Genomic DNA, 94,506 nt, shown 5'->3' with positions numbered 1-94,506 from the left:
ATGCATTCGTTTGCTGCCTTGCTGCAACACCAATTACTTTGGGTAACATCTTTTTTAATAAGAGCCGCAGCGGTGTTAGCGGCTCTCATTCACCCGAATCACTTACCATTGTAAGCTCATCGGGATGCATTCGTTTGCTGCCTTGCTGCAACACCAATTACTTTGGGTAACATCTTTTTTAATAAGAGCCGCAGCGGTGTTTGCGGCTCTATATCCATTAATGACTAACATGCTTCATTGACTAACATGGCGCTCAGCCAATACACCCTGCTTTTGTCGCTGCGCCATACCCTGCTCAAAAGTTTGCATCCCCCATTGTCTACCGCTCTGTATTACCGAGGGGAGTTGGTAGGTTTTACCTTCACGAATCAAATGACTGGCCGCCGTGGTTTGCGTCAATATCTCAAATACGGCGATACGTCCACCGCCCACTTTATGACACAATTTTTGTGCGATAACTGCGCGCAGGCTGGCCGCTAATTGCGCCTGAATTACCGCTTTTTCTGCCACAGGAAAAACATCCACCAGCCGATCGATGGCTTGAGTCGCGGTGCGAGTGTGTAATGTCGCCAATACCAAGTGCCCGGTTTCAGCAGCAGTCAGGGCTAAACGAATCGTCTCTTGATCCCGCAACTCTCCCAATAAAATGATATCGGGGTCCTGGCGCAATGCCCCAGTGAGCGCGCTACTGAAAGAATGAGTGTGACGGCCCAATTCCCGCTGCTGGATCAAACATGATTTACTGTTATGAAGAAACTCGATCGGATCCTCCAGCGTGATGATATGGCGCGCCTGCTTTTGATTCATCGCACTGATCATCGCGCTCAAAGTGGTGGATTTCCCACTGCCTGTCGCCCCGGTCACCAGAATTAAACCATTATCTTGTTCGATTATCTGACTAATAATATCTGGAACATCCAATTCATCTAGCGAGGGGTTAATTGCAGAAATCACACGAAAAGCTATCGATTGCCCCTGCTGTTGCTGAAAAACATTTGCCCGTAGCCGCTGTCCGGCACTCGTGGTACAAGCACAATCCACCTGCCCACTTTGTTGTAATTGTCGTTGTTGCGCCTCACTCAAGAAATGTTGGCTTAAGCCGTTAAGCCAACTGGCATTGATGCGCGGCCAGTGAGTAAAGGTTTTCAGTTCACCATCAATGCGCAATACCGGATGATAACCGGTACAAAGGTGCAGATCCGATGCATTATGATTTACACTATCCGCCACCTTATTAGCAAAATCCTGTTCGTTGAAGCCACCATCGGCATGTTCAGGTTTTTCCAACTCAATGTATTTGGTGGAAACACCATTAAATTCAGGGTTATCCGAGTCTGTGTTTTTATCATCCAGACAGGTGAAATCCATATCAAACTCCTGGGTCCATATGAGCACAATTGAGCAGAATCTACAGGATGTCAGAGCGAAAATCGCAGCAGCTGCACGCAACTGCGGGCGCTCTCCAGAAGAAGTGACATTGCTTGCAGTCAGTAAAACCAAGCCTGTGAGCGCTATCGAAGAAGCCATCGCAGCTGGGCAATACGCTTTTGGCGAAAACTATGTGCAGGAAGGGGTGGATAAAATTCACTATTTTGCAGAAAGCGCCCATGCCTCCCAGCTTGAATGGCACTTTATCGGCCCGCTGCAATCCAATAAAAGCAGATTAGTCGCAGAGAATTTTGCCTGGTGCCATACCGTCGATAGGCTCAAGATTGCACAGCGCCTAAGTGCTCAACGCCCGCCAGAAATGCCAGCACTGAATATCCTCATTCAGGTCAATATCAGTGATGAGCAGAGTAAGTCAGGTATTGCACTGGCGGAGCTGCCCGCTTTGGCTGCCAGTATCAGTGAACTGCCTCATCTGCATTTACGTGGGCTGATGGCTATTCCGGCACCTGAAACAGATTATCAACGGCAACTGGCGGTATTTGAGCAAATGAATCAGGCCTTCTTGACTTTAAAAGCCAGCTACCCTCAGATGGATACGCTTTCCATGGGGATGACGGATGATATGGCCGCAGCTATTGCGGCTGGTAGTACTTTGGTGCGCATTGGTACCGCGATTTTTGGCTCCCGCGCTTAAATACCTAAAACCATTGGTTTAGGAGAACTGATTTAATGAAACATCGCAATATTACATTCATTGGTGCGGGCAATATGGCACGCGCAATTATCGCGGGTTTAGTGGCAGGTGGTTACCCCGCTAAAATGATCAGCGTTTGTGCACCTTCAGCTAAAAACCGTGATGCACTTGCCGCCGAGTTTGGCGTTATCAGTAGCGACGACAATATTGCCGAAGCGAAAACAGCAGAAGTCATTGTTTTAGCCGTTAAGCCGCAATTAATGGCTGCGGTATGCCAACCCTTGCAGGAAAATATCGATTTCACCGGTAAGCTGGTGCTGTCTATTGCCGCGGGTGTGCAGGTAGAGCGTTTCTATGCGCTGTTGGGCGATAATCTCAATCTGGTGCGAATCATGCCCAACACACCATCGCTGGTGGGGAAAGGGATGAGCGGCCTTTATGCGCCTCAGCAGGTCTCGCAAGATGACCGAGATTTCACGGCTTCACTGATGAGCTCAGTGGGCAAAGTTTGTTGGGTAGATGATGAAAACGGCATCAACAGCGTTATCGCCGCCGCAGGTAGCGCACCGGCCTATTTCTTCCTGTTTATGGAAGCAATGCAGCAAGAAGCCGAACGTTTAGGTTTTGACAGTGAAACCGCCCGAATGCTGGTGCAGCAAGCGGCATCTGGTGCAACAGCATTAGTGGAGGCCAACCCGCAATTACCGCTTTCAACATTGCGTGAACAGGTAACATCTAAAGGGGGGACGACGGCCGAAGCAATCCGGGTATTTAACGAACAACACTTACCTCAAATTGTTTCCAGTGCCATGCAAGCTGCCATTGTGCGAGCAAAAGAAATGGAAAAGCTGTTCTAACAGCGGCAAAATTTACAAAACACGACACTGGCCCTGACACTTTCCCGTTAAGATAGGGGCCGAGAAAGTAGGTAAATAGGCGGTCTATTTACCTGCATACCATATTGAATAAAGGATTAAGGCAACTCATGCTAACGCTGACTTTTCTGGCCAAAACGGTCATTGACCTGTATGTGATGGTACTGCTGTTGCGCATCTGGATGCAGTGGGTTCACAGCGATTTCTACAACCCATTCTCACAATTTGTGGTGAAAATAACCCAACCGATTGTCGGCCCGTTGCGCCGGGTCATCCCTTCTTTGGGGCCGATCGACAGTGCATCGCTGCTACTGGCGTTCTTGCTGATGACCATCAAGTATCCGCTGCTAGTGCTGATTCAGAGCGGTTCGATGTCACTCAGCCTGTATAACTTGCTGTTTGGTATTATTTCATTAGTGAAAGCGGCCGGTTATCTGATTTTCTGGGTGATGATCATTCGTGCGCTAATGAGCTGGGTCAGTCAGGGGCGTAGCCCAATGGACTACCTGCTGCATCAGTTAACCGAACCGTTAATGGCACCAATTCGTCGTATTTTGCCCGCCATGGGCGGCATCGATTTCTCGGCGATGGTGGTTATTCTGATCCTGTATCTGATCAACTATTTAGGTATGGATCTGCTAGGCGAGCTTTGGTTCGTGCTGTGAGTGCGGTTACCCCATTGCTGGACGGGCTGGCTCTCAGGCTATATATTCAGCCGAAAGCCAGCCGTGACCAGATAGTCGGTTTACACGGCGATGAACTTAAAGTCGCCATTACCGCCCCACCCGTTGATGGTCAAGCTAATGCTCATTTGATCAAATTTATCGCTAAACAGTTCCGGGTAGCAAAAAGCCAGGTGATTATCGAAAAGGGCGAATTGGGGCGGCATAAACAGATCAAAATCGTTAACCCGCAACAGATCCCCCCCGAAGTTGCGACACTGCTCGAATGATCAATACTTCCCGCTAGAATAATGAAATTCAGGACTCTTCCATGCAAAAAGTAGTATTAGCCACCGGTAATCCCGGCAAAGTGCGCGAGCTGGCAACCTTGCTGGCCGATTTTGGTTTGGATGTCGTCGCGCAAACCGAACTGGGCGTCGAATCTGCCGAAGAGACCGGCTTAACCTTTATCGAAAATGCCATATTGAAAGCGCGCCATGCCGCACAAACCACCGGTTTACCGGCTATTGCTGATGACTCAGGCTTAGCCGTTGATGCTTTGGGGGGAGCGCCTGGGATTTATTCCGCCCGCTACGCCGGTGCTGATGCCAGTGATCAACAAAATCTTGAGAAGCTGCTGGTCGCGTTGAAAGATATTCCTGATGAGCAGCGCGGTGCCCAATTCCATTGTGTGCTGGTCTATATGCGTCATGCGGAAGACCCAACGCCGTTGGTATTCCATGGTCAATGGCCGGGTGTGATTGCTCACCAACCTGCTGGTGCGGCGGGGTTCGGTTATGACCCTATTTTTTATGTCCCGGAACTGGGTAAAACAGCCGCAGAATTGACTCGTGAAGAAAAACACGCGGTTTCCCATCGTGGTCAGGCACTGAAACTGATGTTGGATGCCCTGCGCAATGCTTAAATTACCCCCGCTGAGTCTCTACATTCACATTCCCTGGTGTGTGCAGAAATGCCCTTACTGTGACTTTAATTCCCATGCACTGAAAGGCGATGTTCCCCACCAGGAATATGTAGAGCACTTGCTAGCGGATCTCGATGTCGACGTGCCTCTGGTCAGTGGTCGTGAGATTAGCACCATTTTTATTGGTGGCGGCACACCAAGCTTGCTCAGCGCCGAGGCGATGCAACTGTTACTTGATGGTGTTCGAGCCAGATTGCCACTGGCAATTGATGCTGAAATCACTATGGAAGCCAACCCCGGTGCCGTGGAAGCGGATCGCTTTAGCGGCTATCAGCGCGCCGGTATCAATCGTATCTCCATTGGGGTGCAAAGCTTCAGTGCCGAGAAATTAACACGGCTGGGGCGGATACACGGGCCGGATGAGGCCAAGCGTGCTGCAGAACTGGCAACCTCACTGGAGCTGCGTAGTTTTAATCTGGACTTAATGCACGGTTTGCCGGATCAGTCACTGGAAGAAGCACTGGATGATTTGCGCCAGGCCATTGCTTTAAATCCACCACACCTGTCTTGGTATCAGTTGACGATTGAGCCAAATACTGGCTTTAGTTCGCGCCCACCGACACTGCCAGATGACGACGCGCTGTGGGATATCTTCCAGCAAGGGCATCAGTTATTGAGTGCCGCCGGGTATCAGCAATATGAAACCTCCGCCTATGCCAAACCGGGTTATCAATGCCAACATAACCTAAACTACTGGCGCTTTGGCGATTATCTGGGAATTGGCTGTGGTGCACACGGTAAAATCACTTTCCGTGATGGACGGATCCTACGCACGATAAAAACCAAACACCCGCGTGGTTTTATGCAGGGTAAATATCTCGATAAGCAGTACGAGGTAGAAGCCGCAGAACGGCCTTTTGAGTTCTTTATGAACCGTTTCCGCTTACTGGAAGCTGCGCCACGGGCAGATTTCACCCATTTTACCGGATTAGCTGAAAGCACAATTCGCCCACAATTGGACGAGGCATTAGCGAAAGAATATTTAATCGAAACAGAGGAATACTGGCAGATCACCGAAAAAGGGAAGTTGTTCCTTAACTCGCTGTTAGAACTGTTCTTGTAACGCTACCTGTTTTATCGAGATAAATGAGAAAAACAGGTTCAGACGACATCTTCCGTCTGAACCTGCCAAACCAGAATCACGTTATACCCAATAGATTTCGAGTTGCAGGTAGGCGGCAATAGAATGAACCCAAGGAGTTGAGATAACTCAATGAGTTGGGTAAGTGATCGCGGCCAACAACCCTGCATCTTGAAAGGTGACGGGGATATTAGTTTAATGCTTTGAGTAAATCCTTACGCTGCTGCTCCAGAGCGGTCACACGCCCACATACTTCGTGCCCAAATTGCTGGAAATCCTGCTCCTGATTATTCCATTCGTTTTGGATAGCCTGCTGCAACCCACCCAGATTGCCCATAATGGCCTGCAATGGATTATTACCGCCACTGCCGCTGGTCGCCTGCTTAACACCCATTTCATTGAGACTGTCTTGCAACACACCGCCCATGCTCTGTTGCACCAACTGACGACCGTCTTTTTCAACCTCATCAATAGCTTTATGATGGAAAGTTAAGCCGTCGCTGCGTTTCTCAATAATGCGGCTCATTTGTTGTTTAAGCTGATCATTCAGCGTTGTCAGCCGGTTACGCACATTGCTGCTGCTGCCCAGTTGCTGAACAATCACTTTATCCAATGAAACCCGTGCTTTCTCCAGGCGCTGCTGTGCCCCTTGGTCTATCCACGGTAAATCTTTGCGCAAGGCCGTCTGATAGCGGAAAGCCTGCTGGCGCTGCGCATCGGTCAGAGTTAATGTCTTGCCATTACGGGTAACATCACCGTCGGGCGAAATCTGCAAATTACCGCTGGCACCCACCACCTGTACAGATTGCGGGCTGATAATCACATCATCCTGCGGCTTTACGCTGCACTGATAATCAGCCTGTGCCTGCCAGGCAGTCAGCATCAATACTGCCAGGCCGACCGTACGTAATGCTTTCATTTTAAGTAACATAAGACTCCTGAGAAGCTGTGCCATCCTGTATTTCTATGGCTATTTATAACGTGCTAATTCCCACCCTGCCAGAATTTACTTTAGGCATAAAGGGGAGCTGTCCTAAAAAATGGAGCGGCCAATCCGCTGTGCCAGTAGCTCTAAGGCAGCCGTTCCGGCCAGAGAGTTCCCGGCATGATCTAATTCCGGTGACCAAACCGCAATACATAACTCGTCAGGCACAATGGCGATAATCCCGCCTCCGACCCCCGATTTACCCGGCATACCCACGCGGAAGGCAAATTCACCGGCTCCATCATACATACCACTGGTAATCATCAGAGCATTGATTTGCCGCGCTTGCATGGGTGTGATAAGCGAGCCATGCCCACTAATACTGCGCCCCTGATTTGCCAGATAGACAAAGCAGCGAGCCAGTTCGACACAACTCATGCGCATGGCACAATAGTGGAAATAGGTCTGAAGTACCGTCAGAACATCGTTGTTGAAATTACCAAAAGACTTCATTAGATAGGCAATAGCAGCATTGCGATCCGAATGCTCAAATTCCGAGCGCGCCACTCGCGGGTCGTAGCTAATGTTGTCATCATTCACTAACTGGCGCACCACTTCTAACATCCTTTGCTTCGGTGCACTCAGGCGGCTTTGTAGCATATCGCACACCACCAGCGCCCCAGGATTAATAAACGGGTTGCGCGGTTTGCCCTTTTCTAACTCTAACTGCACCAGAGAGTTAAATGGCTGGCCTGATGGCTCTTTACCCACTCGCTGCCATATTTCCTGCTCGCCATAACGGGATAATGCCAGCGTCAAACTTAATACTTTTGAAATCGATTGAATAGAAAAGCGCTCATTAGCATCTCCGGCCTGATATATCGTGCCATCCAGTGTACAGACCGCAATACCCAATTTGTCAGCCGAAACTTCGGCCAAGGCGGGGATATAATCCGCCACTTTCCCTTGACCAATCAGCGGGCGCACCTGCTGCAAGATATCCGCCAGTAAGGTATTATCTAAACCTGTTGTTACCCCTAAAGCTGCTGCCACAACAATGCTCCCAATCAATCTCCGGTAACCGTTTCCGCTAACTGCGTCTGATAAAAACAAAGGCGCCTGCATTAGGCGCCCTTATCAATTATCTACCGTTAAAACGGAAGATCAATCCCACCAGATATCAAACAGCTCACTGGTTTCTACATTTTTCAATTTGCGAGCTTCCAGCCATTTAGTCACTAGCGCACGGTGTTCATCAGTGCAATGACCAATCTCTTGCAGGCAAATCAGGCCTTCCCACTGCAAATAGCCGCTGCCATCAAATGCCAGGCCGTTTGCTTCAATGACTTCATCGATAAAAGCATCGACAGTTTCATCAATAACATCAACACCAGTGCCTTCTGGGAAGGTCCACTGTACAGAAAAACCTAACTCCTGAAACTCGTCGATATGCATTTTTTTGCGTAAACGACGACTACGATTCTTAGCCATTATTCTTTCCTCTCAAACATCAGATCCCAAACGCCATGTCCCAGGCGCTGGCCGCGTAATTCAAATTTTGTCAGCGGACGTGAGTCCGGACGAGGCACATAATCATTCTGCTCTGAAAGGTTGCGGTACCCGTTCGCACCTGACATCACCTCCAGCATATGTTCCGCATAATGCTGCCAGTCGGTCGCCATATGGAACACGCCACCCACTTTTAATTTACTTTTTACTAATTCGACAAAAGGTGCCTGGACGATACGACGTTTATTATGGCGCGCTTTGTGCCAAGGGTCAGGGAAAAACAGCTGAACCATGTCCAGTGAAGAGTCCGGGATCATATTTTCCAGCACTTCGACCGCATCATGACACATAACTCGCAAGTTATTCAGGCCCGCTTCATGTGCTGAAGCCAGGCATGCGCCAACGCCCGGGGAATGTACTTCTATTCCGAGAAAATTCTGCTGTGGATTGCTGGCAGCCATAGTGACCAGCGAGGTTCCCATGCCAAAACCGATTTCCAATACTACTGGCGCTTCACTGCCAAACAAGGCAGTGAAATCAACAGGGGTTGGCTGATATTCTACGCCCATCACCGGCCAGTAGTTATCGAGCGCCAGTTGTTGGCCTTTGGTCAGGCGCCCCTGACGGCGGACAAAACTACGAATACGGCGCATCGCGCGGCCGTTTTCATCAAATTCCGGAGATATGACGTCATTTATCATGGTGCTTTCTGTCTGTTGGTTGCGTATACGAACGCGCATTATGCAAAGATACGCCAGTTTATCAACTCTGGCGGCCATAAGTACAAAATTAAGCGGTAAATAACCGATTAATGCGCATTAAAAGCAGCTAACACCGTTGTGATGTCAGGAACGAAGGGGGTTTACAGTCTGAAGAGTCTATGCTGCAATCCAGCCCTAATTTATTCTCTGCCGGATATCGATACCTGCTTATGATGCAAGCGCAACAATTCGCGCACGTGGTACTTGAGTGGTACCAACGCTTTGGCCGCAAAACATTGCCATGGCAATTGGATAAAACACCGTATCAAGTCTGGCTATCAGAAGTGATGTTGCAACAAACGCAGGTTGCAACGGTCATTCCTTATTTCCAGCGCTTTATGCTGCGTTTCCCTGATATTCGTGCTTTAGCCGCTGCTCCGTTGGATGAAGTTCTGCATTTATGGACTGGTTTGGGTTACTACGCCCGCGCCAGAAATCTACATAAAGCCGCCCAAACAGTTGTTGAACGCCATCAGGGTGAATTCCCGACGACTTTTGACGAGATACTCGCATTACCCGGCATAGGCCGCTCCACGGCTGGCGCGATTTTATCGCTCTCTTTGGGGCAGCATTTCCCTATTTTGGACGGTAATGTTAAGCGAGTTCTGGCTCGTTGCTATGCCGTTGAGGGATGGCCGGGTAAAAAAGATGTCGAAGGGCGACTGTGGCAAATTAGTGAGGATGTCACCCCAGCCAAGGGAGTGGGCCAATTTAATCAGGCAATGATGGATTTAGGCGCTATTGTCTGCACCCGCTCCAAGCCCAAGTGCGAACTTTGCCCATTGAATATAGGTTGTCTCGCTTATGCCAACCATAGTTGGGCGCGCTATCCAGGTAAGAAACCCAAGCAGACGATACCGGAAAAAACGGCCTATTTTCTATTGTTGCAAAACGGCCCTCAGGTATGGCTCGAACAACGCCCACCTGTTGGGCTATGGGGCGGGTTATTCTGTTTCCCACAATTTGCCGAGCAAGATGATTTGGATAGTTGGTTGCAACAACGGGGTATGGCTGCCAGTGAGTTGCAGCAGTTAACCGCTTTTCGTCACACCTTCAGCCACTTCCATCTGGATATTGTTCCAATGTGGCTGGATACTGCATCAGCTCGTGGATGCATGGATGATGGGGCAGGTCTCTGGTATAACTTAGCACAACCACCGTCGGTAGGATTGGCCGCCCCAGTTGAGCGTTTATTACTTCAGTTAGCAAAAGAAGAGCTAGCAAAAGAAGAGCTAGCAAAAACTAAGTTAGCAAAACCATAACGGGCAACACCGCCGTCTACCCAAACAGTTTTTTGACGTCAGTCATAGAAGAGGATTGAGCATGAGCAGAACGATTTTTTGCACGTTTTTAAAAAAGGAAGCTGAAGGACAAGATTTTCAGCTGTATCCAGGCGAAATCGGTAAACGTATCTATAACGAAATCTCGAAAGAAGCCTGGTCACAATGGATAACTAAACAAACCATGCTGATTAATGAGAAGAAGCTCAGCATGATGAATGTCGAAGACCGTAAATTGCTGGAACAGGAAATGGTCAATTTCCTGTTTGAAGGGCAGGATATTCATATTGAAGGTTATACTCCGCCGAGTCAGTAACCACTCGGGGCCAACACACTGGTAACGTACCGTATGACGGGTATTACCCTAAATAGCTCGAGTTACAAAAAGGCAGCTAACGCACTGGTAACTTGAAATATGACGGGTAAATTCCTCATCAAGATATGGCTTGTAAGATGAAGAAAATTTTAGCTTTGTTGGTCATTGCACCTTTGTTAGTGTCTTGCTCAGGCAATAAAAATCAGGCAGATAACGAAGCCTTTATCAAAGACACGAACGGTTTTGAAATTTTAATGGGTCAGTTTGCCCATAACATTGAAAATATTTGGGGATTAAAAGAAGTCTTAATCGCGGGCCCAAAAGATTACGTTAAGTATACGGATCAATATCAAACCCGCAGCCATATCAACTTTGATGCCGGTACTATTACGGTTGAAACTATTGCCACGACCGATCCGGCGGCTCACTTACGTCAGGCGATCATTACCACATTATTAATGGGCGATGACCCAGGCTCTATCGATCTCTATTCTGATGCCAACGATATCCAAATCAGCAAAGAACCGTTCCTTTATGGGCAAGTACTGGATAACAATGGCGAGCCTATTCGTTGGGAATGGCGAGCTGCACATTTCGCCGATTATTTACTGCAAAACAAAATGCAAAAACGTACGTCTGGTTTGCATGTTATCTGGTCGGTGACCCTGCAATTAGTGCCTAACCATCTGGATAAACGAGCTCACAAATATCTGCCGCTGGTACGGCAATCAGCCGAAAAATATGGTGTAGAAGAATCACTGATTTTGGCAATTATGCAAACAGAATCGAGCTTTAACCCTTATGCAGTCAGTGGCTCTGATGCGCTAGGTCTGATGCAGGTTGTTCAGCACACGGCCGGGCGGGATGTGTTTAAAATGAAAGGTAAAAGTGGTCAACCTAGCCGCAGTTATCTATTTGATCCTGCTAATAATATCGATGCAGGCACAGCCTATCTATCCATTTTGCAAAATACCTATTTAGGCGGTATTCAAAATGCCACTTCACGCCGTTATGCAGTCATTACTTCCTATAATGGCGGTGCTGGGAGCGTGTTGCGGGTATTCTCCAGCGACAAGAACCAGGCAGTAAATATTATTAACAATATGGCACCAGGCGATGTATTCCAAACGCTAACCACAAAACACCCATCAGGTGAATCTCGCCGTTATCTGGTGAAAGTGAATAGCGCTCAGAAGAGCTACCGCCGCCACTAATACCGCTGCAACCTTAGTCTAAAAGATATCAATGGCACAGTTCGCTGTGCCATTTTTTATGACTAAAATTGTGATCAGCGGATAACTGTGCACATTTGAATAACAACCATTCGCAATAAAACGATTATAGTATCGCTCACTATTTTCGATCCACAACTGGCAGATTGAACAAATGGACTTTGGACTTACCGCATTTGAAATGGTGGCAATCTTCTCCACCATGGTCATTGCCTATATTATTTTTGGTATTACTGGTTTTGGTTCCGCGTTAATTGCCAGCCCGGTTTTAGCACTATTTATCCCCATAGCAAAGATTGTCCCATTGTTAGCCATTGTTGATATGGTTGCCGCAATCACTAACGTAGCGCGTCATAGCCGCCATGCGGATATTGCTGAGCTCAAGCGCCTGGTACCATTGATGATTATTGGCAGCCTGATAGGCGCAACGGTACTACTGCAAACCCGCCCCGATATTTTACTATTAGCGTTGGGCATATTTGTCATTTTATATGCAATTTACTCCCTCAGCCGACGCAAGCCACAAAAGCAGTTCAAACCTACAGCCGCCATTCCTTTTGGCTTAATTGGCGGTATCTTCAGTGCATTATTTGGTAGTGGCGGGTTTATCTATGCTATTTATTTATCCGGACGGATAGCCAGTAAAGATAATTTACGGATTACGCAGACGACACTTATTGGCCTGAGTACCCTAACCAGAGTGATTTTATTTGCGCTAGCCGGAGTCTACATGGACTTGTCAATTCTATGGATGGTATTGCTATTAGCCCCTGGGATGTTAGTCGGATTGGCGATTGCCAATAAAATCAGCTTAGGGATCAGTCGTGAACAATTGATTAAGATCATAAACATCTTACTATTGCTTTCAGGTACTGTTTTATTGGTACGTTATTTCGGTTACTGATCATCCTGATAGGGATAAAACATAGTATGACAGCCGACATTCTCATCGGCTGTCATACTGTTTTCAGATTACTGAGTAATTACATAACCAAAAATACGTCGCCGCTCTACATCACCTTTTTCGATATAAACACCCTGCAATTCCGGTGAGAAGCCCGGCAGTAAATTGATCCCCTCCTCTAAAGCGAGGAAATAACGCTGCACCGCCCCACCCCACATTTCCCCCGGAACGACACACAACACGCCCGGCGGATAGGGCAAGGCACCTTCAGCGGCAATACGCCCTTCCGCCTTAGCAATAGGAATCAATTCAATATTGTCACGGACAAATTGAATATTGGCATCCTGAGGATTCATAACAACTTGCGGGAAGCTGGCTTTTCGGAACATATCCTTTTGCAGCTGCTTCACATCATAACGGACATACAGGTCATGCATCTCTTGGCATAACTGACGTAAGGTATAACCGCGATAACGCTCTTCATTTTTACGATATATCGTCGGCAACACATCACACAGCAGTGCATCTTGTTCAAGATAGCGCTCAAATTGCACCAACATATCAACCAGATGAGCCATTTTGCTTGGATTTTCCGCCGGCGTCAGCAGGAACAAGATCGAATTCAGATCGCATTTTTCCGGCACAATGCCATTTTCGCGCAGGAACGTCGCCAGTATCGCTGCTGGCACACCAAACTGGGTATATTGTCCAGTACTGGCATCAATACCCGGCGTGGTCAGCAATAACTTACATGGGTCAACCAAATATTGGTCTTGGTTATATCCTTCAAACCCATGCCAGCGTTCATTGGGCCCAAAATTAAAGAAGCGAGCATCATTGGCAATAATATCCGTATCATAATCCTGCCAATTTTTCCCCCTCACTGTAGGTGGAATAAATGGCCGCAACATTGAACAGCGCTCTAATAATAATTTACGGGTCTCAATACCGAGTTTGACACAGTCCATCCACATACGGCGGCCACTATCGCCAGAGTGTATTTTGGCATTGACGTCCAATGCCGCAAATAATGGATAAAACGGGCTGGTCGAGGCATGTAGCATAAATGCATTGTTAAAACGCTTATGGTTACAGTGGCGCTTTTGTCCTTTGATATGGTTATCTTTTTTATGTACTTGCGAGGTTTGGGAAAAACCAGCCTGCTGCTTGTGTACCGACTGAGTCACAATAATCCCAGGATCGTTTTCATTGAGTTCCAGCAGTAACGGCGAGAAATCTTTCATCATTGGGATAAATTGTTCGTAACCCACCCACGCCGAGTCAAACAAAATGTAATCACATAAATGACCAATACTATCAACCACCTGCCGTGCGTTATACACCGTACCGTCATAGGTACCTAACTGAATGATAGCCAATCTGAATGGCCGTGCATCACCCGCACGTTCAGGGGCAACCTCACTCAATTGCTGGCGTAAATAACGCTCATCGAAACAGTGTGCGTCAATACCGCCAATGAAACCAAACGGGTTACGAGCAGTTTCTAAATAAACAGGCGTTGCCCCTGCTTGAATTAGTGCACCGTGGTGGTTGGATTTATGGTTATTTCGGTCGAATAACACCAAATCACCACGGGTCAATAAAGCATTAGTAACCACTTTATTAGCCGCTGAAGTCCCATTCAGAACAAAATAGGTTTTATCTGCATTAAAGACCTTCGCTGCATATTTCTGTGCATCTTTTGCCGCGCCTTCATGGATAAGTAGGTCGCCCAATTTGACATCAGCGTTACACATATCTGACCGGAAAATTGTCTCACCATAGAATTCAAAAAACTGACGGCCAGCGGGATGCTTACGGAAGAACTCACCACCTTGATGCCCTGGACAAGCAAAGGTTGAGTTTTTCATCTCAACATATTTCTTTAATGTTGAGAAAAAAGGCGGTAACAGATTTTTTTGATATTCACTGGCGGCAACCTCTACCTGAGCATTATAAAATGCCTTATTTGCCTCACCGAGTGTGATGATGCCTTTAATAAGAGGCAAATACTCCGCAGAAACCGTCTGTTCTGCCGTGACAGCAACAAAAGTAGGAATAGCAAAGCCCAGATCATATAGCTTTGACAATATACCGGCATTCGCATCTTCTACCGACATCACCACGGCGGCAACATCCGTAAAATCAGTCTGATTGAGATATACCATTCCACGCTGGCTTTCTATATAAGAAGCCAAACGAGCACTTGTTGCTATTTTCAATTGTGTCATGTCACTTACTCTCAAACGGTCAGGTATGAGGCTGCCACTTTGGCATATAGATAGCATCACATTGAGTAGCTTTTGTGATGCCGGCAAATTGATATCTTAGACATACACGTCTCCCAGCAAAAGGAAAGCCAGAATAGTGAATGAACTGGTCTCAGCATCGACCAATAGACATCAGTAAAATCAGAGTGTTAGCTCTATTTTTAATAATGCCTAACAGTGAGCAACACGTAGCCTTACCGCATGGAAGTGATAAGAGACTTAATAGAAATGGAGCAGAAGAAGTGACACGTAAGGCGCTGAATATGCATTGGATAGAGTGAAAATGCCATAACCGCCCCCGCTTAAACTCTCAAAATGATATGGACTAGTCGAATGAATAGTAACGCTAAATTCGCGCAATAATTACATGTTTACGGGAGCGATTCAACCCTTGAAATTCAATAAAAATGCATATTTAGTGAATATCTAAGCTATTGTTATCTAACGAATTGAAAAATAAAAAATCTATAAATCAAGCAGATGAAACAGTGCATTACGATGAAAAAATCATCGTGCCAACACTTTCTAGCGACTTTCGCATGAAAAGAGAACAACTGATCGCCTTTATATGAGAAACTCATTGACGATTTGGTGCTAATACGGTTTAATGCGCCCCGTTGCCCGGATAGCTCAGTCGGTAGAGCAGGGGATTGAAAATCCCCGTGTCCTTGGTTCGATTCCGAGTCCGGGCACCATATTTAAAGAAACCAGCTTAATAGCTGGTTTTTTGCTTTCTGGTATTTGCGCTCTCCAAACAGAATTAGCCCCTACGAAACCTCCACCAACTGCGTTCAGCTTCAATAGATTATCCCTCTTCGCACCCTATCCACTTATAACCCATTCCATCATTGCCACACCATGTGTTACCAATGCAGCAAATTGATTTCTACACCGTCATTCGCAACAGAAAAATCCGAATTGGTTCAATTATGTTTTTTTTATCGTGTTTTATACCGCAGGCTAAGGTTTTAACGTGATATTCCTCATCGACAAAAAATAAGTTGATTATAATGTTTAGCATTAAGCCAGGTATGTTTATAGATCTGAGTTGGGGCCATAATGTCGAAAGTAACTAAAATACTGTTAGTAGAGGATGATCACCGTCTGGCCACTTTAATCGCTGAATTTTTAGCTAAACAACTGTTCGAAGTAAAAGTAATTAGCCGCGGCGATACTGTTGCTGATTATGTGAGAAATAACACTATTGATTTGATTCTACTGGATATTATGTTGCCAGGCATGAATGGACTTGATGTTTGCAAGGTCATTCGCGAGTTTTACCACGGCCCGATTATAATGATCACTGCATTAGGAGAGAGCCTGGATGAAATATTGGGGCTTGAGCTGGGTGCCGATGATTATGTTATTAAGCCCATTGAACCACGGGTATTGCTGGCAAGAGTCCGCGCGCAGTTACGTCGATTCACTCAGCCACTAAACAGCCTTCAAAACGCCACAATACATACTGAAGAATCAACAAATCTGATCTTTGGTCAACTGACAATTGCTCCCGCCTCTCGAACTGTCACTTTGTATGAACAAGATATTCCGATGACAACAGCAGAATTTGATGTGCTGCTGCTGCTGGCTAAAGATGCAGGTAAAGTGCTTAGTCGGGATGAATTATTGTTAGGTTTAAAAGGCATCGATTTTGATGGTGTCGATCGCACAATTGATATTCATATTTCCCGATTACGTCGGAAACTCGATGATGACCTTGATATTCCCAACAGGATTAAAACCCTGAGGAGTAAAGGCTATCTATTTAACAGTCATGGCTGGGACTGATTGAGACTGCAGATTATGAAAATAAAATTTACACCACGGTTTCGGGTATTTCTGCGGTTTTACTTGTTTTGGTTATTAGCCGCTTTAGCTCTTTATTACTCAGTATTGGTTATCCGAAACCAGGTGACTCAAACCCTGACGCATATGATTCAATACCAAATGATGCAGAAAACCCTCGCCAGTATTGAGGAACATATGCGCATGCAACCTCCACAAAACTGGCACGAATACGTGCAAAAAATGAACAGTTTATTTTCTTTTCCACTGAGCATAGAAAAGACCTCTAACTTGAAAAATCGAATGAATAAAGAGGACTATCAAACTTTGCTCCAAGATGGAGGGCTTTTTGTTCATGACGGTTTTATCTATAAAAGCATCAAGGGCACTGATGAAGTTTTGTTGATTGGCCCTATTATCGCCACTTTAAATGATAATTCCGAGGGCATATCAGGCTACGAAATACAGCTTTTATTGTTTGAGTGGGGCGGACCATCATATTAAGTTTTATTTTTTCCTATATATGGCTAAGGCCAGTATGGAATAGCGTCAATAATTTGCGTAGCACTGCACAAGCATTAAGCGCCGGCGATCTCACTGCACGCGCATCACCCAAACAGTCATATCTAGTCAGACCGATTGCATTGGCCCTCAATAGCATGGCCGCAAAAGTTCAACAGTTTGTCGCCTTGCGGCAAGAGATGAGCCACACGATGGCCCATGAACTCCGTACCCCAATTGCACGCATTCGCTTTCATTTGGCGAACTATCTCGACCATCATTCAGACAAAGGCGATGTTTCTGATATTAATCGGGTTTATCAAGAATTGGATGAAGTGGAAACACTCATTTCGATGGCATTGAATTATGCACGTTTTGAGAGCGGTAGCGTTCGTATTCATCCGCGTAAACAATACGCATCAACATGGTTAGAAGAACAGGTAAAAATATCCCATCTCAGCGACCGGAGAATAGATGTAAAACTCCGCGTCAGTGATGACTTGGGTTGGATAGAGATTGATCCTCAGGTCATGCCTTATGTTACGCAAAACCTGCTCAGCAATGCTAAAAAATATGCCAGGAAAAATATTTATCTGAGTGCTGAGCGGGTGGGTGAACGTTTATTTGTTGTCGTCGAAGATGATGGGCGTGGTATTAATCAGGCTGATTATAAAAAGATATTCTTACCGTTTTATCGCGGTAAAGTTGATGAAGAAGCAGGAATCAGTGGCTTCGGTTTAGGTCTATCTATTGCTCTACAGGTCGTTCAATTACATGGCGGTAGTCTCAGTGTTACTCGTTCTGAAGAGTTAGGTGGCGCGAAATTTACTCTGGAGTTCCCCTGTAAGTATCGCCCTCCCGTAACCACCTGATACGTTTTGGCTATAAATATAAAAGTAGAGTCACGATCACTCACTTTATTTTAGATAATTAAATTTTAAGAATAACGTAGCAGGGCTGAATTTTCTCCAGCCCTGTATTACTACGCCCGTAGCAAGCAAATAATCTGCATATTTACAATTAGTAACAGGTTGTACAAAACCTAACATTCAGGCAACTAAACTACCGAACATAGAATAAAAACAATCATTAATATAGCTGCATAAACTGAATGCACAGACAGCAAAAATAAAATATTAACGTCTATTTAAGTATAGACAATATTTTAAGAAATAAGAATTAATCTGTCGCCTTCATAGAAATAACAACCTATTAAAGGGACTACAATATGAATATTGCATTAGTAGATCGTTCGCCATTAGCCGTATTGGGATTAGAGCACGGACTGAAAGAAAAAACACTTGATATCAATGTAGTAAGCATTGCTGATAATTTTCAACAATTAGAATATGAATTAAATCATAAAGATATAGATATCGTTTTTATCGGGATTTTAGTTGCAGATGACAAACCATTTCATAGTATAAAACAGGTTTATCAACTCAAAATACGTTGGCCTGATATTAAATTTGTACTCTATACCGATATCAAAAGTATCAGTGTGTTACGGTATCTGTCATATATGAAGATGGATGCGATATTATCACGCAGTGATTGCCTGAATAACTTAAAGAATAATATCATTAAAATCAGCAAAGGAGAGTTTTTTTGCAGCAATAACTATAGTGGGGAATTAACGAAAAATGCGATTGGGCGTAATTCGACAAACCGAATGATGACCAATAATGAAATTGAGGTTCTTGACAGAGTTTCGCTCGGTGAATCGGTTTCTGAGATTGCTGTTCAATCTCAACGTAGTATAAAAACTGTCAGTAACCATAAACGTAATGCCATGAGTAAGTTAGGGATAGAAACAGATTCAGAGCTTCATTTATTTATCATGAATGTAGCCGGAAAAATACCCATCTACTCTGAAAGCAATGAATTCGCTCTATCCTAACTGTCTATATAGAATAAGGAGGTTTTTATGGTTTATATATTAACATAGCGTTAATTGACCAAACGCAGCACACCCACTGAGCGATTACCGCCCTACCGACCTTAGTTTTTTATTAGCGAATTTTCCATAGAGTCTTCCTACGGCACTTGTAGATATTTCAGATCATTTGTTAGGAATACAATGAGCCACGACTGTGCTCAATTGCTGCATACCTTAAGCGGTGTCGTGCATGTTCAAACGGAACACAAAAGTTGGGTGATCCTACCAAGCCATGGGGTTTGGTTGCCCGCAGGGATTTATCACTACCTTCATCTGGCTAAAATCAAGGCCCGGAGATATCCCCTAAATAATTCGAGTTGCGGGAAGGAAGCTACAAAACCATGATCTTATTTGACAGATAATCTACTATTAACAACCAGATGAACATCAACCATAGTTACAAATTGCTACTTAAGTATTTTGATTGTTGTAATAAAGGAAAGGTAACTTATGAATAAAAACCGGATAGCTAAAATTCTGTTAGGTGCCATGGCCTTTGTCGGTACCATCACACTAATACCCGCAGCACAAGCCTGTACCAGAGCTGTTTATTTGGGGCCGGAAAATTTAGTGATAACCGGCCGGTCGATGGATTGGAAAGAAGACCTTCACTCTGACCTGTGGATATTTCCACGAGGAATGGAGCGCACCGGGAATGCAGGGCCAAACTCCGTGGCCTGGACATCAAAATATGGCAGCGTGATTACCGCAGCCTACAATATTGCCACCACTGACGGTATGAATGAAAAGGGCTTGGTGGTAAATATGCTGTGGTTGGCTGAATCCCAATATCCAGAGCCAACCCCCGCTAAACCCAATATTTCGCTGGCAGCCTGGGGCCAATATGTTCTTGATAACTTTGCTACCGTCGATGAAGCGGTGAATTACTTTAAGCAAGAACCTATTACTGTCTTAACCAGTAAAGTCCCCGGGCAGGAAAGGCTAGGCACTATTCATCTAACACTATCTGACGCCAGTGGCGATAGCGCCATATTTGAATATATTGACGGCAAACTTACTATTCACCACAGCCGGGAATATCAAGTTGTCACCAACTCACCGACTTATGACAAGCAATTAGCTATCAACTCGTATTGGCAAAAAATTGGTGGGACTAACATGCTGCCGGGCACTAATAGCTCCAGTGATCGCTTTGTGCGGGCGCAGTTTTATATTAATGCCATTCCCAAATATACTGATAAGCAACTGGCTACCGCGAGTGTACTGAGTGTTATTCGTTCGGTCTCAGTTCCTTATGGTATCAGTACACCGGATGAGCCAAATATCTCATCAACTCGCTGGAGAACTCTCTCCGACCAGAAAAATAAGATTTATTATTTTGAATCCACGTTGATGCCAAATACATTTTGGGTCGATTTTAATAAGATCGATTTTTCGGAATCTGCTGACGTGAAAAAACTGAAGGTTAATACGCCACAAGCGGCTCAATATACCGGCGATGTCTCAGCACATTTCCAATCAGAGAAACCTTTTGTATTTGAACCGGTGACTCAGAAATCCTAACGTAACGGGTGGGTTGCACCATAAAAATAGGCAAGTGGGGCTACAGAACCTTCCGTCACATCGATGGAGCCATACATGGAGCCGACGCCACCACCAGCCATATATTTGAGTTGCGAAGCACCTCGTAGGAGTGTTCTCTGGCGAGCATTAAGGTGGCATCAGCGTCAGCAATGGTATGTGAGATATAAAGTTCTCCTTAATTAACAGTCCCCCCACAAATAATCAGAGGGCGCAGTCGAACATAGAAAAAACCCTCTGATAACAACTTATTTTCATGACAAAAGTTAACCCGAAAGAGTGATGTTTCTCTTGTCCTACAATGATAAACGAGTTATCACATTTTGATTTTCAGGTTATTTAATATTGTCAAAGTCTGATACTTCCAGTCAGAAAGAGAACTGTTTCAGCTGAAGTTGATGCGTTTTTTCATTGTCATACGGTGTTCTGTTTTCATCCACCAAACGCCCGGAAACATATTTTTTCACCAACTCCATATTATGAGTCGTTTTAGAAGACGCTACCGTAGCTAAAAACCCTTTTCTGAAATCCAACACGGTCTGAGACGAACTTTCATCATTAATCTGATGATAAGTATAGCTTTGCGACAATTCCAGCATACCTAGTGACAACGGCACAGTTGGATCCAGTGCTTCATGATAACTGGCTTGCAGGTGGGATTTTGTGTTCTGCACCCTCTGACTAAGCTCACCTCTACTGTTGCTGCTCTCTTCCGTCGTTTGGCTAAAATTGTATGCGAAGGTATCTTTCTCATCTTTCTTAAGCGGATTGGAGGATGTTTCCGCTTGCTGGAAAGATGCTGAAAAATCAGCCAAACCACTCTGATAAGTACGCGCCTTATCCGACTCCGACATGAAAATTGTCTTTTGGCTGCTGTCTATTTCATTGGAACCATAATGGCTATTCATTGCACGAAAAGTTGTCTTAAACATATCCATTTGCGCTTTGTCGCCACGTCCACGGAAACTTGCACTATCTAACTGCTGTTCATACGCAGAAAGTGCTCGAACTTGCTGTCCGTATGTCCCCAAGACTTCAGGATGGCTAAGGTCAGTATTTAATTGAAAAGAGACACTACTATCTTTGTAACTTAGCCCCCTGCTGACATTATCACTTTGATAATTCAGTGATTGGAGAGAGTCATTTCCTTGCCGCACATCAGTATTCAAATCAACCGACTTCAGGATTGTATTATCAAATTGAGTTAATCCATCAATGTTGACGACCGGTGGTTGAGCAGACAATCCATCAAGAGCTGCCTGAAATGCATCGGCAAGACCTGAAATAGCCAAAACCTCATTTTCATCAAGGTCACCATGACTAGTTTGTACTTGTGCGACGATGCCATCTTGCTGTCGGGACAGCGACACACTGACTTTCACACCGCTTTGCGTAACGATGCCCAGTGCAACGGCCGCGGCCTTATCATTGTCGCCACTGACCTGAACATCAACAGGTGATGCCACCGCACTGGAGAAATCTTTTGGGTCATCCTTCAACTGCAATAACAGCGCCTTTCCTAATCCCTGAAATGAAACTGATACTGGCTGATGAAGATTTGCGCTCATCAGATAGGCTAATTGGCTATTGCTACTTGTGGCCGACGTACGTAACTTTTGCGCACCAATATTATAAATAGCATTAATTTCATCAGAGGCATCACTCAAAGTGACACGAGTCGAAGGTTGAAACGTTGCTGGTGACTGTTTGGCTCCGGTAATAACAGTGCTCACAACACGAGGGACTGGAAATCCGATACTGCTTATCTGGGCTACCATAGGTCTCATCTCATTTATTTTGTCTACCTCTGGTATCGACCAAAACCCGACTGACTTAAATAAAAATAGCTATAACAGTGCCTACTTATTTTAATAAGCACTCATATTTTCGAGATAAAGCCTTAACCTAATGAACCTCGTCGATAACAAATAAGTTAGATATATTATTTAGTATTAACCTATTGATGTTTATATCTTTGAGTTGGGGCCGTGATGTCAACGGTAACGAGAATACTGTTAGTGGAGGATGTACCAGATAGTTAGTGCCATGATTGAAAAGGCTCAGAGCAATGCCCTCGCACACCTCTGAGCCAGGTTTTACCCGCTAAATTGCAGAAAGTTATCTGCTAGCGTTACATTTTTTTATCTTGAATTTCAAAGCGCGGTGAAACAAAACCATAGAGTGTCCACCCCAGGAAAGTCACGATAGCGCCATACATCATGGCTTCTTCACCGGATGAATACAGGGCATAGAAGCTATATAGAGCACCAATTAGTGCAATGATATTGGCTACTCGAGCCTTAGAAGGATCAACCTTAGCCACTTTCTGAATAATAATCAGCGCCGCCATCGATAAGATATAAGGAATAATATTGGTAACCACTGCCAAATTAACCAGTACGTTAAACTGCTTATTCAGTGAAGGGCTAATAGTCATCAAAGACAGTACTGTCTGAATAACCACAATAACGAGCATGCCTTTGATGGGCGCTTCTGCTTTACTGATTTTGGAGAAGACTTTCGGGAAATAACCTTCATCGGCGGAGGATTTAAACACTTGGGCAATAGTAAACTGCCAGCCTAGCAAGGAACCACAGCAAGACATCACCATCAGCGCCATAATAATTTTACCCACGGTAGGGTCAAACATCTGGGCAAAAGCCAAACCGAAAGGCGCGGTAGAATTCGCTAAATCCATATTCGGCACAATACCGGCAATCACGTTGGTTGAAACGATGTAAATCACCGCTGTACCCAGTGTTCCGCCCAACACCGCAATAGGGACGTTTTTCTCCGGATTTTCTACCACATCAGTGTTGGCGCAGGCTGACTCCAACCCCAAAAACGCCCACAAGGTCATGGCAATCGAAGCACCAATGGCTTCAAAAGTTGGCACATGATAGGGGTTCCAGGACTCGGCATATAGGGTCGGGCTAAACCAGAACCAACCAATGACGGACAAACCCACCACCGGGATGATAACCCCCCAGACGGTAATTTCACTGATCTTACCGGTAATGCGTGCACCACCGAAGTTGGCAACAGTACACAACCACAGCACACCTATCGTTGCCAGACAGATCCCCAACGGACTCAGCTCAGCACCAATCAACTCGGTACCGTAACCCACCGCCGAGATAGCAATAGCCACGTTAGCAATCAATAACGAAACACCATAGGTATAGTTGGCCATAAAGTTGCCAGACTTACCGAAAGCATATTCCGCATAACCGCCCATACCGCCAGACTTATGGCTAAACATCCCGCATTTGGCGAATGCATAGGCCAGCGCCATCGACCCCACAGCGGTCACTAACCACGAAACGATAGAGATAGTCCCCACTTCCGCCAGCTTAGTTGGCAGCATGATGATCCCTGACCCCATCATATTCACCGCAGTCAAAATGGTGAGCTGAACAACACCCATTTTGTTCGATTTAGACGCACTCATTATCCTTTCTCTCTGTAAAAATTGAGAAAGCGGAGAGCATGGCTGGAGCACGACGATAAAGCCATCTCTCCGCAATTTTGGTTATCAAACAATCAATTTGGCTCAATACATAGCCAACAGCTTATGGTTTGATGACATAGCCATAAGCACGTTTACGGCCATCGGTATCTTGCTGGATGTAGACCCCCTGTAGCTCAGGCGCAAAGCCCGGCAACAGGTTAATGCCCTCTTCCAACGCCAGGAAGTACCGCTGTACTGAACCGCCCCATACTTCACCGGGAACAACACACAGAATGCCGGGTGGATAAGGCAGCGCGCCCTCGGCGGCGATACGGCCTTCTATCTGATCCAATGCCACCAACTCGATATTGCCACGGACAAATTCGATATGTGCTTGTTGCGGATTCATTACTGCTTTCGGGAAATGCGCCTTACGGAACATCTCTTTCTGTAACTCTTTCACATTGTGGCTGACATACAGATCATGCATTTCCTGACACAGCTGGCGGATGGAGTAACCCTGATAACGCGCTTCGTTAGCCTGATAGATTGATGGTAATACTTCAGCTAACGGCGCATCTTGCTCTAACAGGCGCTCAAAACGCGCAATTTGAGCAACAAGATGCTGCATCTTGGCCATATCTTCCGCTGGGGTCAGCAGGAACAGAATCGAGTTAAGATCGCATTTTTCTGGCACGATGCCATTTTCACGCAAGAAGTTCGCCAGAATGGTGGCCGGGACACCAAACTTCTCATACTCGCCGGTCTGCACATTGATACCCGGTGTGGTCAGCATCAGTTTGCATGGGTCGACAAAATATTGATGTTCAGCGTAGCCCGCAAAGGAGTGCCAACGTTCTCCCGGAACAAAGGCAAAGAAGCGCAGATCATTGGCCATTTGGTCGGTATCGAACTCCTCCCACCGACGGCCATCAATAGTTTCCGGCACGAACGGCCGAATGTGTTGGCACAGCTTCAGCAACTGTTTACGGGTTTCGATCCCCAGCTTGACGCAGTCCATCCACATGCGCTTACCGCTTTCGCCTTCATGCATCCTGGCATTCACATCCAGCGCAGCGAATAGTGGATAGAATGGGCTGGTTGAGGCCTGCATCATAAACGCGTTATTCATTCGTTTATGATTCACATAGCGCGCCTGGCCTTTGATATGCTTATCTTTTTTGTGGATTTGAGAAGTCTGAGAGAAGCCAGCCTGCTGCTTGTGGACAGATTGAGTCACCAGAATACCCGGATCGTTTTCATTCAATTCCAGCAGCAGTGGAGAACAATCTTTCATCATTGGGATGAACTGTTCGTAACCCACCCATGCAGAGTCAAACAGAATGTAGTCACACAGATGACCAATCTTATCCACCACTTGACGAGCGTTATAAATCGTACCGTCATAGGTGCCTAACTGAATCACAGCCAACCGGAATGGCCGTTGATCTGCGGCCCGCTCTGGTGCCACTTCGCGAATTAAATTGCGCAGATATTTCTCTTCAAAGCAGTGCGAATCGATGCCACCGATAAAACCAAATGGGTTACGCGCGGTTTCCAAATATACCGGGGTCGCCCCAGCCTGAATTAATGCACCATGATGGACAGACTTATGGTTATTACGATCAAAAAGAACTAAATCACCTGGGGTCAATAAAGCGTGTAGTGCAACTTTATTTGAAGAAGAGGTTCCATTCAGAACAAAGTAGGTTTTATCGGCATTAAAGACTTTTGCCGCGTGTTGCTGTGCCGCACAAGGTGCCCCTTCATGAATGAGCAGGTCACCCATAGAAACGTCAGCATTGCATAAATCGGAACGGAATAAGGTCTCACCAAAATAATCAAAGAATTGACGGCCAGCCGGATGGCGGCGGAAGAATTGCCCGCCCTGATGCCCTGGGCAGTCGAACGCGGCATTCCCCTGCTGCACATATTCTACTAAGCTGCCGAAAAATGGCGGCAGGACTTCTTTTTCATATTTGGTTGCGGCGGCTTCCAGTTGTTTACCATAAAAATCATTATTGCCATCATCCAGTTCAAACACACTAGTCACTCGCGGTAAGATTTCAGCGGGTAACTCTTCTTGGTGGCAAACGGCAACGAATATCGGCAGGCCAAAACCGGTTTGTTCTATCCTATCGAGTAGACCCGTCACTGCGTCATCTACGGAAATAACGACGGCGGAGATATCAGTGAAATTTGTATCATGAATATCAACAATTTCACGTCCAGTGGTAAAGCAATTTGATGTATTGGCACTGACCGCAACTTTTAATTTTTCCATATTACCTATCTCTTCATTTATTTATAGCTAAGCATGATCACAGAATTAATTTCCATTAATTCTGAAAGCAAGGCACGGCTACCCGTAATAATTCAACTTACTGAATTATTGAAACGGAAATAACGAATGTCAGGTGACATAGACCACCGAATATGGTGTCAAAATATTGTGAAAAGCCAAAGACTACTGATCATTCTGAAAAATTAGAGATAGCACAATCATGAAGACTCAGTGACTGAGTACCCAAACATAATGAATTCAGAATAAAGAATGACGGTCCACAACAAGAGATACCATTGAAGAAGAAAAATTATCTGGCGTTAAACAGATGGAAGTCAAAACAACTACGATGCAATAGCATCACAAGATGGGTTACACACTGGATATGTGACCAAAATCTATTATTGTATTTCATTGCCTATTTCCTCATACCTCTAACATTGCGGAAATCAGGGTTATTATCGCGGTTAGACAGACCTAATTTGAATGCCTGACACCAATATTATCTAGCTCATTGATAGAAATTCAAGCTTATTTTGCATGAAAATCAGCCATAATAATGACGATGCTAAAAATATATTACCGTGCATATGTTAGAAAAAATAAGTATACGTTGCGGTGTAATTTCCATATTAATATAAGCCGTTAATTGTTATTAATCCCATTACAATATTTATCATTTCACTAACATAATAATATATTTCTGATTGTAATCGGTGTTCGATTCAATTAACGGCCTATTTATCTAATGCAACAGTGCCAACGATTCTGAAGTATTCGTCATTTTACCCATCACAAAAGCCAAATTAGCGGCCGCGACCAAAGATGCGGCATGGGCGTCAGTGCTCATTTGCTGTGCATTCAACAATCCATTAGCAGCCTCGTTGGCGACCGTTATGGTGCCGACACCATTGCGATAAGACTCCAGCGCAGCGTCATAGGTAATAAACGAGGTTTTCACCAGAGTTAATGCCGCCTGATTAGCTTCAAGCGCAGAACGTAAAGTATCTGCTGCGACGACAATTTCGCGCACCGCCAATTCTTGCGTTTTCTTAAATCCTTCAGCGGCAACCGCTGCTCGAGATTCCGCCTCTTTCACCCGCGCGGCACGTATCCCTCCGTCGTAAAGAGGAACACTGACACCGACTAAAATACTGGAAGATGAAGTTTGTGGGCTAATACCCGGCAGGCCCTGAATATCAAAATGCCCATCACCGCTTGCCACCGCCCCGGCCAGATAGACTTTCGGCAAGAAATCAGCTTCTGTTGCTTTGATACCCGCCTTAGCCGCCTCGACCGCCGCGTAGCTGGCTAACACATCTGGCCGCTGGGAGAGAGCCAGTCGAATCATCTGTTCGGTTGGTGCGCTCATCCCATCCGGTAAAGCACGATCTTCGGCATAAGCGACTTTAATATCCAATGAGGGAGAAACCCCCATTGCGCCCAATAATGCCTGATAAGCATCACGTTCAGTGCCCTTAGCCACCACACGACGCAACTCAGACTGCGCAACCTGCTGGCGTGCCAGTGCGACTTCAACTGTCGTTGCGATGCCATTTTTGCGCCGTTCCTCGGCAGCATCTTGAATCTTTAGGCTATTTTTCAGTGTTTGTTCTGCTATCTGGCGCTGAGTTTGTGCAGCACCATATTGGAAATACGTGCGAGTAACATCATAGATTAGCTTCTGGTGCATACCATTAAAGGTCACATTGGCGGCATAAGAGGTCTGTTTAGCGGCATCAAGCAACGCGCTGCGCTGACCAAAATCAAAAATAAGCCACTGTAATGCCAAGGCAGGAACCACTGCACTCCCGCTGGTTTTCAAATCCTTTTCGTTGCCGATGGCATAAGGTAAAGGCGTGGTCGTACGCTGATAACCACCAATCACACTGGCCGAAATTATGGGTAAAAATATCGCCTCCCCCATTCCAACCGCCAGCGCAGCCTGCCGTGCTTGTTGCCAGGCAATGCGGGTATCTGGATTTTGGCTCTGGGCGATATCAATCAATTCAGGTAACGAATAAGTATGCTCGCTTTTTATACTGGGAGGCGGTGCTAATTCCGCCACCAGCGGGTTCGCCGGCACAGAAAAATTGCCGCTCCCTATAGGCGCATTTTCATCCGCCTTCCAGGGTTCGGTATAAGATGCAGGTGCAAGATCCAAGCTGTCTGTAGCACAACCGGCGACCAGTATGCTTAGACTCAATACCGAGCCAGTCAGACCTATTTTGGCTATCCTGGCCATCAATACAGCGTGCGTCATCATGTCATCCAATTCCCAGAAGTTTCTCAAGCCGCTTTATACGTTGTTGAATAGTCAGATCAATCGGCGATGCTCCCTGCCGTAATGATTCGCTATTCGCTCCTTGCTCATCCGATAATGTCGCGGCACCGCTACCTGTCGAGAGGCGACGCAGTTGTGCCACATCAGAGGCCGACTTTTCCGTCGGTAGAAACAGCACCGGGCACAACTTACCCATCTCTGCGAGTATGGCCTGTAAGCGCGCGCACTCTTCTCGCGAGGGGCGTAATTGTGCAGGTTCAAAGGGGATCAGCGCCAACTCTTCTTGCGCGCTGGTGATCTCCGCCTCGACCGTTGTGGCTTCTCTGAGCGCCGCAGGCCGGGCATCGGGCGCTAATGTGGCCAGGTTTGTCAGCCCCTTCAAGGCCTGACTAATATGGACCTGCACCGCATCTACAATCGCCACCGGCCACAGTCGGGTGAAAATCAAATACACCACCAGATTTCCCAGCAAAATACCCAGCACCCTATCCAGAGCTACGCCCAGATCGGTGCTTGGCCCGAAGCCTTGTAATACCGTCAGCAAGAAAGCCAGCCCAACCTGTACACCGGCATAGGCAATACGTTCACTGCCACATGACACCCAAGCGGCCAAGAGAATGCAACCAAATACCAGCGCCATCAATTGCCCAATATCGTTCATATGGGGAATGATGAAGATAATCGACAGCACTCCCATCAATGCCCCGATCAAACAACCAATAATCCGCAAAACTAGCTTATGCACCGTCTCACCAGTGGTGCCCAATGCAGCAACATAGCAAGTGATCATGGCGGTATGAATGTCCTGCCAATCCAGCGCGGTGTAAATCAGATAACAAATCAGCGCCGCAGCAGTAGTTTTCAGTGCGAACTGCTGATGAACAGGATTGGTTAGGGCGTCTGCGGCAAAGAAGGTGGATTTCGGGGCATTCAGGTCTTGCCCAATATTGGCAGTTGCCAGTGCTGTCAGCGCGTTTCTGATTTCATTGATTTCATCGCTGGGATCGTCAATGGCGAAGTGAGGGGTAAGCGCAAGATTGCCAGCAGCAATCGCCTGCGCCGCACCATCACAGTAAGCCGCCAGCTCAAGGCGCGCATTCTCCGCTGAAGTCGCAGGTAAAGCCGAAGTAGCCAACAGTAACCGGTAACTGCTTTTTACTGCACTTTCAAGCCAGGCTGCTTCAGCCGAGGGCAGCAGATGAAAAATACGCACAAAAAGCGCCCGTTGCTGATGCTCATTTTGCCCTTCTTGCAGCAGTTCCTTAACCCGATCCATAGTGGCAGCATCGGGTTGACGCAATGCCTCGGCCACCGCCAATAATCGCTCAGATAGGCTGTCGCGCAATAAGCGCTGTGGCATGCGGCCAAAGAAAAGGTTAAAAACAATCAACAGCAGCATTGGGGAAACAGCCATTAACCAGGCATACAGCAGCCCCCGAGTAGCCACTTCTCCCATGGGGATATTGCTCAGTAACGTCATGACAAAAGCAATCACCAGCGCAATAATGCTGCCGACCGGGCCGAGCTTACTGGCAGATCCGAGATAGAGAAAGAGAAACGAACTGACAATCAAGGCGGCCATGCGCAGTGGCGCGGCTTCCAGAGTGAAGTGGATAAGTAGAAATACCAAACCAACAACCAGCGACACCAATATGGTGATCGCAACCGCCATCACCATGCTCTCGACGCCATCAGGTTTCATCACGAAAATAATGAGATAACAGCTAATCGCGGATTCTGGAATGCCATATATCATGGCAATCATCGCCATCAATGCACAGAGCGCAGCAACACGCCACGCCTGAGCCACCCTGCCTGGGAAATAGGCTAAATCAACTTTTGCCTGACGGATTATGCCGCCAAGCGTACCGTCAGCAACCCTCGTCATTTCGCACGATAACCACAGCAGTCGCCCCGATTCGCATCAGGTCCTCCGGCGGTTTTTCCAGACTAATCCTGACAGGGAAACGCTGAACAACACGCACCCAATTTAATGACTTCGGCACATAAGGCAGGCCGCGTGGGATATTCAACATATCCTCAGAGCTTACGCCCCAACCAATCCCCTCAACTCGCCCCTGAATCGCGTGCTGTCTGTCTGCCATAACATAGACGGTGGCGCAATCACCCACCTTGATATGCTTCAACTCCGTTTCGCGGAAAAATGCCGAAGCATGCCAGTGTTCGGTATTGATAAGTGTGAAAATAGCCTGGTCCGGGACGACAAACTCCCCGGCAGAGACAGTCAACCCGACAACCCGACCATCATGGGGCGCGCGGATTTGCGTATTCGCCAGTTCCCGTTCAGCAATAGCAAGTGCCGCGCGGCGCGCCACTACCAGCGCTTCAGAAGCGGCAGTGCTGCTGACCAATGCCTCTGCGGCAAATGACTGTTTTAATGCCTGTTTTAGGCTGACTTCAGCATCATGTTTCGCCGTCGCTGCATCATCTACCTGCTGAGCGGTAACGTAGCCTTTGGGGAGTAGCGGTTGTAAGCGAGCTAACGTCTGAGTCGCTAATTTGAGATTGGCTTGCGCCCGAACAATCTGTTCATTGGTAATGGCTGCGTTGGACTGCTCTGCGACCACGGTGCGTTGCTGGGTATCGCGGGCAGCTTCTGCCATTTTCAACTCAGCCTGTGCTTGCTCGACTTGCAAACGGTAGAGGTCCGGCTCAATGGAAAACAACAAATCACCACGCCGGACTTTGCTGTTTTCCTCAACATTAATTGAGATAATACGGCCCGGGACCGAGCTGGCAATATGCACCACGCTAGCCCCCAGTTCCGCATCCTCAGACAATGGATTCAATGTGGTCTGCCGCACCGATAGCCAGCCAAAAATCACGGCGGCAACAACAATAACGCCAGCAACAATGAGTGCCAATCGCCGCTTACGCTCACTCCCTGGTAGTTTATTCATATTCATTATTCATCGCGTAAACAGTAATAGGGAACAGACGAATGCCACAGCAAGCGCCAGGCAGACATACACCAACAGCCGCAATGGCAGCACCTCATCAATACCAACGCGAATAAACAGAACACGAGCAATCACCGCAGTGATTATCCCGATAAAGGCGCAAGCCATCCAGGAAGGAAAATAGGACCCCACTAGCGAAAATGAGGGAGCCTCAGCACCGGAGCAACCACTCAGGGTGATAGCCGATAACAGAACCCACGGCCCACACCATCGATTCTGTTTCGCACCGCTTAAAAGCATAAAGAAAAACCACGGCTGCTTCCTAAGGGAAGTCATATTATTCATTGAACAACCTCAATTAACTGGCGCCACCCTATCAGAAGTCAGGGTTTGTCATCATAACAAACCGCTAATGATCACTTCCCAGCGTGTTTTTGAAAATTTGCCCATCTTTCATAATGACTCTAAATGCTTTATCTGGCTGGGCTACGAGTTGAATATCGTCCAAAGGATTGCCATCAACCAGAATCAGGTCAGCCAGCGCACCATTTTCCACCACACCCAATTTTCCTGGATAAGGGTTTCTCGGGCCAGAAAAAGCACAAAGTTCAGCGTTAACACTGGTCGCCATTTTGAGAATTTCAAGCGGTGAATACCATCGCGTCAGTTTGGCTAATTGTGCCCCTTGCCGGGTTGCCAGTCGGGCATCAAACAGCGTGTCAGTGCCCCATGCTGTCTTGATATTGTATTTTTTCGCCAACATATAGGCGGTATCAGTCCCAGCCACCATTTCAAGTTGCTTGGCTCGCGATGCCGGGCTTGGCGTTGGCACCGCATCTTCATCATCAAGGAAAGGTTGTAAGCTCCACCAAATACCTTTTTCGGCCATTAGCTGCACAGTTTCCTCATCCAACAACTGGCCATGTTCAATACACTTAACCCCACCTTTGATAGCCATAGTAACAGCACGGGGGGTGTAAGCATGGACTGTCACATAGGTGCCCCAGTTTTCAGCTGCGGTAACTGCGGCCTGGATTTCTGCTACAGAACCTTCCGTCACATCGATGGAGTCGTACATGGAGCTGACACCACCACCAGCCATATATTTGAGTTGCGAAGCACCTCGCATGAGTTGTTCTCTGGCGCGCAGCAATACCTGATCAGCACCATCGGCAATTGCCGTCATCCCCACACGCTCGGCGTAACTCAAGGGATCTGATGGGGTATGTGGCAATTCACCCAGCAAACGAAAATCACCGTGCCCACCGGTTTGAGTGATAAATGCACCCGAAGGGAAAATTCGTGGGCCAATAGCGACATGTTCATCAATGGCTCGTTTCAAACCAAAAACCGGCCCGCCCATATCACGTACCGTGGTGAAGCCGCGCATTAAGGTGGCATCAGCTTCAGCAATGGCCAGCGCCTGAATATAGTTAAAATCTGCCGTCATAGCGGTCATCATTGACGGGCGAGCCATAATGGCGTGCCAGTGAGCATCAATCAGCCCCGGCATTAATACGCCGCCACCGCCATCAATTAGCTCCACATCCGGTGAAAGCGGTGTATCCGCAGGCTCTACCGACTTTATTTTGTTGCCTTCCACTAATACTCGCAGCCCGTCTCGTAGTTGGTCTGAAACACCATCAAAGACACGAACATTAATAAAAGCCACCACACGTACCGCATTAGCGGCAACATCTCTTTTTTGCGATTTTGCTCCCGGTACTGCCGCCGCAACCGTTGCCGCAGTAATAGGGGCTGATTGCGTTGCTTTCTGGGAAAACACCGTATTGATGCGGATGAATGCAGGGCTATTACAGAGGCAACCTTCGCCATGAGTGTGGGGGAGCTGAATCAATGGCATGTGAGACATAAAGTTCTCCTTAATGAACAGTCCCCCAATAAATAATCAGAGGGCGCGCTGTCGATCATAGAACAAATTTTGTCGTAACAGCTTATTTTTGTGATAAAAATTAACCAGAAATAGTGATAGAACGCTTATCCTGACATGATAATGCTGATGACAGTATTTTATTATTTACCCAAATGAGCTGATAGGATCATCTTTATTTCCCATATTAGGCAAAAATGCAGGTGGCATAAAACGGTCAAATATTGTCATTGAGCCTATTAATTCTGATCTTATTTAGCAAGTATATTACTTTCTCAACTCACTACCCTCGATTACATCAAGCTCTGGCAACCTGGATTCATTTATGAGAATATACATACCGTATATGTTTCGTATAGGTGTTTTATGGGAATTGTTAAAATCTCCGATTTGATGCATGAAAATCTCCGCATCGCCAGTAATGCCATGAGCCGGTCAATTAACGCACAAGCCGAGCATTGGCTCAAAATGGGTATGCTGGCCGAGCTTTATCCCCAATTGAGCCACCATGAACTGGCCCGAGCACTGGTTCAGGCTGAATTACAGGGCGGGGCTGACATTGCCAGAATCATCCAGAGTGACGCCCATACGTTTAATAAAGAAGAGAATGCGCAATGACAACAGTAAAAATTCACTCACCAGCAGAAATTGAAATGGCGCGAGCCGCAGGCCAAGCCGCCGCGAAAGTGCTGGAAATGATCACACCTTATGTCCGCGCGGGGGTCACAACAGATGAAATTGATCGGTTATGTCATGATTACGTCGTTAACGAACTGAAAGTCATCCCTGCCAATATAGGCTATCACGGCTATGCGCACACTGTTTGTACCTCAGTCAATCATGTGGTTTGCCACGGGATTCCGTCGGATAAAAAACTCAAAAATGGCGATATCGTCAATATTGATGTCGCTATTATTAAAGATGGTTGGTATGGCGATACCAGCAGAATGTACTATGTTGGAGAACCGTCGGTCAGAGCTAAACGTTTGGTGGATATCACTTATTTATCGATGGTTGCTGGGATCAAGGTGGTACGCCCAGGGGCAACACTCGGGGATATCGGAGCAGCTATTCAACAAGTGGCGGAAGGTGCAGGTTTTTCTGTGGTGAGGGAGTATTGTGGTCACGGCGTGGGTCAGGAATATCATACTGCACCACAAATCCTGCACTATGGGACGCCAGGGCTCGGTATGCCGCTGAAAACGGGAATGATTTTCACCATTGAGCCGATGATTAATGCCGGTAAAGCCGCCACCAGTGTCCTGTCTGATGGTTGGACAGTTGTCACCAAAGACCGCTCTCTTTCAGCACAATGGGAACACACCATTGCCGTGACTGATACCGGTTACGACCTACTGACACCTTGGCCTGAAGGCACCGGAGAATACGCCGCCATTTAGTTATTCAGGCTGCTGACAAAGTTAATTAGCGGGGAAGTGGGCCCCTATTTATTTAAAATGTAAGTGCCGTAAGCCGTCGGAGCGACCATTGATACAGTCGCCCCGCGAGTTTCCGAACAATAAAATAGCTTTGTCATTAACCTTAACGGTAATAAACCGCGATATGCTGATCTTGCACTTTTTCTATTCTGATTTTTATATCAAAAATTTCTTCGAGGATATCCGGCTGCATTATTTCTTCGGGTGCACCGCGATAGATAACCGCACCATCTTTCATGGCAATAATATGGTCGGAATAGGCAGAAGCAAAATTGATATCATGAATAACCAAAATGATTGTTTTCTTTAATTCATCCGCCGCACGCCGCAATTGCTTCATCATCGCGACACAATGTTTCATGTCCAGATTATTTAATGGCTCATCCAACAGGATATATTTCGTATCCTGACACAGCACCATCGCCACATAAGCACGTTGCCGTTGCCCACCCGACAACTCATCAAGATAGCGGTCTTTCAGTGGCATCAAATTGAGGAATTCCATCGCCGCATCAATATATTGGCGATCATTTTCATTGAGCCGCCCTTTCGAATAAGGGTAACGGCCAAATCCCACTAAATCCGACACTGTCAGTCGGCTGGTAAAGTGGTTTTCTTGCCGTAGAACTGAAAGGATAGTCGCCAATTTATCCCCGGAGGTTTTGGCAACATCCAGCCCGTTAAACTGAACACGCCCGAGATCTGGCGTCAGTAAACGGCTCATAATCGATAATAACGTCGACTTACCCGCACCATTTGGTCCGATAATTGACGTTATTCCGCCAGAAGGAATGCTCTCATTTATATTACTGAGTACCGTTGTATTCTGGTATTTCTTATTAATATCCGTTATTTCAATCACACCGGAGCCTTTTTTATTAAAAGATAAATAAACAGCGCGCCACCCACAAACTCAATGACCACGGAGAGCGTTCCCGACATGTTCAGCAAACGTTCGAGGATCAATTGCCCACCGACCAGCGTAATAACCCCTAGCAAAAAGACCCCTGGCAACAAGTATTGATGTCGGAATGATCCTACCAGCGGGTAAGCCAGATTAGCGATAAGCAGACCTAAAAAAGTTAACGGCCCGACAAGTGCCGTCGATATAGCGACCAGCAATGAGACCAATAGTAAGATAGTGGTGATTTTTTTCTGGTAAGCAACGCCCAGATTAATCGCTGTATTTCTACCCAAAGCGATAATATCGAGGCAATGGCGCATACGCCAAATGGTTATCGCCACGAGAATAATTATCCCTGTAGAAAGCGCAATAATCTCCGGCGCGGCGCGGGTAAAAGTGGCAAATACCCTGCCCTGCAAAACAGCAAACTCTCCGGGGGAGAGTAGGCGCTGCATCAAGCTAGATAAACTGCGGAACAACGTGCCACATACCAACCCGACCAGTAACACCTTGTGCAGATTAATCCCTACTCCGGTCAGCAACCAGCGATAGAGAAATACCGAAAACAGCAGCAGCAAAGCCGATTCACAAAGAAACTTTCCAGTTATTCCGAGCACCCTGAACCCATTGGCATCGACAAAAAAGATCAACATGGTTTGGATCAGGATAAACAGCGCTTCAAGTCCCATCACTGACGGTGTCAAAATCCGGTTATTAGTGACCGTTTGGAATAACACGGTGGCAATACCGGCGGCAAAGGCCACCAATACCATCGTGGCTAAAATAAGGCCACGATGCACCAGTACATATTGAATATTGCCTCTAAGATTAATGGTCATGAAAATAACCATTGCGACAAGGGCAATAATACTCAATAACAATAATCGTTTTGCCGGTGAGCTTAATATTTTATTTTTCTCTTGGGATAGAGAGCTTGGTGAAGAATACTCATTAGCCTGCATGGCGTTTTGTCCTAACAATTAATAATAGGAAAACGAGTGCGCCAATTGCGCCCAGAATAACGCTGGCAGGTATTTCAAATGGGTAACTGACTAATCGACCAATAATATCGCATAACACCACCAGACCACCGCCACACAACGCCACCCAAGGGATGGTTCGACGCAGGTTATCCCCCATCGCCATGCTGACAATATTGGGTACAATTAATCCGAGGAAAGGCAGCACACCGATCACCACCACTACCACGCCGCTGATGATGGCAATAATAGACATCCCCATGAGCATAACCCGCTGATAATTCAAGCCGACATTAACCGAGAAATCCCGCCCCATGCCAGCGACAGTAAAGCGGTCAGCGATCAAACAAGCAATCAACGTCAATGCACCCACAATCCACAACAGTTCATAGCGGCCTTGTAATACACCCGAGAAATCACCCGATTCCCAGCTGCCTAATGATTGCAGCAGATCAAACTCCATTGCCAGGAAAGTGGTTACTGCGCTAAACACCGCCCCCAGCATAATGCCGGTCAGCGGCACCATCAGCGCCGATTTCATTCTCATTCGTGCCAGTAGCAGCATAAAAAGTGCGGTACCGCCCATAGCAAAAACGGTCGCTACTAACATCTTAACCATGACCGGTGCGGCGGGGCTAAATACCATGACCAGCAGTAAGCCGAGACTGGCGGACTGGGTAGTACCGGCAATCGAGGGTTCGACAAACCGGTTCTGAGTGAGCATCTGCATAATGAGGCCAGCAACGCTCATGGCACTGCCAGCCAGAACCAAGGCTAATGTTCGCGGCACACGGCTTATCAAAAAGATATCGCGCATGTCGGGATCTGACCACACCTCGGACAAGGTGACATTACCGGCACCAATAAATAGGCTGCATGCCATAAGGCCCAGTAAAATAACCAGGCCTGCTATAAAGCTAAGATTTTTCATTAGTGAGCATTACTGCGTAGCGGCTTGTTTATCCAGCACTGAGCTGATTTTATCCATCAGTTGCATATAGCTTTGCACGCCGCCAGCAATATAGAGCGAGGCAGAATCGAGATAAACTACATGATCGTTTTGCCATGCTTTGGTTTTGCGAATCAGAGGGTTATCCAGGATTTGTTGTGCGGACTGATTTTCAGTGCGGCCAATGGCATTATCGCGATCAAGGACAAACAGCCACTCAGGGTTGGCATTAAGGATAAACTCGGAAGTCACCACGTTGCCATGATTGCCGGCTTCAGTGAAGCTGGCCGCAGGAGTGAAGCCTAACTCGTCAAAAATAAAGCCAAAACGCGAACCCGGTGTGTAGGCCGACATTTTTCCACCACTGACCATCACCACCATGGCAGACCCAGCGTTAGCTGACTTCTGCTTGATAGCATCTATCTGAGAAGTAAATTTACCCAGCAGTGTTTTTGCCTCTTCTTCTTTACCGAAAATAGATGCCAATTGTTCCGTACGCTGTGTCAGGCTTTGGGTAAAGTGCTTAGGATCGATATCCAGTGAGATAGTTGGGGCAATGGCGCTCAGTTTGTCATAGGCATCTTGAGCACGCCCCCCAGCGATAATCAGGTCAGGTTTAGCCTGACTCAGGGCTTCGTAGTCCGGTTCAAATAAGGTGCCGGCATTCAGGTATTCTGAACCGGTGTATTTGGATAAAAACGCCGGAAGATGGGTGCTGGTTTGGGGAACACCAGCCACTTTGATATTCAGGGCATCAGCCGTATCTAATACAGAGGGGTTCAGTATGATGACTTTTTGCGGGTTAAGTGGAACCTGAGTGGTGCCTTGCGCATGTTCGATACTGATTTTTGCCGTGTCTTCAGGGGTTGCCGATGAATTATCACACCCGGTAAGCACAGCAGTGAGTGCCAGTAATGATGAAAATAAAGCTAAACGTAATCGCATTTTCTCTCCTGAAAAGTGGGGATGTAGATATCCTTGATTGGGAACGACAATGATTTGCATTACTAATATCAGGATAATACCGATATATGCCTGTTATTAATAGTTTAGGTCGCCGGATCTGCGGATAAATCTTCACTCGGATAATGAGTCAACCCCATCACTCAAGTTTTTCTGATGAGAAAATTAACTGTAATCAATTGTTTTAATTAAATATAAAATCAACCATTGAACTTACTGCGCCATGATTTCTCATCGCGCAGAGTTGGTGGTCAGTTGCTCTGATGATAAAGGATAGTTTCTAGCGCGAAACCGCCTCAACGATTGATAGGAAACCATCGGTTTCTATAATGCGGTTTATTCGCAAGTCCGCATCGGCGAGTAATCCTTGCAACTCAGTTTCGGTACGCTCTCTCCCACCATCAAGACATGCCAACATCATAATATCCATGCTCTTGCCATAATGGGGCTGGTTATCTTCCTGAATAAGGGCATCAATAATCAGCACTTTACCATTAGCCCGCATCGCCTTACGACAATTTTGCAGTATGACTACTGCCTTTTCATCAGGCCAATCGTGGATAATATTTTTCAGTAAATAGATATCTGCCACTGGACATGACGCAAAGAAATTCCCGGATTGGAGCCTCCAACGTGAATCATCACCAAGCTCACTCAGGCAATTCTTGACCAGCACCGGCTCTTGATCGAATAAAATGCCGTGCAGGCTGGGGTTTGCCTGTAATACCCGCAGTAGTAATCCCCCTATTCCCCCCGCTATATCTGCCACAGTAATATTTTCTGGGAAGTGATAACTGCGCACCAGCCCAGGATTCTCCACGGCAGATAAAGAAGACATACCACTGTGAAAATCATAGTCGGAGGCCTGATTCTCTGGCTTTGACCAATACTCAAAAAAAGAAGTACCAAAAACCTGATTAAAAGCACAATGACCACGCACACTGTCGGCAACTAAACTCAGCGGGAGCCAGAAGGTTTCATCGGTGATCATCAGTACCGCTTCGCGTAATGAGTGGGGAGAAGATTGACATAAAAACTCCGCCGCTGGCGTCAGTTCAAATCGCTGCCCGGCAATTTCTTTAAAAATATTCCGAGTCGCCAGTAATCGCAGCACACGATGTAAAGGTAACGCCTCAACGCCTATTTTATCTGCCAATTCCTTTGCTGTTTTTGGCCCGTCTAAAAGATTATCAGCAATACCCAACACGGCAACGGCTCGCAATGACGCCTGATAGGAAAACCCCGCCACTTGTTCCAAAAGATAAAATGCATTTTTTTCATTTTCAGGTGTAAGTGTTTTATTCATTTCCATGATTGTCATACCCCTAATAAAACCTTGGACAAACGACATAAATAAACAAGCCACGAGCGAGTACTAACAAATTAACCAGAAGGGAAAAGCCCGCAAATAATATGCGGGCAGAAAGAAAATTGAGTTTGATACAGGAGAATTTATACCCCAAATAATTCGAGTTGCAGGAAAGCAGCCGACGCACAGGCAGCAGGAACGATGAGGGGTATAAGAATCTCAATATTTAATGAGCAACCGCCTCGACTATCGAGATATAACTGCCAGTGTCTATAATGCGGTTTAATTTAAGATCGGCTTTGGCAAGCAACTCTTTCAGCTCGGTCTCGGTACGTTCTCTACCGCCGTCAAAACTCCCCATAAGGAAGAGGTCCATATTTTTACCAAAATGAGGAACATTACCCTCGGGGATAATATTATCCATGATCAGCACTTTCCCATTAGGAAGCATCGCCTTGCGGCAGTTGTGGAGTATTTCGGCAGTCTTTTCATCCGGCCAGTCATGGGTAATGTATTTCAGTAAATAAATATCTGCCGCAGGACAGGATTCAAAGAAACTCCCCGGTTGCAGTCTCCAGCGAGAATCATCGCCCAATTCACCCAGGCGATGCCTTGCCAGAATTGGAGCCTGGTCAAACAAAATACCGTAAAGTGTTGGATTAGCCTGCAAGACGGTTAACAATAACCCGCCCAATCCCCCCGCAATATCCGCAACAGTGGTGTTTTCAGGGAAATGATAACCGCGCACCAAAGCGAGGTTTTCCACCACCGACATAGACGACATGCCAGTGTGAAAATCATATTCTGGCATACGTGTCTGTGGTTTTGACCAATATTCGAAAAATGACATGCCATATATATTTTTAAAAGCAGATTGACCATGAATTTCGTCGACGATATTCCCGAGAGGTCTCCACATGGTTTCATCGGTTATCATCAATACGGCATGGCGCAGAGAATAGGACGTTAATGTACACAAAAACTCTGCCGCAAAAGTGAGTTCAAATCTCCGCCCATCAATTTCCCTAAAGATATCTTTTGTTGCCAATAACCGCATGACCCGATACAGATTTTGCGAATTAACACCAAGTTCTTTGCCAAGTTGCTCTGCTGTTTTTGGCCCATCAACCAGATGGTCTGCCACCCCTAAAACAGCGGCGGCACGCAGCGCCCCCTGATAGCTAAACCCCATGGCTTCGCCCAGTAAATATAAAGCGGCCTTTTCACGTTCAGGCGTAAACGTCTTATTAGTTATCATGCTTATAATACCTCTAATGTAATATTAAATAAGAGTTATAACCGCAACATCCAGACAAAACGTTAAGTCTCATTGAGGCAGAACCTTTGCCCGCATATATAATGACCGCTAAATACAAGCACGCCACTAACTAATGTTAAATACATTTAATGTTATTTGTTGTTTTTTATTTACGCGTGGCCGCTGCTGTTTACGCTATAGCTTAATATCCCTTGTCACTTTCATTACCAGCTTGATTTACCTAAATAATCATCTACATAGATACTTTACTCAATATAATCAATACTAAAGACATTGATAATATTATTGATATAGTCACTATTAACATTAAAATAACAGATAGCAAGACATTATTAATATGAAATAATAACCAAATTAAACATAAGACATAGGTATATAATTTCATCAATTTATTATATTAAAAGTGAAAAATTAACAATTCTAATAAATATAATATGTTGCTCAATAATATGGGTTCACCATTTAGTGAGAATAACTTAATACGTTAAGTAAACTGATCAATGATTAATAAAGTGGTTCGATAAAAATCTCATTATGTGGATCTGTGCGTAGACCACTTAATCCGGAAAATAATCTGTCACTTATGACAATAGATTGCTCAATCAGGCATACCTGTTTTGAGGATTGGAGTTTTAGCACCATGGGGCGTCATACAGAAAAAGCACACGGGAATATTCCCCTGAACAAACACAGTGACAGCCGTTTAGCTAAAGGTTGGGTCAATGGGTTTATTGGGATGTTTATCTTCAGTGGTTCCTTGCCCGCAACACGAGTCGCTGTATTAGAGTTTCCTCCATTGTTCCTGACGGGAATGAGAGCAGTATTGGCGGCGTTGCTGGCACTGAGTGTGTTGGTTATAACGCGGCAGAAACGACCACAGCAGCAAGATATTTTGCCGTTAATTTTTGTGGCATCTGGCGTCGTCATTGGCTTCCCACTGCTGACAGCACTGGCACTGCAACACACCACATCGGCACATTCTCTGGTTTACATCGGCCTACTGCCACTGGCAACGGCATGTTTTGGTGTCCTGCGTGGCAAAGAGCGCCCGAGAGCCGCTTTTTGGGTGTTCTCTGTATTGGGGAGTCTGCTCGTGGGTGCTTTTGCCGTAAGCCATAGCTCGGGAAGCTCAATTACCGGTGATGTACTGATTGTCGTCGCAGTGCTGCTTTGCGGCCTGGGTTATGCTGAGGGCGCGGTGCTTTCCCGCAAACTGGGGGGCTGGCAGGTTATCTCTTGGGCGTTGGTCATCTCTTTGCCTCTAACCGCCGGCGTAACATCGCTGACAGCGCCAGAGACTATGCCAACAGTGAGTACTGCTGCATGGGTAGCGCTGGCTTACGTCTCCTTGTTTAGCATGTGGATTGGGTTCATTTTCTGGTATCGAGGTCTGGCGCAGGGGGGGATTGCCGCCGTCGGGCAGTTGCAGCTATTACAACCGTTTTTTGGACTGGCGCTCGCCAGCCTGGTGCTCCATGAGACGGTGCAACCGTCCATGATTGTGGTCATGGCTGGCGTATTGGTGTGTGTATTTGGTGCCAAGAAATTTTCCAGATAAAGCTAAAACGATGGTGCCGCTGGTGCACCATCGTTCTCTCTTATTGTCGTGGAATCAGCGAGATAATAATTTCATTCAGCTTAATGATTGCCCGGACAATATCTTCGTTACTGTATCCCCCCAACCCAAGCAGCAGCCCGGAGCGACGAATATTGGTGCCATACATAGGGGAAATCGCGCGTACCGATATGCCTGTCGCCGTACATTTTTGTACTACTTTACTATCATCCAACCCCTGTTTTAGCCACAAAACCATGTGCATTCCCTGGTCACAAGGTTGAAGTTCGGCGAGTTCCACGTTGATATGTGTTTTGACGGCCTCAATCAGCGCTCGGTGCTTTTCTGCATAAACACTGCGCATCTTCCTGATATGACGATCGAGATATCCCTCAGCCATAAAACTGGCCAGCACATACTGATCAGCACTCGGAGGATGACGGTCCATCAACACCCTTGCCCCACAGAAAGCATCAACCAGCGCTTCAGGAACAATGGCATAGCCCAGTCTTAAAGAAGGGAAAAGCACTTTACTGAAAGTCCCAAGATAAATGACTCTGGCAGGATCCAGCCCTTGAAGAGCAGCGAACGGATGCCCTGAATAGCGCATTTCGCTGTCATAATCATCCTCAACAATCCAGGCTTTATTCTCTTTTGCCCATGCCAACAGTGCCGTCCTCTGTGCCATGCTCATCGGCATCCCCAGCGGGTATTGATGAGATGGCGTGACAAACGCGACCTTGGCAGTCGGCGCAATATCTCTACCCGCGGTGACGTCAATCCCCGCTGCACCAACAGGAATTCTCGCCATCGTTCTGTCGAGAAATGCGCTAGTGAAAATCGCCGTAATCCCAGGGTATGCTGGCTCCTCAACCCATGCGCTATCACCAGCATCAAGCAGTATTTGGGTCGCCAAATACAGACCCTGCTGAGTGCCGGAGGTAATAATAATCTGCTGAGGCGTACAGTGAACCGAGCGAGATTTGCGCACGTACTCGCATATCGCTTCACGTAGTGCCAGCGCGCCTTGTGGATCACCATAGCCTGAAGGCGCTCCTGGCCCCTTGGCTCGAACCCGATTACCCAGCCGCCGCCAAATATCATCGGGTGCGGTATCCAATGCAGGAACTGAAACGGCAAAAGGTACTGGTGCCAAAGGTTTCATCTGAGCCGCTGTTCGGGCAAATGCCTGAGCCTGTGCCGATAAAGGAATGTCGTCCTCGGCATGAGAAATAACCAGTGATGGCTTCTGAATATCACTCTCAATCAATTGGGCCACGCGTGTGCCAGAACCGTATTGTGAGTCCAAAAAACCCTCGGCCTTTAATTGCTCAAATGCCTCGAGTACCGTGCCTCTGGCGACATTGAGCGCACGAGAAAGAACGCGGGTTGAGGGTAAAAGATCCCCCGCTTTCAGTTCACCTTTATGGATAGCATTACGCAGGGATCTCGCCAGTTGCAGACTCAAATTCCCGGTGGTTCGGTTCAACTCACCAATGACCGGAATATCAACCACCTTGGCTTTTCTCGACATTAATTGTGGCCCATTAATTAATCAGCAATCTGGTACTTAATAGTAAACCACTATTACCGTACTTTCGACGCTATCAGGCCGTTTTCATCCCATTTGATATGGGCATATAAAAAACAAATAGCTAAAGGAGTGGAATATGTACTCTCCGCGTCAATTCCAAGAGCATCGCCCAGAAGTTTTGCATGCGCTTATTCAGCAACATCCACTGGGTATTCTTGTGAGTCAAAAAACCGGGATACTCGATGCCTGGCATATTCCCTTCGCGTTCCAGCCCTCAGAGGAAGGTGCGGGTTCGCTACATGCTCATATAGCGCGAGCAAATCCGCTTTGGCTGGACGTGCAGCAAAACGAAGAAGTGCTGGTGATTTTTCGTGGGGAAAATGCCTATATCTCCCCCAGTTGGTATCCCAGTAAACACGAGCATCACCAACAAGTGCCAACCTGGAACTATCAAGCAGCCCATGTACGCGGAAAAATCATCATTCATGATGATAAGTTCTATCTTCATGACCAGTTGACCCAACTGACAAAGCAACAAGAATCCATGCAGGAAAAGCCCTGGCAAATAGCAGATGCGCCAGAGCAATATATCAACGCCATGATAAAGGCGATTGTCGGGGTCGAGATAGTGATTACAGAGCTAACCGGTGTGATGAAACTTAGCCAAAATAAGAGCGACGCCGATGCTACCGGTGCAAGTGAAAATCTAATAAAAAATGGCAATGTTGCTATTGGGCAGGCGATTTTAGCGAAAAGGCTCACGCGTTAGCCATTATTCTGCGGTAAAAACAGGCTGATTGCGGCTTTGAGTCGCGCTATTCCGATCGCGGTTTACCCATTTTCTATTCTTACCTATGGCTGACTTTATTGTGCCAGCCCGCAAATTTCGTGCAAATTCCAAGCAGTTATATGACAGTTTCGTGAACAATCTCTAAAGTAACGATAATTAATTTGATCTATCTACGCGGGTAGATACACTAAAAACACGAAACAAGATTAACGTTATCTAATGTTTCCTCGTTCAACCCAGTTTTGCTGATTAACTCCGGCAACTGAGTAACAGACGAATAAAGACACATTAGTGCGTGAACATAATGCTTCAACACCAGGGGAACTTTTTTAATGACTTCACTAAATAGCTCGGCGGCAGACAATGCTCCATCAGAGAGCATGGCTGCGGAAGAGCGCCTGGCTACGCCCGAAGGTCGTAAAGACTTTTGGCGCGCAACCTTTTCGTGCTGGCTCGGCACGGCCATGGAATATGCAGACTTTGCACTTTATGGTTTAGCGGCTGGCATAATATTTGGTGATGTCTTCTTCCCTGAAGCAACACCTGCAATCGCGTTGTTATCCAGTTTCGCCACTTACTCTGTCGGCTTTATTGCCCGCCCTATTGGCGCTCTGCTGTTCGGTAGATTAGGTGATCGCAAAGGCCGGAAAGTGGTGATGATTACCACCATCAGCTTGATGGGGGCTTCCACTACCATGATTGGCCTGATCCCAAGTTACGCCTCTATCGGCTTGTGGGCTCCGGCCTGTTTGGCTTTCTTGCGTTTTATGCAAGGGCTGGGAGCGGGTGCCGAACTGTCTGGTGGCGCGGTGATGTTGGGAGAATATGCTCCCGCCAAAAGGCGTGGTTTAGTCTCTTCCATTATCGCATTGGGGTCTAACAGCGGTACGCTGCTGGCGGCACTGGTGTGGTTGCTGGTCTTACAGATGGACAAACAAACTCTGCTCGACTGGGGCTGGCGCATTCCATTCCTTTCCAGCATTTTAATCGCTGGTGCAGCACTGTTTATCCGTCGTCACATGCGTGAAACTCCGGTCTTTGAACGCCAAAAATTGGTGTTGGAACAACAGCGTCAACAAGCATTAGCCTTGGGCCGCGAGCATACGGCCGAAGTGGATAATCGCACTTTCTGGCAGCGCAGCAAATCGTTTTGGATAATGGTGGGCTTGCGTATTGGCGAGAACGGCCCGTCTTATCTGGCTCAAGGTTTTATGATTGGCTATGTTGCCAAAGTGCTGATGGTGGATAAATCGGTGCCCACCATGGCGGTGTTTATTGCTTCCTGTCTGGGCTTCCTGATTATTCCACTGGCGGGTTATCTGTCAGACCGCTTTGGCCGGCGTATTACTTATCGTTGGTTCTGCCTGTTATTAATTATCTATGCTTTCCCGGCATTTATGCTGTTGGAAACCCGCGAGCCGATTATTGTAATGGGGACTATCATTGTAGGTATGGGTTTGGCGTCACTGGGTATCTTTGGGGTGCAAGCAGCATGGGGTGTCGAGTTATTTGGTGTGACTAATCGCTATACCAAGATGGCAGTCGCGAAAGAGTTAGGCTCCATTTTATCCGGTGGGACTGCACCATTAATCGCGGCAGCCATGTTGACACTCACTGGCCACTGGTGGCCAATTGCACTGTATTTCGCCGTAATGGCGGGGATTGGGTTCGTTACCACGTTCTTTGCGCCAGAAACTCGTGGGCGTGACCTCAATTTGCCAGAAGATGCGATTTAATAGCAGAAAACGCCATTCTCTGATGTAACTATCTGTTATTCCCAGTAAAGTGAGTTTATTGCCACCTTTACTGGGGATTTCCCCCAGATATCTCCTTTAGGGATGTTTAGCATCGAGGTAACTTTGGTCAACCCGCAGTCTCGTCGTATTACACGTTCTGATGTCGCACGCGAAGCAGGAACTTCTGTGGCGGTAGTGAGTTACGTCATTAATAACGGGCCACGGCCAGTTGCTCCCGCCACCAAACAACGCGTGCTTGATGCGATTAAAAAAACCGGTTACCGCCCCAATGAGATTGCCCGATCATTAGCGCGCGGGACCACTCAAACCTATGGCCTGATTGTTCCCAATATTTCCAACCCTTTTATCTCGTCAATGGCCCATGCTCTGCAACGTGAAGCCTTTGCCAACGGGCAAGTATTGTTATTGGGTGATGCGGGAGATGACCGGCAGCGCGAACGCGAACTTATCAATAATTTGCTGCATCGTCAGGTTGATGGCTTGTTATATACCAGTGTTGATCGCCATCCCTATATCGAATTAATTCAGGCTACTGGCACGCCTTTTGTCATGCTCGACAGAGTCGACGATGCACAAAAAATCAGTGCTATTCGTGTGGATGAACGCGCTGCGGCGTTTCAGGCCACTCAACATCTGATTGAACATGGTCATCGTGACATCGCCATTATTTGCGGCCCGCTGGATATGCTCAATACTCAAGATAGGTTGAATGGCTGGCGCGATGCATTGCAACAAGCGGGGCTGCGGGTACGCAATGAGTGGATTTTCTCGACCACATATACCCGCCCCGGCGGTTATCAGGCCGCACAACAAATGTTGAAAGGGCCATTGCCACAGGCACTATTCACCACCAATGAATTACAAGCATTGGGCTGTTTACGCGCTATGGCCGAGCATAATCTGACCGCACCGAGAGATCTGGCGCTTATCTGTTTTAACGGCACCATTGAGTCTGAATATAACGTGCCTTCATTAACGACCGTACGTCAGCCGTTGGATGCCATGGCAAAAACCGCCATAGAAATGCTAAAAAATTGGGACGGTAAACCGACTATTCGTGAATTCGATTTTTCGCTACAAATCGGTGAGTCCTGCGGTTGTTCCCATAGCCAAAGAAATTGATTTCCCATTATAAAAGTTAAAAACATGCGTTTAATTATTGATTGTGACCCAGGAAATGGCGTACCCGGCGCCAATGTCGATGATGGTTTGGCTCTCGCACTGGCCATCGCCGCTCCGGAAATAACATTAGAATTAATCACTATCGTGGCGGGAAATACCCCATGCGAAGTAGGATTTTCTGTTGCCCATGATTTAGTGAGCCGTCTGGGATTGGATATCCCCATCATTCGAGGCGCGTCGCAAGCGCTGGTGGAGCCAACTGCACTTTGGCGCGATAAACTCGATAATGGTGCAGCCAGAAATGGATTAACTGCGCTTTGGCAACAAACACCGGTGCCACCCCAGGTGGCTTCCGGCGCACCGTTAGCGGCCCATGCCATCGGTGAATTAATTTGCAATAACCCCGGTGAAATAACCTTAGTGGCTATTGGCCCACTGACAAATATCGCTCATGCCATACAGCTTTACCCGCAAATGGCGTCATCGGTGGCAGAAATTGCTATCATGGGAGGCGTCTTTAATGTCGAGGGTTATCTTAAAGACACTAATTTTGGTATCGATCCCGAAGCTGCACATGTGGTGCTGACCAGCGGTGCTAACATTACACTGGCACCTTTGGATGTCACCACGCAGACCCAAATGCTGCATCAAGATTTGGATAAGATTGCGCAAATTGACTCGCCACTCAGCCGCTATCTGGTAGAAACTTTGCGCCCGTGGATAAGCTACTCGATGCAAACTCGTGGGTTGCCGGGTTGTTGGGTTCATGATGCACTGGTCGTCGCCTGGTTACTGGATAAAAGCATCGTGACCACCACCCGCGACTATATTGATGTTGCGTTGGAAGGGGCACTGACCCGCGGTATGACATTACGCTTTAGCCCGGAGAATCTGCGTTTGGATGTCGGTATTCCGGCACCACAGGGCAAACCGGCAAACATACTGCAAACTGTTGATAATAAAAAGCTCCTAGACGCCATCCATCAAGCCTTGAGCAATTTCACCTATACCCAAAATAATTCGAGTTGCAGGAAGGCGGCAACTGAGAAAATCCCCGGGAGTCTACTTACTTTAAGGTCAACGACCAGTAAGTGACTGAGGTGAGCGAAGGCAGCTAACGCACATGCAGCTTGAAGAATGACGGGAATAATCTGGAGCCACTCACCACAATCTGAGACTGACCATGCTGACACTGCTTCATCTGCTTTCATCTGTCGCCCTACTGGTGTGGGGCACACACATCGTCCGCACAGGTATTATGCGGGTTTATGGTGCTGATTTACGCCGAGTCCTGAGCGCCAGTATCCAGAAAAAACCGACGGCATTTATGGCCGGGATTGGCGTCACCGCGCTGGTGCAAAGTAGTAATGCTACGGCGTTGCTGGTGATTTCATTTGTCTCACAGGGGCTGATTTCATTGTCCCCTGCCCTGGTGATTATGTTAGGGGCCGATGTCGGCACCGCACTGATGGCGCGAGTGCTGACCTTTGATCTCTCCTGGTTGTCGCCACTGCTGATTTTGGGCGGGGTAATTGTCTTCCTCGGGCAGCGCAAAGCGCGTGTGGGCCAGATGGGGCGAGTGTGTATTGGTCTTGGGCTGATTATTCTGGCGCTGCAACTGATTGTCACCGCCGCCGGGCCGATTACACAGGCGACTGCGGTTCAGGCCATTTTCTCCTCCCTGACCGGTGATACCATTCTGGCGCTGCTGATTGGTGCGCTGTTTGCCATGATCAGTTATTCCAGTTTAGCTGCCGTTCTGCTGACCGCGACACTCGCCGCCACCGGTCTGGTGCCACTGAATATCGCGCTCTGCATTGTGATTGGTTCAAATCTGGGCAGCGGATTTCTGGCCTTAATCAGTAGCCGTGGGCAGAATGCCGTCTCCCGCCAAGTGGTGTTGGGGAGCTTGCTGTTTAAGGTTATTGGCTGCATTTTGGTGGTTCCCTGGGTCAATGTGTTAGGGCAATGGCTGTTCGGGCGAAATTTACCTGCCGCCGAAGTGGTCATTTACTTCCACGTTTTCTATAACCTGCTGCGCTGCTTGTTGATGTTGCCATTTGTTGGAGTGATGGCACGTATTTGTAACCGGTTGGTCAGTGATGACCCCAATACCGCACAGCCTTCTGCGCCGCGTTATCTCGATATTACCGCTATAGATACTCCATCACTGGCATTAGCCAACGCAGTACGGGAAACCCTGCGTATGGGGGATGTGCTGGAGCAGATGTTATTTCGCTTTAAAGAAGTGTTGGAGGGCAATAAACAGCAAAAGCATGAAGTCAGCTTGTTGGAAGATGAAGTCGACATGCTGTATAGCGCGATAAAACTGTATTTAGCCCAAATTCAGCAAGATGAATTAGGCGAGATTGATTCACGGCGATGGGCAGAAATCATTGATACCGCAGTCAATCTCCAGCAAGCAGGCGATATTATTGGCCGCATGACCTCGGATGTCGCCGCCAAATCACTCAATGCGCGCAAGCCATTTTCAGCCGAAGGGTTGGAGGAATTAAATACCCTACATGCCCGGTTGGTGACGAATCTGGATTTAGGAATGTCAGTATTTTTATCGCGCGATATTAATAACGCTAAGCGCTTACGCCGCGCCAAACATCGTTTTCGCTTACTAAACCGCCGTTACTCTCATGCTCACGTTGAGCGTTTGCATCAACAAAACGTGCTAAGTATTGAGACCAGCAGCCTACATATGGGGCTATTGGGGGATATGAAGCGCTTGAACTCACTATTCTGTTCAACGGCATATCATGTATTGGAAGTGCAGGAAGAAGCATTGGATTAAATAACAAGTTGGGGGGAGTAAAAAACGCTCCCCAAAATTATCTTAGATAAATAGTATTAAGAAAATATAGCCAAAACAGTTAACCAGCCCAATCGGTCAGAATCTGCTGTGTGGTTTTTACAGAAATACGATTCCCCGGAATGGCAAGTTCAGACCAGACTTCATTATGCTGTGCAATAAGTTGCTGGGCGGTGACGTGTTGTCTATCCGCAGTAGTATGGGCATCAGAGGCAATGGTCAGAGCGTATCCCTTACTGGCTGCAATTTTAACTGTGGTATCAACACAATAATCAGTGGCACAACCGCAGATAGTGAGATGAGTTGCCCCCAATTTGGCGATAACATTATCGAGTGAAGTTCGATAAAACGAATCACAAGCCGTTTTATTCACAGATATTGCGCTTTCCGGGTGATGAAGCTCCGGCAATAGCTGCCACAACTCACTCCCCTCGGTCATGTTATCTTCAATATGTTGTATGAAAATAACCTGGTCAGCATGATCTATCAGCTGATTAATACGGGTGACTCTACCTTCGCGATCAAAGCGAGGATTAGCTAAAACACCATTTTGCATATCAATAACGATAACAACCTTTTCTCGACCCACAGCCAACCTCTGCCATTTATGTGAAATATTGACCTAAATTAGAACAAAATCAGCTGGAACAACATAGGTTAAGTAAAATCAGGCTTTACCCCAAAGGCTAACTCTAGAACAAAACAAACTGGTCTCTACCGCCATTCTTTGCCTGATAGAGGGATTTATCTGCCAACTCAATAGCATGATCAAATGAGCTATCTTTGACATACAAAGCAGCACCAATAGAGATAGTAATGCTTAAAGAGTGGTTATCAGGAGTAACAAATAGGGTGTCTCGAATATGCAAAATAATTCGGTCCAAAATCTCACTAGCAATCTTTCTATCAGAAGTATGAATCAATAATAGAAACTCTTCACCACCATAACGCCCCAGAAAATCATTTCCGCGTATTATCGACCTCAGCTCCTGAGCAATATCATATAAAATTTTATCACCCGCAGAGTGACCATGATTATCATTGACATTTTTGAAAAAATCTATATCAATCAGAGCAATAAAGCAGTCCTTTCGTGTTTTCTTAAAATCATCCAAATGACGATTGATACTAAATCTATTCGGTAGCTTAGTGAGTTGGTCAGTCGAAGACTGAAACTTCAGAATAGAGAATTTACTGAATGTTTTTTTAAAACGTGTAAAAATCAAATAAAGCATTGAGAGTAAGATGATACTCATTGCTGATTTAAATATGGCACGAGGAAGAAATCCTAAATGTACTAGCTTATCGAAATTAAGGGCTATATTTATGCATTGAGGAATGAATATCGAGAGAAAGAAAGTATAATATTTTTTGTTATCCCAAATTTTTAGTGCTATTGATAAGAACATAAATGACATTATAAAAATATCATAAAACGGTGATAAACCGAACACAAAAGCGACATGAATAACATAACTTACCAATAATGAAATGGGGCCGAAAATCAATGCAGTAAGTACAATAGGACTGAGGATCAATCCATACAATGTGGTACTGGTTTGATCATGAAAATCGGCCAAGTAAGACGCTGTAAAACCTGCAATTAATCCCATCAGAATTTTATAATGAAGTTTATTAGGGTTTTTTCTGGTAAGAATGTATAGATAAGGTAACGAAATACAAAAATAGATAATGCACACCGCATTAAAAGAACTGGTCAAAACGCTTTGTATCAGTTGAAACATAATGAAATCTTCTGTACATAATAGAACCGACTTTGATGAACATGAGTCGGAAACTCAGAGAGCAAACACTGATGACATTGGATATTTTGTTTAATATTACATATGGCATCATAAAGAAGTAGACTATAGCTCAAAAAATATTTTTTTATAAATAACTTATTTATCGAACATTTTATTTTTAATAATTTTAAATTAAAATTATCTTACTGTGACATTTTAAACCAACATAATAAGTATAGGCAGGATTTAATAATTTAAAAACACCAACAATATGACATACGCATCTAAACAGTTATACGATAATAAAAATCAGCCGCTAAGCTGATTTTTATTATCGTATAACTTACCTCAGGATGATTCTGATAAGCTTTATTTCTGCAAATGTAGTGTCGTCATGCAAGTTTGGCTTTCAGCTTGGGTCGCAAAAGGTGATACTGCTTTGAGACCTTGATAGCTCACTTCAATCGTCCCTTCTGTATTGCGCGGCAACCACACACCAATAAAACCATTCTGATAACTGGTCAGGGTATCTTGCAAAATAATTTTCCCGGCTTTATCAGTAATTTTCACATCAAATGTGGTATTCGCCAATTCGCCGCGACAGCCGGATAAACTGTGGTTAAAACAGGGATGGGTTTGGTTTATATAAGGAGCAAATGAGAGATAGAACTTATCCCCCACCGGGAAAGAAAACTGCTGTTGCCCATCAGATAATTTCAATTCAGTCCCCGTTACCGACGCTGAATAGGCCAAAGGACGATCTTGTTTGGATTGATCAATAGCATCAATCATCTGCTCAGTAGTTTTTCCAGATAAACCGTGTTGATCCAAAAATTCTGTTTGTGTCGCCGCCGAGGCGAAATGGCTGAAAGTGACTGCGGCTAAAGCAACAATAGCCAGTCGGGCAGTTGAAGCAAATGTCTTTTTCACTGTCATGGTATCCTTCCGGTAAGAGGAAAATGTTCTAGGTAAGTTGGAATCATGGCGATAATCTAAACCCTCCCCCTGGGGGAGGGTCAAAGACAGATTTGAATATAAAGGTAAGCTATTGTATAGAAATGGATTTTCTTGATCTAAATCAAACTAAAACTGTGATACCCCTCCCAAACCGTTTTAATTAATATCCGGATGCTGAGCAATCAGATTCTTTCTTTTTTTCTCAAGATCCGCGATTTGCTGGTCAATATCTTCAATATTCTGTTCAATGTGATCATGATGTTCCTGCAATATCTCTTTGGCTTCGGCTCTATCTGACGCCGCAGGTGTTGCCCCTTTCAGTGGCTTATTCGCCGTTTCCTTCATAAACACCCCTGTCACCAAACCAATAACCGCTACTACCATCAAATAATAGGCTGGCATAAATAGATTCTGAGTAGTTTCAACCAACCATGCGGCTGCTGTCGGTGTCAGGCCTGCGACTAATACAGAGATATTAAAGGCGATAGCCAGTGCGCTGTAGCGAATATGGGTTGGGAACATCGCCGGTAATATCGATGCCATCACACCGGTAAAACAGTTAAGTAAAATCGCCAGAATCAACAAGCCGCAGAATATCAAACCGATAATGCCGCTGTTAATCAAAATGAAGCTTGGGATAGCGAGAATAAACAACCCAATACTGCCGCATATAACAAAAGGTTTACGGCCAAATCGGTCACTCATTAACCCCATTACCGGCTGAACAAATAACATACCCAACATGATGGCAATAATAATCAATACACCATGGTCTTCTGAATAATGCAGGCTGTGAGACAGATAGCTCGGCATATAGGTCAGTAGCATGTAATAAGTGACGTTAGTCGCAATCACCATACCGACACAAATAGTCAGGTTCTTCCATTGTTTAGTCAGAATTTCGCGGAAAGAAACCTTCGGCGGCTGAGCAATATTATGGCGCGAGTCATTATCTATTTTGTCGACGTGTTGCTGGAAAGTCGGTGTTTCTTCCAGCGCATGACGCAAATAGATACCAATGAGTCCTAATGGAGCCGCCACAAAGAACGGAATACGCCATCCCCATTCAAGGAAACTAGCCTCGCCGACAATACTGGATATCAGTAATACAACGCCAGCCCCGAGAACAAAACCGGCAATGGAACCAAAATCCAGCCAACTGCCGAGGAAGCCACGTTTTCTGTCCGGTGAATACTCAGCAACAAAAATAGCTGCGCCGGTATATTCGCCACCAACTGAAAAACCTTGTGCCAATTTGGCTAATAACAGCAAGATGGGCGCCCAAATACCTATCGAAGCATAGGAGGGAATCAACCCAATACAGAAGGTACTGACTGACATAATAATGATGGTGACTGACAGAACTTTTTGTCGCCCATACTTATCACCCAATGCACCAAAGAATAGGCCACCGAGAGGCCGAACCAGGAAAGGAACGGAAAAGGTCGCCAGTGCGGCAATCATCTGAATACCGGGGTCAGCGCCGGGGAAAAACACCTGGCCAAGTGCGAATGCGACAAAACCATAGACACCAAAGTCGAACCACTCCATAGCGTTGCCCAGCGCTGCTGCGGTGATAGCTTTCTTTAGTTTTGCGTCATCAATGATCGTAATATCATTGATTTGCATAGGTTTAACACTCTTTCTTCGTAGTCCCATTTTTTTCTTCCTTATGTTCCTGATAGTTCCACTGCATAAAGTATGAAAATGATGGTGCGCAGCAATACCCAATTAGCATTCAAATTTCGTGAGATATTTATAAGAATAGTTGTAAAACGAGGAGGTGCGTAGGGTGACCCAGCCTGTAATCATTAAAATATATTAACTTATTTTTACCAAAAATGCATTCGTAATGACCATAAAATAGCGGAACAAGCGGATTTTCATACCATATTTACTATAAAAATCAGCCGTATATACTGATGCCGCGATCGATTATATAAGTGAAGCTTATACACCAGACAAACTTCGCTCATGGTCACTAAGTAGTCAACCTCGAAGATATAGCATTGTCAGACGGCCTTTTCAGGGCATTTGAAATCGATCAATCTACCTCTATTGACGATAATGTCCCCCGCTATCATCATTTCTCTCACTATTTTATGTATCGCACTCCGCGATATATGGTTTCTTGTCAAAATATAGCTATATATGGATGTTTTCTTTCTCACTTCTTCATCCATTTCCCATATATGCTTGAGGTGCTCATTGATTATGCCATAGGTGTTTTTTTGCAAAATCATATGTTCTCTTTTGAAATACTCCTGAACTTGATCTGTAAGAATATCAAAAGCATGTCCCCATAAAGCTTTACTATCGAACAAGATACAAGCGTCGCTTATCGAGATCCCCCACATCTCGCATTCAGTATTGCAGCGCACATAATGACTTTTTACCTCGCTTTTCATTTGGGCTAATCCCAACATGAAAGGAGCGTCTTTGGTAATGGTAAGGACATCATCGTTATAGCGATAAAATGATACACAACCCGCTGACAAGAAATAGATACGATCATTATTTTTAAAATCAACTCTCTGATTCTTCTTGAATTTTATATAATATGAGGATTTATGTTTTTCTATTTCATTGCCAATTAATCTGGCAATTTCTGATAAGTGCTTATTCATTGAAGCCAATACCTAATGTGATAAAATAATTATACCAGTATAGTAATAACTATAAGTTTTAATGAATTATTTTTCTATTCAAAGGTAAGTTAATTAATCGATGAAATAAGTCTACATTGCTGTGAAGGTGTTAATAATGATGAAAATTGTTGTTCCTGAGCACTTATAATGGCTTCAATGTTATTTATTTGCTGGTGTATATCAAACAAATCTGCATTACCCTTTAACATCATACGCTTCATTACAGAGCATTTATGCGCACTGACTGTTTTAGGATGAATGACCAATTTTCTGGCGATATCCTCAACCCCCATCCCCATACAATATAGCTTCAGCACTTCACACTCACGCAGTGTCAGGCTATTTTCCATCGTTAAAATTTCAGCCCTCTCTTCTTTCATCCCTCCCCAATAACAACTAAGACACATAATATTGACTATCAGTTTTTTTATTTCAGTCGTAAAATCCTCCTGCGATATCTGACCTGATATAAGATGAATATCAAAGCAATGTGGGATTCTTCGTAGCCAAAAATCTATATTAACATTACGGACGAGAAAAATAGCGTGACAACATTCTTTTGAAAAAAAGTCGCTATGCAGCATAAAGTCCGGAGTCAATAAATCGATAATAATGATGCTGCCATCACAATAAACCCCATTTAAGGGGATTGATTTTATTAACTCATTAACGCCGGTAGTCAAATAGTTGTCCTGGCTATAAACCCTGATTTTCATTCTCACCCTAGAGTACACATTCCGCATTAAGAAAATATACTTTCAAATAACAGTCTATTTACCCTGATAAAAGGTAAATAGACTGCTGATAAATTATCGGCAAGTTATTTGAAAGCCGAAAGTAACTTTCTATATGGCAATTTTATGCCATTTTATTTAGGGTTGGAAAACAATAAAAAAAGCAACTATGTGTATTAATAGACATAGTAAAAACAGCATGGCTGACTCAAGCAGAGTGAACGTTAGCATTTAACTATATGAAAAAATTAACTTTTAACCTCAACGCAATTTTAGCGTTAACAATAAGGAAATATATAGGCCACATCAAATAGCAATATTTATATCAGAGTGGTTGAACATCTATCACCAATAAATATCCATAAAAATAATGATCTTTTTTGCTACTAAACGCAGGTATTTATCTCAACGAATGAGTGTAAAAAAAGCGAGGAGTTGATACACAAACCTCGTTCAGGTTTCCAGGTATCAACTCGCCGCCGGCGATAGCGCTTTAGTGCAGGAAATCGGATTTTAGTTAATTAATGCTGTGGGTCATTATCCGAAGGCTGTTGGTGCGATTTTGCCCATTCACGTAACCGCTGAATATGCAGATACAGGGCAGGAATAAACAAGATCCCGACAGCGGTGGCCATTAACATGCCGCCAAACACGGTGATACCAATAATCTGACGGCTCATTGCCCCCGCACCACTGGCAAACACCAGCGGCATCACGCCAAGGATAAACGAGATTGCCGTCATCATCACCGCGCGGAAACGCTGTTTGGCACCGTCTTGTGCCGCCTGCGCAATCGTCGCACCCTCTTCCCGACGAGCTTTGGAGAACTCGACAATCAATATCGCATTCTTGGCCGCTAGCCCTATCAAGAGCACCAATCCGATCTGTGCGTACACATCATTGGCAAAGCCCATCGCTGACAACCCTGCGACCGCACCGCCCACCGCAAATACCACCGAGAGGATCACCACCAGCGGTATACTCCAGCTTTCATACTGGGCCACCAGGAACAAGTAAGCGAACACTAACGCCGCCAGATAAATAAACACGACCTGTCCGCCTGTTTGCTGCTCTTGCCATGACATCCCGCTCCAGCTATAGCTGTAACCTTGCGGTAAATCTTGTGCTAATAGCGCCTCCATCGCCGCCATTGCCTGCCCAGAACTGGCCCCATCAGCTGCAGACCCGCTAATCGCTACCGAGGGGAACTGATTAAAATTGCTGATAAACGGCGCGCCAACTGAGGGGGTCAAAGTGACCAGATTCGCTAAACTGACTAATACGCCGTTATCACTGCGCACATTCAAACTGTTGATCTGCGCAGTACGCTGACGGAAATCCATATCATTTTGTAATTGCACTCGAAACATACGGTTATTGAGGGTGAAATCACCGGCATTCATCCCCCCCAGTGAGGTCTGTAAAGTCTGGAAAATACGACTGACTGGCACCTGTAATAAAGCGGCACGATCGCGGTCAATACTCAGATTGGTTTCAGGTACTGAAGCACTGAAGGTGGTAAACACCCGACTCAGTTTTGGGTCTTGGTTGGCAGCAAAAATAATCCCCTGACTCACCTGTGCCAGTTCCTGCGGGGTTTGCCCCAACAGGGCTTGAATCCGCAAATCAAAGCCCGAAGCACTGCCTAAACCAGCAATCGCCGGTGGGTTAACCGCCATGATCATCGCGGAGGGAATGGCCGCCAGATTGGCCTGAATATTCGCCAGTACCTGATCAATATGTGGCCGTTGCCCCCAAGGTTTGAGCATCACAATCGCAAAACCGGCATTCGGCGAGTTATTGCCACTAAGCAAGCTGAACCCAGTGATTTTGATCACATCCTCGACTGCGTCGTTGGCGGTCACCTGCTGGTACATCTGGTCCATTACCGTCTGCGTGCGATTCAAAGACGCACCATCGGGCAGTTGCAAACTGACAAAGAAATAGCCCTGATCCTCTTCCGGCAAGAATGAGGTCGGCAGTCGGGTATAGCCCCACCAGGTTGCCAACCCCACCAGCAGTAACGCGGCAATACTGAATACGGCGCGGCTACTGATTCGCCCTGTTAATGAGACATAGCCATCACGAGCACTGTCCAACCCACGGTTGATGCCGCCAAACACGCCGGTAGTCGACAACGTGCGGCGCTTAAGCAATACAGCACATAGTGCGGGGCTTAAGGTTAATGCATTGATACTAGACAAAATTACCGCCGCCGAGAGGGTGACAGCAAACTGTCGATACAGCTCCCCGACAATGCCAGGCAATATAGCAATGGGCACAAATACCGCCATCAGCACCAGTGTGGTGGCAATAATTGGCCCGGCAATCTGGCTCATTGCCTGTTTGGTTGCTTGCGCCGGGGTGAGATCTGGATCATTGGATAGCAAACGCTCGACGTTTTCGACCACCACAATGGCGTCATCCACCACGATAGTTAGAGCCAAAATAATCGCGAACAGACTGAGCGTATTCGCTGAGTAACCAAAGACATACAACACAGCAAAGGTGCCTAGCAGCGAAACCGGAATGGTGAGCGCGACAATAAAGGTCGCCCGCATACTTTGTAAAAACAGATACACCACCGCTAACACCACAATCAGCGTCAATGTCAGTGAAAGCGCGATTTCATGCAAGGTTGCAGTGACCGGCAAAGTGGAGTCGTAGTTGATTTCATAGGTCAGATCGGGAGGGAAAGAGGCTGACAGGCGAGCCATCTCATCCCGCACGCCATTTGCCACATTTAACGCATTGGCACCGGGTACCGGATAAACCACCAAAAAGGCTGACTCAGTTTGGTTTTGTGCCGCACTGACTTGATAATTCTGCGCCCCGAGTGCCACGCGCGCAACATCACCCAGCCGAATCATACCGCCCTGAGGATTGCTGCGAATAATGACATTGGCAAATTCCTGTGGATCACTCAGCCGCCCTTGCCCGCTAATTGTCAGGGTTTGCTGCTGGTCTGGGGTCGACGGTGACGAGCCAATCTGCCCTGCTGCCGCCTGCACGTTCTGCTGTTGTAATGCCGCGATAATGTCCTGCACGCTGACATTCAGAGATTCCATGCGTTGCGGATTCAACCACACGCGCATGCTGTAATCCCTCGCACCAAACACCTGCACATCACCTACACCATTGATTCGCGCAATAGCATCACGCAGCTGTATGCTGGTGTAGTTACTCACAAACAGCGCGTTATGGGTCTGTTTCGGCGAGAAAACACTCACGCCCAATAGCAGGTTAGAAGCGCGTTTGCGCACTGAAATACCATTTTCATTCACTTCAGCCGGGAGCTGAGCACTCACCTGAGAAATGCGGTTTTGCACCTCAACTGCCGCCATATCCGGATCGGTACCGCTGGCGAAGGTAATACTCAGTTGATAGCTGCCGTTATTGCCACTGGTAGACTCCATATACAGCATATTGCTGACACCATTGACCTGAGCCTCCAGCGGCGACGCAATAGCTTGCGCCACATCGCGGGCACTGGCCCCCGGATAAACGGCACTGACCGACACAACTGGCGGCGTGATATCCGGATATTGCTCGACCGGAATCACATGCAGTGACACCCAGCCAACAATGGTTATTACTAGCGCAATAACAATGGCGAACTTGGGGCGACGAATAAAGAAATGCAGCATCTGTCCTTCCCCTTAGTTCGCAGTCAGCGGCGTGGCAACACTGGCGCTCACTGTCATACCCGGACGAACATGCTGTAGCCCCGATACAATCACGCGCTCGCCCACTTTCAACCCATCTTTCACTTCATATTGCTGTTCAAACTGCTCGCCTAGGGTGACCGGCCGCACTTCTACCTGATCTTTATCTGTGACTACCAACACAAAATGGCCCTGCTTATTTTGTTGCAATGCTGCAATCGGGATGGCGGTAACTGCTTTTGCGGTTTCAGCCGCCAGCGAGACATTCACCACCCCACCGGGCAATAACAAATGCCGAGGGTTATCAAAACGGGTGCGAATCGTCACAGTCCCAGTCTGTTTATCAATTTGATTATCGACAGATTCAAAAACACCGCTTTCGGGATATTGCTTACCATTTGCCAACTGAATACGCGGAGTGAAATGCTCAAATGCCAATGCGCTGTTGTCGCTGGCAGAGGCTGTACCTGTCGTGGATAACTGATAGGTGGCAGTGATGTAATCTCTTTCATTGACCGCTATAGCCACCCGAATAGGGTCAAGTTGCACAATACTCACTAAAGTGCCACTGGCTGGGCTAACCAAACTGCCAACATTGAAGCGACTATGACCAATTTGGCCGGTGATCGGGGCATAAATACGGGTAAAACTGAGTTGCAGTTGTTGAATCTGCAAGTTTGCCTGCGCCTGAGCCACCGCCGCTCGGCTGATATCTCGCTGCGCTTGTGCTTCATCGACTTCAGCCTGACTGACCGAGCGGTTATTGCCTAAACGCTGTAAACGGGTGAGATTCACCTGTGCATGGTTGGCGCTGGCGGTTGCACTGTCTAACTGGGCCTGGGCCTGAGTCACAGACGCCTGATGCAAAGCAGGATCAATTTCATATAGGAGATCCCCCTGCTTAACCATCTGGCCTTCAGTAAACAATCTGGCGGCAATAAACCCTTCGGTTCGGGTTGTTACATCCACCGCCTGAATAGCTTCCACCCGTCCGAGAAACTGCAATGCTCTATCTGGGGTTGCTGAGGTCACGACTGCGACGGTCACCGCGGGTAAAGGTGTTGCAGCCATAACGCTCTGAGAACTAATACCCAGTATTAATACAGCGGCATATACGGGCAGATAATCGCGCCGAGCACATAAGACTCGCTGCACGTTAAGCATTATCGTGTCGCGAACCCAATTTAGTGTAGACATGGTCATTCATTCCTTGCTCTCGGCGGGTAATTAGTTCGGATAGGATGTAAAAAGCTTAGTTTGATTAATAATAATCTGAAGTCACTTTAACGTCTTGCGACAAAAATTCATATTGCTGGCCACTGTCTGAGTCATAATCCTCTCAGCACAGCTCGAATAGATTCATCGCAGTAAATAGGGGAGGTAAACCGCCAGTTTGGCTTTACTCTCATTCTTTTTCGATAGAAAAAAAGCAAGAAAACATCATATTATTCTAAGCTCAAATAATAAGTCAGCTGAATTATGCTAGTTTGTATTGCCTCAGAGCCTTCAGTTCCTGTGGATTAAACCGATATTTAATAAGTATGCCCCAGAGATTTCCAGCTACCGAAAGATGCAGTAAGCGAGAAGTTAATCAGTCTGGAGCCAATTTGGACGATGACGGGTATAAAGGAATTGACTATGACAAACTCCACCCCGCCAGAACCGCGGGCAAGAGGGGAAAATGTTTTCTTTGCCAAGCGAACTTTGCAAACCATGGCATTGTTAGTTGCGGCAACGATTATTATTGCCGCAGCGGGCATTATCTACATCGCGTCACAATTAAATGAACAAGCGGTATCCCAAAGCCGGTTTCTGGTGGAAAAAGCATGGGAAATGCGCCAAAAATCCATAAAAGCCAGAATAAAAGATAACGCTTTTTGGGGTGATGCTTATAAACATTTGCATGTCACAGTTGACCCTAACTGGGCCTTTGTCAGCCAAAATATGGGGCCATCACTTTACGAAAACTTTGGCTACGAGGGTGTTTTTGTTATTGATGGGCAAGGGAACACTCGTTATTCCGTCATCAACGGGCAATTGGCGAATACCCGTCTACAAGACTGGCTCCACGAAGATATTACGCCGTTTATAGATTCGGTGCGTAGGCAGGCTGAAAAAGAGTATGCGGCCACGGAAATCATCAATGTTAATGGGCTACCGGCCGTCATTGCTGCGGCCGCAATCACCCCCGGCAATGACCCTAGAGTTCAAGCCGTTGCTGGCCCACCGTCAGTTCTGGTCTTCGCCAACTTATTGACCCAAAGTGAGTTGAATATTCTGGGGGAGAGTTACGGTCTTCATCAACTCCGCATTCCCCAGGATGAAAAAGATGCCGCGTCCAATCCCTCACTACAATTATCGTCAAATGACAACAGTAGTGTGACACTGCTTTGGAATCAAAACATGCCGGGCGCTCAACTACTCAATATCTTGCTGCCACTGCTGGGGTTGGTTGCCCTGGTACTTGGGCTGAGCGGTTGGTGGGTTCTGCGCCGCGCCATGGCAGAGGCGCGCGCTGCCGATGAAAATAAAGCAGCGTTAATCGCCAGCGAAGAGCGCTTTCGTCACGTGGCGGAAGCGGCCACTGATTGGCTCTGGGAAACAGATGCCGATCTGCGCATCACTTATCTATCTCAGCGATTTTTAACTATTACCGGGCTAAGTGTTGAGCAATGGCTGGGCCGTAATCTCGATTCACTGTTAAATTGTGACGTGATCCCGCTGCGCTCCTGGCTGCAATACACACATTTGACTGAGTCGCGCAATGAGCTGCAATGCACCTATTTCTCCGCCAAAGGCGACAAACGTATTTGTCGGATTTATGCCAAACCTATCATCAAAAATGACCAGAATATTGGTTTTCGGGGCACCGCCTCGGACATCACCCGAGAGATAGAAGCGCAGGAGCGAATCCAACATCTTTCTCTGCATGATGCGCTGACTGGTTTGCCCAACCGCCTGCGAATGAAAGAGTTTTTGGAAAACAAACTGCGCAATCTGGCCGCTGCGCCGCATCCATTGGTGATCCTCAATGTTGATCTGGATAAATTCAAACCGGTTAACGATACCTTTGGTCATGTGGCGGGCGATCAGGTGTTACATCAGGTGTCTGAACGCCTGAGAAGTTGTTTGCGCGATCAGGATTTAGTGGCTCGCCAGGGAGGGGATGAGTTCATTCTGATTATTAGCGGGCTATCTTCAACCAAAGAAATAGAACAGCTCTGCGCCCGTGTTATCGCGCGTATAGAAAGCCCGTATCTCATTAATGAGAAAGATATTTTTATCAGTGCCAGCATAGGTATTGCCCTGGCACCGCAGGACTCAATGCAAGCCGAGGAGCTGTTACGCTTTGCTGATATTGCCATGTATGAAGCTAAAAACAGTGGTAGTAACCGCTGGAGTTTCTATTCCAGTGAAATGAATGACCGCCTGATGCAGCGCAGCGAGCTGGAGCGTTTCTTGCGCCAGGCGATTAAACATAATGAATTTAGCCTTTACTATCAGCCGCGCTATCGCATTAAAGGGACGCAACTGACCGGTGCCGAAGCACTGGTGCGCTGGAATCACCCAGTGTTAGGGCTGCTGATGCCAGATCAATTTATTGCTCTGGCAGAAGAAACTGGCCTTATCACTGCTATCAGTGATTGGACAATGCTGCAAGCCTGTCAGGATGCGGCAACATGGCCGGCATCACTGATTATTTCAGTCAATATTTCTGCTATTGAATTCAGAAGCCAACGGTTGATCGAACGTGTGCGGCAAGTCCTGTTGTTGAGCGGCTTACCCAGTCATCGGCTGGAACTGGAAATCACTGAGCGGATAATGATTGAAGATGCAGATGGGGCATTTAAAACCATGACAGCCTTAAAAGCCTTGGGTGTGCGTTTATCAATGGATGATTTTGGCACCGGGTATTCGTCACTGAATTATCTGCGCCGTTTCCCCTTCGATGGCCTGAAAATTGATAAGAGCTTTATTGATGAACTAACACAATCCCATGAAGGTCGGTCGATAGTAGAGGGCATTATTAACCTCGGCCATGCCCTGTCCATGACCGTGACCGCTGAGGGGGTTGAAACCGTAGAACAACTCGAGCATCTGCAAACGTTAATGTGTGATGAGGCTCAGGGCTATCTGTTAGGAAAACCAATGAAATTAAGTGAGCTATTAAATATTACTCATCAAGCAGGGCACAGTGAGTAACCTTTCATCAGGTACCGCCCAGTCTCCAGATTAATTGTTCACAGAGGCTGAGCGGTAATAGGTATTTTACGAGGTGGGTTGGCTTTTGGCCTTGAAATTAATAATGTCGTAGACCAATCCATCTATTGTGCTTTTTACTTCATCAGCGGTAATAGGTTCACCACTGTTACTCACTTCCTTACCATAAGCTTTACGTACCACGACAATGACCGGTTTTCCGGTATTGGAGTCGATAACCTGTACTTCTAGGTAAAGTGCGGCTTGTTGTGCCCTATTACCACTGGCTGCCATGGTTCCGGCAATAACAGCGGCGATAGGTATCATCTCATAGACTTCAAGATTTTTATCTTCGGCGGAAACCGCAGTAATGGCGGCCCGAACAATCAATGTATTACGTCTTTTCGGAGAATTGACTAACGGTAATTGGTGGCTAACAGCTTCTTTAAGTCTTTTATTCGCGTAAGCCAGTATTTCATCTAATGTTTTTTGATTTACTCGATGAGTAGGTGCAGAACTTGGGTAATAGACCAATGGCGTATAATAAACACCGGTGTATTTCTTAGCATTAAAATCGGGGGAGACCCAGCGTAATACTTTTTGGCCACTCGCAGATTCAGCTTCTTGCAATTTACTATAATCACTAATAAAACCAGAGTATTGCGCACTGGTTGTTACGTTTGAAGTGCATCCTGCCACAAATATCCCGATGGTAAATAACGCCGCAATTTTATAACTATTCAGAATGGCCATTGTATTTTCCTATATGTTTATTAGGGAGCTAAAAAACAGGGATGTAGAAAAAGACCAAGAAGACAAAAGAATGACAGTGCTCTCCATACAAATTTTAACCCATGCCAAAACATTTGCTGGATATTATTTAAATAATAACAAGCCTCCTAAGAGGCTCATCATTAATTTGAATCTGGGAATATAATCAGGCGAGACTTAATACGACAGGGTTTCCAATTGATAAAGGCCATCAAGGAAGGCTGGCACAAAACTTCCTGGCCCTGCAACACGTTGAGATACTTGCCCCCCTACCTGCGACATAATTCGGCAAGCGGTCGCAACATGGTGCAAACGATCCCCCTCTAGCGCACAAAATGCCGCCACCACCGCAGATAATGCGCAGCCGGTCCCGACTACACGGGTCATTAGCTTATCGCCACCAGTCACCGCAACATCGCGCTGACCATCAGTGATGTAATCAACCTCCCCCGTCACCGCAACCACTGTCTGGGCGCGCTGTGCCAATTGGCGAGCGGCCGGTAATGCCGCCAGTGACGTATCGACACTATCAACACCACGCCCCATGGTTGCCATACCACTCAATGCCATGATCTCTGAGGCATTTCCACGTATAGCCGCAGGTTTTAGGGTGAGTAAATGGTGGGCAAAATCAGTGCGATATGCCAGGCCACCCACAGCAACCGGATCGAGTACCCATGGTGTGCCCGCTTGATTAGCTGCGGTTATCGCCCTCAGCATCGACTCTGCTCGCGCCCGATGCAACGTACCAATATTGATAAGCAAACTGTTCGCCATCGTACTGAATTGCGCCGCCTCTTGCGGCTCTACCACCATCGCAGGGAAAGCCCCCAGTGCGAGTAACACATTGGCTGTAAATGACTGCACCACTTCGTTGGTCAGACAATGCACCAATGGCGGCGTGGTACGAAATTGCTGTAAGCAAGCGCTGGCCAGTGCATCTGGGAATAAATCCATCAAATAATCCTCCAATAACCACTTTTAGTCGCGCCAACTCTAACAAGGCAACCTTTCTGTTGTAGTTGTTTGATATTACGCCCTGATCAGCTACGCGCAGCCGCTATTAATGCCTGCCCCAGCGCCAGACCACCATCACCGGCTGGCAGGCGCTGGGGCATCAATAGCTGGAAATCCTGCAATTGTTCGCTGAGTAATTCACGTAGCAATCGGTTATGCAGCACACCGCCAGAAAATGCAATAGTTTCAATGCCAAAGCGCTGTGCTGCCTGTCGAGCCAAAGCCGCAAAGCCCTGCGCGAGAGCAAAGTGGAAAGCATAAGCTCTTTCAGCCGGTGCAGCATCGAAAGCCAGCCATTGTCGCCAAAAGGTCGCTAAGTCCAATTGATTATCGCGTAGTGGCATAGTAACGGGTGGAACTGTTCTGGAACTTTGCCATGCCAGAGCCTCCAGCAGGCAAGCCGCCTCTCCCTCCCAGCTGATGGCCTGAGGTATAATATTTAGCGCCGCCGCTACCGCATCAAATAACCGCCCCGCCGATGAAGCTAATGGCGCATTAATGCCGCGCGCAATCGCCCGCGCCAGTACCTCACCCTGCGGTTGGGGGATCGCTGCCGCCTCGGGCACGTTTTGCCAATTCGGTACAAAGCGCTGAAACTGCGCCAGTAAATTACGCCACGGCTGGCGCGAGGCCAGATCCCCACCGGGTAAAGCCACCGCAGGCAAACCGCCAACGTATTCACAATTCACATAATCCACTCTTAGGCATTCGCCGCCCCATAGCTTCCCTTCCGCGCCATATCCCAGCCCGTCCAACGCCAGGCCTATCACCGCTCCAGCTTGACGCGGCCAACCATGTTCTGCCAGGCAAGCCGCCAAATGAGCATGATGATGCAGCACTTCCACGCAGGGAATGTGGTGTTGCGCCGCCCATTCTCGGCCAAATTGGTGACTGACATAAGCGGGGTGCGCATCCACCACCACCGCCTGCGGGGTAAAATGATAAATATCGCAAAACAGCGCGAGTAACTGCTGCTGTTGCTGCGCAATATCGCGATCTTCCAGATCACCCAAATGCTGGCTTAGTACCGCATTGCTGTCTCGCAGTAAGCAAAAGGTATTTTTCATATCGGCCCCCAGCGCCAAAATAGCGGGTTGCTGGCTAAACCCTGGCGGCAACTCGAAAGCGTCTGGTACATAACCTCGGGCGCGGCGCAGCATTTCAGCCCCGCGCGGCGTCAGGCGCACCAATGAGTCGTCTGCGCGTTGCACGATTTCCCTGTCGTGCAGCAGCCAGTAATCGGCAATTTCACTCAAGGCACTCAGGGCCTGTTGATTACTCAGAGCGGGCGGCTTACCTCTACCATTACCGGAGGTCATCACCAACGGGCGCGCCACCTGTTGCAGCAGCAAATGTTGCAGTGGGTTAGCCGGCAGCATCACGCCAATTTCGGGTAACTCGGGCGCGACCGCCGCACAAAGTGGGCTTTCCGGCTGCTTTGCCACCAGAACTATCGGGGCGGCCGGGCTGCGTAGCAAACCGAGCAATGCAGTATGATCAGCACTTGATACACAGCTTTGCAACCAATCGGTATCCGGTAACATGACTGCCAGCGGCTTAGACGGCCGATGTTTACGCTCGCGCAAGCGGGCCACGGCGACAGCATTGGTGGCATCCACCGCCAGATGAAAACCACCCAGCCCTTTGACAGCCACAATTTCGCCCGCCAACAGCGCAGCAGCGGCTTGATCTAATGCGGAGAAGCCCTGCGCTAAAGCCTGCCCATCAGCTCCCGTTAGCCACAGTTGCGGGCCACAATCTGCGCAAGCATTGGGCTGGGCATGAAAACGGCGGTCTGCGGGGTGGTCATATTCGGCCTGACAAGCCGCACACAGCGGGAACTTACTCATGGCGGTAAAAGGGCGGTCATACGGCATGCGCTGGATAATAGTAAAACGTGGGCCGCAATGGGTGCAGTTGATAAAAGGATAATGGTAGCGACGGTTAGCAGGGTTATTCATTTCACTCAGGCAAGCATCACAGGTCGCGGCATCCGGCACAATTTGGGTGTCCATCTGACCGGCCCCGCTGTGCTGAATCACGAAATCCAGCGGCGGCTGCGCCCAGTGGTATGGCGTGCTATCAATGCTATCAATGTGCGCCAATGGTGGACAATCTTGTGGCAATGCTTGTAAAAAATCCGCCACCGCCGGGGCTTGCCATAGGTGAACCGTCACCCCCGCGCTGTCGTTACTGACATCCCCTTGCAGGCCAAAACGGTGAGCAAGTTGCCAGATATAGGGGCGAAAACCCACCCCTTGCACCTTACCTTTTATCCGCAGACTGAGACCGTTTTTATCCACAAAAACTCCAAGCTAACAGATTCGAGGTAGCGGCTCATCCAACGGCAAATCCAGTTTACGTGAAACGCCAAATGCGCCACATAACCGCACCTGTTTATTCTCAGTCACCTGCCCGATAACGGCGGCATCACGGCCGAGTGGGTGGCGTTGTAATTCAGCTAAAACAGCATCTTGCGCCTCAGGTGAGACCACCAGCACCAGCTTGCCCTCATTGGCAAAGTTGAGTGCATCCAGCCCGAGTAATTCGCAAATGCCGCGTACCGCCGGTTTTAATGGTAAATCCGCTTCGTTGATTTCCAGGCCACAGCCGCTGGCGGCGGCGAATTCGTGCAGAATTGCCGTAACCCCACCACGAGTGGCATCACGCAGCGCCCGCACACCGGTAATATGGCGTAGTGGCGCAATCAAAGGTGCCAGTAGCGCGCAATCACTGGTCAGTTCCGCCTCCAGCCCCAAACCTTCGCGTAGATTTAGGATAGTTGCGCCATGATCACCTAAGGTGCCGCTGACAACGATCCGATCGCCCGCACGGATCATCGCCGTTCCCCACTGGATATCTGCTGGGATAACGCCGATGCCGGTGGTATTGATAAAGATCTTATCAGCCGCGCCGCGCTGAACCACTTTGGTGTCGCCGGTGACTATCTGAATGCCCGCTTGCTGTGCGGTGGCCGCCATTGAATGCACAATGCGCTCCAGAGCAGCCATCGGTAGCCCTTCTTCCAGAATAAAACCACAGGAAAGATAGCGCGGAGTCGCGCCACTCACTGCCACATCATTGGCCGTGCCGCACACCGCCAGTTTGCCGATGTCGCCGCCGGGAAAGAAAATAGGATCAATCACATAGCTGTCGGTCGATACCGCCAGTCGATCCCCCTGTGCAACCAGATCCGCCAACGCAATACGCGCCTGATCTTCCCGCTCATTCAGCGCCGGGTTAGAGAACGCCGCCAAAAACAGAGATTCTATCAAGCTCTGCATTGCCCGCCCGCCACTGCCATGTGCCAGGGTAATCTCTTGTTTATTCATTTAGTTGTGGCCTTATTTGTAGCGATGGTAGGCGGCGCAAGCCCCTTCGGAGGAAACCATCAGCGCCCCAAATGCATTATCTGGCGTGCATTCGCCACCAAACAGCGGGCATTGATCCGGTTTGCAACGCCCGGTCAATACATCACCGCAACGGGATCGCGGATCATCGGCCACTCGTTGCTGCTGCGGGGTGAAGCGCCGCTCAGCATCAAACGCCTGATAAGCCGGGCTAAGCTGTACACCGGAATCGGCGATTTCGCCCAATCCACGCCACTCGCTGCGCTCTTTGGTTGCAAATACCTCGGTCAGCGCCTGTTGCGCTAGCAGGTTACCGCTGTCGGGCACAATGCGCCGATATTGATTTTCCACCGCACAACGCCCACTGACCATCTGCTCCAGCAGCATCACCAGCCCCTGCAAAATATCCAGTGGCTCAAAGCCGGTGACCACCAGCGGTTTATTGAATTGGCTGCATATAAAGTCGTATGGCGTAGTACCAATCACCATGCTGACATGGCCGGGTGCGAGGAAACCGTCAATGCGCACATCGGGTTGTTGTAGCAGGCTGCGCAAGGTAGGAATGATAGTGATGTGCTGGCAGAACACGGTGAAGTTGGTCAGCCCCAGCCGTTTGGCTTGTTGCAGTGTTAAGGCGGTAGCAGGCATGGTGGTTTCAAAACCGAGGCCGAAAAATACCACTTCGCGATCAGGATGGCGCTGTGCCAATGTCAGGGCATCCAGCGGCGAGTAAACCACACGAATATCTGCCCCGCGCCGCTTGGCATCCAGCATTGAGCCATTACGCCCCGGCACCCGCATAGCGTCGCCGTAAGTGCAGAAAATCACCTGTGGGTGAGCGGCAATTTCCAAACAACTGTCGATACGGCCCATCGGCAATACACACACTGGGCAACCCGGCCCGTGAACAAATTCCAAACCGTCTGGCAGCAGTTGATCCAGACCAAATTTGAAGATCGCGTGTGTGTGGCCGCCACACACTTCCATAATTTGCAGCGGCAAGCGTTGTTGATCGGCAAGTTGTGGCAGTAAGTTTTCGATCCGCTGTAATAATGCACTGACTAGTGCCGGATCGCGGAATTCATCAACGTAGCGCATCATTAGCCTCGCTGGCGACATCATCCAGATCCAGCCCAACGGCTTGCATATGGGCTAATGCCGCCAGTGTCTGCTGGGCTTCTTCTTCATCAAGCAAGCTCATAGCAAACCCGACATGCACCAATACCCATTGGCCGAGCAGGTCAGACGGTGACTCGTCGCACACCAACGCGATATTGATTTCACGTTTGACACCGCTCACTTCCACCCATGCCAGTTGATGGATATCTTCCCCCACCGCGACTATTTTGCCGGGTACGCCTAAGCACATCGCTGTGCCTCCAGCCATTCAAGCCACATATCCATTCCCTCGCCACTACTGGCTGACAGCGCAATCACCTGAATTTCAGGATTCACCTGACGGGCATAATTAATACACTGCTCAATATCAAAGTCCAGATAGGGCAGCAGGTCGATTTTATTGATAATCATCAGTGTGGAAGCGGCAAACATATGGGGATATTTCAGCGGCTTATCTTCGCCTTCCGTTACCGAAAGCACCGCCACTTTATGCCGTTCGCCGAGGTCAAAGCTGGCCGGACACACCAAATTACCCACGTTCTCAATAAACAACAGGCTGTCATTGCTGAGATTCAGGCGGTGCGCGGCATCATGTACCATCTGCGCATCCAGATGACAGCCTTTACCGGTATTGACCTGAATCGCCGGGACACCGGTGGCGCGAATGCGTTCGGCATCATGAGTCGTTTGCTGATCACCTTCAATCACCGCGCAAGGCACTTGCCCAGCCAGCAGCTGCAAAGTGGTGGTCAACAGCGTGGTTTTGCCGGAACCGGGGCTGGAAACCAAATTCAGCGCCAGAATATGTTGCTCGACAAAATGCTCACGGTTATGGCTGGCTAACTGATTATTTTTGCTCAGCACATCTTGCTCGATTTGCAACAAACGGCGCTGCCCCATGCCCGGCGCATGGCTACCGGCTTCACCCTGCCCATAATGCAGCCCTTGCTGGTCAGCATGAACTTGTGGAGTGAACGGCTCGGAGACGGGCGCGTCTGTGTCCTCGGGTTCAGTGGCCGCCATCGGCTCTGGCGCTTTGCCATGATAGTGATGGTGAACATCGCCCTGATGGTAATAGTAGTGATGGTGAACAATCACCGGCTGTGTCCCCTTGGCAACATATTTGTGTTTATGTTTATGCTGAATCTTTTGCGTCGGGGCATCACTTTCGTGCTGGTCATGGTGATGATCGTGGTGGTAGCCGTCATCGTGATGATGATGGTGGTGATCGTCATGGTGGTCGTGGTGGTGATCATCATGTTGATGATTGTCGTCGCCCTCGATCTTTCTCTCGCCGCTGGCGCAACCACAAGTCGTACACATAGGAATTCACTCCTTCAGAATTATTCCACTTCTATCTGTTTCACCTGCAAATTGCTGCCACTCTCTACTTGCAGAGCATGGCTGCCGCAATGCGGGCACCCGGCATCATGCCGTTCAATGGCAACACTGTTGCTGCACTCCCAACACCAGGCCACCGCGGGCAAGGTGCTGAGATGCAATTGGCAATTTTCTGCCAGTGTTTTGCGGCTGGCGGCCTCAAAACTGAAGCGTAAGGCACTCTCTTCAATACAGGAGAGCGCGCCAATTTCCAGCCAGACCGCGGTTATCCGCGTAGCACCGTTAAGCCGCGCCTGTTTTTCAATCAGCTCCAGCGTGCTGAGACACAAACTTATTTCATGCATGCTGATTCTTTATTTGGCTAACTTTGTTAAACAGAGCCCGCCGCCGTGGGTCAGCGGGAGCATCGGCATCCATCACCGGCAGTGAGAGCGCCATACGCGCACTTTGCTCCGCCAGTTGTAACGCCCGTTCAGCACTCAGCGAGGTGTCCAGCGGTGACATCAATGAGCGGCTCAAATACTGGCCGCAACCAGCGATTTCGCTGACGGTAAAACTAATGCCGCCACAAGGAAGTGCCAACATCAGCCGCTCCCCCACCGCACGACATTGCCAGCTCTGCTGCGGCCCCGGTAATACCACTAAACTCAGCATCCACGGGGTCAATAACGCGCCGATCCATTGCTGCTCAAATAACTGAAATCCGCAGGCGCGCAGCGGAATGTGGTCACGGTAAAATGGCAAGCCGCGCATTTCATCGGCAGCCACCTGGCCGAAAACCTGTTCCAGCAATGCCGCTGGGTTTTGTTCATGACCGGCAATGACATCAAACATGACTTTCTTCTCGTGCCTTGAGGGTGATCCCACTAGCCTGTAATGCCGCCAGAATCTGTTCCAGCGCTGGCTCTATGGCCCGCGTGACTGTCGACGTCAGGCCGATATTCGGTGCCAGTGATTCGGGCACCACCCCCACCAGAGTCAGCTGGCGCGGGAATTCATCGGTCAATTGCAGCGCCATCAGCACATCACATAACCCCAACTGATGCGGTGACACTTTGCGGCTAAACATCGCCGGGATCTCTTTATCGCGCAGTACCGCAACACTGCCCGGCGGTTGCCCGGTCAGCACCGCATCAGCCACAATCAAATGCTCGCGATTGGCCATCGCTTCCATCAGTTCCAGCCCAGCAGTGCCACCATCCAGTACGTCAAGCCCCGGTGGGATGTGAAAGCGCTGCTCCAGCGCTTCAACAATTCGCACACCGACAGCTTCATCGCTGAGTAATAAATTACCTATACCTAATACCAAAATCCCCATCACAGCACCTTGACTTTGGTCACTTCGTTGCCCGTTGTATCAACAATATGTACAGCACAGGACATACACGGGTCGAATGAGTGAATGGTCCGCACCACTTCGAGTGGTTTGGCAGGATCTGCCACCGGTGTCCCCACCAGCGCTTGCTCGTATGGCCCCGGCTCATCGTTATAATTGCGTGGGCCAGCGTTCCAGGTTGATGGCACCACCGCCTGATAGTTGGCGATTTTGCCATCCTTGATAACCACCCAGTGCGACAACATGCCGCGCGGCGCTTCTTCAAAGCCCACACCACGGATTTCGCCATTCAAAGGAATGTCCGGCTTGATAAAGGTTTCGACATCACCAGTACCAATATTGGTGACCAGTGCAGTCCATTGTTGGGCCAGGGTTTCATGCAGCACACAGCAATGCACCGCACGGCCAATAATGCGGCCCAGCGTCGATGGCAGTTGATCTTGAGTGATAGCCTGCCCGCTCAGTTTTTGGTAAGCCGCACCAATGTCAGTGAAATGCTGTTTAGTCGGTGCATGTCCGGCGGCCAGCCCGCACATCAGCCACGCCAGCGGCCCCACTTCCACTGTTTTGCCGTAGAAAGTGGGCGCTTTTACCCACGAATATTTGCCGTCTTCCTGCCAGCCGGTGTAATTCGGGTTGGTTTTCCCCTCCCACGGTGCCAGCGGTTCGTCGTCCTGATACCAGGCGTGTTTGCCGCTCTCGGCGATACCTTTGATCAAATACGGATCGTTGTGATTGGTAATCGGGCGGAAAGCCCCCTTTTCCAGATATCCCCCCGGCAACAGGAAGGTTTCCCCTTTACGATCGGTTGGCAGTTCCGGCACGCTAAGGTAGTAATCCGCCCCTTTGCCCAGATTGAGCCAGTTCGGATAGTGAGCAGCGATCACCGCGGTATCGACCTTATAAACCTGCTCAATAAAGCTGCCCAGCCGGTCAATAAAGGATTTCACCAACATCAGGCGTTCCAGATTGAGCACACTTGGCATATCCAGATTAATGGGGTTGGCAACCCCGCCCACTGCCAGATTCTGAATATGCGGTGTTTTACCGCCGAGCACCGCCACTATACGGTTGGCATCACGCTGGCACTCCAGCGCTTGCAGATAATGTGCCACCGCAATCAAATTGACCTCTGGCGGCAATGCCATCGCCGGATGGCCCCAATAGCCGTTGGCAAAAATACCTAACTGCCCGCTGGCGACCAACTCTTTGATTTTCTGCTGTACCCGGGTGAACTCTTCCGCGCTGTTCAACGGCCAACTGGACAACCCACTCAGCATCGCAGCCGCTTTTTGTGGTGAGGCTTGCAGCGCAGAGGTGACATCCACCCAATCCAGTGCCGAGAGTTGATAGAAATGCACGATATGGTCATGAATGCTGTGCGCGGCCAGAATCAAGTTACGGATATGCTGAGCATTAACTGGCACTTCCATCCCTAATGCATTTTCCACTGCCCGCACTGAAGCAATGGCGTGAATGGTGGTACAGACGCCGCAAATGCGCTGCACAATCATCCAGGCATCGCGCGGATCATTGCCTTGTAAAATTTCTTCCATGCCACGCCACATGGTGCCGGAGGACCAGGCTTTAATGACTTTGCCGTCCTCAATTTCGCAGTCGATCCGCAGGTGCCCCTCAATACGGGTGACGGGATCAATGGTGATGCGTTGGCTCATGCTTTACCTCTGTCTGATTATTCTTATGTAACTGTCCGTGAGCAGGAAGCACCGGCAACAGTCGAATCAATAAAATGTAGGCACAGACCTCAATGGCAACGAAGCCGATGGAGATCAGGATTTCACTGGTGGTGGGAAAGTAGTTATAGCCGCCGCCGGGGTTGAAGGCTAAGAGTGAGTAATTGAGCCGCCACAGCGCCCCACCACTTATCATGCACAGCGCCCCGATAAACAGTAACCGGCTATCCTCTCTGGCCCGCCGAATACGGAAGATCAGTAGCGGCAAGGCCATCAGGATAATTTCAGCCCAAAAAGCGATGGCATAGCGGTCAAAATGCCACAGATATTCTGTCTTATGGCGCACCATAACTTCACCGAGACGTAGTACGATAAACAGCAGTAAAAAGACGTCGATGATGGTGGTTAATCGTGTGAATAATGGCGCTTCATTGGCTCCCCGTCCCCGTAATCCGGCCTGTACCAGCGAGCCTTCGAAAATAACAATCGAGAAGCCCAAAATGGCGGCGGTCAGTAGGGAGAACAGCGGCAACATCTCGTAGCTTTGCCATAACGGATGGATCTTGGCACCGGCGGCGATCATTAATGATCCCATTGAAGACTGATGCATGGTCGGCAGCAGCACACCGAGCGCGATAACAAAAAACATCACTTTGTTCAGCCGCTTCAGCGAAACTTTCCACCCCAACCGTTCAAACAGTGCCGGCGCAAACTCCACTGCCATCACGCCGATATAAATGGTCATACAGACGGCGGTTTCGAATAGCACCGAATTGACGTTGAAATGGCCGGGAATAAAGAAGTAAGGCAAATTCCAGTAACGGCCCACGTCGATGGTGATAGAAAGCCCACCGAGCGCGTAACCAAACAAACTGGCGAGTAGCGCCGGGCGCACTAGCGGGTGATATTCGCCTCGGTTGAACACGTAAACTGCCCAAGCCAATGCCCAGCCGCCGCACGCCAAACCGGTGCCGACCAGTAGGTCGAAAGCAATCCAGATCCCCCACGGGAAGCCGCCATTCAAGTCACTGACCGACCCCAAGCCCAGCACCAAACGTTTGACAATCAACAGCGCGCACAGCACGACAAAAGGCGCTAACAGCATCACCGGCCAACTGACCAGCCGCCCACCCAGTGGGCTGGATTTATGCATCGTCATCATGGCCGTCCTTTTTATCGTGCTTGTCAGAATCGCTGTCTTTGCGCTCATCACGGGTATTGCGATGCACCAACGCGGTAACCCCCGCCAATACCGCCAGCGGCAGGATCATGCCTTTGTACAAGGTGTGCTGGACATGCTCAGAACGCGCGCCAGTCGCCAGTTCTGCCAGAGGGGGCAAATCAAGTTTCTCGGTCGGAATGCCCGCCAGCACCAATACCTGAGTGCCACCGCCCTCTTTCTCGCCATAAACATGCGGGTCATAGTGGGCAACCGGATGCTCGTAGGTGTCATTGGCGCTGAGTGTTTGGCGCGGGAAGCGATAATTCTCGCCTGGTTTCAGCGTCAACCGTCGCTGCGCCTCGGATAATAACTCCTCGCGGGTGCCGAATATCACCGCTCCTGTCGGACAGACCTCGACACAACCGGGTAAGCCGCCCTTATCAAGCCGCTCGACGCCCTTCTGGTTGCACAATTCACATTTATGAATCTTGCCAAACGGGTTGTGATAATCGTATTTCGGCACATTGAACGGGCAGCCGACCATGCAGTAGCGGCAACCGGTGCAGACATCCGGGTCATAGTGAACAATGCCGGTTTTAGTATCTTTGCGCAGCGCACTAACCGGGCAGACAGAAACACAATTAGGTTCAACGCAATGCATGCATTGCTTTTTGATATAGGCGTAGCCATCTTCCAATTGATCTTTATGAATGCCCGCGCCGCTGGTCCAGACCTGAATGATATTGTTGGTGTAGGGGCTGAGTTTGTCGTTGTCTGACCAAAGGGCCTCGCCACTGGCATAGACCTCACTGTGGTTGACCTGCTGACATTTGCTCACGCAGGCCTGACAACCCACACATAATGTCGAGTCATACAACATGCCCAGCGCGCCGGGGATCGGTGGTCGATTTTGTACCTCAGCTTTGCTGCTGGGGGAAAGCCCCGCCAACAGCACACCGCCGGAAGCTAGTTTGAAAAAGTGACGTCGGTTCACGGCTATTCCTCCCGCGATGAGTGATCGTCATCTTTGCGGCGCTGCTTCTGTTGCCGCCCCAGTTCACGTACCGTCATCAGGCTGACACCGGCGACCAATCCCACCACGCCGCCCAGTAGTGCCGTCGCGGTCGTCGAAATCTCGCCGCCTTCTGGATTATGAATGAGGGGTTTTTCAGCACGCGGTGTCGGGTTCTCAACATTCGCCAGTTGGGCGATGCCTTTGGTGAAGCCAATCCCTTCTTCATTGCAGCCATAGCAAGGGTGCCCAATCCCCACCGGCCAAATCCCGCCTCCAACATCGCAGAACTCCAATGTCGGGCAGTTGCCGTAGGTCTCCGGCCCTTTGCAGCCGAGATGATAAAGACACCAACCCTGCCGATGACCTTCATCGCCAAACTGACGGGCAAAACGGCCAGCATCAAAGTGTGGTCGGCGCTCGCAGTTTTCATGAATCAAGCGACCATAAGCAAAGGTCGGACGGTTTTTGCTATCCAATGCCGGTGGCCGCCCGAAGGTAATGATATGGGCCACTGTTGCCAGGAAATTATGTGGATTGGGTGGACAGCCGGGGATATTTATCACGGTTTTGCCCGGTAGTGCTGCTTGCAAACTCACCGCACCAGTCGGGTTGCCACCGGTCGCTGGCACACCGCCCCAGGCGGAACAGGAACCAATAGCAATAATGGCCGCCGCATGTTCTGCAGCTTCACGGATATGCTCGACAATCGGTTTACCCGCCACCATGCAGTAAATTCCACCGTCTTTCAGTGGAATCGACCCATCCACCACCAGCACATATTTTCCTTTGTACTGCTCGATGGCCCGGTGTTTATTCTCCTCCGCTTGCTCACCAAAAGCGGCAGAGAGCACCTCGTGATACTCCATTGAGATAACACTCAACAGCAAATTCTCAATGGTCGGGTGAGTTGAACGTAACAGTGATTCAGTACAACCGGTACACTCCTGAGCGCCAATCCAGATAACCGGCGGGCGCTGAGGTGAACTGACTGTATTGGCAATTTCAGCGGCAGCCTTGCTGCTGAGACCCATGGTGGCCGCCAATGCGGCACAAAGCTTCATAAAATCACGACGGTTAACGCCATGCTGGGAAAGCATGTTTTTTTCCCCTGTATTATTATTCTATTGTTCACATACCCGATATTAACAACGGGTATATCCCCATAAAAAACGTGGCTTTCTGTTAATAGTTTGTAACTCTGCAACTTTAATTAAGTTGATCTTTATCAATGGAAATTGATTGAATTAGCACGGGGGAAATATCTGTGAACTAAAACCGTTTCAGCAACTATTTCATTTGCCAGAAATTTAAAAATCTGTCAGGTAGCAATATGACGCGGGTTAATACAATTGAATATCATTAGACCCAAAAGTGTGATTCGCTATAATGAATTTAATTAATTATTAGTTTTTTTAGTTACTTAACTAGAAACAAAAATTTCACTTTCATAAAAAATGAAATGAGAAAAATTCGTAAATATAAATCTGACCTGGCAATTTATAATTAATTTTACAGCGGCACTAATATGAATTGTTAAATCTGGCGGCTATCAGATTTTTATCAATTTCATTCAGTTTGAAGATTTGTCACCGGTGTTTTTACCCTTTTTAGCAGCACATTTTAATGTTACAAAACGGATCATCATGGGGTAACAGCTGAAATATAATGAGTTAATTATGTATTTTGTGCATGAATCAATTTATGGCAAAGCAAGTCGTGCTATGATTAATTTACCGGTCACTATTCAATCGGTTATGTGATAAATGTTATCTGGCAACAACTTCAACCAGGAAGGGTCTCTATGATTAAGCCACTCATTGCTGTTGCTATCGCCGTTGCCACACTCAGTGGCTGCGCCAATAATAATACTCTTTCAGGCGATACATTCAGCAGTTCTCAAGCCGGTCAGGCCCAGGCCGTCAGTTACGGAACCTTGGTTTCTGTCCGTCCGGTCACTATTCAGGGCGGGGATGGCAATAATATTGCCGGTGCCATTGGCGGCGCGGTGGTCGGCGGGTTCTTGGGTAACACTATTGGTGGTGGAACAGGCCGTCGTCTTGGTACCGCAGCAGGTGCTGTTGCTGGTGGGGTTGTGGGTCAACAAGTCCAGAGCATGATGAACCGCAATAGTGGGGTCGAACTGGAAGTGCGCCGTGATAATGGCACCACCTTCCTGGTAGTTCAGGCTCAAGGGGTCACGCAGTTCCAACCGGGCCAGCGAGTCACTATTGCGACCCATGGCAATACGGTCACTATCACACCGCGCTAATTTTTGCCGCCCGAACTCCGCGTTCGGGTATTGCAACTCGGTTTAAACCATCATGCTAAAAAGCACCGCCCAGCCCTGAAGGTTCGAGGGTAGACTGGGCGGTGAAAAGATGAATATAACTATCCGGCTTTCTTGGCTGCCGGTTTCACTACATTCTCTCCGTGGTTGCCAAAGAACTGATATAAGGTGTCTGAAGCCGTTTTGGTTAATACCATAATTTCAATACGGCGGTTTTTAGCTGCGAGAGGTTCGACAGAATCTAATAGCATCTGATCAGCCATCGCATTGATTTGCAGCACTCTTCCTTCATCCAGCCCGCCTTTTACCAGTGCTTTATGTGCCATCAAGGCCCGCTCACCAGACAAGTTCCAGTTGTTGTACAACACCTGATCACGATAGCGCGATGCATCGGTATGGCCGGTAATAATGATTTTATTGTCCATCTCATTAAATGCCGGGGCTAATTCTGCCAGTAACCGACTAAAGAATGGGGTTAATACCGCACTGCTGCGCTGGAACATATCGCGCTGTTTATCATCCTGAATCAGAATCCGCAGCCCTTGCGGTACCACTTCCATTTGCAAGTTGGATTGCGCATCGTAAGTGGAAGTGATTTGCATAATAATGCGTGATAGCTCTTCCATTTCCTTACGTGATTTATCCACCACATCTTCCAGTGACTGTTCCGGTTCCGGCACTTCAATAGCCAGATTACTTTTCACCTCTTTCGCTTGCTCCTTGCCATCAATGCTGTCGGAGAACTTGCCGCCGCCACTTTTACTTTTAGAGGGAATGGAAATAAAAGATTGTTGCGAAAAGATGGTCTGCCCATTCAATTGCGCCACAATTTCTTGCCGCTCCTCCTCCGATACCACCCCGACAATCAACTTTGTGGTCGTAACCAAAGGTGCCGAGCGAATTTCTGAAGTTTCCGCGCGCTTTACATTGGATGCGCTGCCGGGTAAGCAGATGGCCATTGATGCCGACCTTAACGCCGGATTAATCAACCAAGAACAGGCACGTCTGCGCCGCAAAGAAGTCGCAAGCGAAGCTGACTTCTATGGGGCAATGGATGGCGCATCCAAGTTTGTACGTGGTGATGCCATCGCCGGTATTATGATCTTGGTTATCAATGTTATCGGCGGTATCTGTATAGGTATCTTCAAATACGATCTCAGTGCCAGCCAGTCATTCCAGCAATATGTACTGTTGACCATTGGTGACGGCCTGGTCGCACAAATTCCTTCACTGTTATTAGCCACCGCTGCGGCAATTATTGTCACCCGCGTGAGTGATGGCGGTGATATGACTGATGAAATCAAAGATCAGTTACTGGCAAAACCGACCATTTTATATGCTGCGGCATTTGTGATGTTCATTCTCGCCATTGTGCCGGGGATGCCCCATCTTGCCTTTCTATGCTTCACCGGATTACTCCTGTTCGCCGCTTGGCAGCAAAGTAAAAAAATACAGCAAGCGGATATTGAACCCGATCTTACGGCCCTCAACCAAACAATTTCAGAAGATAACTCGCTAAATATTAATTGGGATAATATTCCCATTATCGAACCTATTGGCCTAAATCTTGGTTATAAATTGGTAACACTGGTTGATGAAGCGAAAGGTCGCCCCTTAATTCAGCGATTACGTGGCGTACGGCAAATTATCTCTGAAACCTGCGGAATTATATTACCCGAAGTTAAAGTACGGGAAAATTTTCGCTTAAAACCCTCTCAGTACTCGATTAATGTCAATGGCGTCAAAGTCGCGGGCGGTGAGGTTTATATCGATAAGCTAATGGCAATTCCGACTGCGGAGCAATATGGGGAAGTAGATGGTATTTTGTCGATAGACCCCACCTATGGCCTGGCTGTCGTGTGGATCGATCCACAAAATAAGGCGAATGCCTTAAACTTTGGTTACCAAATAGTCGATTGTGCCAGTGTGGTCGCAACTCATGTCAATAAAGTGGCGCGAGAGCACCTACCGGTATTATTTAACTATGATGATATAACCCAATTACACCAACGGCTTGAATCATTATCCCCTCGGCTGGCGGAGGACTTTGCTGCTGCATTTAACTTTAGTGAATTATTGAAAGTCTACCGACAGTTATTGATCGAAAATGTTTCGCTGAAAGATATTGTAACTATTGCGACTACGCTATTAGACAGTTCCAATATGACCAGAGATTCACTTTTATTGACCTCTGATGTGCGTTACGCACTACGAACCGGTATCGTTAATAGCATCAATGGCGATGATAAAAATCTGTGGGTTTATACTATTAATAACGAACTAGAGAATATGTTGCTTGGCTCACTCACTCAGGCGCAGCAGGCAGGAAAAGTCGTGTTGGATAATTTCCCCGTTGATCCGAATATTCTGACCCAGTTGCAACAAAATATGCCAATCATTAAAGAACAAATGAAAGCTGAAAATCACCAACCTATTTTGCTGGTCACCCCACAATTGCGGCCTCTGATCTCACGCTATGCACGATTATTCTGCAATGGGCTTAACGTATTGTCTTATAACGAAATACCCGATGATATGTCATTGAATGTGGTGGGTACGTTAGAGTAAAAATAACCAAGTAAATAGATAGATAATAAGTTCCCCCAGAATCACTTATACACATCAGCGATTCTTGGGGGAACAACAGGCAGCTAACCACCCTACCGCACCCAATCTGCGGGGTTTAATGATCCATAAAGGCTTGCTGCCATGCGACTATAGTTTTCGGCCTTATGGCTTTATCTTCAGGCACATTAGTAAAATAATGAATCCGCAGGTTTCCATTTTTATCAGGCGCAACGTATGCAGCCCACATCAAACCGCTGCGATTGTACATAATTATCGATGCGCGTTTATTTGCCGCCCCTCTGACCCAAGTCGATAATACTTTTGCACCGCGATTATCCCTGTCCTGGCTATAGATATAGACATTAGCCGAAGCAACAAATTGGGAATAATGTTCGCCGACTAAATCACGGAAAATCTGATCGTTCTTGGCATCGGTAAAAATACCAATGGATAGTAAAGTCGGTATTTCACGCGGATCTTTTTCGGCTCGAACATATTGCCCGTCAATAAAGACATCTTTCGGCATCGAGATACGACATCCCCAGCTGCCATTGCTATGCACTTGTATAGAACCATCTTTTATCGGGATCAGTAATAGCCGACAATTAGCTGTATTTTCAATAAGATCAACCACAGCCAATCCTTCGATTTTACGGGCTTCCGCTCTAAAATTACCGGAGTTTTCACCCGACCAGGCATGGCTATCAATACTGAACCCCCACTCAGTAACCCGGGTTATTTTGATAACCCCCCCCGGTCATTACCTTTAGTGACATTCCACCATTGCCCGTTCCAGTCAAAATTTTTGTCAATATCAGACATTGAGGCAATGCCCTGAAAATAGGCGCGCTGGATACAGCTATTACTGGTACAACTATTTAGGGATTTTTCCCATGCCTGCCGCTGCTGATAAACAGTTTCAGTGTCATATTTCACTAGCATGGCTTGATAAATATCACTGAAAGTTTGATCCAACCAATGGAGATCCTCGTTGCTACACACTGTGTACTCAACCGGCGTCGCTGCTCGCTGGCAGTTAATGGCAAAAGATGATGATGAAACAACCATCATCAATAAAAATAAAATACCGCGCAAATTAATCATGTTATTTAACCCAATGTAAAATATATTTTTTATTATTAATTAAGCCATACTAAACATGATTATTATATCGACTTTATAACTAGAAATCTGTAACAGGAAATGAAAAACCACCAGATTATGCCCGTTATCCAACACAATCTGATGGTTTATCCATGCCATTATTGTGGCAATTTTTTTATTGTCTAAATTTAATCTCTCTTTACATCATAATTAAGCTGCTTGCATATTATCCGATAGATTGAAAGCAGATACAGCCTCAGTCAGTTGACGAGCCTGTTCTTCTAATGAAGCCGCTGCGGCAGCAGATTCTTGTACCAATGAGGCATTTTGCTGTGTGACACCGTCCATTTCTGCAACCGCCTGACCAATTTGGCTGATCCCTCGACTTTGCTCATCAGAAGCTGAAGCGATTTCGCCCATAATATCGGTCACATTCGTCACCGCCTGAACAATGCTGTTCATGGTTTCTCCCGCGCTCGAAACTTGCTGTGACCCCATATTAACCCGTGATACCGACTCACTAATTAGCCCTTCAATTTCCTTAGCCGCCTGCGCACTGCGTTGTGCTAAATTGCGGACTTCACTGGCGACCACCGCAAAACCGCGCCCTTGTTCACCGGCGCGTGCTGCTTCAACCGCTGCGTTTAATGCCAGAATATTGGTTTGGAATGCGATGCTGTTTATCACGCCGATAATATCGGCGATGCGGCGTGAGCTTTCGGTAATGCTACTCATGGTCGCAACAACATCATTAACAATGCGGCCCCCATTTTGGGCTGTTGTAGAAGCATTCTCGGCTAATTTACTGGCCTGATGGGCATTCTCGGCATTCTGTTTCACCGTCGCATTTAACTGTTCCATGCTGGCAGCGGTTTCTTCTAATGCCGCAGCTTGTTGCTCGGTACGCGAAGAAAGGTCGGCATTTCCAGCGGCTATTTCGCCCGCACCGGTGTAAATAGCATCGGTGCTACTACGAATAGTCGATACTGTATTTACCAGGCTATTTTGCATTTCTTGCAAATAAGGGATTAATTGTCCAACACAGTTACGACCAAATTCAGCCATTGGTCTGCCTAATTGCCCTTGTGCTAATCGTCTAAAATGCACCTTGATTGAATCCAGTGGGCGCACCAAATAGCTGACAATATAGCGGTCGGTTAATACCAAAATAACGATGCCAGCAATAAGTGCGGCCAGTAACGCCCGCTCACACCACGTGACCAGAGACTCCACTCGCAAACTGGCTGCTTCTGTTGATTTATCCACCGCCGAATTGTATTTCTCGATTGTGGCGCCAAACTCCCGGCTCAATTGTGGATATTCATTGTTAAACATGCGGTTATAGTCTTCAAAGCGATTTGCAGACACCGCTTTAAACATTGGTTCAATCCCTTTGCCCAACAGGGCCGACCAACTTTCGATAGTTTTCTCAGTCAGAGCCGTATCCATTTCTTCATGAGATTGCAGCTTAAATTTCTGCAATGCTTCTTGTGTGTTTTTAAGAGCGACACCGGCTGAAGCTAATTCGCGGTCAGCATCGGCAATTGCACCATTTTGACGATAAGCTGCCGCACGCGTTAAACGAGTAACCACACGGAAATATTGGTCATTACCCCGATTAATAATATTAACGCTTTTCTGTTGCTCCGAACTCAGATGGAGGGAATGCGTTAATTTGTTAAGTGAAAATAATGTAAATGTTGAAACGCCTCCCCAGAGCAACAAAAATATAACAAGAATAGAGAATAACGCCATCCTGATGGTGATATGTTTTAGAAAATTCACGGGAATACCCCTGTGTTTTATTTTTTTAGTTTATTTCCTTGAGATTTCAAGGTGTTTATCGCTGATAATTTATGCAGGGAAAAAGCTGATTATCAGGATTAAGCAATAAAATAGCATAAAACCAATACAAAAGATCAAGAGCACCGATCAATAACAGCTAACCAATTGATTTCATCTATTAAAATGTAAACAAGCATCGTTCATTTTCAATCGATAATTCATTAGTAAATTTCAGTGTTTTTCACAAAATATGTATTTATTTTGAATATAAATACAGCACCTATATCTAATTAAGTTAGAAATTATAAAAATATCAATTAATTTAATTATAGAAGGCCATTGCCCTCTTTTACTTTTGCAGAATTAAATATCTTATTAAATAAGATTGGGCGTGATAAATAAAATTATAACAAAAATTCACGTCAAACTATCAGGCACAATATAAAGCAGAATTTATCTATTTATCAGAATGGATTCTTTAGACGTTTTTGGGATAATCAATTAAGGCAGGAGAAATAACTATTTTATTCATTAAACCACTGCCAAGTGTAGGGCAATGCACTTGGCAGCGTTAAACTCAGGATCAGTGCAACTCAACCTCTGCGATGGGGTAGATCACCAAGAATAAAGTCATTGATGATACTGTCGAAGTCCTTATCGCTGCTGAAACCTAATGCTTTGGCATAATGAGCCTCGAAATTTCCAGGCCAGGAGTTCACAATTTTCTCAATGAGTGGATCTCGCTGAACTTTAATTAGATCAACCACTTCTGCACCCGCAATACGCCGTAATGCATCGATCATCTGTTGCACGTTAACAGATAGTCCTGGCAGATTAATCACTCGCCCTGACTTAAGCTGACTGGCATCCAATTGATGACCGTGGATCAGGTTATTAATCGCCATTTTCGGCGACAACAACCACAAAGGTGTTTGTGGACTCACAGGGCAAATCGCCTCAACACCCTGTAATGGCTCACGAATAATACCGCTAGCAAAGCTGGAAGCGGCGCGGTTTGGTTTGCCGGGCCGCACCACGATAGTGGGCATTCTCAAGCTACGACCATCAACAAATCCTCGGCGGGTATAATCTGCCAGCAATAAATCATTCAAGGCTTTCTGTGTTCCATAAGAACTTTGCGGCGCCCAGACCTGCTCATCGGGCACAACTGCCGGTAACTCGCCACCAAATACAGCCACTGAACTGGTGATAATGACTTTAGGACAGTGCCCTAGCTGGCGCGCCCGTTCCAGTAAGCCGCGGGTGGCATCAAAATTGATGCGCATTCCCAGGTCAAATTCTTCTTCCGCCTGACTGGAAACGACCGCCGCCAGGTGGAAAACAGTGTCAACCTGCTGGTCAAAAATACTCGCCAACCATTGCGAATCGGCAATATCCCCACAAAAAACCTGCACTCGCTCATCAGTAATCGCACTCAGCGGCACCACATCACAAGCCATGATTTTGTTAATACTGCGCTGATGACCCTGGCTATCCGTCAGATAATCCAGTGTTAATAAACGTTCAATTAATCGACGCCCCAGAAAACCAGCAGCACCTGTTACCATTATGTTCATCGTCATATCCTTTTTTATCTGCGCGGTTAGCGATTAACTGTTTTGGCTGGAACTAAAAAGACTAACCCCGCCCCAATGAATAGCATGGTGGAAATAATCAACATGCCGATGGTGGTACTTTGAGTCAGATCTTTTAGGTAGCCCATCATATAAGGTGCGGCGAAGCCCGCCAGATTGCCCCAAGAGTTAATCAACGCAATACCTGCGGCAGCGGCAGTGCCCCCAAGGAATGCTGTCGGTAAGCTCCAGAACAGTGGCAAAGTGCTCAATGCCCCCATCGCTCCCATGGTTAATCCCACCATAGCGATGATGATGTTGTCACTGAAGCTGGCGGAGATAATCATCCCAATCCCGCCCAATGTCGCGGTTAAGGCCAGATGCCAGCGCCGTTCCCGCAAGCGGTCGGCACTACGTGAGACCACGACCATTGTCACTGCTGCTGCCGCATAAGGAATCGCACTCAGTAAACCGATGGACAAAATATCGGTAACGCCGCTGTCTTTAATGAGTGTCGGCAGCCAGAAACCAATGGTGTAAAAACCAGCAATCAGGCAGAAATAAATAAGGGTAAGCAACCAGACTCGAGGTTGCAGGAAAATCTCTTTTAGGCTGCTGTGGACATGGTGCTGAGTGTCATTATCGATATTGGTCTGGAGGATTTTTTTCTCTTCATCGGTTAACCATTTGGCATGCCCGATCCTGTCCGTCAGTTTAAAAATCACCAAAATACCAATGAGTACCGAGGGAATGCCTTCCAGAATAAACATCCATTGCCAACCAGCAAAGCCGTGGAAACCATTAAAGGCATCCATTATCCAGCCAGATAGCGGCGCACCTATCACCCCAGATAATGGAACTGCGGTGGCGAATAAGGCATACATTCGGCCGCGACGGTTAGTCGGGAACCAATATGAAATATAAAGGATCACCCCCGGATAGAAGCCAGCCTCAGCTATCCCCAATAAACAGCGCATCACATAAAATGACATCGGCGTGGTAACAAAAGCCATTCCCGCCGAGATAATGCCCCAAGTGATCATGATGCGCGCAATCCACAACCGTGCTCCAACACGATGCAACATCAGGTTGCTAGGAATTTCTAAAAAGAAGTAGGCAATAAAGAAGATACCGGCGCCAAAACCGTACACCGCATCAGAGAATTGTAAGTCATCGGCCATTTGCAACTTGGCAAAGCCAACATTCACCCGATCCAGATAAGCCACGACATAGCACAGCATCAGTAACGGTAAAATATGCCATGCCGCTTTGCGATAAGCATGATTCTCCGCTGGCAGCACCTTCGGTATCACTAAAGGTTCGGTTGATGATTCAGACATAGTAGAGCCTCATATTTTAATTATTCGCAGGGAACAGAGATCAGCCATAGTCCTGTCAACTACAGCTGCTGGCGTTGCACATAAAATGTTAATTTTAGTTATTTAATGTTTATTAAAGTTAAATCTAAGGGATAAGTTAGTCAGTGAATGCGATTAAAATCACAATAATTAACATTTGATGGTATGGAAAATCACAATACTTTGATTTTAATAAAATTTTAATTTGTGCAAATTCACGAAAAGTAACACAGAGGAAGCAGGTAGTAGGGGCGAAAGCAGCAAATGAGGCGTCCTGCCTGGCGAGGGGGGTGTTGCACCAAGGCTACCACTTCAATACCTGTGATGGCATGAATAATAATGACTATCATTCTCTTCCGAGAATGGTAAATTACGACTAAGAATTCACATTCCCAATAAATTCAAAAATATTATTGGTAACGCTTGTTTGTATATCCCCCAGATGAGGGGGAGTTAAAATAGAAAGAGAAAATGCCATTATGTCCTTTTATATCAAATACACTCAGCATAAATCATGGCGTTCGATATTGCCGGGACTGGGCCTTTTAGGCCTTATTTTCTGCTTGTCCGGCTGTAAACCCGCCGACGACACCACCAGTGAGCAAGCCCCCTCATCAAGTAGCCAAAACGCAACAACATGGACTCGCACCGTAGAAACGGCGAAAGGCTCGGTGACACTGACCCAGCAGCCAAAGCGGATTGTCTCCACCAGCATCACTATCACCGGAACCTTGCTGGCTATCAATGCTCCAGTCATTGCCAGTGGGGCGACCGTACCTGATACCACAGTGGCTGATAACCAAGGTTTCTTTACCCAATGGTCAGAGGTTGCCCAAGCTAAAAAACTGGTGCCGATATACCAGACAGAGCCGAATGCGGAAGCTGTCGCAGGAATGAATCCAGATTTAATTATTATTTCTGCCACTGGCGGAGATTCGGCGTTGAAGTTGTATGAGCAGTTGTCGGTTATCGCCCCAACATTGGTGATTAATTATGATGACAAGAGTTGGCAAGAGCTGGCGGTTTTGCTTGGCCAGGCGACAGGGCATGAGGCCGATGCGCAGCAAGTCATTGCAACATTCACTCATCGACTCAATGAGGTAAAGCAGAACATTACGCTGCCACCACAACCAACCTCAGCCTTTGTCTATCAAGCGGCAGACAGTACCGCCAATTTGTGGACTGAAAATTCGGCGCAGGGAAAATTGTTGCAGGAATTGGGCTTCACACTGGCTCAGGTTCCTGATGCAGTGAAAGGCAATACCAGTATGGGTCACCGCAAAGACATTATTCAACTGGGTGGAGAGAAGCTGGCCGAGGGCCTGAATGGCGAAACTATTTTACTGTTTTCCGGCGATCAACCAGCAATTGACGCATTGAAAAGTAATAAGTTTTTAGCTCATACCCCCGCAATTGAACACAATCGCGTGTATGCCGCAGGCTATGATACCTTCCGATTGGATTACTACAGTGCAAGTAAATTGTTAGCACGGCTGGAGGAAATGTTTAAGGCTAAGTCTTAATCATCTTAAAGCAGGACGATAAAGAGAATATTAATGAGGTTAATGACAAAGTGTCCGTAACGGTGAAAACAGGCAGATCGTAAAGACGCCGTAAATACATCCTTGTAGGCTCGAGCCGCGCCATCCGTGGCGCGGACGCTTTACTCTTCTATCTGTCCTCACCTTGCCAGATCGAGGTGTCGAGGTTTGTCAGCAGTCTGATATTAATCTTACTTAGCATGGGGTTTTACCCATGCATTCTCATAATAAGTCGTGTTAACATATATTAGAAAATAATAATGATAATCAAAACGATAACTATTTATAAACAATCAGCATTTGTTAAAAAGAGTGACAATGCCAGCGACTGCTCCCCCAAACCAATTTTCATCAAAGCGGCTCAAACCTGCCCCTGCTCTCGGTAAAGGCACGCCACCTCGCCGTGGGCTTTGGTTACTAGCCAGCATTGTTATATTGATGCTAGTAATGGCCGCCAGCTTGATGCTCGGCGCCAAAGCCATCCCCTTTTCAGTGGTCTGGCAAAGTTTACTGGGCGAACACAGCAATGCTGACAGCATTTTAATTCTGGAGTCGCGCCTACCCCGCACCTTGATTGGTGTGCTCGCCGGTGCCGCCTTGGGGTTATCGGGTGCCGTCATTCAAGCACTGACTCGAAACCCACTGGCTGATCCAGGAATTTTGGGGGTCAATGCTGGGGCCAGTTTTGCCGTGGTGATAGGTATTACTATTTTTGGCGTTCATGCCATTCACGGCTATATGCTTTCGGCCTTTATCGGCGCGATGATCACCACACTGGTGGTGTATTGGGTCGGAACTCAGGGCGGCGGGCGAGTGAACCCTTTGCGTCTAACACTCTCTGGCGTGGCTATCGGGGCAGTATTACTCGGGATATCGACCGGTATCTCATTGACACATCCACAGGTCTACGACCGGGTTCGCTTCTGGCAAGCAGGCTCGCTGGATATCCGTGATATGTCGGTAGTGGCGGCAGTCGCGCCCGCTATTCTTCTCGGCAGTGTGATTGCCTTACTATTGGCGCGCCCGCTCAATGCCATGCACATGGGGGAAGATTTAGCTGCCGCAATTGGCGCACGCATTGCCCAAACCCAGTTTTGGGCCGTAGTGACAGTGACCTTGCTATGTGGTGCAGCTACCGCCGCTGTTGGCCCGATCGCCTTTGTCGGCCTGATGGTGCCACATATTGCCCGCTGGATTGTCGGGCCGAATCAGTGCTGGATCCTCCCTTTCACCTTGGTAATGACCCCCATTTTGCTATTAGTTTCAGATATTGTGGGACGCTTTCTGGTTCCGGGTGAATTACGGGTTTCCATCGTGACGGCGTTCATTGGCGCTCCTTTATTGATCTGGCTGGTTCGCCGTAATAAAAGGATGACCGCACTATGAAGCCCGCCACTCCACCGTGGTTATTTGGCCGCCCTGATGGCCCCATCAATCTGCGCCTCCAGCCTCGTAGTTTGATGGTCGGCGGGGTGCTGCTATTGGCCTGCTTGTTGATGGTTATGCTGGCTTTAATGGTCGGTACATTACCACTTACTCCGGGGCAAGTATTTGAAGCCTTATTCGGCCATGCCAGCGGTGCGGCGAATATTATCGTCAATCAATGGCGTTTACCGCGTGCAATCATGGCATTGATTTTCGGGGCCGCACTGGGAGTCAGCGGTGCCATATTTCAGTCTCTGGTACGTAATCCATTGGGTAGCCCCGATATCATCGGATTTAATTCGGGCGCTTATACTGGCGCGTTGGTGGCGATTACTCTGTTCAATGGCAACTATTTTGAGATTGCCAGTAGTGCGCTGGGGGGCGGATTGCTGTCTGCTATCGCAGTGTATCTGTTGGCCTACCGCCAGGGGATTCAGGGCTTTCGGCTGATTATTGTCGGTATTGCCATGGGCGCAATGTTAACCGCATTTAATACCTGGTTGACTATCACCGCTTCATTAGAAGCGGCCATCACTGCCGCCGCATGGGGAGCCGGTTCTCTCAATGGTTTGACGTGGGCAAAGGGCCTGCCATCAGTGATGTTTATTGCCATCGCCGCCGTGGTGGCGATGTTACTGAGCCGCCGTATGCCGCTGCTGGAAATGGGCGATGATGCTGCGGGCGCTTTAGGTGTTCCAGTCGAAAAAACGCGTTTGGGCCTGATGGCTATTGGCGTCATTTTGATGGCAGCGGTCACGGCGGCAGCAGGGCCGATTTCCTTTATTGCGCTAGCCGCACCGCAAATCGCCAAACGCCTGTCTGGCACATCATCAGTGACATTGACCGCTTCTGCGTTAATGGGAGCCCTGTTATTGATTGCCGCTGATTTGTGCGCCCAACACCTGTTTTCACCTAATCAATTGCCAGTCGGTGTTGTGACTATCAGCATCGGTGGTCTGTATCTTATTTGGCTTTTAATCCGCGAGTCTCGACGATCATGAGTAATGCTAGTTCCACTACTTCACCTACCCCTCGCTTGCGGGCCGAAGCGCTGACTTTGGGTTATGACGGTAAGATAATCAGCGAAAACCTGAGTGTCGCCATTCCTGATGGTGAGTTTACGGTTATCGTCGGCCCCAACGCCTGTGGTAAATCGACGCTGCTGCGCGCCTTGAGTCGATTACTGAAACCGCAGGCGGGTCAGGTAATTTTGGATGGTAAGAATATTGCCAGCCTCGATACCCGGCATGTTGCGCGCCATTTGGGCTTATTACCACAAAGCTCGCAAGCACCGGACGGGATCAGTGTGCTGGATCTGGTGGCGCGTGGCCGTTACCCCCACCAGAAATTATTGCAGCAATGGACACTGGCTGATAAGCAGGCAGTCAGCGATGCCATGCAGGCCACAGGTGTCAGTGAACTGGCAGACAGGTCAGTGGATGCTTTATCAGGCGGGCAACGCCAGCGGGTTTGGATAGCTATGGTGCTGGCTCAGCAAACACCATTACTGTTATTGGATGAGCCGACCACCTATCTGGATATCGCCCATCAGATTGATTTGCTTGAATTGTTTAGCAATCTTAATCAACAGCATAACCATACCCTGGTGGCTGTGCTGCATGACCTGAATCATGCCTGCCGCTATGCCACCCATATTATCGCCATGCGCGATGGAAAGATTGTCACCCAGGGAAAGCCGCGCGAAGTGATCACCGCAGATCTGGTGGAGCATGTCTTTGGTATGCCCTGTTTGATCATTGATGATCCGGTGTCGCACACCCCTCTGGTTATCCCAAAGGGGCGGTTTAAGGTGTGACTTAGGCTTCGATTTTAGTAGGCAAGCAAGCGGTGTAATCCATCAATCAACCCACCGCGCCAACACAGTGAATCATGCCCGCCAGCATAAATCCGATAATGTAACCGATGCCCCGCCTGACGCAGCGCCTCGCTCATGGCCTCATTAACCTGATAAATCACATCTTCACGGCGACCCGCCTCCATAAAAATATCCAATGGATGATCATTACCCAAACCTTGGTAAACCTGTTCTGTCAGCCAGCCTTGACGCTCGGCAGTTCCGGCAGTCAGAGCCTTAAAATTATCAACATCCGGCCACCAGAAGGAACCGGACTGACTCAGCACACAACCAAAACGCTGCGGCCAATGTAATCCGGCATATAGCGAGGCCAACCCACCAAAACTTTGCCCTGCCACCAGGGTACGCGAGGCTTGGTCAGTAAAGGGTTGTAGTGCAGCAACTTGTGGCAATAATTCTGTTTGTAGCGCCTGCCAAAAATCCTGATTGCAAGGCAACTCTACTGAGCGATGGGGCTGGTCAATAATGTCGATCAGCACATACACACTGGCGGGCAAACGTCCGGCGTCAGTTTCATTATCCAGCACACCGAATATCGGTTGCCTGGTCGCCCAATACTGCCCATCAAGCAAGATAGCCAATGGCCGCTCGGCGTTATCTGCTGTGCCGTGTGTGTGGTAAATCCACACATTGCGGCTGTTACCTAGCAATTCGCTATGCCAGGTAATCAATTGCAGCCGTTGCGTATCCGTTGGCAGTTGCTGGCCTGCATCAATTGGCTGCCAGGCGGTCTGAGGTATAGCATCAGCTAAATGCACCGCAGAAAGTGGTCTTCCGCGATAGCTGGCATGGGGGGCGGTGTGATTGAACGGATCGTTTTGTGCCAAATCCATCAAGGAGATCCACCAATTACGCTGTGCCTGTCGGCGTTCTTGTGGCGTTCCCTCAGGTAAATTCAGACAATGTTCCGCTGTGACCGGCATAAAACTGTAGCTGCCACGGAAATCAGATTCCACTTCAGCCTGCCAATACCAAACATGGGTTTGGCCCAGGCGTTGTAGGGTTTCAGGATGAGTACTGTGATGGTCTGTTACGCCGTTAACATCAATGTAGACACGACTATAAGTAGGTTCATCTGCCTCAGCTACCGGCTCCCGCCAAAGAAACGTCAGTCTGACTTTATCCTCAGATATCGGCTCCACCAGCGGCGTTCCCCACTGTGCAATCTGCTGCCACCACGATTCACTACCGGCTAAAGGGTCTGCTAGCAAGCGCTGGCTATCAGGATGTTCATTTGTCGTGCTCACACTCAATCCTCTTGATTTCATTGCCCAAGTCTATTCACCACTCATCACGCCAATCTATGCCCGCATGTGGTCAGGTTAAATACATTTGTTATTTTTATATGAAT

General features: G+C 47.5%; 77 protein-coding genes, 1 tRNA gene and 3 pseudogenes. 32 read left to right on the top strand and 49 right to left on the bottom strand.

Annotation, left to right across the window (positions count from 1 at the left end):
• Positions 1-234 precede the first annotated feature (234 nt).
• The gene (locus QSV56_RS14985; protein ID WP_046050289.1) at positions 235-1,368 is read right to left on the bottom strand and encodes a type IV pilus twitching motility protein PilT; all 1,134 of its coding nucleotides are present in this window, start codon (positions 1,366-1,368) and stop codon (positions 235-237) included.
• A 19-nt stretch (positions 1,369-1,387) separates the two neighbouring features.
• On the opposite strand from QSV56_RS14985, the gene QSV56_RS14980 reads away from it, so the two are divergent.
• The 6 genes from QSV56_RS14980 to hemW all read left to right on the top strand — a co-directional run bounded on the left by QSV56_RS14980 (position 1,388) and on the right by hemW (position 5,668).
• Entirely contained in the window at positions 1,388-2,083 is a 696-nt protein-coding gene (locus QSV56_RS14980; RefSeq protein ID WP_046050288.1) for a YggS family pyridoxal phosphate-dependent enzyme, read from the top strand.
• Between the two features lie 35 nt (positions 2,084-2,118).
• Entirely contained in the window at positions 2,119-2,940 is an 822-nt protein-coding gene (gene proC, locus QSV56_RS14975) for a pyrroline-5-carboxylate reductase (RefSeq protein WP_046050287.1), read from the top strand.
• A gap of 128 nt (positions 2,941-3,068) precedes the next feature.
• Entirely contained in the window at positions 3,069-3,623 is a 555-nt protein-coding gene (locus tag QSV56_RS14970; RefSeq protein WP_019079021.1) for a YggT family protein, read from the top strand.
• Positions 3,620-3,910 (top strand): DUF167 family protein YggU, encoded by a 291-nt coding sequence (gene yggU, locus QSV56_RS14965; protein WP_005173614.1) that lies wholly within the window; start codon positions 3,620-3,622, stop codon positions 3,908-3,910. The genes QSV56_RS14970 and yggU overlap by 4 nt, the downstream gene beginning before the upstream one ends.
• A gap of 41 nt (positions 3,911-3,951) precedes the next feature.
• Complete coding sequence (locus tag QSV56_RS14960; RefSeq protein ID WP_046050286.1) at positions 3,952-4,545, top strand: XTP/dITP diphosphatase; 594 nt, start codon at positions 3,952-3,954, stop codon at positions 4,543-4,545.
• On the top strand, positions 4,538-5,668 hold the full coding sequence (gene hemW / locus QSV56_RS14955) for a radical SAM family heme chaperone HemW (RefSeq protein ID WP_046050285.1): 1,131 nt from the start codon (positions 4,538-4,540) through the stop codon (positions 5,666-5,668). Before QSV56_RS14960 ends, hemW begins: the two co-directional genes overlap by 8 nt.
• Positions 5,669-5,876: 208 nt before the next feature.
• Here the strand turns inward: hemW and QSV56_RS14950 are convergent, their stop codons facing one another.
• The 4 genes from QSV56_RS14950 to trmB form a co-directional block, all read right to left on the bottom strand.
• On the bottom strand, positions 5,877-6,617 hold the full coding sequence (locus QSV56_RS14950; RefSeq protein WP_011817048.1) for a DUF2884 domain-containing protein: 741 nt from the start codon (positions 6,615-6,617) through the stop codon (positions 5,877-5,879).
• A gap of 102 nt (positions 6,618-6,719) precedes the next feature.
• Entirely contained in the window at positions 6,720-7,736 is a 1,017-nt protein-coding gene (gene glsB / locus QSV56_RS14945) for a glutaminase B (protein ID WP_019079023.1), read from the bottom strand.
• A 39-nt stretch (positions 7,737-7,775) separates the two neighbouring features.
• The gene (locus QSV56_RS14940) at positions 7,776-8,102 is read right to left on the bottom strand and encodes a YggL family protein (RefSeq protein WP_005173625.1); all 327 of its coding nucleotides are present in this window, start codon (positions 8,100-8,102) and stop codon (positions 7,776-7,778) included.
• A complete protein-coding gene (gene trmB, locus QSV56_RS14935) occupies positions 8,102-8,821 on the bottom strand; it encodes a tRNA (guanosine(46)-N7)-methyltransferase TrmB (RefSeq protein WP_046050284.1) in 720 nt (239 codons plus the stop codon). The genes QSV56_RS14940 and trmB overlap by 1 nt, the downstream gene beginning before the upstream one ends.
• A gap of 179 nt (positions 8,822-9,000) precedes the next feature.
• On the opposite strand from trmB, the gene mutY reads away from it, so the two are divergent.
• From mutY to QSV56_RS14915, 4 genes are all read left to right on the top strand, one after another.
• The gene (mutY, locus tag QSV56_RS14930; RefSeq protein ID WP_019079025.1) at positions 9,001-10,143 is read left to right on the top strand and encodes an A/G-specific adenine glycosylase; all 1,143 of its coding nucleotides are present in this window, start codon (positions 9,001-9,003) and stop codon (positions 10,141-10,143) included.
• 61 nt (positions 10,144-10,204) lie between these two features.
• The gene (locus QSV56_RS14925; RefSeq protein ID WP_046050282.1) at positions 10,205-10,477 is read left to right on the top strand and encodes an oxidative damage protection protein; all 273 of its coding nucleotides are present in this window, start codon (positions 10,205-10,207) and stop codon (positions 10,475-10,477) included.
• A 137-nt stretch (positions 10,478-10,614) separates the two neighbouring features.
• Positions 10,615-11,691 carry a membrane-bound lytic murein transglycosylase MltC gene (gene mltC / locus QSV56_RS14920; RefSeq protein ID WP_005157159.1) on the top strand — a complete coding sequence of 359 codons (1,077 nt, stop codon included), beginning with the start codon at positions 10,615-10,617 and terminating at the stop codon, positions 11,689-11,691.
• Between the two features lie 172 nt (positions 11,692-11,863).
• On the top strand, positions 11,864-12,613 hold the full coding sequence (locus tag QSV56_RS14915; protein WP_046050280.1) for a sulfite exporter TauE/SafE family protein: 750 nt from the start codon (positions 11,864-11,866) through the stop codon (positions 12,611-12,613).
• Between the two features lie 68 nt (positions 12,614-12,681).
• Here QSV56_RS14915 and speF (QSV56_RS14910) read toward each other — a convergent pair whose 3' ends face one another.
• Entirely contained in the window at positions 12,682-14,844 is a 2,163-nt protein-coding gene (gene speF, locus QSV56_RS14910) for an ornithine decarboxylase SpeF (protein WP_046050279.1), read from the bottom strand.
• Positions 14,845-15,502: 658 nt separating this feature from the next.
• Here speF (QSV56_RS14910) and QSV56_RS14905 point away from each other — a divergent pair.
• The 7 genes and pseudogenes from QSV56_RS14905 to QSV56_RS14875 all read left to right on the top strand — a co-directional run bounded on the left by QSV56_RS14905 (position 15,503) and on the right by QSV56_RS14875 (position 20,632).
• Positions 15,503-15,578: transfer RNA gene (locus QSV56_RS14905), tRNA-Phe, on the top strand.
• Between the two features lie 364 nt (positions 15,579-15,942).
• Complete coding sequence (locus QSV56_RS14900) at positions 15,943-16,671, top strand: response regulator (protein WP_026017794.1); 729 nt, start codon at positions 15,943-15,945, stop codon at positions 16,669-16,671.
• A 15-nt stretch (positions 16,672-16,686) separates the two neighbouring features.
• Complete coding sequence (locus QSV56_RS14895) at positions 16,687-17,172, top strand: hypothetical protein (protein ID WP_046694570.1); 486 nt, start codon at positions 16,687-16,689, stop codon at positions 17,170-17,172.
• A gap of 155 nt (positions 17,173-17,327) precedes the next feature.
• Positions 17,328-18,041, top strand: a complete 714-nt coding sequence (locus QSV56_RS14890; protein ID WP_127908115.1) for a HAMP domain-containing sensor histidine kinase — start codon at positions 17,328-17,330, stop codon at positions 18,039-18,041.
• A gap of 356 nt (positions 18,042-18,397) precedes the next feature.
• Positions 18,398-19,069 (top strand): response regulator transcription factor, encoded by a 672-nt coding sequence (locus QSV56_RS14885; RefSeq protein ID WP_046694568.1) that lies wholly within the window; start codon positions 18,398-18,400, stop codon positions 19,067-19,069.
• 186 nt (positions 19,070-19,255) lie between these two features.
• Positions 19,256-19,363: pseudogene (locus QSV56_RS14880) on the top strand (AraC family transcriptional regulator); the annotation flags it as partial.
• A 195-nt stretch (positions 19,364-19,558) separates the two neighbouring features.
• Complete coding sequence (locus QSV56_RS14875; protein ID WP_019079030.1) at positions 19,559-20,632, top strand: linear amide C-N hydrolase; 1,074 nt, start codon at positions 19,559-19,561, stop codon at positions 20,630-20,632.
• 386 nt (positions 20,633-21,018) lie between these two features.
• Here the strand turns inward: QSV56_RS14875 and QSV56_RS14870 are convergent, their stop codons facing one another.
• The 8 genes from QSV56_RS14870 to QSV56_RS14835 form a co-directional block, all read right to left on the bottom strand.
• On the bottom strand, positions 21,019-22,428 hold the full coding sequence (locus QSV56_RS14870) for a hypothetical protein (RefSeq protein WP_172654500.1): 1,410 nt from the start codon (positions 22,426-22,428) through the stop codon (positions 21,019-21,021).
• 353 nt (positions 22,429-22,781) lie between these two features.
• Entirely contained in the window at positions 22,782-24,101 is a 1,320-nt protein-coding gene (gene potE, locus QSV56_RS14865; protein ID WP_301212958.1) for a putrescine-ornithine antiporter, read from the bottom strand.
• Positions 24,102-24,222: 121 nt separating this feature from the next.
• On the bottom strand, positions 24,223-26,385 hold the full coding sequence (gene speF, locus QSV56_RS14860) for an ornithine decarboxylase SpeF (protein WP_046050275.1): 2,163 nt from the start codon (positions 26,383-26,385) through the stop codon (positions 24,223-24,225).
• Positions 26,386-27,130: 745 nt separating this feature from the next.
• Positions 27,131-28,651 (bottom strand): TolC family protein, encoded by a 1,521-nt coding sequence (locus tag QSV56_RS14855; RefSeq protein WP_301212957.1) that lies wholly within the window; start codon positions 28,649-28,651, stop codon positions 27,131-27,133.
• 1 nt (position 28,652) lies between these two features.
• Positions 28,653-30,557 carry an FUSC family protein gene (locus QSV56_RS14850; protein WP_046050273.1) on the bottom strand — a complete coding sequence of 635 codons (1,905 nt, stop codon included), beginning with the start codon at positions 30,555-30,557 and terminating at the stop codon, positions 28,653-28,655.
• Positions 30,541-31,590 carry a multidrug transporter subunit MdtN gene (gene mdtN / locus QSV56_RS14845; RefSeq protein WP_046050272.1) on the bottom strand — a complete coding sequence of 350 codons (1,050 nt, stop codon included), beginning with the start codon at positions 31,588-31,590 and terminating at the stop codon, positions 30,541-30,543. Before mdtN ends, QSV56_RS14850 begins: the two co-directional genes overlap by 17 nt.
• 9 nt (positions 31,591-31,599) lie before the next feature.
• Positions 31,600-31,935 (bottom strand): YtcA family lipoprotein, encoded by a 336-nt coding sequence (locus QSV56_RS14840; protein WP_172665992.1) that lies wholly within the window; start codon positions 31,933-31,935, stop codon positions 31,600-31,602.
• Between the two features lie 64 nt (positions 31,936-31,999).
• Entirely contained in the window at positions 32,000-33,463 is a 1,464-nt protein-coding gene (locus QSV56_RS14835; protein ID WP_046694564.1) for an amidohydrolase family protein, read from the bottom strand.
• A gap of 384 nt (positions 33,464-33,847) precedes the next feature.
• Here QSV56_RS14835 and QSV56_RS14830 point away from each other — a divergent pair, with 384 nt between their 5' ends.
• Both QSV56_RS14830 and map read left to right on the top strand, forming a co-directional pair.
• A complete protein-coding gene (locus QSV56_RS14830) occupies positions 33,848-34,099 on the top strand; it encodes a ParD-like family protein (protein ID WP_019079039.1) in 252 nt (83 codons plus the stop codon).
• Entirely contained in the window at positions 34,096-34,881 is a 786-nt protein-coding gene (gene map, locus QSV56_RS14825) for a type I methionyl aminopeptidase (protein WP_046694563.1), read from the top strand. Before QSV56_RS14830 ends, map begins: the two co-directional genes overlap by 4 nt.
• A gap of 142 nt (positions 34,882-35,023) precedes the next feature.
• Here the strand turns inward: map and QSV56_RS14820 are convergent, their stop codons facing one another.
• The 6 genes from QSV56_RS14820 to QSV56_RS14795 form a co-directional block, all read right to left on the bottom strand.
• The gene (locus tag QSV56_RS14820) at positions 35,024-35,782 is read right to left on the bottom strand and encodes an ABC transporter ATP-binding protein (protein WP_005157194.1); all 759 of its coding nucleotides are present in this window, start codon (positions 35,780-35,782) and stop codon (positions 35,024-35,026) included.
• On the bottom strand, positions 35,779-36,786 hold the full coding sequence (locus QSV56_RS14815; RefSeq protein WP_019079040.1) for an iron chelate uptake ABC transporter family permease subunit: 1,008 nt from the start codon (positions 36,784-36,786) through the stop codon (positions 35,779-35,781). The genes QSV56_RS14820 and QSV56_RS14815 overlap by 4 nt, the downstream gene beginning before the upstream one ends.
• Positions 36,776-37,735: an ABC transporter permease gene (locus QSV56_RS14810; RefSeq protein WP_005173884.1), complete on the bottom strand. Its 960-nt coding sequence runs from the start codon at positions 37,733-37,735 to the stop codon at positions 36,776-36,778. Before QSV56_RS14810 ends, QSV56_RS14815 begins: the two co-directional genes overlap by 11 nt.
• A gap of 9 nt (positions 37,736-37,744) precedes the next feature.
• The gene (locus tag QSV56_RS14805; protein ID WP_301212956.1) at positions 37,745-38,698 is read right to left on the bottom strand and encodes a siderophore ABC transporter substrate-binding protein; all 954 of its coding nucleotides are present in this window, start codon (positions 38,696-38,698) and stop codon (positions 37,745-37,747) included.
• A gap of 298 nt (positions 38,699-38,996) precedes the next feature.
• A complete protein-coding gene (locus QSV56_RS14800; RefSeq protein ID WP_050158013.1) occupies positions 38,997-40,028 on the bottom strand; it encodes a methyltransferase in 1,032 nt (343 codons plus the stop codon).
• A 223-nt stretch (positions 40,029-40,251) separates the two neighbouring features.
• Positions 40,252-41,283 (bottom strand): methyltransferase, encoded by a 1,032-nt coding sequence (locus QSV56_RS14795; protein ID WP_046050267.1) that lies wholly within the window; start codon positions 41,281-41,283, stop codon positions 40,252-40,254.
• 661 nt (positions 41,284-41,944) lie between these two features.
• Between QSV56_RS14795 and QSV56_RS14790 the strand changes: the two genes are divergently transcribed.
• Entirely contained in the window at positions 41,945-42,862 is a 918-nt protein-coding gene (locus QSV56_RS14790) for a DMT family transporter (RefSeq protein WP_046050266.1), read from the top strand.
• 40 nt (positions 42,863-42,902) lie between these two features.
• On the opposite strand, the gene QSV56_RS14785 is transcribed toward QSV56_RS14790, so the two are convergent.
• On the bottom strand, positions 42,903-44,393 hold the full coding sequence (locus QSV56_RS14785; protein ID WP_301212955.1) for a PLP-dependent aminotransferase family protein: 1,491 nt from the start codon (positions 44,391-44,393) through the stop codon (positions 42,903-42,905).
• Between the two features lie 136 nt (positions 44,394-44,529).
• Between QSV56_RS14785 and QSV56_RS14780 the strand changes: the two genes are divergently transcribed.
• The 5 genes from QSV56_RS14780 (at position 44,530) to QSV56_RS14760 (ending at position 50,865) form a co-directional block, all read left to right on the top strand.
• On the top strand, positions 44,530-45,162 hold the full coding sequence (locus QSV56_RS14780) for an FMN-binding negative transcriptional regulator (protein WP_019079045.1): 633 nt from the start codon (positions 44,530-44,532) through the stop codon (positions 45,160-45,162).
• Between the two features lie 353 nt (positions 45,163-45,515).
• Entirely contained in the window at positions 45,516-46,919 is a 1,404-nt protein-coding gene (locus QSV56_RS14775; protein WP_005157204.1) for an MFS transporter, read from the top strand.
• Positions 46,920-47,021: 102 nt separating this feature from the next.
• Positions 47,022-48,062, top strand: coding sequence for a LacI family DNA-binding transcriptional regulator (locus QSV56_RS14770; RefSeq protein WP_019082374.1), 1,041 nt, complete (start codon positions 47,022-47,024; stop codon positions 48,060-48,062).
• Positions 48,063-48,086: 24 nt separating this feature from the next.
• The gene (locus tag QSV56_RS14765; RefSeq protein ID WP_050876744.1) at positions 48,087-49,157 is read left to right on the top strand and encodes a nucleoside hydrolase; all 1,071 of its coding nucleotides are present in this window, start codon (positions 48,087-48,089) and stop codon (positions 49,155-49,157) included.
• Between the two features lie 88 nt (positions 49,158-49,245).
• Positions 49,246-50,865 (top strand): Na/Pi cotransporter family protein, encoded by a 1,620-nt coding sequence (locus QSV56_RS14760; protein ID WP_019079048.1) that lies wholly within the window; start codon positions 49,246-49,248, stop codon positions 50,863-50,865.
• Positions 50,866-50,944: 79 nt separating this feature from the next.
• On the opposite strand, the gene QSV56_RS14755 is transcribed toward QSV56_RS14760, so the two are convergent.
• The 8 genes from QSV56_RS14755 to QSV56_RS14720 all read right to left on the bottom strand — a co-directional run bounded on the left by QSV56_RS14755 (position 50,945) and on the right by QSV56_RS14720 (position 61,829).
• Positions 50,945-51,472 (bottom strand): isochorismatase family protein, encoded by a 528-nt coding sequence (locus QSV56_RS14755; RefSeq protein ID WP_301212954.1) that lies wholly within the window; start codon positions 51,470-51,472, stop codon positions 50,945-50,947.
• A 103-nt stretch (positions 51,473-51,575) separates the two neighbouring features.
• On the bottom strand, positions 51,576-52,628 hold the full coding sequence (locus tag QSV56_RS14750; protein WP_113773194.1) for a GGDEF domain-containing protein: 1,053 nt from the start codon (positions 52,626-52,628) through the stop codon (positions 51,576-51,578).
• 369 nt (positions 52,629-52,997) lie between these two features.
• Complete coding sequence (cueP, locus tag QSV56_RS14745; protein ID WP_301212953.1) at positions 52,998-53,558, bottom strand: copper-binding periplasmic metallochaperone CueP; 561 nt, start codon at positions 53,556-53,558, stop codon at positions 52,998-53,000.
• Between the two features lie 183 nt (positions 53,559-53,741).
• Positions 53,742-55,244, bottom strand: a complete 1,503-nt coding sequence (proP, locus tag QSV56_RS14740; protein ID WP_032900521.1) for a glycine betaine/L-proline transporter ProP — start codon at positions 55,242-55,244, stop codon at positions 53,742-53,744.
• A 353-nt stretch (positions 55,245-55,597) separates the two neighbouring features.
• Positions 55,598-56,212 carry a helix-turn-helix domain-containing protein gene (locus QSV56_RS14735; RefSeq protein ID WP_046050261.1) on the bottom strand — a complete coding sequence of 205 codons (615 nt, stop codon included), beginning with the start codon at positions 56,210-56,212 and terminating at the stop codon, positions 55,598-55,600.
• Between the two features lie 89 nt (positions 56,213-56,301).
• Positions 56,302-56,949 (bottom strand): helix-turn-helix transcriptional regulator, encoded by a 648-nt coding sequence (locus QSV56_RS14730; protein ID WP_019079055.1) that lies wholly within the window; start codon positions 56,947-56,949, stop codon positions 56,302-56,304.
• Between the two features lie 539 nt (positions 56,950-57,488).
• Positions 57,489-60,614 (bottom strand): efflux RND transporter permease subunit, encoded by a 3,126-nt coding sequence (locus QSV56_RS14725; RefSeq protein ID WP_050916953.1) that lies wholly within the window; start codon positions 60,612-60,614, stop codon positions 57,489-57,491.
• A gap of 12 nt (positions 60,615-60,626) precedes the next feature.
• Positions 60,627-61,829, bottom strand: a complete 1,203-nt coding sequence (locus QSV56_RS14720) for an efflux RND transporter periplasmic adaptor subunit (protein ID WP_050915221.1) — start codon at positions 61,827-61,829, stop codon at positions 60,627-60,629.
• A 441-nt stretch (positions 61,830-62,270) separates the two neighbouring features.
• Here QSV56_RS14720 and QSV56_RS14715 point away from each other — a divergent pair, with 441 nt between their 5' ends.
• Positions 62,271-64,835, top strand: coding sequence for an EAL domain-containing protein (locus tag QSV56_RS14715; RefSeq protein ID WP_046694559.1), 2,565 nt, complete (start codon positions 62,271-62,273; stop codon positions 64,833-64,835).
• 66 nt (positions 64,836-64,901) lie between these two features.
• Here the strand turns inward: QSV56_RS14715 and QSV56_RS14710 are convergent, their stop codons facing one another.
• The 14 genes from QSV56_RS14710 to hybO all read right to left on the bottom strand — a co-directional run bounded on the left by QSV56_RS14710 (position 64,902) and on the right by hybO (position 78,734).
• Positions 64,902-65,585, bottom strand: coding sequence for a DUF3313 domain-containing protein (locus QSV56_RS14710; protein ID WP_046694558.1), 684 nt, complete (start codon positions 65,583-65,585; stop codon positions 64,902-64,904).
• Between the two features lie 195 nt (positions 65,586-65,780).
• Positions 65,781-66,560, bottom strand: a complete 780-nt coding sequence (gene thiM / locus QSV56_RS14705) for a hydroxyethylthiazole kinase (RefSeq protein WP_046694556.1) — start codon at positions 66,558-66,560, stop codon at positions 65,781-65,783.
• Positions 66,561-66,646: 86 nt separating this feature from the next.
• Entirely contained in the window at positions 66,647-68,923 is a 2,277-nt protein-coding gene (hypF, locus tag QSV56_RS14700; protein ID WP_050130354.1) for a carbamoyltransferase HypF, read from the bottom strand.
• A 12-nt stretch (positions 68,924-68,935) separates the two neighbouring features.
• Entirely contained in the window at positions 68,936-69,952 is a 1,017-nt protein-coding gene (gene hypE, locus QSV56_RS14695; RefSeq protein ID WP_046694554.1) for a hydrogenase expression/formation protein HypE, read from the bottom strand.
• A gap of 12 nt (positions 69,953-69,964) precedes the next feature.
• A complete protein-coding gene (gene hypD, locus QSV56_RS14690; protein WP_046694553.1) occupies positions 69,965-71,068 on the bottom strand; it encodes a hydrogenase formation protein HypD in 1,104 nt (367 codons plus the stop codon).
• Complete coding sequence (gene hybG, locus QSV56_RS14685) at positions 71,055-71,339, bottom strand: hydrogenase maturation factor HybG (RefSeq protein WP_005173940.1); 285 nt, start codon at positions 71,337-71,339, stop codon at positions 71,055-71,057. The genes hypD and hybG overlap by 14 nt, the downstream gene beginning before the upstream one ends.
• The gene (gene hypB / locus QSV56_RS14680) at positions 71,330-72,412 is read right to left on the bottom strand and encodes a hydrogenase nickel incorporation protein HypB (RefSeq protein ID WP_046050250.1); all 1,083 of its coding nucleotides are present in this window, start codon (positions 72,410-72,412) and stop codon (positions 71,330-71,332) included. The genes hybG and hypB overlap by 10 nt, the downstream gene beginning before the upstream one ends.
• Positions 72,413-72,432: 20 nt before the next feature.
• The gene (gene hypA / locus QSV56_RS14675) at positions 72,433-72,774 is read right to left on the bottom strand and encodes a hydrogenase maturation nickel metallochaperone HypA (protein WP_019079065.1); all 342 of its coding nucleotides are present in this window, start codon (positions 72,772-72,774) and stop codon (positions 72,433-72,435) included.
• Complete coding sequence (hybE, locus tag QSV56_RS14670) at positions 72,767-73,264, bottom strand: hydrogenase-2 assembly chaperone (protein ID WP_046050249.1); 498 nt, start codon at positions 73,262-73,264, stop codon at positions 72,767-72,769. The genes hypA and hybE overlap by 8 nt, the downstream gene beginning before the upstream one ends.
• Positions 73,257-73,748: a HyaD/HybD family hydrogenase maturation endopeptidase gene (locus QSV56_RS14665; protein ID WP_046050248.1), complete on the bottom strand. Its 492-nt coding sequence runs from the start codon at positions 73,746-73,748 to the stop codon at positions 73,257-73,259. Before QSV56_RS14665 ends, hybE begins: the two co-directional genes overlap by 8 nt.
• Complete coding sequence (hybC, locus tag QSV56_RS14660; protein ID WP_046050247.1) at positions 73,748-75,442, bottom strand: hydrogenase 2 large subunit; 1,695 nt, start codon at positions 75,440-75,442, stop codon at positions 73,748-73,750. Before hybC ends, QSV56_RS14665 begins: the two co-directional genes overlap by 1 nt.
• Positions 75,420-76,619: a Ni/Fe-hydrogenase cytochrome b subunit gene (gene hybB / locus QSV56_RS14655; protein ID WP_046050246.1), complete on the bottom strand. Its 1,200-nt coding sequence runs from the start codon at positions 76,617-76,619 to the stop codon at positions 75,420-75,422. Before hybB ends, hybC begins: the two co-directional genes overlap by 23 nt.
• On the bottom strand, positions 76,606-77,616 hold the full coding sequence (gene hybA, locus QSV56_RS14650) for a hydrogenase 2 operon protein HybA (protein ID WP_046050245.1): 1,011 nt from the start codon (positions 77,614-77,616) through the stop codon (positions 76,606-76,608). The genes hybB and hybA overlap by 14 nt, the downstream gene beginning before the upstream one ends.
• A 2-nt stretch (positions 77,617-77,618) precedes the next feature.
• Complete coding sequence (hybO, locus tag QSV56_RS14645) at positions 77,619-78,734, bottom strand: hydrogenase 2 small subunit (RefSeq protein WP_019079071.1); 1,116 nt, start codon at positions 78,732-78,734, stop codon at positions 77,619-77,621.
• Positions 78,735-79,438: 704 nt separating this feature from the next.
• Between hybO and QSV56_RS14640 the strand changes: the two genes are divergently transcribed.
• Entirely contained in the window at positions 79,439-79,906 is a 468-nt protein-coding gene (locus tag QSV56_RS14640; protein WP_019082357.1) for a glycine zipper 2TM domain-containing protein, read from the top strand.
• A gap of 119 nt (positions 79,907-80,025) precedes the next feature.
• Here QSV56_RS14640 and lafU read toward each other — a convergent pair whose 3' ends face one another.
• Positions 80,026-80,811 carry a putative lateral flagellar export/assembly protein LafU gene (gene lafU / locus QSV56_RS14635; protein WP_195765171.1) on the bottom strand — a complete coding sequence of 262 codons (786 nt, stop codon included), beginning with the start codon at positions 80,809-80,811 and terminating at the stop codon, positions 80,026-80,028.
• On the opposite strand from lafU, the pseudogene QSV56_RS14630 reads away from it, so the two are divergent.
• Positions 80,789-82,492 (top strand): annotated as a pseudogene (locus QSV56_RS14630) (flagellar biosynthesis protein FlhA); the annotation flags it as partial. The gene lafU and the pseudogene QSV56_RS14630 overlap by 23 nt on opposite strands.
• A gap of 115 nt (positions 82,493-82,607) precedes the next feature.
• Here QSV56_RS14630 and QSV56_RS14625 read toward each other — a convergent pair.
• The 4 genes and pseudogenes from QSV56_RS14625 to QSV56_RS14610 form a co-directional block, all read right to left on the bottom strand.
• A pseudogene (locus QSV56_RS14625) lies at positions 82,608-83,596 on the bottom strand (lysozyme inhibitor LprI family protein).
• A gap of 210 nt (positions 83,597-83,806) precedes the next feature.
• Positions 83,807-85,381: a methyl-accepting chemotaxis protein gene (locus QSV56_RS14620; protein ID WP_050130278.1), complete on the bottom strand. Its 1,575-nt coding sequence runs from the start codon at positions 85,379-85,381 to the stop codon at positions 83,807-83,809.
• 593 nt (positions 85,382-85,974) lie between these two features.
• Complete coding sequence (gene denD / locus QSV56_RS14615) at positions 85,975-86,958, bottom strand: D-erythronate dehydrogenase (protein ID WP_301212936.1); 984 nt, start codon at positions 86,956-86,958, stop codon at positions 85,975-85,977.
• 26 nt (positions 86,959-86,984) lie between these two features.
• On the bottom strand, positions 86,985-88,295 hold the full coding sequence (locus QSV56_RS14610) for an MFS transporter (RefSeq protein WP_011817183.1): 1,311 nt from the start codon (positions 88,293-88,295) through the stop codon (positions 86,985-86,987).
• A gap of 497 nt (positions 88,296-88,792) precedes the next feature.
• On the opposite strand from QSV56_RS14610, the gene fepB reads away from it, so the two are divergent.
• The 4 genes from fepB (at position 88,793) to QSV56_RS14590 (ending at position 93,095) form a co-directional block, all read left to right on the top strand.
• A complete protein-coding gene (gene fepB, locus QSV56_RS14605; RefSeq protein WP_050162285.1) occupies positions 88,793-89,836 on the top strand; it encodes a Fe2+-enterobactin ABC transporter substrate-binding protein in 1,044 nt (347 codons plus the stop codon).
• Positions 89,837-90,172: 336 nt separating this feature from the next.
• A complete protein-coding gene (gene fepD / locus QSV56_RS14600; RefSeq protein WP_019082352.1) occupies positions 90,173-91,240 on the top strand; it encodes a Fe(3+)-siderophore ABC transporter permease in 1,068 nt (355 codons plus the stop codon).
• A complete protein-coding gene (gene fepG, locus QSV56_RS14595) occupies positions 91,237-92,280 on the top strand; it encodes an iron-enterobactin ABC transporter permease (RefSeq protein ID WP_019079081.1) in 1,044 nt (347 codons plus the stop codon). Before fepD ends, fepG begins: the two co-directional genes overlap by 4 nt.
• The gene (locus QSV56_RS14590) at positions 92,277-93,095 is read left to right on the top strand and encodes an ABC transporter ATP-binding protein (RefSeq protein WP_046050237.1); all 819 of its coding nucleotides are present in this window, start codon (positions 92,277-92,279) and stop codon (positions 93,093-93,095) included. The genes fepG and QSV56_RS14590 overlap by 4 nt, the downstream gene beginning before the upstream one ends.
• Positions 93,096-93,109: 14 nt before the next feature.
• On the opposite strand, the gene fes is transcribed toward QSV56_RS14590, so the two are convergent.
• Positions 93,110-94,402, bottom strand: a complete 1,293-nt coding sequence (gene fes / locus QSV56_RS14585) for an enterochelin esterase (RefSeq protein WP_301212929.1) — start codon at positions 94,400-94,402, stop codon at positions 93,110-93,112.
• Positions 94,403-94,506: the final 104 nt, after the last annotated feature.

The organism is Yersinia sp. 22-579, from assembly GCF_030433455.1.
Classification (GTDB): domain Bacteria; phylum Pseudomonadota; class Gammaproteobacteria; order Enterobacterales; family Enterobacteriaceae; genus Yersinia; species Yersinia enterocolitica.
This window is presented reverse-complemented; position numbering and strand designations above follow the sequence as displayed.

Coding starts and splice junctions, on each gene's coding strand:
- mdtN (WP_046050272.1), bottom strand. CDS start 31,590: ATGAATAAACTACCAGGGAGTGAGCGTAAGCGGCGATTGGCACTCATT.
- QSV56_RS14760 (WP_019079048.1), top strand. CDS start 49,246: ATGCTGACACTGCTTCATCTGCTTTCATCTGTCGCCCTACTGGTGTGG.
- denD (WP_301212936.1), bottom strand. CDS start 86,958: ATGAACATAATGGTAACAGGTGCTGCTGGTTTTCTGGGGCGTCGATTA.
- QSV56_RS14750 (WP_113773194.1), bottom strand. CDS start 52,628: ATGTTTCAACTGATACAAAGCGTTTTGACCAGTTCTTTTAATGCGGTG.
- speF (WP_046050279.1), bottom strand. CDS start 14,844: ATGACACAATTGAAAATAGCAACAAGTGCTCGTTTGGCTTCTTATATA.
- hybO (WP_019079071.1), bottom strand. CDS start 78,734: ATGCTTTCCCAGCATGGCGTTAACCGTCGTGATTTTATGAAGCTTTGT.
- QSV56_RS14775 (WP_005157204.1), top strand. CDS start 45,516: ATGACTTCACTAAATAGCTCGGCGGCAGACAATGCTCCATCAGAGAGC.
- QSV56_RS14835 (WP_046694564.1), bottom strand. CDS start 33,463: ATGTCTCACATGCCATTGATTCAGCTCCCCCACACTCATGGCGAAGGT.
- QSV56_RS14610 (WP_011817183.1), bottom strand. CDS start 88,295: ATGTCTGAATCATCAACCGAACCTTTAGTGATACCGAAGGTGCTGCCA.
- QSV56_RS14855 (WP_301212957.1), bottom strand. CDS start 28,651: ATGATGACGCACGCTGTATTGATGGCCAGGATAGCCAAAATAGGTCTG.
- fepD (WP_019082352.1), top strand. CDS start 90,173: ATGCCAGCGACTGCTCCCCCAAACCAATTTTCATCAAAGCGGCTCAAA.
- hypE (WP_046694554.1), bottom strand. CDS start 69,952: ATGAATAAACAAGAGATTACCCTGGCACATGGCAGTGGCGGGCGGGCA.
- QSV56_RS14940 (WP_005173625.1), bottom strand. CDS start 8,102: ATGGCTAAGAATCGTAGTCGTCGTTTACGCAAAAAAATGCATATCGAC.
- thiM (WP_046694556.1), bottom strand. CDS start 66,560: ATGGATTTATTCCCAGATGCACTGGCCAGCGCTTGCTTACAGCAATTT.
- QSV56_RS14985 (WP_046050289.1), bottom strand. CDS start 1,368: ATGGATTTCACCTGTCTGGATGATAAAAACACAGACTCGGATAACCCT.
- QSV56_RS14805 (WP_301212956.1), bottom strand. CDS start 38,698: ATGCGATTACGTTTAGCTTTATTTTCATCATTACTGGCACTCACTGCT.
- speF (WP_046050275.1), bottom strand. CDS start 26,385: ATGGAAAAATTAAAAGTTGCGGTCAGTGCCAATACATCAAATTGCTTT.
- QSV56_RS14895 (WP_046694570.1), top strand. CDS start 16,687: ATGAAAATAAAATTTACACCACGGTTTCGGGTATTTCTGCGGTTTTAC.
- QSV56_RS14800 (WP_050158013.1), bottom strand. CDS start 40,028: ATGGAAATGAATAAAACACTTACACCTGAAAATGAAAAAAATGCATTT.
- hypD (WP_046694553.1), bottom strand. CDS start 71,068: ATGCGCTACGTTGATGAATTCCGCGATCCGGCACTAGTCAGTGCATTA.
- fepG (WP_019079081.1), top strand. CDS start 91,237: ATGAAGCCCGCCACTCCACCGTGGTTATTTGGCCGCCCTGATGGCCCC.
- QSV56_RS14870 (WP_172654500.1), bottom strand. CDS start 22,428: ATGGTAGCCCAGATAAGCAGTATCGGATTTCCAGTCCCTCGTGTTGTG.
- QSV56_RS14890 (WP_127908115.1), top strand. CDS start 17,328: ATGGCCGCAAAAGTTCAACAGTTTGTCGCCTTGCGGCAAGAGATGAGC.
- mltC (WP_005157159.1), top strand. CDS start 10,615: ATGAAGAAAATTTTAGCTTTGTTGGTCATTGCACCTTTGTTAGTGTCT.
- QSV56_RS14720 (WP_050915221.1), bottom strand. CDS start 61,829: ATGTCTACACTAAATTGGGTTCGCGACACGATAATGCTTAACGTGCAG.
- QSV56_RS14980 (WP_046050288.1), top strand. CDS start 1,388: ATGAGCACAATTGAGCAGAATCTACAGGATGTCAGAGCGAAAATCGCA.
- QSV56_RS14730 (WP_019079055.1), bottom strand. CDS start 56,949: ATGAAAATCAGGGTTTATAGCCAGGACAACTATTTGACTACCGGCGTT.
- map (WP_046694563.1), top strand. CDS start 34,096: ATGACAACAGTAAAAATTCACTCACCAGCAGAAATTGAAATGGCGCGA.
- glsB (WP_019079023.1), bottom strand. CDS start 7,736: ATGCAGGCGCCTTTGTTTTTATCAGACGCAGTTAGCGGAAACGGTTAC.
- QSV56_RS14795 (WP_046050267.1), bottom strand. CDS start 41,283: ATGATAACTAATAAGACGTTTACGCCTGAACGTGAAAAGGCCGCTTTA.
- QSV56_RS14840 (WP_172665992.1), bottom strand. CDS start 31,935: ATGAATAATATGACTTCCCTTAGGAAGCAGCCGTGGTTTTTCTTTATG.
- hybG (WP_005173940.1), bottom strand. CDS start 71,339: ATGTGCTTAGGCGTACCCGGCAAAATAGTCGCGGTGGGGGAAGATATC.
- QSV56_RS14915 (WP_046050280.1), top strand. CDS start 11,864: ATGGACTTTGGACTTACCGCATTTGAAATGGTGGCAATCTTCTCCACC.
- QSV56_RS14640 (WP_019082357.1), top strand. CDS start 79,439: ATGATTAAGCCACTCATTGCTGTTGCTATCGCCGTTGCCACACTCAGT.
- QSV56_RS14710 (WP_046694558.1), bottom strand. CDS start 65,585: ATGGCCATTCTGAATAGTTATAAAATTGCGGCGTTATTTACCATCGGG.
- QSV56_RS14765 (WP_050876744.1), top strand. CDS start 48,087: ATGCGTTTAATTATTGATTGTGACCCAGGAAATGGCGTACCCGGCGCC.
- QSV56_RS14780 (WP_019079045.1), top strand. CDS start 44,530: ATGTACTCTCCGCGTCAATTCCAAGAGCATCGCCCAGAAGTTTTGCAT.
- hypB (WP_046050250.1), bottom strand. CDS start 72,412: ATGTGTACGACTTGTGGTTGCGCCAGCGGCGAGAGAAAGATCGAGGGC.
- hypA (WP_019079065.1), bottom strand. CDS start 72,774: ATGCATGAAATAAGTTTGTGTCTCAGCACGCTGGAGCTGATTGAAAAA.
- trmB (WP_046050284.1), bottom strand. CDS start 8,821: ATGATAAATGACGTCATATCTCCGGAATTTGATGAAAACGGCCGCGCG.
- fepB (WP_050162285.1), top strand. CDS start 88,793: ATGTCCTTTTATATCAAATACACTCAGCATAAATCATGGCGTTCGATA.
- QSV56_RS14885 (WP_046694568.1), top strand. CDS start 18,398: ATGAATATTGCATTAGTAGATCGTTCGCCATTAGCCGTATTGGGATTA.
- QSV56_RS14925 (WP_046050282.1), top strand. CDS start 10,205: ATGAGCAGAACGATTTTTTGCACGTTTTTAAAAAAGGAAGCTGAAGGA.
- QSV56_RS14950 (WP_011817048.1), bottom strand. CDS start 6,617: ATGTTACTTAAAATGAAAGCATTACGTACGGTCGGCCTGGCAGTATTG.
- mutY (WP_019079025.1), top strand. CDS start 9,001: ATGCTGCAATCCAGCCCTAATTTATTCTCTGCCGGATATCGATACCTG.
- hybB (WP_046050246.1), bottom strand. CDS start 76,619: ATGACGATGCATAAATCCAGCCCACTGGGTGGGCGGCTGGTCAGTTGG.
- proC (WP_046050287.1), top strand. CDS start 2,119: ATGAAACATCGCAATATTACATTCATTGGTGCGGGCAATATGGCACGC.
- QSV56_RS14770 (WP_019082374.1), top strand. CDS start 47,022: ATGTTTAGCATCGAGGTAACTTTGGTCAACCCGCAGTCTCGTCGTATT.
- QSV56_RS14875 (WP_019079030.1), top strand. CDS start 19,559: ATGAATAAAAACCGGATAGCTAAAATTCTGTTAGGTGCCATGGCCTTT.
- QSV56_RS14790 (WP_046050266.1), top strand. CDS start 41,945: ATGGGGCGTCATACAGAAAAAGCACACGGGAATATTCCCCTGAACAAA.
- QSV56_RS14900 (WP_026017794.1), top strand. CDS start 15,943: ATGTCGAAAGTAACTAAAATACTGTTAGTAGAGGATGATCACCGTCTG.
- hybC (WP_046050247.1), bottom strand. CDS start 75,442: ATGAGCCAACGCATCACCATTGATCCCGTCACCCGTATTGAGGGGCAC.
- QSV56_RS14725 (WP_050916953.1), bottom strand. CDS start 60,614: ATGCTGCATTTCTTTATTCGTCGCCCCAAGTTCGCCATTGTTATTGCG.
- QSV56_RS14830 (WP_019079039.1), top strand. CDS start 33,848: ATGGGAATTGTTAAAATCTCCGATTTGATGCATGAAAATCTCCGCATC.
- QSV56_RS14810 (WP_005173884.1), bottom strand. CDS start 37,735: ATGAAAAATCTTAGCTTTATAGCAGGCCTGGTTATTTTACTGGGCCTT.
- QSV56_RS14960 (WP_046050286.1), top strand. CDS start 3,952: ATGCAAAAAGTAGTATTAGCCACCGGTAATCCCGGCAAAGTGCGCGAG.
- proP (WP_032900521.1), bottom strand. CDS start 55,244: ATGGGACTACGAAGAAAGAGTGTTAAACCTATGCAAATCAATGATATT.
- QSV56_RS14815 (WP_019079040.1), bottom strand. CDS start 36,786: ATGCAGGCTAATGAGTATTCTTCACCAAGCTCTCTATCCCAAGAGAAA.
- QSV56_RS14715 (WP_046694559.1), top strand. CDS start 62,271: ATGACAAACTCCACCCCGCCAGAACCGCGGGCAAGAGGGGAAAATGTT.
- QSV56_RS14850 (WP_046050273.1), bottom strand. CDS start 30,557: ATGACGAGGGTTGCTGACGGTACGCTTGGCGGCATAATCCGTCAGGCA.
- QSV56_RS14665 (WP_046050248.1), bottom strand. CDS start 73,748: ATGGGGATTTTGGTATTAGGTATAGGTAATTTATTACTCAGCGATGAA.
- hybE (WP_046050249.1), bottom strand. CDS start 73,264: ATGTTTGATGTCATTGCCGGTCATGAACAAAACCCAGCGGCATTGCTG.
- potE (WP_301212958.1), bottom strand. CDS start 24,101: ATGAGTGCGTCTAAATCGAACAAAATGGGTGTTGTTCAGCTCACCATT.
- QSV56_RS14970 (WP_019079021.1), top strand. CDS start 3,069: ATGCTAACGCTGACTTTTCTGGCCAAAACGGTCATTGACCTGTATGTG.
- QSV56_RS14590 (WP_046050237.1), top strand. CDS start 92,277: ATGAGTAATGCTAGTTCCACTACTTCACCTACCCCTCGCTTGCGGGCC.
- QSV56_RS14735 (WP_046050261.1), bottom strand. CDS start 56,212: ATGAATAAGCACTTATCAGAAATTGCCAGATTAATTGGCAATGAAATA.
- QSV56_RS14785 (WP_301212955.1), bottom strand. CDS start 44,393: ATGTCGAGAAAAGCCAAGGTGGTTGATATTCCGGTCATTGGTGAGTTG.
- hemW (WP_046050285.1), top strand. CDS start 4,538: ATGCTTAAATTACCCCCGCTGAGTCTCTACATTCACATTCCCTGGTGT.